This window comes from Enterobacter sp. V89_11, from assembly GCF_029967775.1.
In the GTDB taxonomy this organism is placed as follows: Bacteria; Pseudomonadota; Gammaproteobacteria; order Enterobacterales; family Enterobacteriaceae; genus Enterobacter; species Enterobacter ludwigii.
The window spans coordinates 57,009-171,739 of sequence record NZ_JASCAN010000007.1; the positions used below are offsets into that span (position 1 = coordinate 57,009).

The 114,731-nt window shown below is 55.7% G+C and carries 108 protein-coding genes and 1 pseudogene (2 of these 109 cut by a window edge); 57 read left to right on the forward strand and 52 right to left on the reverse strand.

Annotated features, from left to right (window positions below; all coding sequences use genetic code 11):
* Both QLG09_RS07335 and QLG09_RS07340 read right to left on the reverse strand, forming a co-directional pair.
* Positions 1-92, reverse strand: the 5' end (the start) of a protein-coding gene (locus tag QLG09_RS07335; RefSeq protein WP_032677726.1) for a molecular chaperone. It extends 583 nt beyond the left edge of the window; only the first 92 of its 675 coding nucleotides appear in the window; it begins with the start codon at positions 90-92; the stop codon falls past the left edge of the window.
* 68 nt (positions 93-160) lie between these two features.
* Complete coding sequence (locus tag QLG09_RS07340) at positions 161-697, reverse strand: fimbrial protein (RefSeq protein WP_014169244.1); 537 nt, start codon at positions 695-697, stop codon at positions 161-163.
* A gap of 256 nt (positions 698-953) precedes the next feature.
* On the opposite strand from QLG09_RS07340, the gene ybiB reads away from it, so the two are divergent.
* Complete coding sequence (ybiB, locus tag QLG09_RS07345) at positions 954-1,916, forward strand: DNA-binding protein YbiB (RefSeq protein WP_049022734.1); 963 nt, start codon at positions 954-956, stop codon at positions 1,914-1,916.
* A 115-nt stretch (positions 1,917-2,031) separates the two neighbouring features.
* Here ybiB and ybiJ read toward each other — a convergent pair whose 3' ends face one another.
* The 3 genes from ybiJ to mcbA all read right to left on the reverse strand — a co-directional run bounded on the left by ybiJ (position 2,032) and on the right by mcbA (position 3,228).
* Positions 2,032-2,292: a DUF1471 family protein YbiJ gene (ybiJ, locus tag QLG09_RS07350; protein ID WP_020884917.1), complete on the reverse strand. Its 261-nt coding sequence runs from the start codon at positions 2,290-2,292 to the stop codon at positions 2,032-2,034.
* Positions 2,293-2,577: 285 nt separating this feature from the next.
* Positions 2,578-2,844, reverse strand: a complete 267-nt coding sequence (locus QLG09_RS07355) for a DksA/TraR family C4-type zinc finger protein (RefSeq protein WP_014169247.1) — start codon at positions 2,842-2,844, stop codon at positions 2,578-2,580.
* Between the two features lie 117 nt (positions 2,845-2,961).
* A complete protein-coding gene (gene mcbA / locus QLG09_RS07360; protein WP_032677729.1) occupies positions 2,962-3,228 on the reverse strand; it encodes a DUF1471 family periplasmic protein McbA in 267 nt (88 codons plus the stop codon).
* A 243-nt stretch (positions 3,229-3,471) separates the two neighbouring features.
* Between mcbA and rlmF the strand changes: the two genes are divergently transcribed.
* Positions 3,472-4,383, forward strand: a complete 912-nt coding sequence (rlmF, locus tag QLG09_RS07365) for a 23S rRNA (adenine(1618)-N(6))-methyltransferase RlmF (RefSeq protein WP_020884914.1) — start codon at positions 3,472-3,474, stop codon at positions 4,381-4,383.
* Positions 4,384-4,429: 46 nt separating this feature from the next.
* Here the strand turns inward: rlmF and ybiO are convergent, their stop codons facing one another.
* The 6 genes from ybiO to rhtA all read right to left on the reverse strand — a co-directional run bounded on the left by ybiO (position 4,430) and on the right by rhtA (position 11,031).
* The gene (gene ybiO, locus QLG09_RS07370) at positions 4,430-6,640 is read right to left on the reverse strand and encodes a mechanosensitive channel protein (RefSeq protein WP_282488794.1); all 2,211 of its coding nucleotides are present in this window, start codon (positions 6,638-6,640) and stop codon (positions 4,430-4,432) included.
* A 131-nt stretch (positions 6,641-6,771) separates the two neighbouring features.
* Positions 6,772-7,494, reverse strand: a complete 723-nt coding sequence (gene glnQ, locus QLG09_RS07375) for a glutamine ABC transporter ATP-binding protein GlnQ (protein ID WP_014169252.1) — start codon at positions 7,492-7,494, stop codon at positions 6,772-6,774.
* Complete coding sequence (gene glnP, locus QLG09_RS07380) at positions 7,491-8,150, reverse strand: glutamine ABC transporter permease GlnP (protein ID WP_014169254.1); 660 nt, start codon at positions 8,148-8,150, stop codon at positions 7,491-7,493. The genes glnQ and glnP overlap by 4 nt, the downstream gene beginning before the upstream one ends.
* Before the next feature lie 84 nt (positions 8,151-8,234).
* Positions 8,235-8,978 (reverse strand): glutamine ABC transporter substrate-binding protein GlnH, encoded by a 744-nt coding sequence (gene glnH / locus QLG09_RS07385; protein WP_014883108.1) that lies wholly within the window; start codon positions 8,976-8,978, stop codon positions 8,235-8,237.
* A gap of 362 nt (positions 8,979-9,340) precedes the next feature.
* The gene (gene dps, locus QLG09_RS07390) at positions 9,341-9,844 is read right to left on the reverse strand and encodes a DNA starvation/stationary phase protection protein Dps (protein ID WP_010428924.1); all 504 of its coding nucleotides are present in this window, start codon (positions 9,842-9,844) and stop codon (positions 9,341-9,343) included.
* 299 nt (positions 9,845-10,143) lie between these two features.
* Positions 10,144-11,031: a threonine/homoserine exporter RhtA gene (rhtA, locus tag QLG09_RS07395; RefSeq protein WP_086463042.1), complete on the reverse strand. Its 888-nt coding sequence runs from the start codon at positions 11,029-11,031 to the stop codon at positions 10,144-10,146.
* Between the two features lie 354 nt (positions 11,032-11,385).
* Between rhtA and ompX the strand changes: the two genes are divergently transcribed.
* Positions 11,386-11,904, forward strand: a complete 519-nt coding sequence (gene ompX, locus QLG09_RS07400) for an outer membrane protein OmpX (RefSeq protein ID WP_020884910.1) — start codon at positions 11,386-11,388, stop codon at positions 11,902-11,904.
* A 96-nt stretch (positions 11,905-12,000) separates the two neighbouring features.
* Here the strand turns inward: ompX and QLG09_RS07405 are convergent, their stop codons facing one another.
* Both QLG09_RS07405 and mntS read right to left on the reverse strand, forming a co-directional pair.
* On the reverse strand, positions 12,001-13,584 hold the full coding sequence (locus QLG09_RS07405; RefSeq protein WP_134178956.1) for a phosphoethanolamine transferase: 1,584 nt from the start codon (positions 13,582-13,584) through the stop codon (positions 12,001-12,003).
* Between the two features lie 283 nt (positions 13,585-13,867).
* Entirely contained in the window at positions 13,868-13,999 is a 132-nt protein-coding gene (gene mntS / locus QLG09_RS07410; RefSeq protein ID WP_020884908.1) for a manganase accumulation protein MntS, read from the reverse strand.
* Between the two features lie 183 nt (positions 14,000-14,182).
* Here mntS and mntR point away from each other — a divergent pair, with 183 nt between their 5' ends.
* From mntR to QLG09_RS07455, 9 genes are all read left to right on the forward strand, one after another.
* Positions 14,183-14,656 (forward strand): manganese-binding transcriptional regulator MntR, encoded by a 474-nt coding sequence (gene mntR, locus QLG09_RS07415; protein ID WP_014169260.1) that lies wholly within the window; start codon positions 14,183-14,185, stop codon positions 14,654-14,656.
* Entirely contained in the window at positions 14,653-15,762 is a 1,110-nt protein-coding gene (locus QLG09_RS07420) for an anion transporter (protein WP_040016987.1), read from the forward strand. Before mntR ends, QLG09_RS07420 begins: the two co-directional genes overlap by 4 nt.
* Positions 15,763-15,863: 101 nt before the next feature.
* Entirely contained in the window at positions 15,864-16,958 is a 1,095-nt protein-coding gene (locus QLG09_RS07425; RefSeq protein WP_282488795.1) for an HlyD family secretion protein, read from the forward strand.
* Entirely contained in the window at positions 16,955-18,526 is a 1,572-nt protein-coding gene (locus QLG09_RS07430; protein WP_014169264.1) for a DHA2 family efflux MFS transporter permease subunit, read from the forward strand. The genes QLG09_RS07425 and QLG09_RS07430 overlap by 4 nt, the downstream gene beginning before the upstream one ends.
* The gene (locus tag QLG09_RS07435) at positions 18,526-20,046 is read left to right on the forward strand and encodes an efflux transporter outer membrane subunit (protein WP_221709519.1); all 1,521 of its coding nucleotides are present in this window, start codon (positions 18,526-18,528) and stop codon (positions 20,044-20,046) included. Before QLG09_RS07430 ends, QLG09_RS07435 begins: the two co-directional genes overlap by 1 nt.
* A gap of 106 nt (positions 20,047-20,152) precedes the next feature.
* Positions 20,153-21,193, forward strand: coding sequence for an aldo/keto reductase (locus tag QLG09_RS07440; protein ID WP_014169266.1), 1,041 nt, complete (start codon positions 20,153-20,155; stop codon positions 21,191-21,193).
* A gap of 147 nt (positions 21,194-21,340) precedes the next feature.
* Positions 21,341-22,717, forward strand: coding sequence for a glycoside hydrolase family 1 protein (locus tag QLG09_RS07445; RefSeq protein ID WP_032681380.1), 1,377 nt, complete (start codon positions 21,341-21,343; stop codon positions 22,715-22,717).
* A gap of 51 nt (positions 22,718-22,768) precedes the next feature.
* A complete protein-coding gene (locus QLG09_RS07450; RefSeq protein WP_063934404.1) occupies positions 22,769-24,091 on the forward strand; it encodes a PTS transporter subunit EIIC in 1,323 nt (440 codons plus the stop codon).
* A 15-nt stretch (positions 24,092-24,106) separates the two neighbouring features.
* Positions 24,107-24,823: a GntR family transcriptional regulator gene (locus QLG09_RS07455; RefSeq protein WP_032677739.1), complete on the forward strand. Its 717-nt coding sequence runs from the start codon at positions 24,107-24,109 to the stop codon at positions 24,821-24,823.
* 70 nt (positions 24,824-24,893) lie between these two features.
* Here the strand turns inward: QLG09_RS07455 and ldtB are convergent, their stop codons facing one another.
* Complete coding sequence (gene ldtB / locus QLG09_RS07460; RefSeq protein ID WP_025204618.1) at positions 24,894-25,814, reverse strand: L,D-transpeptidase; 921 nt, start codon at positions 25,812-25,814, stop codon at positions 24,894-24,896.
* 221 nt (positions 25,815-26,035) lie between these two features.
* On the opposite strand from ldtB, the gene QLG09_RS07465 reads away from it, so the two are divergent.
* Complete coding sequence (locus QLG09_RS07465; RefSeq protein ID WP_020884901.1) at positions 26,036-27,631, forward strand: ABC-F family ATPase; 1,596 nt, start codon at positions 26,036-26,038, stop codon at positions 27,629-27,631.
* Positions 27,632-27,709: 78 nt separating this feature from the next.
* Here the strand turns inward: QLG09_RS07465 and QLG09_RS07470 are convergent, their stop codons facing one another.
* Both QLG09_RS07470 and QLG09_RS07475 read right to left on the reverse strand, forming a co-directional pair.
* A complete protein-coding gene (locus QLG09_RS07470) occupies positions 27,710-30,073 on the reverse strand; it encodes a glycoside hydrolase family 31 protein (RefSeq protein ID WP_049022738.1) in 2,364 nt (787 codons plus the stop codon).
* A gap of 17 nt (positions 30,074-30,090) precedes the next feature.
* Entirely contained in the window at positions 30,091-31,392 is a 1,302-nt protein-coding gene (locus QLG09_RS07475) for an MFS transporter (RefSeq protein ID WP_020884899.1), read from the reverse strand.
* 287 nt (positions 31,393-31,679) lie between these two features.
* Here QLG09_RS07475 and QLG09_RS07480 point away from each other — a divergent pair, with 287 nt between their 5' ends.
* On the forward strand, positions 31,680-32,753 hold the full coding sequence (locus QLG09_RS07480; RefSeq protein WP_025204616.1) for a LacI family DNA-binding transcriptional regulator: 1,074 nt from the start codon (positions 31,680-31,682) through the stop codon (positions 32,751-32,753).
* On the opposite strand, the gene QLG09_RS07485 is transcribed toward QLG09_RS07480, so the two are convergent.
* The 4 genes from QLG09_RS07485 to QLG09_RS07500 form a co-directional block, all read right to left on the reverse strand.
* A complete protein-coding gene (locus QLG09_RS07485; protein ID WP_049022739.1) occupies positions 32,750-34,006 on the reverse strand; it encodes a DUF1479 domain-containing protein in 1,257 nt (418 codons plus the stop codon). The genes QLG09_RS07480 and QLG09_RS07485 overlap by 4 nt on opposite strands.
* Before the next feature lie 149 nt (positions 34,007-34,155).
* On the reverse strand, positions 34,156-34,971 hold the full coding sequence (locus QLG09_RS07490) for a Cof-type HAD-IIB family hydrolase (protein WP_025204614.1): 816 nt from the start codon (positions 34,969-34,971) through the stop codon (positions 34,156-34,158).
* A gap of 161 nt (positions 34,972-35,132) precedes the next feature.
* Positions 35,133-37,565 carry a formate C-acetyltransferase/glycerol dehydratase family glycyl radical enzyme gene (locus tag QLG09_RS07495; RefSeq protein ID WP_025204613.1) on the reverse strand — a complete coding sequence of 811 codons (2,433 nt, stop codon included), beginning with the start codon at positions 37,563-37,565 and terminating at the stop codon, positions 35,133-35,135.
* Positions 37,566-37,569: 4 nt separating this feature from the next.
* Positions 37,570-38,469 (reverse strand): glycyl-radical enzyme activating protein, encoded by a 900-nt coding sequence (locus QLG09_RS07500; RefSeq protein WP_047955262.1) that lies wholly within the window; start codon positions 38,467-38,469, stop codon positions 37,570-37,572.
* A 128-nt stretch (positions 38,470-38,597) separates the two neighbouring features.
* Here QLG09_RS07500 and fsa point away from each other — a divergent pair, with 128 nt between their 5' ends.
* The gene (gene fsa / locus QLG09_RS07505; RefSeq protein ID WP_020884894.1) at positions 38,598-39,260 is read left to right on the forward strand and encodes a fructose-6-phosphate aldolase; all 663 of its coding nucleotides are present in this window, start codon (positions 38,598-38,600) and stop codon (positions 39,258-39,260) included.
* Between the two features lie 40 nt (positions 39,261-39,300).
* Here the strand turns inward: fsa and moeB are convergent, their stop codons facing one another.
* Entirely contained in the window at positions 39,301-40,053 is a 753-nt protein-coding gene (moeB, locus tag QLG09_RS07510) for a molybdopterin-synthase adenylyltransferase MoeB (RefSeq protein ID WP_047955264.1), read from the reverse strand.
* Between the two features lies 1 nt (position 40,054).
* Positions 40,055-41,287, reverse strand: a complete 1,233-nt coding sequence (gene moeA / locus QLG09_RS07515) for a molybdopterin molybdotransferase MoeA (protein ID WP_282488796.1) — start codon at positions 41,285-41,287, stop codon at positions 40,055-40,057.
* Positions 41,288-41,475: 188 nt separating this feature from the next.
* Here moeA and iaaA point away from each other — a divergent pair, with 188 nt between their 5' ends.
* The 5 genes from iaaA to gsiD are packed head-to-tail and all read left to right on the forward strand — an operon-like array spanning position 41,476 to position 47,738.
* Entirely contained in the window at positions 41,476-42,414 is a 939-nt protein-coding gene (iaaA, locus tag QLG09_RS07520) for a beta-aspartyl-peptidase (RefSeq protein WP_282488797.1), read from the forward strand.
* An 11-nt stretch (positions 42,415-42,425) separates the two neighbouring features.
* Positions 42,426-44,297: a glutathione ABC transporter ATP-binding protein GsiA gene (gsiA, locus tag QLG09_RS07525; protein ID WP_014169283.1), complete on the forward strand. Its 1,872-nt coding sequence runs from the start codon at positions 42,426-42,428 to the stop codon at positions 44,295-44,297.
* 23 nt (positions 44,298-44,320) lie between these two features.
* Complete coding sequence (gsiB, locus tag QLG09_RS07530; RefSeq protein WP_014169284.1) at positions 44,321-45,859, forward strand: glutathione ABC transporter substrate-binding protein GsiB; 1,539 nt, start codon at positions 44,321-44,323, stop codon at positions 45,857-45,859.
* Between the two features lie 45 nt (positions 45,860-45,904).
* Positions 45,905-46,825 (forward strand): glutathione ABC transporter permease GsiC, encoded by a 921-nt coding sequence (gsiC, locus tag QLG09_RS07535; RefSeq protein ID WP_020884889.1) that lies wholly within the window; start codon positions 45,905-45,907, stop codon positions 46,823-46,825.
* A gap of 1 nt (position 46,826) precedes the next feature.
* Entirely contained in the window at positions 46,827-47,738 is a 912-nt protein-coding gene (gene gsiD, locus QLG09_RS07540) for a glutathione ABC transporter permease GsiD (RefSeq protein WP_020884888.1), read from the forward strand.
* 50 nt (positions 47,739-47,788) lie between these two features.
* Here gsiD and rimO read toward each other — a convergent pair whose 3' ends face one another.
* Positions 47,789-49,114, reverse strand: a complete 1,326-nt coding sequence (rimO, locus tag QLG09_RS07545) for a 30S ribosomal protein S12 methylthiotransferase RimO (protein WP_014169287.1) — start codon at positions 49,112-49,114, stop codon at positions 47,789-47,791.
* Positions 49,115-49,330: 216 nt separating this feature from the next.
* Between rimO and bssR the strand changes: the two genes are divergently transcribed.
* Together bssR and QLG09_RS07555 are read left to right on the forward strand one after the other, a co-directional pair.
* Positions 49,331-49,714 carry a biofilm formation regulator BssR gene (bssR, locus tag QLG09_RS07550; protein WP_020884887.1) on the forward strand — a complete coding sequence of 128 codons (384 nt, stop codon included), beginning with the start codon at positions 49,331-49,333 and terminating at the stop codon, positions 49,712-49,714.
* Between the two features lie 106 nt (positions 49,715-49,820).
* A complete protein-coding gene (locus tag QLG09_RS07555; protein ID WP_182268384.1) occupies positions 49,821-50,939 on the forward strand; it encodes a PQQ-dependent sugar dehydrogenase in 1,119 nt (372 codons plus the stop codon).
* Here QLG09_RS07555 and QLG09_RS07560 read toward each other — a convergent pair whose 3' ends face one another.
* Positions 50,940-51,566 carry a glutathione S-transferase family protein gene (locus QLG09_RS07560; RefSeq protein WP_138613604.1) on the reverse strand — a complete coding sequence of 209 codons (627 nt, stop codon included), beginning with the start codon at positions 51,564-51,566 and terminating at the stop codon, positions 50,940-50,942.
* Between the two features lie 256 nt (positions 51,567-51,822).
* On the opposite strand from QLG09_RS07560, the gene dacC reads away from it, so the two are divergent.
* On the forward strand, positions 51,823-53,028 hold the full coding sequence (dacC, locus tag QLG09_RS07565; protein WP_020884884.1) for a serine-type D-Ala-D-Ala carboxypeptidase: 1,206 nt from the start codon (positions 51,823-51,825) through the stop codon (positions 53,026-53,028).
* Positions 53,029-53,080: 52 nt separating this feature from the next.
* Here the strand turns inward: dacC and deoR are convergent, their stop codons facing one another.
* From deoR to QLG09_RS07580, 3 genes are all read right to left on the reverse strand, one after another.
* Entirely contained in the window at positions 53,081-53,839 is a 759-nt protein-coding gene (gene deoR / locus QLG09_RS07570; RefSeq protein ID WP_014169292.1) for a DNA-binding transcriptional repressor DeoR, read from the reverse strand.
* A gap of 67 nt (positions 53,840-53,906) precedes the next feature.
* Positions 53,907-54,515: an undecaprenyl-diphosphate phosphatase gene (gene ybjG / locus QLG09_RS07575; protein WP_282488799.1), complete on the reverse strand. Its 609-nt coding sequence runs from the start codon at positions 54,513-54,515 to the stop codon at positions 53,907-53,909.
* A 7-nt stretch (positions 54,516-54,522) separates the two neighbouring features.
* Positions 54,523-55,251, reverse strand: a complete 729-nt coding sequence (locus QLG09_RS07580; protein ID WP_068794438.1) for a phosphatase PAP2 family protein — start codon at positions 55,249-55,251, stop codon at positions 54,523-54,525.
* A gap of 168 nt (positions 55,252-55,419) precedes the next feature.
* Here QLG09_RS07580 and QLG09_RS07585 point away from each other — a divergent pair, with 168 nt between their 5' ends.
* A complete protein-coding gene (locus QLG09_RS07585) occupies positions 55,420-56,652 on the forward strand; it encodes an MFS transporter (protein ID WP_014169295.1) in 1,233 nt (410 codons plus the stop codon).
* Positions 56,653-56,692: 40 nt separating this feature from the next.
* On the opposite strand, the gene QLG09_RS07590 is transcribed toward QLG09_RS07585, so the two are convergent.
* Positions 56,693-57,505: a Cof-type HAD-IIB family hydrolase gene (locus QLG09_RS07590; RefSeq protein WP_020884881.1), complete on the reverse strand. Its 813-nt coding sequence runs from the start codon at positions 57,503-57,505 to the stop codon at positions 56,693-56,695.
* Positions 57,495-58,709: an MFS transporter gene (locus QLG09_RS07595; RefSeq protein WP_025204602.1), complete on the reverse strand. Its 1,215-nt coding sequence runs from the start codon at positions 58,707-58,709 to the stop codon at positions 57,495-57,497. The genes QLG09_RS07590 and QLG09_RS07595 overlap by 11 nt, the downstream gene beginning before the upstream one ends.
* Positions 58,710-58,791: 82 nt before the next feature.
* Here QLG09_RS07595 and QLG09_RS07600 point away from each other — a divergent pair, with 82 nt between their 5' ends.
* The gene (locus QLG09_RS07600) at positions 58,792-59,343 is read left to right on the forward strand and encodes a TetR family transcriptional regulator (RefSeq protein ID WP_020884879.1); all 552 of its coding nucleotides are present in this window, start codon (positions 58,792-58,794) and stop codon (positions 59,341-59,343) included.
* Here the strand turns inward: QLG09_RS07600 and QLG09_RS07605 are convergent.
* From QLG09_RS07605 to QLG09_RS07625, 5 genes are all read right to left on the reverse strand, one after another.
* Entirely contained in the window at positions 59,340-60,116 is a 777-nt protein-coding gene (locus tag QLG09_RS07605; RefSeq protein ID WP_176586762.1) for an SDR family oxidoreductase, read from the reverse strand. The genes QLG09_RS07600 and QLG09_RS07605 overlap by 4 nt on opposite strands.
* Positions 60,117-60,233: 117 nt before the next feature.
* Positions 60,234-60,665 carry a glutaredoxin-dependent arsenate reductase gene (gene arsC, locus QLG09_RS07610; RefSeq protein ID WP_176586761.1) on the reverse strand — a complete coding sequence of 144 codons (432 nt, stop codon included), beginning with the start codon at positions 60,663-60,665 and terminating at the stop codon, positions 60,234-60,236.
* 12 nt (positions 60,666-60,677) lie between these two features.
* Positions 60,678-61,967, reverse strand: a complete 1,290-nt coding sequence (locus tag QLG09_RS07615; RefSeq protein ID WP_176586760.1) for an arsenic transporter — start codon at positions 61,965-61,967, stop codon at positions 60,678-60,680.
* Positions 61,968-62,003: 36 nt separating this feature from the next.
* Positions 62,004-62,324, reverse strand: coding sequence for a metalloregulator ArsR/SmtB family transcription factor (locus QLG09_RS07620; protein WP_014169302.1), 321 nt, complete (start codon positions 62,322-62,324; stop codon positions 62,004-62,006).
* 250 nt (positions 62,325-62,574) lie between these two features.
* A complete protein-coding gene (locus tag QLG09_RS07625) occupies positions 62,575-64,260 on the reverse strand; it encodes an aspartate:alanine antiporter (protein WP_014169303.1) in 1,686 nt (561 codons plus the stop codon).
* Between the two features lie 273 nt (positions 64,261-64,533).
* Between QLG09_RS07625 and QLG09_RS07630 the strand changes: the two genes are divergently transcribed.
* Complete coding sequence (locus QLG09_RS07630) at positions 64,534-64,908, forward strand: inner membrane protein YbjM (RefSeq protein ID WP_032677760.1); 375 nt, start codon at positions 64,534-64,536, stop codon at positions 64,906-64,908.
* 30 nt (positions 64,909-64,938) lie between these two features.
* On the opposite strand, the gene QLG09_RS07635 is transcribed toward QLG09_RS07630, so the two are convergent.
* Positions 64,939-65,208, reverse strand: a complete 270-nt coding sequence (locus tag QLG09_RS07635; RefSeq protein ID WP_014169305.1) for a GrxA family glutaredoxin — start codon at positions 65,206-65,208, stop codon at positions 64,939-64,941.
* Between the two features lie 182 nt (positions 65,209-65,390).
* On the opposite strand from QLG09_RS07635, the gene nfsA reads away from it, so the two are divergent.
* From nfsA to QLG09_RS07690, 11 genes are all read left to right on the forward strand, one after another.
* A complete protein-coding gene (nfsA, locus tag QLG09_RS07640; RefSeq protein WP_025204598.1) occupies positions 65,391-66,113 on the forward strand; it encodes a nitroreductase NfsA in 723 nt (240 codons plus the stop codon).
* A gap of 69 nt (positions 66,114-66,182) precedes the next feature.
* On the forward strand, positions 66,183-67,085 hold the full coding sequence (rimK, locus tag QLG09_RS07645) for a 30S ribosomal protein S6--L-glutamate ligase (RefSeq protein WP_020884872.1): 903 nt from the start codon (positions 66,183-66,185) through the stop codon (positions 67,083-67,085).
* Positions 67,086-67,148: 63 nt separating this feature from the next.
* Complete coding sequence (locus QLG09_RS07650; RefSeq protein WP_014169308.1) at positions 67,149-67,625, forward strand: YbjN domain-containing protein; 477 nt, start codon at positions 67,149-67,151, stop codon at positions 67,623-67,625.
* Positions 67,626-67,976: 351 nt separating this feature from the next.
* The gene (gene potF, locus QLG09_RS07655; protein ID WP_014169310.1) at positions 67,977-69,089 is read left to right on the forward strand and encodes a spermidine/putrescine ABC transporter substrate-binding protein PotF; all 1,113 of its coding nucleotides are present in this window, start codon (positions 67,977-67,979) and stop codon (positions 69,087-69,089) included.
* A gap of 143 nt (positions 69,090-69,232) precedes the next feature.
* Positions 69,233-70,366, forward strand: a complete 1,134-nt coding sequence (potG, locus tag QLG09_RS07660; RefSeq protein ID WP_041162516.1) for a putrescine ABC transporter ATP-binding subunit PotG — start codon at positions 69,233-69,235, stop codon at positions 70,364-70,366.
* Positions 70,367-70,376: 10 nt separating this feature from the next.
* Positions 70,377-71,330: a putrescine ABC transporter permease PotH gene (gene potH / locus QLG09_RS07665; protein WP_025204595.1), complete on the forward strand. Its 954-nt coding sequence runs from the start codon at positions 70,377-70,379 to the stop codon at positions 71,328-71,330.
* The gene (gene potI, locus QLG09_RS07670) at positions 71,327-72,172 is read left to right on the forward strand and encodes a putrescine ABC transporter permease PotI (RefSeq protein WP_020884869.1); all 846 of its coding nucleotides are present in this window, start codon (positions 71,327-71,329) and stop codon (positions 72,170-72,172) included. Before potH ends, potI begins: the two co-directional genes overlap by 4 nt.
* A gap of 65 nt (positions 72,173-72,237) precedes the next feature.
* The gene (locus QLG09_RS07675; protein ID WP_014169315.1) at positions 72,238-72,711 is read left to right on the forward strand and encodes a YbjO family protein; all 474 of its coding nucleotides are present in this window, start codon (positions 72,238-72,240) and stop codon (positions 72,709-72,711) included.
* A gap of 40 nt (positions 72,712-72,751) precedes the next feature.
* Positions 72,752-73,879, forward strand: a complete 1,128-nt coding sequence (gene rlmC, locus QLG09_RS07680) for a 23S rRNA (uracil(747)-C(5))-methyltransferase RlmC (RefSeq protein WP_049023301.1) — start codon at positions 72,752-72,754, stop codon at positions 73,877-73,879.
* A 71-nt stretch (positions 73,880-73,950) separates the two neighbouring features.
* Positions 73,951-74,655, forward strand: a complete 705-nt coding sequence (locus QLG09_RS07685; protein ID WP_014169317.1) for a response regulator transcription factor — start codon at positions 73,951-73,953, stop codon at positions 74,653-74,655.
* On the forward strand, positions 74,642-76,108 hold the full coding sequence (locus QLG09_RS07690) for an ATP-binding protein (RefSeq protein WP_063435205.1): 1,467 nt from the start codon (positions 74,642-74,644) through the stop codon (positions 76,106-76,108). Before QLG09_RS07685 ends, QLG09_RS07690 begins: the two co-directional genes overlap by 14 nt.
* Positions 76,109-76,171: 63 nt before the next feature.
* Here QLG09_RS07690 and artJ read toward each other — a convergent pair whose 3' ends face one another.
* The 6 genes from artJ to QLG09_RS07720 form a co-directional block, all read right to left on the reverse strand.
* Complete coding sequence (artJ, locus tag QLG09_RS07695; protein WP_020884865.1) at positions 76,172-76,903, reverse strand: arginine ABC transporter substrate-binding protein ArtJ; 732 nt, start codon at positions 76,901-76,903, stop codon at positions 76,172-76,174.
* Positions 76,904-77,081: 178 nt separating this feature from the next.
* The gene (gene artM, locus QLG09_RS07700) at positions 77,082-77,750 is read right to left on the reverse strand and encodes an arginine ABC transporter permease ArtM (protein ID WP_014169321.1); all 669 of its coding nucleotides are present in this window, start codon (positions 77,748-77,750) and stop codon (positions 77,082-77,084) included.
* A complete protein-coding gene (gene artQ, locus QLG09_RS07705; RefSeq protein WP_014169322.1) occupies positions 77,750-78,466 on the reverse strand; it encodes an arginine ABC transporter permease ArtQ in 717 nt (238 codons plus the stop codon). Before artQ ends, artM begins: the two co-directional genes overlap by 1 nt.
* A gap of 6 nt (positions 78,467-78,472) precedes the next feature.
* Positions 78,473-79,204, reverse strand: coding sequence for an arginine ABC transporter substrate-binding protein ArtI (artI, locus tag QLG09_RS07710; RefSeq protein ID WP_020884864.1), 732 nt, complete (start codon positions 79,202-79,204; stop codon positions 78,473-78,475).
* Positions 79,205-79,224: 20 nt separating this feature from the next.
* Positions 79,225-79,953 (reverse strand): arginine ABC transporter ATP-binding protein ArtP, encoded by a 729-nt coding sequence (gene artP, locus QLG09_RS07715; protein ID WP_014169324.1) that lies wholly within the window; start codon positions 79,951-79,953, stop codon positions 79,225-79,227.
* 226 nt (positions 79,954-80,179) lie between these two features.
* A complete protein-coding gene (locus QLG09_RS07720) occupies positions 80,180-80,698 on the reverse strand; it encodes a lipoprotein (protein WP_014169325.1) in 519 nt (172 codons plus the stop codon).
* A gap of 97 nt (positions 80,699-80,795) precedes the next feature.
* On the opposite strand from QLG09_RS07720, the gene QLG09_RS07725 reads away from it, so the two are divergent.
* From QLG09_RS07725 to QLG09_RS07735, 3 genes are all read left to right on the forward strand, one after another.
* On the forward strand, positions 80,796-81,119 hold the full coding sequence (locus QLG09_RS07725) for a heavy metal-binding domain-containing protein (protein ID WP_006174327.1): 324 nt from the start codon (positions 80,796-80,798) through the stop codon (positions 81,117-81,119).
* A complete protein-coding gene (locus QLG09_RS07730; RefSeq protein WP_049022068.1) occupies positions 81,116-81,946 on the forward strand; it encodes an N-acetylmuramoyl-L-alanine amidase in 831 nt (276 codons plus the stop codon). The genes QLG09_RS07725 and QLG09_RS07730 overlap by 4 nt, the downstream gene beginning before the upstream one ends.
* Positions 81,947-82,214: 268 nt before the next feature.
* Positions 82,215-82,838, forward strand: a complete 624-nt coding sequence (locus QLG09_RS07735) for a helix-turn-helix domain-containing protein (protein WP_044859038.1) — start codon at positions 82,215-82,217, stop codon at positions 82,836-82,838.
* Here the strand turns inward: QLG09_RS07735 and QLG09_RS07740 are convergent, their stop codons facing one another.
* Together QLG09_RS07740 and QLG09_RS07745 are read right to left on the reverse strand one after the other, a co-directional pair.
* Entirely contained in the window at positions 82,839-83,441 is a 603-nt protein-coding gene (locus QLG09_RS07740; protein WP_063435204.1) for a hypothetical protein, read from the reverse strand. It lies immediately after the preceding gene.
* Positions 83,441-85,003: an ExeA family protein gene (locus QLG09_RS07745; RefSeq protein ID WP_049022077.1), complete on the reverse strand. Its 1,563-nt coding sequence runs from the start codon at positions 85,001-85,003 to the stop codon at positions 83,441-83,443. Before QLG09_RS07745 ends, QLG09_RS07740 begins: the two co-directional genes overlap by 1 nt.
* Positions 85,004-85,303: 300 nt before the next feature.
* Between QLG09_RS07745 and gspC the strand changes: the two genes are divergently transcribed.
* The 15 genes and pseudogenes from gspC to QLG09_RS07820 all read left to right on the forward strand — a co-directional run bounded on the left by gspC (position 85,304) and on the right by QLG09_RS07820 (position 101,576).
* Entirely contained in the window at positions 85,304-86,035 is a 732-nt protein-coding gene (gene gspC, locus QLG09_RS07750; RefSeq protein ID WP_049022122.1) for a type II secretion system protein GspC, read from the forward strand.
* A gap of 13 nt (positions 86,036-86,048) precedes the next feature.
* Positions 86,049-87,965 carry a type II secretion system secretin GspD gene (gspD, locus tag QLG09_RS07755; RefSeq protein ID WP_049022080.1) on the forward strand — a complete coding sequence of 639 codons (1,917 nt, stop codon included), beginning with the start codon at positions 86,049-86,051 and terminating at the stop codon, positions 87,963-87,965.
* A gap of 14 nt (positions 87,966-87,979) precedes the next feature.
* A pseudogene (gene gspE / locus QLG09_RS07760) lies at positions 87,980-89,457 on the forward strand (type II secretion system ATPase GspE).
* Complete coding sequence (gene gspF, locus QLG09_RS07765) at positions 89,457-90,665, forward strand: type II secretion system inner membrane protein GspF (protein ID WP_049022084.1); 1,209 nt, start codon at positions 89,457-89,459, stop codon at positions 90,663-90,665. Before gspE ends, gspF begins: the two are co-directional and overlap by 1 nt.
* A 3-nt stretch (positions 90,666-90,668) precedes the next feature.
* Complete coding sequence (gene gspG / locus QLG09_RS07770) at positions 90,669-91,118, forward strand: type II secretion system major pseudopilin GspG (RefSeq protein ID WP_049022087.1); 450 nt, start codon at positions 90,669-90,671, stop codon at positions 91,116-91,118.
* Positions 91,118-91,603 carry a type II secretion system minor pseudopilin GspH gene (gspH, locus tag QLG09_RS07775; RefSeq protein WP_014169335.1) on the forward strand — a complete coding sequence of 162 codons (486 nt, stop codon included), beginning with the start codon at positions 91,118-91,120 and terminating at the stop codon, positions 91,601-91,603. The genes gspG and gspH overlap by 1 nt, the downstream gene beginning before the upstream one ends.
* A complete protein-coding gene (gspI, locus tag QLG09_RS07780; RefSeq protein ID WP_014169336.1) occupies positions 91,596-91,976 on the forward strand; it encodes a type II secretion system minor pseudopilin GspI in 381 nt (126 codons plus the stop codon). The genes gspH and gspI overlap by 8 nt, the downstream gene beginning before the upstream one ends.
* Positions 91,973-92,596, forward strand: coding sequence for a type II secretion system minor pseudopilin GspJ (gene gspJ / locus QLG09_RS07785; protein ID WP_282488801.1), 624 nt, complete (start codon positions 91,973-91,975; stop codon positions 92,594-92,596). Before gspI ends, gspJ begins: the two co-directional genes overlap by 4 nt.
* On the forward strand, positions 92,593-93,603 hold the full coding sequence (gene gspK / locus QLG09_RS07790; protein ID WP_032681350.1) for a type II secretion system minor pseudopilin GspK: 1,011 nt from the start codon (positions 92,593-92,595) through the stop codon (positions 93,601-93,603). The genes gspJ and gspK overlap by 4 nt, the downstream gene beginning before the upstream one ends.
* A 15-nt stretch (positions 93,604-93,618) precedes the next feature.
* Entirely contained in the window at positions 93,619-94,752 is a 1,134-nt protein-coding gene (gspL, locus tag QLG09_RS07795; RefSeq protein WP_252069726.1) for a type II secretion system protein GspL, read from the forward strand.
* Positions 94,749-95,234, forward strand: coding sequence for a type II secretion system protein GspM (gspM, locus tag QLG09_RS07800; RefSeq protein ID WP_020884851.1), 486 nt, complete (start codon positions 94,749-94,751; stop codon positions 95,232-95,234). Before gspL ends, gspM begins: the two co-directional genes overlap by 4 nt.
* Positions 95,231-96,028 (forward strand): A24 family peptidase, encoded by a 798-nt coding sequence (locus QLG09_RS07805; RefSeq protein WP_282488802.1) that lies wholly within the window; start codon positions 95,231-95,233, stop codon positions 96,026-96,028. The genes gspM and QLG09_RS07805 overlap by 4 nt, the downstream gene beginning before the upstream one ends.
* A 260-nt stretch (positions 96,029-96,288) precedes the next feature.
* Positions 96,289-99,024, forward strand: a complete 2,736-nt coding sequence (locus QLG09_RS07810; protein WP_047742444.1) for a glycosyl hydrolase family 18 protein — start codon at positions 96,289-96,291, stop codon at positions 99,022-99,024.
* A 137-nt stretch (positions 99,025-99,161) separates the two neighbouring features.
* The gene (iagB, locus tag QLG09_RS07815; protein WP_047742446.1) at positions 99,162-99,602 is read left to right on the forward strand and encodes a type III secretion system invasion protein IagB; all 441 of its coding nucleotides are present in this window, start codon (positions 99,162-99,164) and stop codon (positions 99,600-99,602) included.
* A 144-nt stretch (positions 99,603-99,746) separates the two neighbouring features.
* Positions 99,747-101,576, forward strand: coding sequence for a glycoside hydrolase family 19 protein (locus tag QLG09_RS07820; RefSeq protein WP_282488803.1), 1,830 nt, complete (start codon positions 99,747-99,749; stop codon positions 101,574-101,576).
* 62 nt (positions 101,577-101,638) lie between these two features.
* On the opposite strand, the gene QLG09_RS07825 is transcribed toward QLG09_RS07820, so the two are convergent.
* The 4 genes from QLG09_RS07825 to poxB all read right to left on the reverse strand — a co-directional run bounded on the left by QLG09_RS07825 (position 101,639) and on the right by poxB (position 106,950).
* Positions 101,639-102,652, reverse strand: a complete 1,014-nt coding sequence (locus QLG09_RS07825) for an NAD(P)-dependent oxidoreductase (RefSeq protein WP_020884845.1) — start codon at positions 102,650-102,652, stop codon at positions 101,639-101,641.
* Positions 102,653-102,741: 89 nt separating this feature from the next.
* Positions 102,742-104,181 carry an SDR family oxidoreductase gene (locus QLG09_RS07830; protein WP_181216396.1) on the reverse strand — a complete coding sequence of 480 codons (1,440 nt, stop codon included), beginning with the start codon at positions 104,179-104,181 and terminating at the stop codon, positions 102,742-102,744.
* A 10-nt stretch (positions 104,182-104,191) separates the two neighbouring features.
* A complete protein-coding gene (gene ltaE, locus QLG09_RS07835) occupies positions 104,192-105,193 on the reverse strand; it encodes a low-specificity L-threonine aldolase (RefSeq protein ID WP_282488804.1) in 1,002 nt (333 codons plus the stop codon).
* Between the two features lie 38 nt (positions 105,194-105,231).
* Positions 105,232-106,950 carry a ubiquinone-dependent pyruvate dehydrogenase gene (gene poxB / locus QLG09_RS07840; protein ID WP_282488805.1) on the reverse strand — a complete coding sequence of 573 codons (1,719 nt, stop codon included), beginning with the start codon at positions 106,948-106,950 and terminating at the stop codon, positions 105,232-105,234.
* 151 nt (positions 106,951-107,101) lie between these two features.
* Here poxB and QLG09_RS07845 point away from each other — a divergent pair, with 151 nt between their 5' ends.
* Positions 107,102-107,536: a DoxX family protein gene (locus QLG09_RS07845; RefSeq protein ID WP_257805886.1), complete on the forward strand. Its 435-nt coding sequence runs from the start codon at positions 107,102-107,104 to the stop codon at positions 107,534-107,536.
* A gap of 45 nt (positions 107,537-107,581) precedes the next feature.
* On the opposite strand, the gene hcr is transcribed toward QLG09_RS07845, so the two are convergent.
* From hcr to aqpZ, 4 genes are all read right to left on the reverse strand, one after another.
* On the reverse strand, positions 107,582-108,550 hold the full coding sequence (gene hcr, locus QLG09_RS07850; RefSeq protein WP_282488806.1) for an NADH oxidoreductase: 969 nt from the start codon (positions 108,548-108,550) through the stop codon (positions 107,582-107,584).
* A 10-nt stretch (positions 108,551-108,560) separates the two neighbouring features.
* Positions 108,561-110,213 (reverse strand): hydroxylamine reductase, encoded by a 1,653-nt coding sequence (gene hcp / locus QLG09_RS07855; RefSeq protein ID WP_047355715.1) that lies wholly within the window; start codon positions 110,211-110,213, stop codon positions 108,561-108,563.
* A gap of 144 nt (positions 110,214-110,357) precedes the next feature.
* Complete coding sequence (locus QLG09_RS07860; protein ID WP_020884841.1) at positions 110,358-111,257, reverse strand: lysine exporter LysO family protein; 900 nt, start codon at positions 111,255-111,257, stop codon at positions 110,358-110,360.
* Positions 111,258-111,423: 166 nt separating this feature from the next.
* On the reverse strand, positions 111,424-112,119 hold the full coding sequence (gene aqpZ, locus QLG09_RS07865; RefSeq protein ID WP_025204573.1) for an aquaporin Z: 696 nt from the start codon (positions 112,117-112,119) through the stop codon (positions 111,424-111,426).
* 289 nt (positions 112,120-112,408) lie between these two features.
* On the opposite strand from aqpZ, the gene QLG09_RS07870 reads away from it, so the two are divergent.
* The gene (locus QLG09_RS07870; protein WP_014169354.1) at positions 112,409-114,067 is read left to right on the forward strand and encodes an ATP-dependent endonuclease; all 1,659 of its coding nucleotides are present in this window, start codon (positions 112,409-112,411) and stop codon (positions 114,065-114,067) included.
* On the opposite strand, the gene QLG09_RS07875 is transcribed toward QLG09_RS07870, so the two are convergent.
* Positions 114,064-114,731: the 3' portion of a VirK/YbjX family protein gene (locus QLG09_RS07875; RefSeq protein WP_138013679.1), read on the reverse strand. The gene runs 289 nt beyond the window's last position; only the last 668 of its 957 coding nucleotides appear in the window; its start codon lies off the right edge, out of view — the gene reads right to left on this strand; the stop codon is at positions 114,064-114,066. The two genes, QLG09_RS07870 and QLG09_RS07875, sit on opposite strands and share 4 nt — an antisense overlap.

Consider the following 114,731-nt stretch of genomic DNA (forward strand, 5'->3'; position numbering starts at 1 on the left):
TGATAGACCAGGCGTGTGCCATTAATAACGACACCGGCATGGGAAGTGGCGGCTACCAGTAAAAGAGCACTCAGTAAATAACCGTGGCGCATAAAGGTATCTCAATAAAAGAAGAGATATTAACTCTCAGAACAGAGCTAATATCTCAGGATGGATAATATCAGTTATAAATAACGGTGAAGGTCGACACGGCGTTTGCCAGGCCTGCGGTGATTGCAGCCTGGGTCTGAATATAACGGGCTCCAAACTCCAGGTTATTGACCGCCGTACCGGAGGCTAACGGATATTGCTGAGAGGGCGTATACAGACTCACCGGTTGCTCAGACGCGTCCACCAGCTGAATAGCGACACCTGTTGCAGCATCTACATCCGGCGTTAATGCCAGCGTAGTGTTGTTATCCGGATCCGGCGTGCCGCCGAAGTTAATGGCGGCGGAAGTCACGGTCTCCGGGCAATTCTTTAATTGAATATCAAACTTGGTTAATGTGCTGGTAGATCCAGCCCCGGTAAATACCGTTTTAGACACTTTGCCTAACTGAACATTTAATGGATTACTTAACCCGTTCACTACCTGACAAGCAGAATCAATAATTTCACCGGTGAAGTTAATCTGACCTTCACCGTTTGTTGCCGCAAATGCGGATGCAGAACATCCTGCCGTTGCGGCGATAAATAAACCTATAGCAACCTTGTTCATAACAAATCCTGGTATGTTTCTGGTGAGAACGTTGCCTGGACGTTTTCACCGTTGACCTTAAATGATTTTCCGTTGGTTATTTAATCAGAAACGGGTGGGGTAAGAATCTTCAACGGCAATCACAAATAATTGAAATAGTGCTTGAGTTTCTTTTTTCGTCATAAAAACAGCAGGATGATCCGGTTCAAAAACACTAACGGCCAGACGTTCTTCAGGGCTATATTGTTAACAAGATGAAGCTGTCAGGAGAGATGTCGTGGATTATCGCAAAATTATCAAAGAGGTAGGACGAGGGAAAAATCATGCCCGCGATCTGGACCATGAAACCGCTCGTGCGCTCTATACGCATATGCTCAACGGTGACGTACCCGACCTTGAAATGGGCGGTATCCTGATAGCGCTGCGTATCAAAGGAGAAGGCGAAGCGGAGATGCGTGGCTTCTACGAAGCAATGCAGGCGCAGACCCTGCGCTTAAACGCGCCAGTGGCAAAACCGATGCCGATTGTGATCCCGAGCTACAACGGGGCACGCAAGCAGGCCAACCTGACGCCGCTGCTCGCTATTTTATTGCACAAGCTGGGCTTCCCGGTGGTGGTGCATGGCGTAAGCGAAGATCCAACCCGCGTGCTGACCGAAACGATTTTCGGCATGCTGGGTATCGAACCCACACGGCATGCCGGCCAGGCACAGGCGAAGCTTGATGGCCATCAGCCGGTTTATATCCCTGTCGGAGCCCTTTGCCCCCCGCTGGAGAAGCAGCTGGATATGCGCTGGCGCATGGGCGTGCGTAACAGCGCGCATACGCTGGCGAAACTGGCTACGCCGTTTGGCGAAGACGCAGCGCTGCGTCTTTCCAGCGTCTCTCACCCGGAGTACGTGACGCGCGTGGGGAAATTCTTTGAAGACATAGGCGGCAGGGCCTTGTTGATGCACGGCACGGAAGGCGAGGTGTATGCTAACCCGCAGCGCTGCCCACAGATGATGCTGATTGATTCCGCTGGCACGCGCGCCATTCTCGAGCGAGGGGAAGAGCGTTCCGACGCGATCCTGCCTGACGCAAAAGATCCGTATACCACCGCCCACTGGATTGAGCAGTGCCTGGCCGGAAAGGTTCCGGTACCGCACGCGATCAAGCTGCAGATGGCCTGTTGCCTGCTGGCGACCGGTGAAGTTGAATCCGTAGAGGCAGGGATGGAACGCGTCGGGGAGACGTTTTAAGCCCAAAAAAAAGCCCGTCCAGTGGCGGACGGGCAAGCAAGGGTAACAACAACAGGGTCAATGAGGGTTGGAGCAGCTCACCAGAGGGTATGGCGAGGGTGGAGCATTCAGTCAATTACTTATAGATAACCGCAGTACCGCTCAGTTTGTTATTGGTGTTCGCGGAGGTGATGGTGTATCCGCTTGCACCGGCAGCAGCAGCTTTCTCAGCCAGTTTCGCTTCCAGACCGTCCAGAGTGGTCGCGCCTTCAGCACTTACCACACCGAGTTTGTTCATGCTCTGCGCCTGAGATGGAGAAACAGGTTCTGCAGCAAAAGCGCCGAAAGACAGAGCGGACAGGGCAACAGCAGCAACAGCATATTTGATGGTTTTCATAATTAATCTCTCGCAGGTGATTCTGTTAAGGGGACGATGTTCCGTCGATGTGATAAGTATCACGTTTTTTTATGCGAGAGAAAATCGAAGAGAATTGACGTGGTTGCTCAAAAAAATTGAATGACAAATAACTTATTGAATATTAATAAATTCAGAGGACGACTTTACACTTCTTGTAGCTGCGCTTTACAGACGCGACGAGAAGGGCACATTTTGCTACGCGGTTCGCAAAAAACCGTGAGCGTAAAGGTAACCGCTTGCGCCGTTAACTTCGGTAAAGGAAAGTCAACGTAGCTGGCTGTCTTTCGATCCCCTGCGATTATATCCTGAGTGAGCGCTATTTTTCGAATCTTTCTCCTGCTGGCAGGCGATACATAACCGTACGCCCGGTATGGCTTTGCGCCGCGCTTCCGGGATCACTTCTCCGCACTCTTCACATTCATAGAGACTTTCACCGCGCGGAATTTCACCGCGAGCGCGTGCAACCGCATCTTCAATTGTACTGTTGATTTGTTCGTTAACGGCGTCATCATTCGCCCAACCGGAAGCCATGGTTTACTCCTGGAATCTGTTAAACCCTGTTTTTACTATGGGGTGAAAAAACGTGCAGTCAAGGCAGAGAGGAACTGCATCTGTCAGGCAGATGCAGTTTGTTTATAGAAAGAGACGTTATTTATAAATGGTCGCCGTGCCATACATATGGTTATCCCCGCCCGCGGCGTTAACCACGAAACCTTTAGCCCCTTCCTGGCGGGCTTTTTCGGCGAGTTTATTCTGGAGATCGTCAAGGTTACTTGCGCGGCTTACCGAGACGGTGCCCGCAGGCTTAAGCTGGCTGGTGTCTGTATTGTCGGTCAATGACTGTACCGCCATGGCAGAGAATGACGCGGTAGCCAGTGCACCCGCGAGAACAACAAGGGTCAGGTATTTTTTCATAATCACATCCTCATGAGGAAACAACAGGTGATTCCCTTTAAGTTTAGAAGCCTGGCGAGTGTGATTTAGCGCAAAAATTTGATGATGATCTGCTTATTTTTTGAACGATAAAAACTGACGTTTTACTGACAGATCATAGACATAAAGGTGTTTGATTTATGACGGGTTTTTGAGCGTCGCAGAGAAATATTTACCGTTGAGCCTGCAAAGGGTATCTTACGCCGCTGTTTAAAGGAGAAAGCCATGACTTCCCAAAAGCCGGGATTGCACCCACGAAATCGCCATCGTAACCGCTATGACATGAATGCGTTGTGTCAGAGCTGTCCTTCGCTGCAGGACTACATTGTGCAGACACCTGCCGGTGAACCTTCGGTCAACTTTGCCGATCCGCAGGCGGTTAAAATGCTCAATAAAGCCCTGCTGGCACACTATTACGGTGTGGCGCACTGGGATATTCCGGAAGGCTTTCTCTGCCCACCCGTGCCGGGGCGGGCCGATTATCTCCACCATCTTGCCGATCTTCTCGCAGACGATCGCAACGGTGTCATCCCTGAGCAAGCATCCGTGCTTGATATCGGTACCGGGGCGAACCTGATTTATCCGTTGATTGGCGTTCATGAATATCACTGGCGCTTTACCGGCAGTGAAATCGGTAATGAGGCGTTTTCCAGCGCACAGGCGATTATCAACGCCAACCCTGGGTTAAGCCGGTCTGTCCGCTTGCGTCGGCAGAAAGATGCCGCATCGATCTTCAACGGGATTATCCACAAGAACGAAAGCTACGATGCCACCCTGTGTAACCCACCGTTCCATGACTCCGCGGCCACCGCCCGTGCGGGCAGTGAGCGCAAACGCCGCAATCTCGGTCAGGCGGAAGATGCCGCGCTGAACTTTGGGGGGCAGCAACAGGAACTGTGGTGCGAGGGGGGAGAAGTGGCATTCATCCTGCGAATGATTGAGGAAAGTAAAGTATTTGGCCGTCAGGTTAAATGGTTCACGACGCTGGTATCCCGTGGGGATAACCTGCCCCCCCTCTACCGTGCACTGACCGACGTGGGCGCCGTTAACGTGGTGAAAAAAGAGATGGCGCAAGGCCAGAAGCAGAGCCGCTTTATCGCCTGGTCATTTATGGACGCTAACAAGCGCAGTAAATAACCCACAGGCAGGCCGGGTAAGGCGACGCCGTTACCCGGTCCCCACGCTATAAGGTGGGCTCCTGTGGCGGTGTGGGGGACGCCGGTGAGGGTAATACCTGATAGGTCTGCACCGGCATCCGCACCGCGGCCAGGTCAAAGTGTTTTTTCACCATACTGTCGAGCGCAAAGCGCACCGTCCACTGCTTCAGTGGCTGCGTGGTGAACGACACGCGCAGGGTAAATGCCGTGTTCGTCAGGCCGACAATACCGGCAAACGACGGCTCTCCAATCACCAGCCCGCGAATATCCTCCATCGCCATCATCTCTTCCACGGCGTCCCGTAGCGCCTGTTTCGCTTTATCTGCATCTTCATGACGGTCAACGTCGTAGTTGGCCACTACCGAGCCAATGCCTCGGACAAAGTTAGCGAAGGTGGTTATCGATGACCATGGAATTATGTGGTACGCCCCGGTGTCCTGGCGCACGCCGACGGAGCGAATGGACATGCGCTCTACCGTGCCGGTTAACGGCCCAATCGTGACCAGATCCCCGGTGTTCATCCCGTTCTCAAACTGGATAAAGACGCCAGTGATTATATCCTTCACCAGGGTTTGCGAACCAAAGGAGATAGCCAACCCCAGCGCGCCGGCACCTGCCAGCAGTGGCGCGATGTTCACGCCGATTTCCGAGAGCACAATCATGATGGTAATGGTGCTGATAATAACCGCCAGCGCATTGCGAAACAGCGTCAGCAGGGTGCGGGCACGGGCGCTGGGCAGGGGGCGGCCGTGAATGTCGGAGACCAGACGGTTCTCGATAAGGCTCGCCAGCAACGTCCAGCCAACCGCAGAGAAGAAGAGGATCAGCGCGATGCGAATTAAAATATCGACGGTCTTTTCACCCGCGCCGTTGTGCAGCCAGTTCCAGAAGTCAAACAATCCCCATGCGTTAAGCAACAGCATAATCGCCACGCAGACGGTGAGAATGCGCGCCACTTTCAGTGATACCGAGATCCAGCCATTGACCCTTTTTTGCAGTTCCGGATAACTGCGCTGCACCTGTGGCGAGAGGGTGAAGGTTTTCGATAGCCAGCGCGACAGCAGGCCAGAGACAAATGCCGCAATGCCAATGATGGCCAGGCTCTTGAACGTCGCCCCCATCATAAATTTCAGGCTGTTGCCCGGGTCGAACAGTGAGAAGAAGCACAACACGATAAAGTAGGCGCTCGCCAGCCAGTGCCACACTAGCGCGAAGGCGCGGATAAAGAGACTGAAAAACGACAGGGAACGATCGGCCAGATGCAGCAAGCTTTGGGTAATGGTCTTTTTGTTATGGAAGATAAGGTACAACGCCCAGACGGTAATGCAGATCATAATCAGCACATTCGCCAGGGCGCCAAACTGCACGTTGACCTGATTGGAGATGATCGGCACGGCAACCAGCAGACCGTAACCAATCAATCCACTGAGCACGCTGAGGCGCAGCGCCCAGTATCTGGCGCTCTCATCCCGAATCGAGAAGGGACGAAGATCCGGTACGTGCGGGCAAAATATCAAACGCAGCAGCGCCTTAAAGAACTCAATCAGCGCAAAGGCGTTAAGGAAGAGCGCCTGCTGGAAAGCGATGGTTTTATTGCCGGCGTTAAGCCTGTCGGCCAGGACCTGGCCCATAAACAGCGTCAGCGCCAGCAGCAGTAAATCGATGATAAACGCCGACGCTATCATCAGCGGCAGGTGTAACCAGCTGCTTTTCTGCTGGTTCTTCTTGCGCCCCCATTGCCCCATCTTACGGTAGAGCGACCATGCGCACAGGCGTACCAGCCAGTAAAACAGAAATACAGCGCCCGCCAGCATCAAAAACTGCGTGGCGGCTGTCGTAAACGTATGGGGATTAAACGGTTTATGGGGCGAACCAATCAGGTTGCGATAGAGCTGGGCAAAGCGCGAGGAGAGCTCGCTTCCATAGTGACGGCTCACGTCGGTAACATTTTCCAGCACCGTTTTTTGTTCTTCCACTTGCGGAGGGGTAATTGTCGGCACCGGTTCCTGCGGCGGCGTGGCGGCGACTTTTCGCAACTGTCCGATTAACTCCTGCCGGGAGGTATCGTTTTCAAGCACATCAGCAAGGGCACTGTAGGCGGCTTTTTTCTGTTCAACATCCGGCTCTGGGGGCGGTGTCGTTTGCTGTGTGGCGGTCGTGCCGGTGGTGACGCCGGGGATGGAAACGGCGAACGATGGCGCACAAAACAGGCTAAGCAACAGCAAGATCCACGGCACGGCATCCTCCGGTGAAAATAATGAACAAAAAGATAAGTATAGAGGGCGAGGCGCGCGGGAGGATTTTTGGGAACAATCTGGCGTAAAAAAGCCGGGCATGCCCGGCTCAGAATGGCGTAACTGAAGCGCTATCAGGAGACGTGCTGCAGGAACTCCTGCAGGCGCTGGCTCGGTGGATTAGCGATCAGCGCTTGTGGGTTACCGTCTTCAGCGATACGGCCCTTATCAATAAAGATCAGGCGGGAAGCCACTTTCTCAGCAAAGCCGATTTCGTGGGTCACGATGACCATTGTCATCCCTTCTTCAGCCAGATCCTGCATGACTTTCAGCACTTCGTGACGCAGTTCCGGGTCAAGCGCCGAGGTTGGCTCATCAAACAGCATCATCTTCGGTTTTACCGCCAGTGCGCGGGCGATAGCCACACGCTGCTGCTGTCCACCGGACAACTCAGAAGGGTAGTGATGAGCACGTTCCGCGAGGCCGACTTTAGCCAGCAGATCTTTTGCCAGCGTTTCCGCCGCCGCTTTGCTGGCGCCACGTACGCGCAGTGGACCAAACATTACGTTTTCCAGCGCCGTCAGGTGCGGGAACAGGTAGAACTGCTGGAACACCATGCCGGCTTCCTGGCGAATCAGACGGTCGTCGACTTTCGGGTCATTCACCTTCAGGCCATCGACAATCAGATCGCCGCTGGTGATCTCTTCCAGCTTGTTGATGCAGCGCAGCAGGGTCGATTTACCGGAACCGGATGGCCCGATAATGACCACCACTTCACCCTGTTTGATGTTCAGATCGATATTGTGCAGCACCTGGGTTGGGCCAAAGTGCTTGGAAACGTTTTTAAATTCAATCACAGGATTTTCATCCTTCTTTCAAGACGACGCAGAACGAAACTCAGAACCAGAGTGATGATCAGGTAGACAACGGCTACCGCACTCCAGATTTCCAGCGCACGGAAGTTGCCCGCAATGATCTCCTGGCCCTGACGGGTCAGCTCAGCAACGCCGATAACGATGAACAGCGACGTATCCTTAATACTGATGATCCACTGGTTCCCCAGCGGTGGCAGCATGCGGCGCAGGGCCAACGGCAGAATGACGTGGCGGATCGTTTCGCGACGAGAAAGGCCTAACGCCAGACCCGCTTCACTGAAACCTTTATGAATCGACAGGACCGCACCACGGGTAATTTCCGCGATATAGGCACCTGAGTTGATCATAATGGTCACGACAGCGGCGCTGAACGGGTCAATGCGCAGGTCGGTGAAAGCCATTGGCAGGGCGAAGTAGATGAACATGACCTGAACGACAATTGGGGTGCCGCGGATCACTTCGATGAAAACCAGTGCGATGTGGTTTGCAATCCAGCCGCCGTAGGTGCGGGCGAAACCGGCGACAAGACCGATAATCAACCCACCAACCAGACCGAGGACCGAAATCCACAGGGTCATTTTAGCGCCTTCAAGCAAGATAGGAATGGCAGGCCAGATGGCGCTCCAGTCAAACTGCATGATAGTTTCCTGTTACTGTTACCGTGTTTCTAAAATAGCAGGGGCGAAAGGTCGCCCCCGAGTGAACGTCATTTTTAAGAATTATTATTTAGGCTCGGTACCGAACCATTTTTTATAGATTTCGTTGTAGGTGCCGTTCTCTTTCAGGGTTTTCAGCGCGCCGTTAACTTTCGTACGCAGGTCGTCGCTGCCTTTCGGGAACGCAATACCGTACTGCTGGGCTTCCAGAGAATCACCGACGGCTTTGAACTTGCCGTTGCCCGCCGTTTTGATGAAGTACAGGATGTTAGGGGTATCGTGCAGCACCGCGTCAGCACGGTTGGTACCCAGCTCCATGTAGGCGTTATCGATGTTCGGGAACTGACGCAGATCTTTGGTTTTGATGTTTGCTTTCGCGTAATCAACAGAACCGGTACCGCCTTTCACCGCGACGACTTTACCGTCGAGGTCTTTCACGCTTTTTACATCGTTATTATCGGCTTTCACCATCACCAGCAGGCCGCTTTTGTAGTAGCCGTCAGAGAAGTCGATCGCTTTTTTACGTTCTTCAGTAATGGTGATACCGGCCAGGGCCAGATCAACGTTTTTCGTTTGCAGTGCCGGGATGATGCCGCTGAAGTCCATTGGCTTCAGGGTGTAATCCAGTTTGAGTTCTTTTGCGATAGCAGCCCACAGATCAACATCAAAGCCAACGTACTTATCACCCTGTTTGAATTCAAACGGAACGAACGCCGTGTCGGTCGCCACAACCAGTTTGTCGGCAGCCTGGGAAGAGACCGCAAAAGCCAGGGTAAGTGCAGCCAGTGAAACTTTTAATACAGACTTCATAGCATTTCCTTTTATATCCACGGGGCGATCCCCTGCGAGAACGAGTGGCACAATGAAAAAATCGTGCCAACTTTACAAGCTGTTGTTTTACAAAGGGGATGATGTCATGCATTGCACAGAAAACGGGGCAATGAACTTTTATTGCACCAAAGTGGAGCACCGTTTTGGTGCGCGTCATTTGGCTCAACAGACGAAGCGTTATTTAGCGTAAATTCTGACGAAAAAACAATCTTCCGTTAACGGTTGTGTGAGGTGATTATTACAATTTTTTCACTTTTGCAGCGTCTCAGGCCAAAAACGTGCACCATAGATGTGCAAAACCCTCACCGGAGGGCGAGGGTTGTATAGGAAATTCTTATGAATTATTCGATGTTGGACTCAATGAACCACAGGAACTGGTCCAGGTCGCGGGAAGCGGCGGTGAAGATATCGGCTGTATCTTCGTCTTTCGCTTCACCGATAGCTTTACGCACATCATTAGCCACTATCGCATAGCGGTCTGCCAGCTCTTTCAGGTGATCCTGAACGGTATGGATATCCAGCGGATAACTTTTCAGTGGCGTCTTGCTGTTAATCACCTGCGTGGTACCCAGTGCCACACCGCCTAACTGTACGGCACGTTCGGCCATGGTATCGAGGTGGGTAACCAGTGCTGTGCGGAAGCCATCCAGCATTTCATGAACGGCAATAAAGTTTGCACCGCGCATATTCCAGTGGGCCTGTTTGGTGATCAGCGAAAGATCGATGAACTGGATCACCTGGCGATTCAGCAACTCAATGGTCGCTTTTTTGTCGCTATCCGATACATCGTTACGGGTATAAAGCAGATTAGACGCTTTCGTTTTCACCAGTTTAGCGGTACTCATAATCTCATATCCTCTTGATGTTTGTGTCCCAGGTAATTGCGGGATTAAGTATAGCACCGGATTTTTTCCCTGCGGGGAGGCTCTGCCTATCAGTTTAATAGTGAGAAGGACGTTGTGTTTACAATGGTATGAAATTAAAGGGATTATTTAAAATTGATGCAGATCAATCCTAATTCAGGAAAACGTTATCAACAGCGGGGGAAATATTTCACGAAGAGTGCAAAGTATGTAAAAAATATTTTAAACGGGAAACTGGCCTTTATTCTGCATGGCTATAAAGCCACGCAGAATATAGGGCGCTAATTGAGGTCAATTTTCTCAACTTTAGGTTCCGGGCGCATCGTTAGCGTTGAGCCCATTGAGGCGGCGATAATCGAACACAGGGCCAGCGTCTGGGTGAAGGTCAGGGTTTCCCCGAGGAAGACCATCCCTGACAGGGCGGCGAGCGCGGGCTCCATGCTCATCAGCGTGCCGAAAATGCGCGTCGGCAGGCGCGTCAGGGCTATCATCTCTAAAGAGTAGGGGAGTGCTGTGGAAAGAATGGCGACCGCCAGCCCGATGGGCATGACTGACCATTGCCAGATGGACTCGGTGGCCTGAGCCATACCCACCGGCACAAAGATGATAGCGGCAATTAATGAACCGATTGCCACCGTCGCCGGGCCATGCTCTTCCCCGGCGCGCTGTCCGGTCAATATATAGATAGCCCAGCAGGCACCCGCCCCCAGAGCCAGCGCCGCGCCTGTGAGATCGATCTCTGAGACGCTCTGACCCAGCGGCAGCAGGAACCACAGGCCAAGAACGGCTAAAATTACCCAGATAAAGTCAACGGGACGACGGGACGAGAAAAGCGCTACCGCCAGCGGGCCAGTAAACTCCAGTGCCACGGCAATCCCCAACGGAATTGTCTGGATGGAGAGATAGAACATGTAGTTCATCGCTCCCAGGGACAGCCCGTAAAAAAGCAGCGGTAAGCGTTGTTCTTTTTTAAAGCGTAAACGCCAGGGTTTGAAAATCACCACCAGGATCGCGGTTCCGAGGGCAATACGCAGGGCCGTGACCCCAGGCGCACCGACCAGCGGAAAGAGAGATTTGGCCAGCGAGGCACCGCTTTGAATGGACAACATGGCGATGAGTATGACGACAACCGGCAACCAGACCGACGACGAGCGGGATAACCCAGGCATCCTTTCTCCTGTCAACTTATGTCAAATGAAGTAAAGGTTGCAGTGTAAAGGAAATAAACTGCAACGGTTGAGAGACCGTTGAAAAAAAAACGTGTAAATTCCGTAAAATGGTTAAGCGCTGGTGGATTTATCGCCTGTCAGATTAGGAATAATCTGGATGAATGTAACTGCGCAGACGCGCAGTATGAGCGTTTTATAGCGAAAATTGTATGTGATTTGAATGAGATAGCTGACGCTGGAAACGTTCTGTTACAGGAAAGGTTCAGTTAGACATCACGAATCACAAAGAGTTTCGCAAATTTTTTTGATATATTTAAAACTTACGGACTTACTTGAAGCACATTTGAGGTGGTTATGAAAAAAATTGCATGTCTTTCAGCACTGGCCGCTGTACTGGCTGTTTCCGCAGGTACCGCTGTAGCTGCTACTTCTACTGTAACCGGTGGTTACGCTCAGAGCGATATGCAGGGCGTGATGAACAAAGCTAACGGTTTCAACCTGAAGTATCGTTACGAGCAGGATAACAACCCACTGGGCGTGATCGGTTCTTTCACCTACACCGAGAAAGATCGTTCTGAAAACGGCGCATACAACAAAGGCCAGTACTACGGCATCACCGCTGGTCCAGCTTACCGTCTGAACGACTGGGCAAGCATCTACGGTGTTGTAGGTGTTGGCTACGGTAAATTCCAGCAGACCGAAAACCAGGGTCTGAATCGCACTGCAAGCAACAGCGACTACGGCTTCTCCTATGGCGCGGGTCTGCAGTTCAACCCAATCCAGGACGTCGCTCTGGACTTCTCTTATGAGCAGAGCCGTATCCGCAACGTTGACGTTGGCACCTGGATCGCGGGCGTAGGTTACCGCTTCTAATCACTTCGGTGAGCCAGTAAAAAATCCGCCCAATGTGGCGGATTTTTTTTTACGTTAATCCCTCGCCTTGCAGGAGAGGGTAGCAGATTGCCCGGATTATTTACTCTTAATATCGAAGATATCGGTTCCCAGATGGTTATAGTCAACTTTCTGTAACTTGAAGTTGGTAACGTAAACTGGGGGAGCCTTCTTGTTAGAGACAAACGGGTATGCATTTTTTATCTGCTGTGCCGAAATCCCCGTCCACTGCGAGAAGAAGGTCAGGAAATCATTGGCCGAACGCCGCGCTTGAATAATGCGATGCGTTTTATCATCACTCGACACAACCATAAACGGTACCTGGAAGTTCTGCTGGAACTTATCGTCGTGCGCCAGATACTGCACCTCTTTACCGCGCTCTTTAAACGCCAGCCCGTGATCCGAGAAGTAGACCATCGAGAAACTGTCACCCGTATTACGTAACTGATCGTACAGCTTGCTGAGCAGGTCGTCGGTTTGCGTCATGGTGTAGAGATAGCATGAGGTCTCCTTGGACTGCACAAACTCTGCGTATTTACCGCCGGTCCGATCGCAGGCCTGCGGGTGAGACCCCATCAGGTGCAGAACAATCAGCTGCGGCTGGGTACGCGGAGAGGCAAAGACCTGCGCCGTCATTTTCAGCAACGCTTCATCTTTCGTGTTCTTGTCCGCTTCAAAATCACCGTTCTTCAGGAACTGCACTTCGTCGGCGCGTCTGGCGATACTGGCAATGGCCGTATCGTATTCGCCAATTTGTCCCTGATTGGAGAACCACCAGGTCTGGAAACCTGCGCGGTTCGCCAGGGTAACAAAGTTATCCTGAAACTGGGGTTTGTCATCGACCACCCGGTTCAGCGTCAGGCCGAGAGATTTCTGCGTTGAGCCGCTGGCCGCAACATAATCGGTAAACAGGGTGCCTTTGACCGAACTGGCGAACGGCGTGTTGTCCCAGTGTCCGCCAAAGGCTCCCATGGCGTCGCGACGTGCACTTTCACCAATCACCACCACATAGGTGTGATATTTGGGCTTCACGGCCAGCACGTTCCAGGTGTCTTTCATATTTGAAAGCTCAGCCATACGTGCCTGTTCGTCGAGCACCTCTTTATTATTAACGACGACGTCTTTCACAAAACGGAACACCGGATAGCCGGTATCCTTCAGCTTGAACACCCCACCCCAGGCCAGGTTTTGTACTGGTGCGACAAAGAATGCCACCACGCTGAACGCCAGGCACAGGTGCTCAATTTTTCCCCACGTTTTTTTCTCTTCCGCTTTACGGCGAACCGCAATCACGCCAAGGGCAAAGATAAAGAGGCCGACCACGTAGCTGTACCAGGGGAAGATCGTCAGGATCTCTGTCGACTCTTCCATATTGGTCGAGTGCAGCGCCAGCAGGGTATTAAAGTTCGGCGAGCCGTAAGCCTGACCAAACGGGAAATAGAGTGCAGCGACCAGAGAACAGATTCCGACTAACGTTTTTTGCGCGCGCGGAGCCGTTCGCCACAGCACATGCAATATGCAGGTAAAGGCCACGGCATAGAGCAGGCTAAAGGGATAGCCAAGCGCAAAGTTAATCAGTAATGACTGCAAAAAGTAAAATCCCGTCCACGGGCTTAAGGCCCGGCTACGGGTAACAACGGTGTCTATCAGGGTTAAATTCATAGGTCACTATCATGGATAAAAACGCCATGTGCTCACCCTGGCGTCAAGGGTCATAACCTGCCTGACAGTGCGTGGAGAGGGAATGAGGGTCCGCTTCAGCGAGCCGCAAATTGTGCAGGGCTGCAAGAAGATAGTGCGAGCGCTAAATAATAGCAACAGTTGCTAAGCAGATGTTTTGCGAAGGGGATTGCAAATCCGTAAAAAAGATCGGGAATAGGGCGGCTGAAAGCCAGTGTACAGAGAGTTTGTGACGGAAAAATGAAGCGGCGTACCGCAACGCCGCTTAGTGGGAAGGTTTGTCGTCCTGATGCGGGGGTTTGTTGTTAAACATATCGCACAGCATGTTCAACAGCATCAGGCGTACTTTAAAGGGAGAGTGGGTAAACACGTTCATACACCTCTTGAATTCGTTCATGAGACCTCCTGATTTTTGATCCCTTCGATCCGTGAAGGGTGACTGCATTACATACAGATATAGCACAGGCTATATTGTATAGCTATGGCTATTTCGTTAATTTTTTGTGCTTGTAGAGGGATGGTTTACAATGTGCGCTCTCGATACCGGGCGCTGGAAGCGTCACCCCACTGAGGAAGTACAATGAACCGTCGCGCAGGTAAGCCAACAATCAGAAAAACGACGCAACTGGTGAATGTTGAAGAACATGTCGAAGGTTTTCGCCAGGTACGTGAAGCGCACCGTCGTGAGTTGATTGATGACTATGTTGAACTGATTTCCGATTTGATTCGCGAGGTCGGGGAGGCGCGCCAGGTGGATATGGCTGCACGGCTGGGCGTTTCCCAACCGACAGTGGCAAAAATGTTAAAACGTCTGGCCTCCGTGGGCTTGATTGAAATGATCCCCTGGCGCGGCGTCTTTCTGACGCCGGAAGGGGAGAAACTCGCCCAGGAGAGTCGCGAGCGCCACCAGCTCGTCGAAAACTTCTTACTGGTGCTGGGCGTAAGCCCGGAAATTGCCCGCCGGGACGCGGAAGGAATGGAACACCACGTCAGCGAAGAGACGCTGGTTAAGTTTCGCGAATTTACCCTTAAATATGGTCCCTCCGCTGAATGAACATCCCCGGACTGCAGGCCCTGGCACGCGATCGTTTCTTCCATCTCTTATTCATCATTGGCGCTGTACTGAGCATCTTTGTGCCGTTTGCGCCACACACCTGGCCTGCGGTGATTGACTGGCGCACCATCATTACCCTCAGTGGCCTGATGATGCTCACCAAAGGGGTAGAGTTGAGCGGCTATTTTGACGTCCTGGGACGTAAAATGGTGCGCCGCTTTGCCACTGAACGCCGCCTGGCGCTGTTTATGGTGTTCTCTGCTGCGGTGCTGTCGACGTTTCTGACCAACGACGTGGCGCTGTTTATCATCGTGCCACTCACGCTCACGTTGCGTAAGCTCTGCGAGATCCCGGTTAGCCGGCTGATCATTTTCGAGGCGCTGGCCGTTAACGCCGGTTCGCTTCTGACCCCTATCGGCAACCCACAAAATATTCTCCTGTGGGGACGTTCCGGGCTGTCGTTTGCCGCTTTTACCTGGCAGATGGCTCCGCTGGCGCTGGTGATGATGGTGTCGCTGCTGGCGGTCTGCTGGTTCGCATTCCCGGTCAAAAAACTGCAGTACCACAGCGGTACCACGGGCCCGCAGTGGCAGCCGCGTCTGGTGTGGAGTTGTCTGGCGCTGTACATCGTTTTCCTGTTCGCGCTGGAACTGAAGTATGAACTGGCGGGCGTACTGCTCGTCGCCGCCGGTTTTTTATTCCTGGCGCGGCGCGTGCTGGTCAGCGTGGACTGGACGTTATTGCTGGTCTTTATGGTGATGTTTATTGATGTGCATCTGCTTATCCAGCTTCCGGTACTGCAACACGTTCTGCACAGCGTCAGTGGCCTGTCGCAGCCGGGATTGTGGCTCACGGCGATTGGTCTGTCACAGTTCATCAGCAACGTGCCTTCCACCATTTTACTCCTCAACTACGTTCCCCCTGACACGCTGCTGGCGTGGGCGGTGAATATCGGCGGGTTTGGGCTGCTGCCCGGTTCGCTTGCTAACCTGATTGCCCTGCGTATGGCTAACGATCGTCGTATCTGGTGGCGTTTCCATGTCTGGTCGATCCCGATGCTGATTTGGGCCGCGGCGATCGGTTTCGGAATTTTCCTTCTCATATAGTGCGCAATTTGTCAGTTTTTCCTGGCAAACGTATAGCAACGTCCTAGCTTTAGTGAACGGCATAGTGTGATGCCGCTCACTGACAGGACTGTTGCTGACCTATGGCTGAAGATCAAAACCTGCCTGCTGACGAGCAGGAAAACAACACTAAACAGCGTAAGCGCCCGGGCAAAAAACCGTTAATCATCCTTGGCATTGTCGTGGTGGTGATGGTTATCGTGGCGCTGGTCTGGTGGTTTTTAACCCGTAACGAAGAGACCACTGACGACGCCTTTACCGACGGTGATGTGGTGACGATTGCCCCGAAAACGGCAGGCTATGTCACCGAGTTGCGCGTGCGCGATAACCAGCGGGTGAAAAAGGGTGACCTGCTGGTGGTTATCGATCCGCGTGATACCACTGCCCAGCGCGATCAGGCGCAGGCCCAGCTTGGGCTGGCGATAGCCCAGCTGCATCAGGCTCAGGCGCAGCTGGCGCTGTCAAAAGTCCAGTATCCCGCTCAGCGTGATGAAGCCAAAGCGCAGGTGATTAAAGCGCAGGCCGATCTGGCCAATGCGCAGGCGGAGTATCGCCGCCAGCGAGGCGTTGACCCGCGAGCGACCACCCAGCAAAGTATTGATACCGCCAATGCCCAGCTGCGCAGTGCCCAGGCGGGCCTGGCAAGTGCGCAGGCGCAGCTTGAAGTGGCGGAGAAGGTACAGCTGCAGATCCGCCAGCAGGAAACCAATGTGGAAGCGCGTCAGCGCCAGGTCGATCAGGCCAAAGCGCAGCTGGAAACCGCGACGCTGAACCTCTCTTACACCGAAGTCCGCGCCCCGTTTGACGGTTTTGTCACTAAACGCAACGTCCAGCCCGGCACCCTGGTGCAGGCGGGTACCGCGCTGTTTTCACTGGTCTCTCCGAATGTGTGGGTGGTAGCGAACTTTAAAGAGTCGCAGCTCGAACGCATGAAGCCGGGAGATAAGGTCGAGGTGTCCGTAGATGCCTGGCCGGATATGGCGCTCGAAGGCCATGTCGACAGTATTCAACAGGGCAGCGGCTCGCGTTTCTCCGCCTTCCCGTCGGAAAACGCTACCGGTAACTTTGTCAAAATCGTTCAGCGCGTGCCGGTGAAGATCGTGATTGATAAAGGGCTGGATCCCAACAAACCGCTGCCGCTTGGGCTGTCGGTTGCACCGAAGGTGACAGTGGAATGACGGATCACAGCCACGACAACTGGCGACCCGCCAGTAATCCGTGGGCGGTGGCGATTGTGGTCACGCTGGCGGTGTTTATGGAGATCCTCGACACCACTATCGTTAACGTGGCGCTCCCGCATGTGGCCGGGTCGCTCTCGTCCAGCTACGACGAATCCACCTGGGTATTGACCAGCTACCTGGTGGCAAACGGCATAGTGCTGCCGATATCGGCTTTCCTGAGCCGGGTTTTTGGCCGCAAGCAGTTCTTCCTGATCTGCATCGTGATGTTCACCGTCTGTTCGTTCCTGTGCGGGATCGCCACCGAGCTGTGGCAGATCATTCTTTTTCGCGTAATGCAGGGCTTTTTCGGCGGCGGGCTGCAGCCCACGCAGCAGTCGGTGCTGCTCGACTACTTTAAACCCGAGGACCGGGGTAAAGCGTTTGGCCTGTCGTCAATCGCCATCATCGTTGCGCCGGTACTTGGCCCGACGCTGGGCGGCTGGATCACCGATAACTACTCCTGGCGTTGGGTTTTCTTCATCAACATTCCGGTGGGGATTGTAACGGTGCTGGCGATCTACCAGCTGCTGGAAGACCCGCCATGGGAAAGCAAATCGAAAGAGAAGCTGTCTATCGACTGGACGGGGATCGGCCTGATCGCGCTGGGGCTGGGCTGCCTGCAGGTGATGCTTGACCGGGGAGAAGATGAGGACTGGTTTTATTCGAACTTTATTCGCACCTTCGCCGTGCTGACGCTCATCGGCATTATTGGAGCGATTTACTGGCTGGTGTATGCCAAAAAACCGGTGGTAGATCTGCACTGCATGAAAGATCGCAACTTCGCCATCTCCAGCCTGCTGATGGCGGGCATGGCGATGATTCTGTACGGCAGTTCGGTGGTGATTCCGCAGCTTGCACAGCAGGATCTGGGCTACACCGCCACCTGGTCCGGGCTGGTCCTTTCGCCGGGCGCCGTGTTAATCGTATTGACTATCCCGCTGGTGCTGAAGCTGATGCCGGTGGTGCAGACGCGCTGGATTATCGCTTTTGGTTTTACCTGCCTGGCGGTGTCGTTCTTCTGGTCACGTACGCTGACCCCAGATATCGATTTCGAAACGCTGGTGCTGTTCCGCAGCGCCCAGTCGATAGGGCTTGGGTTCCTGTTTGTTCCTCTCACCACCATTGCTTTTATTTCGATACCGAGGCGGCTGAACGCCGATGCGGCGGCGCTGTTTACCATGTTCCGCAACGTGGCGGGCTCAATTGGCATCTCGCTTTCTACGGCGGCCATTACCGAACGTTCCCAGGCGCACAGCGCGCATCTGGCCTATCACGCGTCACCGTTTAATGAACAGTTCCAGCTGGCGATACGCGAAAGCGCACAGGCGATCCAGAACTTCACCACTCAGGTCGGGGACCCTACCGGTATCGCCACCGGGCGCATGTACCAGACCATGATCGAGCAGTCGCGCTTCCTGGCGTATATCGACGTGTTCACCATTCTGAGCGTGGTAGCCATGTTACTGATTCCGTTTTGTTTGTTGCTCTCGCCGGTTAAGAGCGAGGGGAGTGCAGGAGCACATTGATGATACACAGACGTTTAACCCCCCTGATGATCATGCTGCTGGCAAGCTGCGCCGTGGGGCCGGATTACCAGCCGCCGGCGTCGCAGACCCCGACACACTGGAACGATCCGGGTGACAGCGGCGTGAAGTCAAAAACGGCCTCGACGGCAACCAACCCACGCTGGTGGAAAACCTTCGGTTCACCGCAGCTGGACAGCCTGATAGAGCGCGCGATCGCGGGAAATTTATCCCTGCAGCAGACGGTGTTGCGTATTGCCGGGGCGCGCGAACAGATTAACCAGGCGGGTGGGGCGTTTTACCCTTCCGTAAACGGTAATCTGCAGGCCACGCGCCAGCAGCTTGGGCTGGAGGGAGAGCTGAAATCCCACGGCGTGTACGACCAGCTTGATAACGTGGATCCTGAACTCAGGGGCGCGCTAGGACCGCTGACGCAGCCGATCAATCTTTACCAGGGGAGCTTCGATGCGCAGTGGGAAATCGACCTGTGGGGCAAGGTGCGCCGACAGGTAGAGGCTGCCGAAGCGCAGCAGAAAGCGGCGATAGAGCAGCGTAACGACGCGCTGGTGTCGCTGGAGGCGGAAGTGGCGCGCGCATGGCTGCAGCTGCGGGGGGCGCAGAGCATCATTGCCACGCTAAACACCCAGATTAAGAGCGCGCAACAAACCCTGGAACTCACCGAAAGCCGCCAGCGGGGCGGGCTGTCACCGCAGATGGACGTTGAAAACGCGCGTGCCCAGTTGGGGAACCTCGAAGCGCAGCTTCCTCAGTATCAGGCCCAGGCACGGCAGGCAATGAATGGCCTCGCGATTTTACTCGGCAAGCCGCCGGGGGCGCTGGATGCGGAGCTGCAGTCGGCGCAGCCGATGCCCGCCCTGCCGGATATCGTACAAACGGGTATCCCCTCCACGCTGGCCCGTCGTCGTCCTGACGTACGCGAGGCGGAAGCCAACCTCCACGCCGCCACGGCGCAAATTGGCGTTTCCGTGGCGCAGCTGTTCCCGAGCTTTACCCTCTCCGGGCAGTTTGGTCTGCGAAACAGCGAAACCAACTGGCTGACGGACTGGAGCAGCCACTTCTACAGCTTCGGCCCGCAGGTCTCGATACCGATTTTCCAGGGCGGAAGACTGGTTTCGAGCGTGAAGGTGGCGCGTGCGCAGCAGGGCGCGGCAGTGCTCGACTACCGCCAGACGGTGCTCACCGCGCTCGGGGACGTAGAGAATGCGTTGGTGAGTTACCGCACCGATCAGCAGCGTGAAGCCGGCCTTGCCAAAACCATCGATGCGTTGCAAAACGCGTTCGATTTGGCAAGCGACAGCTACCGGCAGGGGATCGCCAGCTTTATTGACGTGCTGGATGCCCAGCGGCAGCTGGCGCAGGCGCAGCAGCAACGCGCGCAGGCGCAGGTGCAGAGCGCTCTCGATCTGGTGGCGCTCTACAAAGCGCTGGGCGGCGGCTGGGAGCCGTATCAGCAGGTGCAATTACCGGATTACAAGGTCTTTGGTGAGGCTCCGCGCGGATAAGATTCAGAGGATTGGGCAAGAAACGGACAGGAACACCACATTCGCGATGGCTATGGGGCGGGTATAACTATCGGGTACCCATCGAACGACATGCGAGGATTATCTTATGCGTTATCAAAAACTGGGCAATACCGGTCTGTTTGTGTCTGAACTGTGCCTTGGCACCATGACCTTCGGCGGAGAAGGCGGCATGTGGGGCAAGATTGGTCAGCTGCAGCAAAGTGAAGCCGAGCAGCTGGTGGGCCGTGCACTGGATGCCGGAATTAATTTCATCGATACCGCGGATGTGTATTCGGAAGGGCGCTCGGAGGAGATCACCGGCCAGGCGCTGAAGAACCTGAAAATTCCGCGTGAAAATGTGGTGGTTGCCACCAAAGTGTTTGGCGAAACGGGCACGGCCGGGGTGAACTCCCGCGGCAGTTCGCGCTATCACATCATCAGTAGCGTCAAAGAGAGCCTGCGCCGTCTGCAGCTCGATCATATCGATCTGTATCAGCTCCATGGTTTTGACCCGGCAACCCCTGTCGAAGAGATGCTCTACGCGCTGGATAACCTGGTGCAGCATGGGCACGTGCGTTATATCGGCGTCTCTAACTGGGCGGCGTGGCAGATTGCCAAAGCGCTGGGCATTTCCGAACGCCTTGGACTGGCGCGTTTTGCTTCGCTGCAGGCGTATTACACCATCGCCGGGCGCGATCTGGAGCGTGAACTGATACCGATGATGCAGAGTGAGGGCGTCGGGTTGATGGTCTGGAGCCCACTGGCAGGTGGTCTGCTTAGCGGAAAATATGGCCGTGACGGGCAGAGTGAATCCGGCGGTCGCCGCCTGGAATTTGACTTCCCGCCGGTGAATAAAGAGCGTGCTTTCGATTGCGTGGATGTGATGCGCACCCTGGCCGAGCGCAAAGGTGTCTCTGTGGCGCAAATTGCGCTGGCGTGGTTGCTGCATCAGAAGGCCGTAACCAGCGTCATTATTGGTGCCAAACGTGTCGACCAGCTGGACGACAACATTGCCGCCACCGGGATCCGTTTAAGCGAAGATGAGCTTAAACAGCTTGATGCTGTCAGCGCGCTGCCGCGCGAATACCCGGGCTGGATGCTGGAGCGGCAGGGTGAATATCGCCGTCATCAGCTCGCACAACAATAACCTTCCTTCCCCCCGGTCTCGCTTCGCTGACCGGGTTTTTTTCCCGCCTTGCTCACAAAAAACGATCCTCCTCTTTGATTGATTTTTCGTCTTCGCCTATATGACTAGTCATGAAATTTTAAATGACTAGTCATATAGGGAGCGATCATGAATCAATTTCTGCCAGCCAATTTTTTATGGGGCAATTCCGTATCCAGTATGCAGACGGAAGGGGCCTGGAATGAGGGAGGAAAGGGAATGTCGGTATATGACATTCGCGAAGCCGGGGAGAACGTTTCTGACTGGAAAGTCGCGACCGATTCCTACCACCGCTATCGGGAAGATTTCGACCTGATGCAGGATCTGGGTATGAACTGCTACCGCTTTCAGATCGCCTGGAGCCGCGTATGTCCACAGGGCGACGGTGACTTCAACGACGAAGGTATCGCCTTTTATGATCGCTTTATTAACGATTTAATTGCCCGCGGCATTGAGCCGATGATCTGCCTCTACCACTTCGATATGCCGCTGGCGCTGGCGCAGGAGTACAACGGTTTTAACGATCGCCGTGTGATGGACGCGTTTATCCGCTACGGCAAAAAAATGATCGACTGTTACGGCGACCGGGTGAAGTACTGGCTGACGTTTAACGAGCAGAACATCTTCCACATGCCGGAAGCCTTCCGGATCTCGGGCTATATGAAAGGCGAGAAAACCCTGCGCGAGCTGTATGAACTGCAGCACCACACCATGGTCGCGCATATGACCCTGACCGAATACCTGCACCAGACCCGTCCGGGCCAGCTGATGGGCGGTATGCTGGCGCACCAGTTGGTCTATCCGGCGACCTGTAAACCGCGTGATATCTTCTGCGCCCAGCAGTATGACGAATTCCTCAACCAGAACCTGCTGCGCGTCTTTGCTGGCCAGGGTTATAGCCCGGCGGTGATGGCGGTCGTTGAACAGCAAGGTTTTGCGGATATCTACCGCGCTGAGGATCTTGCGCTGCTGGCGCGTACCAAAAACGACTATATGGCCTTCAGCTACTACGCCAGTAAAACCCTCGACAGCGATGCGATCCCCGAAGGAACGCCGGTCAACGATTACCTTCTGCACGGTGATAAAAATAACCCGTACCTGAAAGCGACCGAATGGAACTGGCAGATTGATCCGCTGGGCTTTCGCACCATCATCACCCGCTATTACAACGACTGGCGTATGCCGGTATTCCCGATTGAAAACGGTATTGGGGTGATCGAGTCCTGGGACGGTGTGAATCCGATTGAAGATACCTACCGTATTGACTACCACCGGGCGCATATCGAGGCGATGAAACAAGCCATGTTTGAGGATGGCGCGGAGGTGATCGGTTACCTCGGCTGGGGCTTAATCGACATTCTGAGTTCACAGGGAGACATGCGTAAGCGTTACGGCGTGGTCTATGTGAACCGTGAAAACCACGACCTGAAAGACTTAAAGCGCGTACCGAAGAAGAGCTACGCATGGTTGAAACAGGTTATCCATACCAACGGACGCGAGATGTAAGCCGTACGCTGCCGGGCCGTTTTTGTGACTGATTGAAGGGAAATATCCGCTATGTCTGAAACAAAAATAACACCGCATATGCAGTCTTTTGTCGACAGATTTGTTGAGTTCTCGGCGCGCCTGGCAAACCAGGTGCACCTGCGTTCCCTGCGCGATGCCTTCGCCACGGTCATGCCCATTTTCATCCTTGCCGGTCTGGCGGTGCTGGTGAATAACGTGGTATTTCCATGGATTTTTGAAGGCGACACGCTGGTGCATTTTAAGGTGTGGGGCGAGGCGATTATTAACGGTACGCTGAATATCGCCGCGCTGTTGCTGGCACCGATGATTGCCTGGTCGCTGGCACGCAACAAAGACTTCGACAACCCGGTCTCGGCAGTGGTTATCGCCATCAGCAGTTTTATCATTATGATGCCGATGCGCTTACAGCTCACGCCCGTCGGCAGCGACGCCACGGTGAACGTCACGCAGGTGCTGACGTTCTCCAATATTGGCTCAACCGGCATTTTTGCCGGGGTGCTGATTGGTCTGCTCTCAACGGAACTGTTTATCGCCATTTCTCGTCTGAAAGCGCTGCACATTTCTTTAGGTGAAAATGTACCGCCGGCGGTCAGTAAATCGTTTACCGCGCTGATCCCGACGATCCTGACGCTTTCCCTGTTTGCTATACTGGCCGCGCTTCTGGCGAACGTGTTGCACACGGATCTCATCCACCTGATCACCACTTTTATTCAGCAGCCGCTGCGCCTGATCAACACCAGCCTGCCGGGCACGATTTTTATCTATAGCTTTGGTAACTTCCTGTTCACGCTTGGGATCCATCAGTCGGTGGTTAACAGCGTGGTGCTGGAGCCGTTTCTGCTGATCAACACCAACGAGAATATGCTGGCCTTTGCCAACGGTCAGCCTGTCCCACATATCATCAATAATATCTTTGTACCGACCTTTGGTATGGTGGGGGGCACCGGCAGCACGATTTCCCTGCTGATTGCCATTTTCATCTTCTCACGGCAAAAATCGGCGAAACAGGTGGCCCGTTTGTCGCTGGCGCCGGGCCTGTTTAACATCAACGAGCCGGTCATTTTTGGCCTGCCGATTGTGTTCAACCTGCCGCTGATGATCCCCTTTGTGCTGCTACCTGCCATAGGTATCTGGTTTGCGTGGTTCTGTACTACCCTGGGGTTAATGTCGCGCTGTGTGGTTATGATCCCGTGGACAACTCCGCCCATTCTGAGCGCCTGGCTGGCAACGGCAGGGGACTGGCGCGCCGTGGTCGTGCAGTTGGCAATCATTGTATTTGGTGTATTCTTCTACCTGCCTTTCCTCAAAATTGCCGAGAGAGTGGCATTAAAAAACAGCGGGACAGAAAACTAACAGAAAGGAAGGACGATGGCGGCGAAGTACATCACCATAGCGCGGGAAATTAAGAAACGCATTATTAGCTCGCAATACGCCGCCAACGAACCGCTCCCGGACCAGTTTGCCCTGGCGGCGGAGTTCAGCACCAGCCGGATGACCATACAGCAGGCCATACGCCAGTTAATTGTGGAAGGGCTGATCTATACCCGTCAGGGGCAGGGGACGTTTATCCGCAAAAATTTCCTGCAACTCTCGCAGTGGGATCTTTCCGGCAGCGACTACTTCGGCGCAACAAAAACCTGGGAGCATCTGGGCACCGTTTCCAGCGTCGTGGTCCATTTCGAGCTGCGCTTTCCGAACGAGAAGGAGCAGGCCTCGCTGATGATTAACGCCGATGCGCCTGTCTATGACTTTGTTCGTTTGCGTCTGCTCAACGGTGAGCCGATGTCGCTGGACTCCACCGTAATGCCGCTTAATCTGGTGCCCGGTCTGAATAAAAGCCATCTTGAAGGCTCCGTGTTCCGCTACGTGCAGGAGACGCTGGGGCTGAAAATCATGGGGTCGTACCGGGTGGTGCGGGCGCTAAAACCGAACGCGCTGGATATGCAACACCTTATCTGCGAGCAGACCGATCCGGTGCTGGAGGTGGAGCAGGTTATCTATCTGGAGGATGGCACACCGCTTGAGTATGCCCACTGTCACTACCGTTACGACCACGGCGGGATAGTTATCGTCAATAACGGATAAAAAAAAGCGGGCATCAGAGCCCGCTTTCTTATTCTCAGACCCGGTCAGCAAAGCGCCACCGGGCAGAGGGTCAGTTCAGACGCACTGGCATACCAGAACGGTTCTGAACGGCCTGGTCAACAATCGCTGTCTCTACATCCGGCTGAGAGGTCACGGACTGCACCGCGCTGTTCAGCGTAACCGGAACGATTTCGTTGTTGTTGATCTGGTCTTCGCTGGTGGACAGCGGGTTATGTACTTCAATGTAACGGCTGCCATCCGGCTCAGACGTCGCTTTAACCGGTTCGTTGATGAACTGGACGCGGGTACCGACCGGCACGTTTTCGAACAGGAATTTGATGTCTTCGTTACGCAGACGTACGCAGCCGTGGCTTACGCGCAGGCCGATACCGAAGTTGGCGTTGGTCCCGTGAATCGCGTACAGACGGCCAATGTACAGCGCGTACAGACCCATTGGGTTATCCGGGCCTGCCGGTACAACGGCTGGCAGGGGTTCACCCGCAGCGATGTACTCTGCGTGCATTTTGGCGGTTGGCGTCCAGGTTGGGCCTGCTTTCTTACGCTCAACTTTGGTCGTCCAGTTCATTGGGGTGTCTTTACCCAGCTGGCCGATACCGATTGGCAGCACGATAACCGTGTTGGTGCCTTTCGGGTAGTAATACAGACGCATTTCCGCGCTGTTGATGACAATACCTTCATGGACGGTATCCGGCAGGATCAGCTGCTGAGGAATGTTCAGCACGGTACCGGCTTTAGGCAGATACGGGTCAACACCCGGATTCGCTTCCAGCATGTTAGACAGGCCCAACTGGTACTGCGCCGCGAAATATTCCAGTGGCTGAGCGTTACCTTCAGGCACCGTGACCACCTGGTTTTGACCAACCAGACGGCTACCGTCTGTCGGCAGCGGATAAGTCACCGCAGAAGCGGTTTTGCAAAAACCTACTACGGCTAACGCCGCCGCAAAAAGCGTTGTTAATTTCATGTTCATGTTGTGCGAGGTATCTAAGCCATTCCGGCGATGAGTTGATAAGTCTGAATCTTGATGGGAGCGCATTATATGTGCATTCCCGCTAACAGGGAATTCAGATGTGTACGAAATCACATTTTTTTCGATTTTGTTAAAGTTTAGCGGATTGCCGCAACGCGGGATCTCAATTCGGAATTGTGGCATAATGCCGTGTTTATCACACTTTTCGCAGGAATCTCCCCGTGTTAGTTACCAGCAACGTCACTATGCAGTTTGGCAGTAAGCCGCTGTTCGAAAACATTTCCGTCAAATTTGGCGGCGGCAACCGTTACGGCCTGATTGGCGCCAACGGTAGCGGTAAATCTACTTTTATGAAAATCCTCGGCGGTGATTTAGAGCCGACGCTGGGCAACGTTTCGCTCGATCCAAACGAGCGCATCGGTAAGCTGCGTCAGGATCAGTTCGCCTTTGAAGAGTTCACCGTCCTTGACACCGTTATCATGGGACACGCGGAGCTGTGGGAAGTGAAGCAGGAGCGCGATCGCATCTACGCGCTGGCGGAGATGAGCGAAGAAGATGGCTACAAAGTGGCCGATCTCGAAGTGCTGTACGGCGAAATGGATGGCTACTCTGCGGAAGCGCGTGCGGGCGAGCTGCTGCTGGGTGTGGGTATTCCGGTAGAACAACATTACGGCCCGATGAGCGAAGTCGCGCCAGGCTGGAAACTGCGTGTTCTGCTGGCGCAGGCGCTGTTCTCCAATCCGGATATCCTGCTGCTCGACGAACCAACGAACAACCTGGACATCGACACCATCCGCTGGCTGGAGCAGACGCTGAACGATCGCGACAGCACCATGATCATCATCTCGCACGACCGTCACTTCCTGAACATGGTGTGTACACACATGGCGGACCTGGACTACGGCGAGCTGCGCGTTTATCCGGGCAACTACGACGAGTACATGACGGCAGCCACGCAGGCGCGTGAACGTCTGCTGGCGGATAACGCCAAGAAGAAAGCCCAGATTGCTGATCTGCAGTCTTTCGTCAGCCGCTTCAGCGCGAACGCCTCTAAATCTCGCCAGGCGACCTCTCGTGCGCGTCAGATTGACAAGATCAAGCTTGATGAAGTGAAAGCGTCCAGCCGTCAGAACCCATTCATCCGCTTCGAGCAGGACAAGAAACTGTTCCGTAATGCGCTGGAAGTGGAAGCCCTGGCTAAAGGTTTTGAAAACGGTCCGCTGTTTAAAAACTTTAACCTGCTGCTGGAAGTGGGCGAGAAGATCGCCATTCTGGGTGCCAACGGCGTGGGTAAATCCACCCTGCTGAAAACCCTGGTCGGCGAACTGCAGCCGGATAACGGTACCGTGAAGTGGTCTGAAAACGCGCAGATTGGTTATTACGCACAGGACCATGAATACGAGTTCGAAAACGACCTGACCGTCTTCGACTGGATGAGCCAGTGGAAGCAGGAAGGCGACGACGAGCAGGCAGTGCGCAGCATTCTGGGTCGTCTGCTGTTCAGCCAGGACGACATCAAGAAGCCTGCTAAAGTGCTGTCCGGTGGTGAAAAAGGGCGCATGCTATTCGGTAAGCTGATGATGGAAAAACCTAATATCCTGGTGATGGATGAACCGACTAACCACCTGGATATGGAATCTATCGAATCGCTGAACATGGCGCTGGAGATGTATCAGGGGACCCTGATCTTCGTCTCTCACGACCGTGAATTCGTCAGCTCGCTGGCGACCCGCGTGATCGAAATTACGCCTGAGCGCGTGGTGGACTTCACCGGTAACTACGAAGATTACCTGCGCAGTAAAGGTATCGAGGGTTAAAAAAAAAGCCCGGTGGCGCTACGCCTACCGGGCCTGTGTTTGATGCCCTCTCCCTGTGGGAGCGGGCATCAGGCCGTACTAGACCACCCATTCATTCCCTTCAATACCATTCACCAGCAGCGTGCGTTTTTCCCCGGCCGGTAACGATATCTTCAGCGCTTTCCACGCCGGACGATAATCTCCCCGCGCACTGACCTTCAGGTTGATGGTGGCACCGTCGCATGCCATGTCCCATTCCACCCACAGCGCATTGCCGTTCTGATAGCCCCAGCTTTCACCATCGTCTTCAAACAGCAGGCCCGCGGTTGAACCGACGCCTTTCACCGGGAACAGTTTCAGCTCACGGGTAGTGTCTTTTTCCGCGCTGACATGCGTAATGCGTTCGCTGAGCGGCAGACCCGCACCGGCACGTACCAGCAGCGGCAATTTCTCCAGCGGCGCATCACGTACGATCCACTGCCCGCCAGCGAACCACTCGTGGGTGTAAAAATCGTACCAGCCCGTTTCGTTATCCGGCAGCCAGACGCGTCGCTCGCGCTGCCCGGCCTCCACCACGCTGGCCACCAGCAGGTCGCGACCCAGCAGGAAATCATCGTTCTCCTCAAACGTCTGCGCATCGTGTTCGTGGTCGAGGAAGGTCGGGCGTAGCATTGGTTCGTCGTCGGCATGCGCCTGCCAGAGCAGGGTATAAAGGTACGGCAGCAGACGATAGCGTAATTCAATGGCACCACGAATAGCCGGCGTCACGCCCGGATACATCCACGGCTCGTTAACGGTGTGGTCATCATTCCATGAGTGAATGGTAAAGCGCGGATGCATCACGCCGTTTTGCACCCAGCGTACGAACAGTTCCGCGTCGGGTTTGTCGCCGGAAAAACCACCGACATCATGGCCCACATTAAACAGCCCGGACAGGCTCATTCCCAGACCCATGCGGGTGTTATAGCGCAGGGTATCCCAGCTGGTACGGTTATCGCCGCTCCAGGTCTGGACGTAACGTTGCATGCCCGCGCAGCCGGAGCGGGAAATGAGATACGGACGTTTTTCCGGGGCAAAACGCTGCTGCGCTTCCAGCGAGGCACGCATCATCAGCAACGGCATCACCGGGCGAATGTGCTTGATCGCGATTTCCTTGCCAAAGCCGTGGCAGCGGGCTTCGCCATCCCACACTTCATATTCGTTGTTGTCGTTCCAGGTGGAGTCGATCCCCATCTCAAGCAGCTGCGTGGTTACCCCTTCCTGCCACCATTTCACCGTCTGTGGGTTGGTAAAATCGAGGTGAGAACCTTCGTCATCCCAGAAGCTAGAGCGTTCTGGCGCGTCGGTTTCTGAATCGCGGATGAACAACCCGTTTTCCGCAACTTCGTTATAGCGCGGGTGATCCTGCAGCAGGCATGGCTTGATGTTGGCCGCCAGCTTTAACCCCGCGTCGTGGAAAGCCTGGGTCATCACCTTCGGCTGCGGCACCTTGTCGTGGTTCCAGTTAAAGACGTAGCGCTTGCCGTTGATCGAGGTATAGCCCGAAGAGAGCTGGAATGAGTCGCAGGGAATAGCATGTTCTTCGCACAGACGAATAAAGTTCATCAGCTGGTTCTGCGCATCCGGCGCGTCGGTGTAATGCATGGTCGAACCGCTGTAGCCCAGGCTCCATTTCGGCCCGAAGAGCGTTTTCCCGGTCAGACGCACGAAAGCTTTGGTCACGTCCAGCGCCCGTTTTCCCGTGAACAGGTAGTAATCGATGTCGCCCGCTTCCGCCTGCCAGCGACGATAGGCAGTGTGATAGTTGTCAATCTCGTTGCCCAGATCCAGCCAGCAGCTGCTCAGGTTGTCGTAGAAGAGCCCGTAGCTCACGTCATCGCGACGGGTGAGGGTGAACGGAATATGTTTGTACAGAGGATCGGTGCTGGCCGCGTTGTAGCCCATTGCATCGAGGTTGCGCATCTCGTAGCGTTTACCGTTACGCTGCAGATCGCCGGCTTTCTCACCCAGACCGTAGAAGCGTTCATCCTTGCGACGGCTCAGGTAGTGCGCCGCACCGTCGCCATGGGCATTCAGCAGATAGGCACTGGTTGGACGGTCGTTGACCAGCGGCTGCCACTCACCCGCCTCATTGCGGTAGTGCCACTCCAGCCACAGCGGCTGATGCACGGTCACACGCAGCTGTTCGGTGGCAACCGTCAGCACGTCGTCCTGCTGCGTCAGCGTCCAGGCGGGGCAGGTGAAACCACTCAGGTCGTCGCGGCGGCGACCTTCCCACGGCACATCTTGCTGCGGGGCGATGCTCCAGGTGCGATCCAGCGTCAGCTCACCTTTGCGTTTAATCAGCACGCGGAACAGATTTTCTTCCAGCACATACAGGCACAGACGATGCTGGTTATCGACCAGCAGTTCCAGATGATTTGCCGACTGCTTATCAACGGTCCAGTTTTTCAGGGTTTTCATATGCAATACATCCACTATCAGGCGCGCTTGGCGCGACGTTCAGCAATAAATGCCACCAGGAAAACAGCGCCAATCAGGTCAAAGAACCCCATGGCAATAAAGAGCGGGTTAAAGCCGATTTTGTCGGCGGTCACCCCAATTAACAGGGAGAACAGGAAGCTGGCGATCCAGGCCGCCGAGCCGCGCATGCCGTTAACGGTCGCCATCTGACCTTTATCAAATGACTCCACGACCAGGGCGCTGAGCATGCAGGAGATGATCTGATGCCCGAAACCGCCGATGGAGATCAGCACGATGGTGATATACGGGTCGCGGGTAATGGCCACGACGGCCAGGGAGATCATCAGGAATGCGCCGGTGACGGAGCTGGCCACCACCGAGTTCACACGGCTGCAGCCGAACAGTCGCGCATACAGACGGGTGAGGTAGCCGCTTGCCACGCTGCCGAGGTCCGCGGCAAGGAACGGCAGCCAGGCAAACATCGCAATCTGCTTCAAATCCATGCCGTGCTCTTTGGCGAGATACAGCGGAACCCAGAAGCTCAGCACGGCCCAGGCCGGTTCGGCCATAAACGCCGGAAGGGCGATACCGTAGAAGCGCTTATTTTTGGAGACATTTTTCAGCGCGGTGAGGAAGGGCAGTTTTACCGCAGGCGGTTCGTTATCCTGCTTGATAAACGCCAGTTCGTCCTTGCTCAGGTTCGGATGCTGTTCCGGGTTGTGGTAAAAAGCCCACCAGAGGATCACCCACAGCAGCGCCAGCACGCCGGTAAACATAAATGCGCCCTGCCAGCCAAACGAGGCGTGCGCGAAATAGATGATGGGCGGTGCCAGCATCGCGCCAATGGAGAACCCTACGCCCGCCCAACCGGCCGCGACAGGACGTTCCGATTTCGGGAACCACTCGCCAATGGTTTTCGCATTCGCCGGCGTGGCGGCCGCTTCAGAAGCACCCATAAAGAAGCGTAAGATAGCCAGGTGCAGCCAGCTGCCCGCCCCGGCGTGGAAAATACACATCAGCGCCCAGATCCCGGCGCAGACCATAAAGCCAATCTTCAGACCAATCACGTCGATCAACCAGCCGCACAGAGGCTGGAAAATGGTGTAGGCAATCTGAAATGCCCCGACGATCCAGGAGTATTGCTCGGTGGTGATCCCAAGGCTCTCTTTCAACTCAGGGGCGAGAATACCCAGCGAGTTTCGGGTGATGTAGTTAACGGTGACGCCCAGTAAGAACAGCACCAGCACATACCAGCGCAGGTTCTTAATGACGCGACGGGTTTTGCTTGTCGCAACGGTGTTATTGATGTCCTGACTCATTTTACTCTCCACAAGACGGACGGTAAGGGGACGGAGGTTCAGGTGTCACACAGATTTTTATGGCTTTGATTTCTATCCGTTTTAATTTCGAAGTTGCTATACAACTAGTATGGAAGTGGTGTGACAAATTCACCTTAAGGGAGAAAATGAGCGGGCAATAGTGGATTTTGTGCAAAATTTCTCATCAATGACATAAATCATCTGGCATGATGCTTTTCATGCCAGTTACTGCCTGATGAGTACGCTATGAAAATTTTTTCATTTCGCAAATGGAGCCAGATCACAAAATGGACAAAAGGCTAAAAATCACCGAAATTGCCGCCCGCACACAGCTCTCCATCAGCACCGTGTCGCGGGTGCTGGCAGGAAAAGCGAACACCAGTGAAAAAGCGCGCGCCAGAGTACTGGCTTGTGCGCGGGAGTTGGGGGTGATGGACGGTCTGGCGGCGGGGCGTCTGCTGCTCAACAGCCTGGTGGTTTTTGCGCCACAGCGCGCCTTTGACGAGCGGTCCGACATCTTTTACTACCGCGTGATTCAGAGCGTGAGTAAAGGCCTTGCTTCCCACGATGTCCGTCTGCGTTATTGCGCGCTGGAAGAAAATGACAGCGACGCACAGCTTTTTCTGGCACGGATGAACGAGCCGGAGACACAGGCCGCTATTCTTCTCGGTATCGACGATCCGCATATCCACGATCTGGCGGTGGATGTGGGTAAACCCTGCATGCTGATTAACTGCCGCGACCGGCATATGCGCCTGCCTGCAGTGGCACCGGACCACCGCTCGATAGGTGAGCGGGCCGCGGACTATCTGTTTGAAATGGGACACCGTGAGGTGATGAATGTCCTCTGCCTGCGGCGTTACACCATGGAACTGCGTCTGGCCGGGATCCGCGATGCGTGGCAATCTCACAACCTGAAATTCAACGATAAACGCGATCTGCTGGTGGCTCCGAGCTTCAGCGCGCGCGAAACGGAAGAGCTGGTCACCTCCTGGCTCCGTCAAATGCAGGGTAAGGATCTGCCCACCGCATTTTTGGTCGGCGGCGATTTTATGGCGGCGGGCACCATCAGTGCGCTGCAAAAACAGGGCTTGCGCGTGCCGCAGGATATCTCGGTGATGAGCATTGACGGGTTTAATCTGGCGGCCATTCAGGATGTTCCGCTCACGGCGGTGCACGTACCGCGCGATGAACTGGGAACCGAAGCGGTGCATATGCTTCAGCAACGGCTGATGCGCCCGGATGCGCCGGTGGGAACGTTATTGCTTAACGGCACGCTGGCCGTGCGGGGATCTGTCCGGCGGATACGTCAGGGGAAACGACGCACCGCCGTGGAGCGGGAAGGGTTATACGACAGTTAAGCCATACCCAATGCACGCTTGCCGTGAATATTCAGATCGTTCACGGTAAAGCGGTCCTGCCAGTTTTTTTCATAATCTTCGCGCGGGAAATCGCCCGGCGATGCACCTGTTTCCAGCGCTGCTTTCACTTTTTTCGCATAGGCGAGGTTTTTCTCGCACATCGGGGCGGCAGGGATATACATCACGTTGCCCCAGCCTTGCTGATTTTCCACCGGTGCAACGGAGTGGATGACGTCACAGTGCCACCACACGGAATCGCCTGCTTCCAGTGCAGGAATGCTGCTCAGCGCTTCGATTAGCAGCGGATGCCATTTCTCGGAGACCGGCAGGACACGTCCCGGCGCGACGCCGCAGAGTTCATCTTCCGGGACATCATCCAGCAGCGGACGCAGCAGAATGTAGGCCATCGCTTCCGGAATAGGCACCACATGCAGCAGCCCCTGACCCGGGATCATGTCTGACAGCGCCGTCCAGCCCTGGAAGGTGCGGAATACAGAACATTTTGTGGTGTTATCCACGGTGTACTCTTCCACTTCGGTACGGTGTGCGGCGTTCCACGGATCGTATTTATCCACGTTGCCGTCAAAAACGCGGGCAAAGACCTGCTGATAGGCCGGCAGCAGCCAGCGCTCCAGCGCGCCGGAATCGGTATGCGCGCCCAGCCCTTTAGAGGTGGTACCCGGTGGGCGACGACGAATACGGTCCGGATAAATGACGCTGACGTCCGGATCGAACCACTGTTTGCCATTACTCTCGAATGTCCATAAACGGTTCAGGAACGACTGTACCTGCGCCATCTCTTCACTCTGGCGAGCCTGCATTTGCGCCTGCGACCAGTAGATAGGGTAAATTTCCGGACGTGAGGCGGTTAAGGTACCAAAGAAGTTATCGCCCGGACCTTTATAGACCTCATCAAACCGGTTGAGATCGAGGTAGTCGAGCATCGATTGATCCCACGCCAGCGCCTGCTCGCGGGGGAAGTGACCTTTAATCACCGCGCAGCCACGGCGTTTGACCGCGTCACGCTGTGCCAGGGTGATCGTCCCGTTTTTCACATCTGCAAACGGGATAACCGGCCAGACGGTTTCACCTTTGTTCTTCAGGGCATTAATTTCCGCCACGCGGGTCGCGATTTTATCGCTGAGCGTGTCGAATACCGCCTGAACGTCTCCGATCTGCGCACGTAATTCACGCTTCAACTGACGAATCGCTGCTTTATGGTCCGCAGGCAAACTTTCACTGGTAAACGTCATAACTGCCTCGCATCTTTCATTCGAAAGTAAAAATATCTACAAGTGATACTTTAAGTTAAAAATTAGTTAATGCAAGTTTAAATGTTTGACGTGTGCCACAGGATGGAAAAAGAGTGAGGTGCCGGAGCAGTGCTCCGGCAAGAGAGAGATTACGCGTCGAACGGGGAGTGGTCGTCAAGCACGGCCTGAATCACATTCAGTGCGCCCTGGTGGTTGTTGTCATCCGTGCTGTAGCGGCAGATCGTTTTAATGCTCTGCGCCGCGTTGCCCATGGCAAAATTGTATTTCACCAGCTTCAGCATTTCCGCATCGTTGCCGCTGTCCCCGATGGCCACGCACGCCTGTGGGGAGATTTTCCAGCGCTTCAGCAGACGGCTAATGCCGTTGGCTTTGTGCAGGCCCGGGATAATTAAATCGACAAACCCAAAACCGCTGGTGACGGGTTTCATAATCCCGTCGAGGGAGACGTGCAGTTTGTCGACAAGATTCGGGATATCGCTGTCCGGCAGATTCAGGGAGAATTTGAACAGCACGTCGTCAATTTCGCGGTAATCACGGATGCGTTTTAAGCGGTGGTAGTGCTTTGACATGAGCGCCACAAACGCGTCCGGCGCCCGTTCGCTGACGTAGGCGCTCTCCAGCCCACAGGCCACAAAGTTGAGCGCGTTGTCTTTCAGCAACTCGCCAATGACAATTTGCGACTCATGGCGGGTCAGTTCACCGTGAAAAATCTGCTCACCGTGATCGAACACCAGCGCGCCATTTTCCGCCACGAAGGAGATCTGATCTTTCAGTTCCGGGAAGAAGGAGATGAGCTGGTAATACTGGTTGCCGCTGGCGACAACAAATTCAATATCACGGGCTTTAAGCTGCTCAAACTGTGCCTGAAAGCGGTCGCGGTCGTACTGCTTGGCATCATCAAGGAAAGTTCCGTCCATATCGGTGACGATAACTTTTACGGTCATACTGTGCTCCTGAGTCACTGCGTTTGAAACATTCTAATAACAAGGTGACGGAGAGCACAAATTTAATTTCATTCGAAAGTCAAAGCAAAGCGGCAACCGAAATTGCCGCTTAAAGACAGGTTCCCTCTCCTTGATGGGAGAGGGCATAAGTTTGAAGAGAGTTAAAGCGTGTGCTCGGTACGCGCAATAATATCGTCCTGCGCATCCGGCGACAGGGCGGTAAAGAACGCGGAGTACCCTGCGACGCGCACCACCAGGTCACGATACTGGTCCGGGTGTTTCTTCGCTTCCAGCAGCGTTTCACGCGAAACGATGTTGTACTGAATATGCCAGCCCTTGTGCACTTCAAAGAAGGTACGCAGAAGCACCATCAGTTTCTGACGGTCACTGTCATTTTCCAGCGTCGATGGGTTGAGCTTCTGGTTTAACAGTACCCCGCCGAGGATCGCTTCGGTTGGCAGTTTGCCGACAGAACCAATTACCGCCGTCGGGCCGAGGTGGTCAGTACCGGAGGCCGGGCTGGCTCCTTCTGCCAGCGGAGTATGCGCCTTACGTCCATCCGGGGTTGCCATCGTTGCCGCGCCAAACGGCACGTTCGCGGAGATAGATGACGTGCCGGCATAGTAGTTACCGCCAATCGGACCACGGCCATAGCGCGGGTTATGGTACTGCTTCAGCTCGGCGATATAGGTTTCGTAGGCACGGGTCAGCAGCATATCCACGCTGTCGTCATCGTTACCGTATTTTGGCGCGCCGTTGATCAGCCGCTGACGCAGCTGCTCGTGGGTCAGCCCGTCGAAATCATCGGCCAGAGCGGCGGCCAGCTGTTGCTGACCTATCGTACCCTGTTCGAAGACCAGTTTTTTCACCGCGGCCAGGCTGTTGCCCAGGTTAGCAATACCCACCTGCAGGCCTGACACCCAGTCATACTTCGCGCCGCCTTGTTTGATGCTTTTCGCGCGTTCTATACAGTCATCCACCAGCGCTGAGCAGAGAATATCGGGGACGTTCTCTTCCAGCATCGTGTCCACCACATACTCAATCTCGATAGATTTGCGGGTGTAGTAGCGGATCTGAGTATCCCACGCTGCCATCACCTCTTCGAAGTTATCGAAGTTACCGGCAGAGAGTGCTTTCTCCTGTGGCAGGAATACCTTACCGCTGGTGGCATCGCGGCCGCCTTCCAGCGCTGCCAGCATCACGCGGGCGAAGTTGATAAAGCTCATGCCGGTGCAGCGATAACCCCATTTGCCACCCACTGCGGTTTCGATGCAGCCAATCGCGGCATAGTCATAGGCATCCTCTTTTTCGACGCCGAGCTTGATAAATTCCGGAATGACAATCTCATCGTTGTTGAACGCGGGCATACCAAAGCCGCAGCGGATCACCTGCACGCAGGCGTCGAGGAAGTCATTGCTCATGCCCGCATGATAACGCACGCTCAGGTTTGGCTGCGTGGAGCGCAGGCGACCGCAGGATTCCAGAATCGCGTAGCTGAGCGGGTTGACCGCGTCCATAGGCTCACCGTTGATCAGCGTCTGTCCACCGATGGTGACGTTCTGATACAGCGGGCTACCCGCTGAAGCTTTGGAGTGCGAACCGGAGCGGATTTTGTTCACTTCCAGCAGCTTCAGCCAGCAGCTGTGCAGCAGCTCGATGGCATGTTCGCGGTCGAGGCTCTGGTTCAGCTCCACGTCGCGGCGGTAGTACGGATAGAGGTACTGGTCCATGCGGGCAAACGAGACGGAGTGGCCGTTGGACTCAATCTGCAGAATCAGCTGAATGAAGTAGCACAGCTGCAGCGCCTGCCAGAAGGTTGTTGGCGGCTGATGGGCGATTACATCACAGTTTTCTGCCATCGCCAGCAGCTCGTCGCGACGGCTTTCACGGGATTCGGTTGCCGCCATTTCACGCGCCAGCGCGGCGAAACGTTCGATGTGCAGGCTGACCGCTTCCAGCACAATATCGATCGCTTTCAGGAACTGTTCCCCGTGAAGGTCGTCGAGCACCGTCAGGTTGATACGCGAACGACGCTCGGCCACTTTGTCGCGCAGACCATCGAGGCCTTTCTCCAGCAGCAGCGGGAAGTTAACCGCCAGGTGTGCGTCGCCGGAGGTCATGTTACCTTCCGCTTTGATAATGCCGGTTTCCAGCAGCCCTTTTTGCTCGTCGGTGAACATGCCGTAGCAGCGATCCTGCACCGTCTGGCCGCGCCACCATGGGCAGATCTCATGCAATACGCGCTTGTTTTCTTCGCTCACCGCAAAGCCTGCGCCCGGACGGTCCGCCAGATCGTCAATCTCTTTTTCAATCCACGAGACGGTGTATTCCGGGAAAATTGGCGCGGCGCGGACTTCACTGGCCTGGTTACCGATGATGAGCTCATCGTGTTTTATCCAGATGGTGCGCTGCGCGAGGTGATGCGCCAGCGCCAGCGCGCGACGCACCGGGATCGGCTTGTCCATATGCTGTTGGTACATCTCGGTGTAATGCAGGGCGCGCTCGGTACAGACCGGCGGCTTCACGATATGCACGAGGGCCGTTTTGTGTGCTTTTATGCGCTCGCTAAGGGTGCTGAGATTCAGGGTCGTCATAAGTTTATCCTCGTAAGGTCGCGGTTAACCCTTTCTGGCAGGCGTACTGCTGTGCGAAGTCCAGAAGCGCAGGATCATCCAGCGGTTTATCAGGGGCAGAGTAGGGTTGGCCGAGCAGGGTATATTTGTTCATGCCCAGCGTGTGGTACGGCAGAAAATGGATCTCGCGGACGTTGAGTTCGTCTGCGGCAAAGTTAGTGATGGCGGTAATCGACGCTTCATCGGCGTTGAAGCCCTGAATCAGCGGTACGCGGATGGTGACCTGTTTACCGGCGGCGGCCAGGCGTTTCAGGTTATCAAGGATCCGTTTGGCTGAACCGTCGGTCCACTGTTTGAACGTCCTGCCATCAACGTGTTTCAGGTCCGCCAGGAACAGATCGACATACGGTAATGAGGGTGCAATATAATGCCATGGCACGTGGAGACAGGTTTCCACGGCGGTATGTATGCCTTGCTCATGGCTGGCTTTAAACAGGGCATGAGCCAGATCGGGATTCATAAACGGTTCACCGCCGGACAGGGTTATCCCGCCGCCGCTGCGGTCATAGAACGGCTTGTCGCGCAGTACGGTGGACATAATCTCTTCGACCTGCTTTTCTTCACCACAGACGGTGAGCGCCTGCGTCGGGCAGCAGTCGGTGAGGGCGTCGAGAGTCTCTTCGTTAAGCTTTTCACGGTGGATAACCAGCCCATTCAGCGCACGATCGATAATGCCCGGCGCCGCTTTCTGGCACAGGTCGCAGCCTTCCAGGCACAGCCGTGCGTCAAAGAGTACATCCCGGTGGCGAGAGCGGCTTTCCGGATTCTGGCACCAGCGACAGCCCAGCGAGCAGCCTTTCAGGAACACCACGGTACGAATACCGGGGCCATCGTGGGTAGAGTAACGCTGAATATTGAAGATCATGTTTTCGCCTCTCATCTTGCATATGAAGATTAAATTACTTTCGAATGAAAGTTATCTTGATGCAGGTCAACTCCTGAGCAGGTTTTGTCGTGATAGGGTAAGTGCAGGCTAAATTTGAGGGTTACATCATGGAACTTTATCTCGATACTTCCGACGTCGCGGCAGTGAAACGGCTGGCGCGTATCTTCCCGCTGGCGGGCGTGACCACGAACCCCAGTATCGTGGCGGCAGGGAAAACGCCGCTCGAGGCGCTGCTACCGGCGCTGCAGGATGCGCTCGGCGGGAAAGGTCGCCTGTTCGCTCAGGTCATGGCGACCACCGCTGAAGGGATGGTGGAAGAGGCGCGTAAACTTCGCACCATTATCAACGATCTGGTGGTTAAAGTGCCGGTAACGGCGGAAGGTCTGGCGGCGATCAAAATGCTGAAAGCGGAAGGGATCCCGACGCTGGGTACGGCGGTGTACGGTGCAGCACAAGGGATGCTGTCCGCGCTGGCGGGCGCTGAGTATGTTGCCCCTTACGTTAACCGCGTGGACGCGCAGGGCGGGGACGGGATCCAGACGGTGGTTGAACTGCAGCAGCTTCTGACGCTGCATGCCCCGCAGTCAAAAGTGCTGGCCGCGAGCTTCAAAACGCCGCGTCAGGCACTGGACTGCCTGCTGGCCGGTTGTGAATCCATCACCCTGCCGCTGGATGTTGCTCAGCAGTTTATTACTTCGCCTGCGGTGGATGCGGCAATAGTGAAGTTTGAGCAGGACTGGCAAGGGGCGTTTGGCAGAACGACGCTCTGATACGGTTGCCGGGTTATGCTAACGCTTGCCCGGCAACCGTTTAGCGTCCGCAGACCTCACAGCCGGGGTTGCGCATCAGTTTCATCTCGCGGAACTGGCAGGTCATCGCGTCATACATCACGATTTTCCCCGCGGCAGGCGTCCCGTAATGCGCCAGCACTTTGATCGCTTCCATAGCCTGCAACGAACCTATGACGCCGACTAACGGAGCCATGACGCCCGCCTCCACGCAGGTGAGGGCGTTCTCGCCAAACAGACGGCTCAGGCAGCGATAGCAGGGTTCGCCCCCGGCGTAGGTAAAGACGCTGATTTGGCCTTCCATGCGAATGGCGGCACCGGAGACCAGCGGCGTTTTGTGGGCAAAACATCCTGCATTCAACTGATCGCGAATGGTGACGTTATCGGTACAGTCCAGCACCAGATCGTGTCGTGCTATCTGTGCCGACAGCGCCTCATCATCCAGCAGGGCGTCAATCAGGGTGAACTTCACGTGAGGATTGATGCGCGCCAGCGCCGCGCGGGCCGATTCCACTTTTGGCTGGCCGAGGGTCGCGTCGCTGTGCAGCGTCTGGCGCTGAAGGTTTGACACCGACACGGTATCAAAATCCAGCAGCGTCATATTGCCCACCCCCGCCGCGGCCAGGTACTGGGCCGCAGCGCAGCCCAGCCCCCCCAGCCCCACGACCAGCACCCGTGCTGCCTTAAGCGCTTCCTGACCGTCGAAATCAAAACCGCGCAGAACAATCTGGCGGTTATAGCGCATCATCTCCTGGTCGCTGAGTTCAGCCGTCATGTTAGCCTCCGAAGAGGTGGTTAAAGCTTTCCACCTCAACCCATTCACCCGGCTCCACGCTGCCGCGTTCACGCTCGAGAACGATAAAGCAGTTGCCCTGGCTGAACGAGCTGAAGATGTGTGAGCCCTGGTGTCCGGTGGTGCTCACTTCCAGCTCGCCTTCAGCGTTGCGCGTCAGAATACCGCGCTGGAAATCAAGACGGCCCGGTGATTTCTTCAGGCGCGTCGCCGCTCGTACGCGCTGGCGAATCGGCAGCGGGTGGGCCTGGTTACCAGACAGTTTTGCCAGCAGCGGAATAACCAACTGGTAGAAGGTCAGGGCAGCGGAAACCGGGTTACCCGGCAGGCCGCAGAACCAGCTGTGTTTCAGCTGACCAAACGCGAACGGTTTGCCCGGCTTGATGGCCAGTTTCCAGAAGCCGATCTCCCCCAGCTCTTCAAGAATGGTTTTGGTGTAATCCGCTTCACCTACGGAAACGCCGCCGGAGCTAATTACCACGTCCGCAGACTGGTCCGCTTCAATAAACGCGGCGCGCAGTTTCTCCGGATCATCCGCAATGATACCAAGGTTAATGACCTCACACCCCAGCTGTTCAAGCATCAGGTGTACCGCGAGGCGGTTAGTGTCGTAAATCTGGCCGTCCTGCAGTGGCTGGCCCGGAAGCTGGAGTTCATCCCCAGTGGAAAAGACCGCCACGCGTACCTTGCGGATAACGTCAATTTCTGCAATGCCGAGCGAGGCCAGCACCGGCAGTTCGCCCACCGTCAGTTTCTGCCCGGCGGCAAATACCGTTGCGCCACGCGTGATGTCTTCACCGGTACGACGGATATTCTGTCCCGCTTTAACACTCGCGGTGAAGCGGATGCCCGCTTCCGTTTGTTCGGTCTCTTCCTGCATCACCACCGCTTCGCAGCCTGGCGGTACGGGGGCACCGGTCATGATGCGTACGCAGGTACCCGCAGGCCACTCACCGTTAAACGGCTGACCGGCAAATGCTTTACCCGCCACGGGCAGCGCCGTATCCGTCCGGATATCCGCCAGGCGTACCGCGTAGCCGTCCATTGCGGAGTTATCGAACCCAGGCACGTTAAGCGGAGAGACGATATCGCGCGCGGCAATACGACCAAAACAGCGCACCAATGGCAGCGTCTCGTGGTCGTGCAGGGGGGAAATTCGGTCAAGCATCTGCGTGAGTGCCGCCTCAAGCGGCATCAGTCCGGCGGTAAAATCCATGGTGGGCTCCTGCGGAGTAACGACGAAAGCGTCCATTATGGCAGAAAAGTGCCACTAACTGTATGACCCGATGGGTGTACGCTTTACATCACAGTTGCGTCTTTCTATATTCAAAAATCATCTGAAGTTTCAGCGACGATAATGATATTTATAGAAAAAGCCGCAAATCAGGCTAACGGGTGATGGGAATGGTTAATGCGGTAATCGCAATTCATGGTGGCGCCGGGGCAATCACCCGTGCCCTGCTCAGTCCCGAGCAGGAAAAACGTTATATTGATGCGCTGTATGCCATTGTGGAAACGGGCCAGCGGATGCTGGAGGCGGGCGAGAGCGCGCTGGATGTGGTTACCGAGGCGGTACGTCTGCTGGAAGAGTGCCCGTTGTTTAACGCGGGCGTTGGTTCAGTCTTTACCCGCGATGAAACGCACGAGCTGGATGCCTGCGTCATGGACGGTGTCACCCTTAAAGCGGGCGCCGTCGCGGGGGTGAGCCATCTGCGTAATCCGGTGCTGGCCGCGCGTCTGGTGATGGAGGCGAGCCCGCATGTTCTTCTGACCGGGGCCGGGGCGGAGACGTTTGCCGCGGAACATGGCATGACGCCAGTTTCTCCCGATCTGTTTTCAACGCCGGAGCGTTATCAACAGCTGCTTGAGGCGCGCTCGGCAAACGTGACGCAGCTTGACCATACCGCGCCGCTCGATGAGCGCAGCAAAATGGGCACGGTAGGGGCGGTGGCTCTTGATAAAGCCGGGAATCTGGCTGCGGCCACGTCGACCGGCGGAATGACCAACAAACTGCCGGGCCGGGTAGGTGACAGTCCATTACCGGGGGCAGGGTGCTATGCCAATAACGCCACGGCGGCAGTGTCGTGCACCGGAACCGGTGAAGTGTTTATTCGCGCCCTCGCGGCGTATGACATCACCGCGCTGATGGATTACGGCGGGTTAAGCCTGGCCGAAGCCTGTGAGCGCGTGGTGATGGAGAAACTGCCCGCGCTGGGGGGGATCGGTGGGTTAATTGCGGTGGATCGTGAGGGCAACGTGGCATTGCCGTTTAACAGCGAAGGTATGTACCGCGCGTGGGGTTATGCCGGTGATGAACCCAGTACGGGGATCTATCGTGAATAAGGGGGCAAAGCGTGCCGCACAGTGAAGAGCTGGACAACCGTGAAGTGCTGGCTGTCCATCAACTGAATATTGCGTTTCAGGAAGAGCGGCAGTTCATCCCCGCAGTACAGAATTTATCGTTCTCGCTCAACCGCGGCGAAACGCTGGCGATTGTGGGCGAGTCCGGTTCAGGGAAATCGGTCACCGCACTGGCGCTGATGCGTCTGCTGGAACAGACCGGCGGACAGGTCAGCTGCGAAAAAATGCTGCTGCGCCGGCGTAACCACCAGGTCATTGATTTAAATGAGCTGAGCGCCTCGCAGATGCAGAGCGTGCGCGGGGCCGATATTGCGATGATCTTCCAGGAGCCGATGACCTCGCTGAACCCGGTCTTTCCGGTCGGGGAACAGATTGCCGAGTCCATCCGCCTGCATCAGGGGTTGAGTGGTGATGAGGCGCTTCGTGAAGCGAAACGCATGCTTGACCTGGTACGCATACCGGAAGCGCAGGCTATTCTGGGGCGCTACCCGCATCAGCTTTCTGGCGGTATGCGTCAGCGCGTCATGATTGCGATGGCGCTCTCCTGCCGTCCTGCGGTGCTGATTGCCGACGAACCCACGACGGCACTGGATGTGACTATTCAGGCGCAAATTCTGCAGCTTATCAAAGTGCTGCAGCAGGAGATGGAGATGGGGGTGATTTTCATCACCCACGATATGGGCGTGGTCGCCGATATTGCCGATCGCGTGCTGGTCATGCACAAGGGCAACGCCGTGGAAACCGGCACGGTTGAGCAGATTTTCCATGCGCCGGTTCATCCTTACACCAAAGCGCTGCTGGCGGCGGTTCCGCGGTTGGGGGCGATGAACGGCAGCGATTTACCGCGCCGGTTCCCGTTAATTTCTCTCGAAGCGGCAGGCCAGCAGGAAGATGAAATCGAGCAGGATACCGTGGTACCCGGCAAGCCGATTCTGGAAGTGCGCGATCTGGTGACCCGTTTTCCCCTGCGCAGCGGAATGTTTAACCGCGTGAAGCGCGAGGTGCATGCAGTTGAAAACGTCAGTTTTGATTTGTGGCCAGGCGAAACGCTGGCGCTGGTGGGAGAGTCGGGCTGCGGGAAATCTACCACCGGGCGGGCGCTGCTCAGGCTGGTGGAGTCCCAGGAGGGCAGCATAACCTTTAACGGGGAACGCATTGATACCCTTCCGGACAGCAAACTGCAGGCGGTAAGACGAGATATCCAGTTTATTTTTCAGGATCCGTATGCCTCCCTCGACCCGCGCCACACGGTGGGGTATTCACTTATGGAGCCGCTGCGGGTGCATAACCTGCTCGACGGTGAAGCCGCGCAGCGTCGGGTGGCCTGGCTGCTTGAGCGCGTGGGGCTGAAGCCAGAACATGCCTGGCGTTATCCGCACGAGTTTTCGGGCGGTCAGCGGCAGCGTATTTGCATTGCCCGCGCGCTGGCACTTAACCCGAAAGTGGTGATTGCAGATGAATCCGTCTCGGCGCTGGATGTCTCTATCCGGGCGCAAATCATTAATTTACTGCTCGACCTGCAGCGGGATATGGGGATTGCCTTCCTCTTTATCTCACACGACATGGCGGTGGTTGAGCGTATCAGCCACCGTGTCGCGGTGATGTTTATGGGACAAATTGTGGAGATAGGACCGCGCAGGGCGGTATTTGAAAATCCACAGCACCCTTACACACGCAAGCTTATCGCCGCAGTGCCGGTTGCCGACCCTGAGCATCGCCACGGCCAGCGTGTGCTGCTGCAGGACGAAATGCCGAGCAATATTCGTAAACGGGGCGAGGCGGTGGAGCGCGTGGCGCTGCGCGAGGTTGGCCCGGGGCATTTTGTGGCCCCCCCGCGTCAGGACAATGCATTCTCGCGGTTATAACTTAAAACAGGCAGGAGAACACAATGGTTAAATTTGTAGCGCGCAGATGGTTACTCGCCGCGAGCGTGACGGCAGCCCTGGCCGCCGCGCCGGCGTTCGCTGCCAAAGATGTGGTGGTCGCCGTCGGTTCCAATTTCACCACGCTGGATCCGTATGATGCCAACGACACGCTCTCCCAGGCGGTGGCGAAATCGTTCTATCAGGGGCTGTTTGGCCTGGATAGCGAGATGAAACTTAAAAATGTGCTGGCGGAAGGGTATACCGTTTCCAGCGACGGGCTGGTGTATACCCTTAAGCTCAGAACCGGCGTGAAGTTCCAGGACGGTACAGATTTCAACGCGGAGGCGGTGAAGATAAACCTCGATCGCGCCAGCAACCCGGAAAATAGCCTCAAGCGCTACAACCTGTATAAAAACATCGCCAGCACCGAGGTGGTCGACCCGACGACGGTGAAGATCACCCTGAAAGAGCCGTTCTCGGCGTTTATCAATATTCTGGCGCATCCTGCCACGGCGATGATTTCGCCTGCCGCGCTGAAAAAATACGGCAAAGAGATCGGGTTCCATCCGGTGGGGACCGGCCCCTACGAGCTGCTCACCTGGAACCAGACCGACTTTGTGAAGGTTAAGAAGTTTGCGGGTTACTGGCAGCCGGGCCTGCCGAAGCTGGACACCATTACCTGGCGTCCGGTGGTGGACAACAACACCCGCGCGGCGATGCTGCAGACCGGTGAGGCGCAGTTCGCGTTCCCGATCCCCTATGAGCAAGCCGCCATTCTGCAGAAAAACAGCAAGCTGGAGCTGGTCGCCAGCCCGTCCATTATGCAGCGCTATATCAGCATGAACGTGACGCAAAAGCCGTTTGATAACCCAAAAGTGCGTGAGGCCATCAACTACGCCATTAACCGCCAGGCGCTGGTAAAAGTCGCCTTTGCTGGCTATGCCACGCCGGCTACCGGCGTGCTGCCTCCGGCGATCGCCTATTCGCAAAACTATCAACCGTGGCCTTACGATCCGGCCAAAGCGCGTGAGCTGTTAAAAGAGGCGGGCTTCCCGAACGGCTTTAGCACCACGCTCTGGTCGTCGCATAATCACAGTACCGCTCAGAAGGTGCTGCAATTTACCCAGCAGCAGCTGGCGCAGGTAGGTATCAAGGCACAGGTCACCGCGATGGATGCCGGTCAGCGTGCGGCTGAGGTGGAAGGGAAAGGGCAGAAAGAGAGCGGCGTACGGATGTTCTACACCGGCTGGTCGGCCTCTACCGGTGAAGCGGACTGGGCGCTGTCGCCGCTGTTCGCCTCACAGAACTGGCCGCCGACCCTGTTCAACACGGCCTTCTACAGCAACCCGAAGGTGGATAAAGACCTGGCGGATGCCCTGAAAACGACCAAACCGGAAGAGAAAGCACGCCTGTATAAAGAGGCGCAGGATATCATCTGGAAAGAGTCACCGTGGGTACCGCTGGTGGTGGAAAAACTGGTTTCCGCGCATAACAAAGCGCTGACCGGGTTCTACATCATGCCGGATACGGGCTTTAGCTTTGATGAAGCAGATTTAAAATAATACTCATGCCCGCAGGCCACCGCCTGTGGGATGAGAGGGAAAGGCATGCTGAATTATGTTTGTAAACGCCTGTTGGGGCTTATCCCGACGCTGCTGATTGTGGCGGTGCTGGTGTTTTTGTTTGTTCATATGCTGCCGGGCGATCCGGCACGTCTGGTTGCAGGGTCAGATGCGGATGCAACGGTTATCGCGCTGGTGCGAAAACAACTGGGCCTCGACCAGCCTTTGTATATGCAGTTTCTCCACTATATTGGCAACGTTCTGCAGGGTGACTTTGGCACTTCTATGGTGTCACGTCGTCCGGTTTCGGAAGAGATTGCCAGCCGCTTTATGCCCACGTTCTGGTTAACCATTGCCAGCATGAGCTGGGCGGTGCTGTTTGGTCTTGGCGCAGGAATTGTCGCTGCCGTCTGGCGCAACCGCTGGCCGGATAAGCTCGGTATGGCTCTGGCCGTCACGGGCATTTCCTTCCCGGCATTTGCACTGGGGATGCTGCTGATGCAGATATTCTCCGTGGAGCTGGGCTGGCTGCCGACGGTCGGGGCCGACACCTGGAAACACTACATTCTGCCCTCAATGACGCTGGGCGCGGCTGTTGCTGCCGTGATGGCCCGCTTTACCCGCGCCTCGTTCGTTGACGTGCTGAGCGAAGATTATATTCGCACCGCCCGGGCGAAAGGGGTCAGCGAGAAATGGGTCATCCTCAAACACGGCTTTCGTAACGCGATGATCCCGGTGGTGACGATGATGGGGCTCCAGTTTGGTTTCCTGCTGGGCGGCTCGATTGTGGTGGAGAAGGTCTTTAACTGGCCGGGGCTGGGACGTCTTTTGGTGGATTCAGTCGAAATGCGTGATTACCCGGTTATTCAGGCCGAAGTCCTGCTTTTCTCACTGGAATTTATTCTTATCAACTTAGTGGTGGATGTGCTCTACGCCGCCATTAACCCGGCCATCAGGTATAAGTAAAATGCGATTGTTGAACTGGCGTCGTCAGGCCATGTTAAACGCTATGCCGGGGCTAAAGCCGGACCATATCCGCACGCCGTGGTCTGAATTCTGGCGGCGTTTTCGCCGTCAGCCGGTCGCCATGACGGCGGGGCTGTTTGTCCTGCTGCTGATTGTGGTGGCGGTCATTGCGCCGTGGGTAGCACCGTTTGATGCGGAAAACTATTTTGATTACGACCGTCTCAATGATGGACCGTCGATGCTGCACTGGTTCGGCGTGGACTCGCTTGGGCGCGACATCTTCAGCCGCGTGCTGGTGGGGGCGCAGATCTCTCTCGCCGCCGGGGTTTTTGCGGTACTGATTGGCGCGGCAATCGGCACCGTGCTGGGTCTGGTCGCCGGATATTACGAAGGCTGGTGGGACCGCATCATCATGCGTATCTGCGACGTGTTGTTTGCCTTCCCGGGCATTCTGCTGGCGATTGCGGTGGTGGCGATAATGGGCAGCGGTATGGCTAACGTCATTATTGCGGTTGCGGTCTTCTCAATACCGGCGTTTGCGCGTCTGGTACGAGGCAACACGCTGGTGCTCAAACAGCAAACCTTTATTGAGTCTGCGCGCAGCATGGGGGCCAGCGATGCCACTATCCTGTTCAGCCATATTCTGCCGGGAACGGTATCGTCTATCGTGGTCTATTTTACCATGCGTATCGGCGTGTCGATTATCTCGGCGGCCAGCCTGTCGTTTCTGGGGCTGGGTGCGCAACCGCCTACACCGGAGTGGGGCGCGATGCTGAATGAAGCAAGAGCGGACATGGTCATTGCTCCGCACGTGGCCATCTTCCCGAGCCTGGCCATTTTCCTGACCGTGCTGGCGTTTAACCTGCTGGGTGACGGATTACGCGACGCGCTGGATCCGAGGATTAAGGGGTAGGATGGAAACCCTCTCCCGGCGGGAGAGGGTGAAGGGAAGGGTAAACGCCGTTAAACCCGGCTTCCCCACAAATCATACTCGTCGGCGTTCTCAACTTTCACGCGGACAATATCGCCCGGCTTAACGCTGGTTTCGCCGTTCAGGTAGACCGCGCCGTCGATTTCAGGGGCATCCGCCATGCTGCGGCCAATTGCGCCTTCTTCGTCCACTTCATCGATGATGACCAGAATTTCGCGGCCCACTTTTTCCTGCAGACGTTCAGCAGAGATCTGCTGTTGCAGCTGCATGAAGCGGTTCCAGCGCTCTTCTTTCACCTCTTCCGGAACCTGATCCGCCAGTTCGTTGGCGGTCGCGCCTTCGACCGGGCTGTATTTGAAGCAGCCTACGCGGTCCAGACGTGCTTCTTTCAGGAAGTCGAGCAGCATCTGGAAATCTTCTTCGGTTTCGCCCGGGAAGCCCACGATGAAGGTGGAACGCAGGGTCAGGTCCGGGCAGATTTCACGCCACTGTTTGATGCGTGCCAGCTGGCGATCGACGGAGCCAGGACGCTTCATCAGCTTCAGAATACGCGGGCTGGCGTGCTGCAGCGGGATATCCAGATACGGAAGAATTTTCCCTTCTGCCATCAGCGGGATGACATCGTCAACGTGCGGATACGGGTAGACGTAATGCAGACGTGTCCAGATACCCAGTTTGGCAAGCTGTTCGCACAGGCCAACCATGCTGGTTTTCACCGGCTCACCGTTGTGGAAACCAGAGCGATGCTTCACGTCGACGCCATAGGCCGAGGTATCCTGAGAAATGACCAGCAGCTCTTTAACGCCTGCGTCTGCCAGACGTTTGGCTTCTGCCAGCACTTCACCAATCGGACGGCTGACCAAATCGCCACGCATGGACGGGATAATGCAGAAGGTGCAGCGATGGTTGCAGCCTTCGGAAATTTTCAGGTACGCATAGTGACGCGGGGTCAGCTTCACGCCCTGTTCTGGCACCAGGCTCAGGAACGGATTGTGCTTAGGTTTAGGGACATAGTGATGAACATGCTCCAGTACCTGCTCGTAGCTGTGCGGGCCGGTGATCTCCAGCACTTTCGGGTGCACTTCGCGGATCTGGTCCACTTTCGCGCCCAGACAGCCGGTCACAATCACTTTGCCGTTTTCCGTCAGGGCTTCACCGATGGCTTCCAGTGACTCCTGAACCGCGCTGTCGATAAACCCGCAGGTGTTAACGATCACCATGTCGGCGTTGTCGTAGCTTGGCACCACGTCATAGCCCTCGGTGCGCAGTTCGGTCAGGATGCGTTCAGAATCCACCAGGTTTTTTGGGCAGCCCAGGGAGACGAAGCCGATTTTAGGCTGGTGCGTAACATTGCTCATAGGTTAAAAATTCATCAATTATGGAGTTATCAGGGCGGGATTTTACAGCGTTCCGCGGTGGATTTATACACTCTTTGCGAGGCGGATGACCGGCAAGAAGGTTGTAACATTGTAAATAATGTTAATCAGTTAAGAATTATTGATCTCAGGCATTAAACTGTACAAAAAATAACCTTATTCTGAATGTGCACAATGGCTGACAGAGGAGGAAAGAGCATGTCCGTTGACAGACTGAAACGCGATCTGCTTAACAAGCTGATCAATGCCCGAATCGACCTTGCCGCGTACCTGCAGTTGAGGAAGGCAAAAGGGTATATGTCAGTCAGCGAAAGCGAACATCTGCGTGATAATCTCTTTGAACTTTGCAACTTCATGCGTGAAAAAGCACCCGTCCTGAAAGCGGAATACGCCGAAAGCGAACTCGTTGCGCTGCGCCGCGCCGCCGAGGTGCTCTCCATTGCAGGGGTATGTTTGATGAACGGACGCCACGACTGCCCGAATTTTATCGCTGTTAACGCGGAGAAGCTTGAAAACTGCCTGACCACGCTCTCTCTATGCATCATGTGTCTGAACAAGCACGAGACGCTTGAACAACACTGACACCGGGGGAGGCAACTCCCCCTTCTGATTAAGCTTTTGTAAAAGTGATAACGTGCCCGGACCCAGTGGCTAACCTTTATGCCATAAACCGATAAAGGAGCGCGTTATGCATCGATCTTCGCTGATTTTCCTGCCTGCGTTTTTTTTCCCGATTTCTCTCCTCGCCGCCCCTGACGCGGTAAAAGTCGACGTTGTGCAAAACCGGCTCGATCATCCCTGGTCGATGGCGTTCCTGCCGGACAATAAAGGGCTGCTGGTGACCCTTAAGGGAGGCCAGTTAAAGCACTGGCAGGCCGGAAAAGGGCTTTCCGATCCGATCGTCGGCGTACCCAAGGTCTGGGCAAACGGCCAGGGCGGGTTGCTGGATGTGGCACTCGCCCCGGATTTTGAAAAATCGCGCCGCGTCTGGCTGAGCTATGCCGAGGCGGGGAATGACGGCAAAGCGGGAACGGCGGTTGGCTATGGCCGCTTAAGCGATGATCTCTCCCGAATTGAAGGTTTCCAGGTGGTCTTCCGTCAGATGCCGAAACTGTCCACCGGTAACCATTTCGGTGGTCGACTGGTCTTCGACGGTAAAGGCCATCTGTTTATTGGTCTGGGCGAGAACAACCAGCGTCCGACGGCGCAGGATCTGGATAAACTGCAGGGCAAAGTTGTGCGCCTGACGGAGGACGGCAAAGTGCCTGCCGATAATCCGTTTGTGAACACTCCCGGCGCACGGCCCGAAATCTGGTCTTACGGCATTCGTAATCCGCAGGGGATGGCGATGAACCCCTGGAGCGACACGCTATGGCTTAACGAGCACGGCCCGCGCGGCGGGGATGAAATCAATATCCCGGAGAAAGGCAAAAACTACGGCTGGCCGCTGGCGACGCACGGTATCAACTACAGCGGCCTGAAGATCCCGGAAGCCCAGGGCGAGCACGTCGAGGGAACGGAAAAGCCGCTGTTTGTCTGGAAAGTGTCCCCCGCCGTGAGCGGGATGGCGTTTTACAACAGTGACGTATTCCCGCAGTGGAAAAACACGCTGTTCGTCGGGGCGCTGAAGGAGAAAGACGTTATCGTGCTGAGCGTGGAGGGCAACACGGTCACCGAGAAGGGGCGAATTTTAGGTGACAGAGACCAGCGCATTCGCGATGTGCGGGTGGGGCCGGATGGGTATCTGTATGTCCTGACCGATGAGACGGACGGGCAACTGTTGAAAGTCAGCCCGTCCGGATCGTAATCAGGTCACCGGGATCATCACCACGTGACGGTATGCCGGGCGCTCGCTCAGTTGCTTCAGCCAGCGCTCAAGGTGCGGGCGCGGCGTCCAGGTAACGTCAATGTTGGTCAGGTTCCAGATGAAGGGCGCAACGGCAATATCGCCTACGCCGAAGCGTTCGCCTGAGAACCACGGATGCTTCGCCAGTTCGTCGTCCATCATCGCAAACAGGTTTTCACAGGTGTCCTGGGCTACATGAATGGCAGGATAGTCGCGGTCAGCTTCGGGAGTTCTGACAAGCCCCATCAGGATCACGCGGTGTGCGGGGGAGAGCGTCTGGTTTGCCCAGTCCATCCACTTTTCACCCTGAGCGCGTTGGGCAGGACTGTCCACCCACAGACGGCTCTGACCATACTGTGCCGCGAGGTAACGCACGATGGTGTTGGACTCCCACAGCGTCACGTCGGTTTCTTCGTCGCGCAGCAAGGGCACCAGACCGTTTGGGTTCATGGCCAGATAGTCGGCATCTTTATTTACCCCAAACTGTAACCCTGCCATCACCTGCTTAAACGGTAAATCCAGCTCCTCCAGCGTCCAGAGGACTTTCTTAACGTTGGTTGAATTGTTCCTGCCCCACAGCGTAATCATAGAAACTCCCGAAATAGTCAAACAACCTGAAATGTGAATCAACGCCAGCGATTTGCCATGGTGAGATAAACCTAACAATTACGCAACAGAAGACAAAAAAATCGCCTGAATCAAAGCGTATCTGAATGTTATTGCATAAACTTTAATAACTTTACCTTGGTTAGGTTTCTTTAACCGTTTTAGTGCGCTATTACTCATCGCTTCTTGCGACACGGTGATGTGACGTAATTTTTGAATGGACACTCGGGTGGCATTTATGACGCGAAAAATGACTTCTCTGCGCAGCCTGGCGGCAGGCTCTGCGCTCCTTTTCCTGTTTGTACCAACTCTCTACGCAGCGGAACAGGCTGCGCCCGAAGCGCCGCCTGTGGATGCGCGCGCCTGGATCCTGATGGATTATTCCAGTGGTAAAGTGCTGGCGGAAGGCAATGCGGATGAGAAACTTGACCCGGCAAGCCTGACGAAAATCATGACCAGCTATGTGGTGGGTCAGGCGCTGAAAGCGGGCAAAATCAAGCTTGACGATATGGTCACTATCGGGAAGGACGCCTGGGCGACCGGCAACCCGGCGCTGCGTGGGTCATCGGTGATGTTCCTCAAACCCGGCGATCAGGTGTCAGTGTCTGATTTGAATAAAGGGGTCATTATCCAGTCCGGTAACGATGCCTGTATTGCGCTGGCCGATTACGTTGCGGGCAGCCAGGACTCCTTTATTGGCCTGATGAACGGCTACGCGCAAAAACTGGGCCTGACCAATACCACCTTTAAAACCGTGCACGGCCTTGATGCGCCGGGTCAGTTCAGTACCGCGCGCGACATGGCGCTGTTAGGCAAAGCGTTGATCCACGACGTGCCGGATGAATATGCCATCCACAAAGAAAAAGAGTTTACCTTCAACAAAATCCGCCAGCCGAACCGTAACCGTCTGCTGTGGAGCAGCAACGTCAACGTCGACGGTATGAAGACCGGCACCACGGCCGGCGCGGGTTATAACCTGGTCGCTTCCGCAACTCAGGGCGATATGCGCCTGATCTCGGTCGTGCTGGGCACCAAAACCGACCGCATTCGTTTTAATGAATCAGAAAAATTGCTGACCTGGGGTTTCCGCTTCTATGAAACCGTCACGCCAATTAAACCGGATGCCACGTTCATCAGCCAGCGCGTCTGGTTTGGTGACAAGAGTGAAGTGAACCTGGGGGCGGGTGAAGGCGGGTCGGTGACCATTCCCCGTGGTCAGCTGAAAAACCTGAAAGCCAGCTACACCCTGACCGACAGCCAGCTCACCGCGCCGCTGAAAAAAGGCCAGGTGGTAGGGACGATTGATTTCCAGCTTAATGGCAAATCGATTGAACAGCGTCCGCTGATTGTGATGGAAGCGGTAGAAGAGGGCGGTTTCTTTAGCCGGATGTGGGACTTCGTCATGATGAAATTCCACGGATGGTTTGGCAGCTGGTTCAGTTAAGCCTCCATTGTCGGGTGGCATCGCGCCACCCGGTATGACCTCTGCACCTGACTCAGTACATCAACTTCACCTGCTGCGCTTTCGCGTAGGCCACGGTCTCTTCATCCGGACGGCAATCGCTGACGATGGCGTCAAAACGCGATAACTCACCCATTCTTGCCGGACGAACCTTGCCAAACTTGCTGTGATCGACCACCAGCACATGGTACTGCGCGGCGCTTAATGCCCAGTGCTTGACCGGCAACTCTTCAAGGTTAAAGCAGGTTGCTCCCTGACGGACAGTGACCCCCGCTGCGGAATAAAACGCGATATCCGGACATACGTTGCTGAGCGTATCCTGCAGATTCAGCGGCTTAAAGATGGCATTGCTGGCGTGAAACTCACCGCCACAGAGGATCACCCGGCATTCGGGTTTCTCCTGCAGTGCCAGAAAGGTATTCAGCGAGTAACACACCGCCGTAAACGGGATGCTGCTGTCGATCGCTTCGATTATCCACGGCGTGGTGGTGCCGCAGTCAAAAAACAGCGTCTGATGCGGCTGCACCAGCGAGGCCGCAAGCCGGGCGGCTTTGCGTTTCTCTTCCACCAGGCGCGTCTTTTGGTCGCTGATCAGATAATGGCTGGCGCTACGCGGCTCAAGCACAATGTACCCGCCCAGCAGCACGACAGGCGCGCTCTCGCTGTTCAGATCCCGGCGAATGGTCATCTCAGAGACCCCGAGGAGACTGGCGGCTTCCTTAAGATGAAGCTTATCACTGCGCTTCAGCGCCTGTATCAGTTGAGCAATGCGGTCATCGCGACGTGTTTCCATAGTTCCTCGGGATAAAAAAGTGAACCCCCGCAGGGCGGGGGTTCAAGTGTAACCTGTCAGACTGGGGTTAGTCACGTATCCAGCCTTTGCGGATCGGGATAGCAAAAAGGGTGCGATACAGATAAGACAGGCCGCGGTAGAGCGCTTCACCGAAGAGATTCCACAGGATCGCTGCGCTGACGCAGCCGATGAGACCGACCAGCAACCCCCCCACCATATCCATCGGCCAGTGGACGCCGAGATAAACGCGAGACCAGGCGATAGCCCCTGCCACCACCATCAGCACCACACCCGACCACAGACGATGCCAGAACAGGAAGGCCAGCGCGAAGGTAAAGATAACCGTCCCGTGATCGCTTGGGAACGAGTCATCCGGGGCATGGTGCAGGAAGGTATACCCCGCGTGGTCGACGAAGGGGCGGTCGTGCGGGAACGCCAGGCCCAGAATGTAGCTGACCAGCACGCTGATCCCGAGGGCCATCGCCATCTTAATTACCAGCTGACGCTGCGCCTTCACCTGGCTTCTCGGCCCCCACAGCCAGAGGATCGCCGCCAGCACCGGCACGATACTGATCAGATCTTTTGCCAGGAAGGTGGCGAAATCAATCATCCACTCTGGCGAGGCCGGAGTGGCGTTGATGAGATAAAACAGCTGGTAATTCAAATTCTCTAACATAGCGTTGTCACTCTTTAGCAAACCAGGTGGAGACCAGACCGTAGACCACCAACTGGGAAAACCAGACCCACCACCCAGCCCACAGGTTGTGAGAGAAAAAATGCGCCCCGCGCATGACCTGGCCGTAACCCATCGCCAGACCTAAAGCGACGCCCAGCACAACGAAGCACCAGGCAAGACGCGGACGCTCGCGCCAGAAGGCAAAGAACAGTCCCATCACCATAAAGCCGCTGGAGGCATGACCGCCGGGGAAACAGCGCCCCGGACCGCTGTCAGCGGGAGCGGCACTGAACAGCGGATAAGAAACGGCCTTACCGCCATACTCCACCAGATCCCACGGGCAGCTGTGATGGCTTATGCTTTTCAGTACGCCAACCACCAGCGCGCCAAGCCCCATCAGCAGCGCGGCCGTGACCAGTCTCGCATTGCGCCTGAACGCGCCATAAATGAGCGCAACAGCACCTGCGGCGATGGCGATGTACTTCGCCAGTCGATGGTTCAGCAGGTCCAGCAGGTGGTCTTGCTGCAGTGGAAAACGGTGAGCAGCCGCGTCATACCATAAACCGGTGATCCATCTGTCGAGCGTTTCATCGCGGGATAGCCAGGTAAACAGCACGGCAAGGGCTATCAGTATTAAAAGCTGATAACCATAAAAGCGGGGTGGTAGACGGTAAAGTCGTTTTGTCTTATTTGTCTGTAAGTTAGACAATTCTGAACGGCTGGAAGTGGGTGCCATAATCCGGAGTCGTTGACGAGAAATGGGGCTATCATAAATCTGTCAACTTAAGGAAACCTTAAACAAAGACGATATGTGCTTTATTTCTGTTTCTTCTGGATAAATCACTATCTCGGGCCAGGGCATTTCATTACACTCGTCGCGATTTTGTCACGATAAAGAGATTGCATGTTAAACCGTTCTTCTTCTGGTTCACGTCTGGGTCGTCAGGCGTTGCTTTTCCCCTTATGTCTGGTGCTCTACGAATTCTCTACTTACATCGGCAACGATATGATCCAGCCCGGCATGCTGGCCGTTGTCGAACAGTACAACGCAGGGATCGAATGGGTACCGACTTCCATGACCGCCTATCTGGCTGGCGGCATGTTTTTGCAGTGGCTGTTAGGGCCGCTGTCGGATCGTATTGGCCGTCGTCCGGTGATGCTGACGGGCGTGGTGTGGTTTATCGTGACCTGCCTCGCCACGCTGCTGGCGCAAAATATTGAGCAATTTACCCTGCTGCGCTTCCTGCAGGGGGTGAGCCTCTGCTTTATCGGTGCCGTCGGGTATGCCGCCATCCAGGAGTCGTTTGAGGAAGCGGTGTGTATCAAGATTACCGCGCTGATGGCGAACGTGGCGCTGATCGCGCCCCTGCTGGGGCCGCTGGTGGGTGCTGCCTGGGTACACGTTGCACCGTGGGAAGGGATGTTCGTGCTGTTTGCCGTGCTGGCCGCCGTCGCTTTCTTTGGCCTGCACCGCGCGATGCCGGAAACCGCTACCCGTCTGGGTGAGAAACTGTCGCTAAAAGAGCTGGGCCGGGATTACAAAGAAGTGCTGAAGAACGGCCGCTTTGTGGCGGGCGCGCTGGCGACGGGGTTTGTTAGCCTGCCTCTGCTGGCGTGGATTGCCCAGTCGCCGGTCATTATCATCAGCGGCGAGCAGCTCAGCAGCTATGAGTATGGCCTGCTGCAGGTGCCAATTTTTGGCGCGCTGATTATCGGTAACCTGGTGCTGGCGCGTCTCACATCCCGCCGTACGGTGCGTGCCTTGATCATTATGGGCGGCTGGCCCATTGCTGCCGGGCTGGTTCTGGCGGCGGTCGCGACAGTGGTGTCGTCCCATGCGTATCTGTGGATGACCGCAGGATTAAGCGTTTACGCGTTCGGTATCGGTGTGGCGAATGCCGGGCTGGTGCGCCTGACCCTGTTCGCCAGCGAGATGAGCAAAGGCACGGTGTCAGCGGCGATGGGCATGTTGCAAATGCTGATTTTCACCGTTGGAATCGAGGTGAGCAAACACGCCTACGCATTTGGCGGCAACGGTCTGTTCAGCCTGTTTAATCTGGCTAACGGCGTGCTGTGGGTTGGGCTTATCGTGGTGTTCCTGAAGGATAAACGCGTCGGGAATGCTTTACAGCCGTAAGCTGTTTTCCCTCTCCCGGCGGGAGAGGGCCATGGTGGCGTCAATGAAACGGCGCTTCGCCGTTCAACACCTTATCAATTACATCCAGCACGCCTTCGTCGTTATTGTGCGGGGCTTCAAAGCGCGCCACCGCCTTAATATGCGGCCTGGCGTTTGCCATCGCAAAGCTGAACCCTGACTGGCGCAACATTTCTACGTCGTTCCCGCTATCGCCAAAAGCCACCACTTCGCTGTCATCAATGCCCCAGCGCTTTTGCAGTATTCGCAGACCGTTGGCTTTATGCACCCCGGGGATGATGAGGTCGATACTGCCGTGGCCGGTCGTGACGGGCACCATAATGTCGTTCAGCTTTTCGTGCAGCATCGCCTGAATACGCGGGATGTCGTCGTCAGAGACGTTAAGCCCGAATTTGAAGAAAATATCGTTCAGGTTGCCGAAATCACTCACCATTTCGAGACGGTGGTAGTACTTTGCCGCGATATCCTTAAAGCCGTCGTCATAGTGCTTCAGCGTATAGGCGCTGCTTTTTCCGCAGGCGATAATCTCAATGCCCGGCACATCGTTTAACACGGCGGCAACGGTGTCGAAGTGCGTCTTCGATAGTTCACCGTTAAAGACATCTTCCCCGGCGCTGACCACCCAGCCGCCATTTTCCGCGACAAACGCAATTTCATGGGCAATCTCCGGGAAAAAGGAAATCAGCTGGTAGTACTGGTTGCCGCTGGCAACCGCAAAGCGAATGCCTTGCGCTTTCATTCGTGCATATTGCGCCAGAAAACGCGGGCGGTTATAGGTCTTGGCATCGCTCAGAAACGTGCCATCCATGTCGACGGCGATCAGTTTAACGCTCATATCCCTTCTCCAGTGTCGTTTGTTCCGTTTCCGGCTTCGCGACCGCGCGCGCTACCAGCGCTGCGATGATCACTAACCCTAACACCACCAGCATGGCGCTGCGCAGCCCGTAGTGCTCACCGAGGAAGCCGAGCAGCGGTGGCCCCACCAGGAAGGCGAGGTAGCCCGTGGTGGCCACCACGCTGACGCGGGTCGGTGCATCCGGACCAGTGTCGCTGGCGGCTGAAATGGTGAGCGGGAAGCCAAGCGATGCCCCCAGACCCCAGAGGATCACCGACACGCCGGCAATCCAGTCCACGTCCACAAAGATGATCATCGCAATCCCCAGCCCGCCCAGCAGGGCGCTGGCACGCACCACCGCCACGCGGCTGTAGCGGTCAATAAACCAGCCGCCGGTAAAGCGCCCGACGGTCATCCCGAGGGTGAAACCGGCGTAGATCAGGGAGCCGGAGGTTGGACTAAAACCGTGGCCGTCAACCATCAGCAGCGGCAGCCAGTCGTTAGCGGACCCTTCCGCAAAGGCCATCGCCAGCACCACCACGCCGATCAGCATCAGCTGAATGTCGCGGTAAAACGGCAGCCCTTTTTCCGCGGTGGCGTGTTCGTCAGAGGTGTTCTTGCCGGTGCCGTCAGGGATCGCCCGGATACCAGTCAGAATGGGGATAATACATACCAGTGCGGCCAGCAGAATATGCAGGTTCGCGGCGACGCCCGAGGCCGTCAGCGCCATCCCCACACCCGCACCGGCCAGCGTGCCAAGGCTGTAAAAGCCATGCATCATCGGCAGTACGGTTTTATTCATCTCCCGTTCAACCGTTGCCCCTTCAACGTTAATGGCCACTTCAGCGGCACCGAAGCTGCCGCCAAACACCGTCAGCCCAAGGGCAAACAGCACCGGCGAGGCAAACCACAGCGCCACGCTCAGCACCAGCATCCCGAACACGGCACAGCACATGGTGGTGCGGATGACCGCCCGTGTACCGAAGCGTTTGACAAGCCACGCGGAGCACAGAATACCGCTCATGGAGCCTATCGAAAGGCCAAACAGCACGATGCCCATCTCGGCCGTTGAGACGGATAAAATATCGCGAATGGCCGGGGTACGCGTGGCCCATGAGGCCATCAGCAGACCGGGAATAAAGAAGAACATAAACAGCGCCCACATGCGCAGCTGCAGAGTTCTACGGGGGGAGGTCAGAGTCATTGAAGTCAGCACCGGAAGTACAACAATAGCGACAACACTAGCAAGTTTGTGTACATTTGTACACAAACCACGTGGGGAATTTATGAGCAGAGCACCGAACGATCCTCAACGCCGGGAGAAGATCCTGCAGGCGACCCTGGACACCATTGCAGAGCACGGTATTCATGCCGTGACGCACCGGAAAATTGCCACCTGCGCGGGCGTGCCGCTGGGGTCGATGACCTACTATTTTGACGGTATGGAGTCGCTGCTGGAAGAGGCCTTTACGTGGTTTACCCGGCAGATGTCGCAGCAGTATCGGGATTTCTTCGCCGGCGTGACCGGGCCAGAAATGGCGTGCGAATCCATCACCACGCTGATCCACAGTTCGCAGGTCACGACGCCGCAGAATATGGCGCTGATGTACCAGCTCTATGCCTTTATGCACCGCAGTGCGGCGCTCAAAACGGTAATGCAGGACTGGATGAAGATGAGCCAGACCACGCTTGAGCAGTGGTTCGACCCGGTGACCACCCGCGCGCTGGATGCCTTTATCGAAGGGATGACGCTGCACTTTGTGACCGACAGAGCCCCGCTCACCCGGGAGGAGATCCGGGCGATGGTCGGCAGGATAGCGGGCGAGAGCGGACGTTAGATTGTGGTCGCGCCGGCCGTCATGTTTACCGTTGTTCCCGTGATGGCACCGGCTGCATCTGACGCCAGAAACGCGATGGTGTCTGCCACCTGCTCCAGCGTCGGCAGGCGATTCAGCATCGTGCTCTGTGCCGCGCCCTCCAGAAACTGCTCCACGCTGATACCCATCGCCTGCGCCTTGATGGCGAACAGGTCACCCACACAGGAACCGGCCTGAACCGCGTCGGCTATCGCATGCGAACGCACGCACAGGACGCGAATATTCTTTGCCCCCAGCTCCGCCGCGAGCGCACGGGTTAACGCTTCCGTTCCCGCGCAGCCAACGATATGCCCGAGATGTCCCGGCATCGCCATATTTGCAGCCGGCGCAACGACGGTGATAAGCGTTCCGGCACGCTCACCGCCCATACGGGGTGCGACAGCTTTGGCGATGTTGAAATAGGCGGCCAGAAAAGGGTCGAACCCCTGTCTGAATTCACTGAGCGTTAATGCGTCGAGGCGTTTACCCTGGTCGTGCATAAAGCCCGTGGCATTCACGACGATATCAATGCCGGTAATGTCCGGGAGCGTCGCGTCGGCATCGAGAGCATCGAAAACAAACAGCCGGGCTGACCCGCCAGCGGCGTGAATGCGGTTAGCGACGTGCTCCAGCCTGGCCTGATCGCGTGCCGCGAGGTAGACCGTAGCCCCTTCACGGGCGAGCGCATACGCGGCGGCGCTGCCAATAGCGCCGCTGCCACCAAAGATAACGGCGGTTTTATTTTTGAGACTCATACCTGCATCCCCCCACCAGACCGGTCCATCAAATTATGGGTCGGGTGACGGCGGATGCAACTCCGCCACGGGGCAGGGTATGTGGCTGACAAGACTTACGGCATCACTATCAGCAGATTAGCTGCCGGAGATTTTTTTTCCGCTGGCGTCCACCACCGCTTCGCCATCTTCTTTCGTAAACGCCCCTTTCTGTGCATCAGGCAGGATATCGAGTACGACTTCGGAAGGGCGGCACAGGCGAGTGCCCAGCGGCGTCACTACGATCGGACGGTTAATCAGGATCGGATGCTGCAGCATAGCATCGATAAGCTGGTCGTCGGTAAACCGGTCCCCGGCGAGGCCCAGCTGTTCATAAGGTTCGACATTTTTGCGCAGCAAATCCCGCACGGAAATCCCCATCTCAGCAATCAGTCTGGTCAGTTCATCACGTGACGGTGGGTTCTCAAGGTACAGAATAATTTCGGGTTCAGTGCCGCTGTTGCGGATCATCTCCAGCGTGTTGCGTGAGGTGCCGCAGGCTGGATTGTGGTAAATGGTGATATGGCTCATATCCGTTACTCATTACAGTGTGAAGGAGAGACGTAACGCCAGCGCGGCGAGCGTCACAAACAGAACTGGCAACGTCATGATGATGCCTGTCCGGAAATAATAGCCCCAGGTGATCGTCATGTTTTTCTGCGCCAGGACATGGAGCCAGAGCAGGGTGGCCAGGCTGCCGATAGGCGTGATCTTCGGACCCAGGTCGCAGCCAATCACGTTGGCATAAATCATCGCGTCCTTAATCACACCCGATGCCGTGCTGCCATCGACAGACAGTGCCCCAATCAGGACGGTCGGCATATTGTTCATTATGGATGACAGGAACGCCGTGATGAACCCGGTACCGAGCGTGGTGGCCCACAGGCCATGTCCGGCGAGGAGATTGAGTACCCCTGACAGATACTCCGTCAGCCCGGCATTGCGCAGGCCATACACCACCAGGTACATCCCCAGCGAGAAGATAACGATCTGCCACGGTGCGCCACGAAGCACTTTTCCCGTATTAATGGCATGCCCGCGCTTTGCAACGGCAAACAAAATCAACGCGCCTGCTGTCGCGATAGCACTGACCGGAATGCCGAGCGGTTCAAGTACAAAGAACCCGACAAGGAGCAGTAACAGAACAATCCAGCCCGTTCTGAAGGTTGGAAGATCGTTAATCGCGCGGGAAGGCTCGCGGAGTTTTGACAGGTCGTATCCCGGCGGAATGTCCTTTCGAAAGAACAGGTGCAGCATCACCAGCGTGGCCGCAATCGCGGCCAGATCCACGGGGATCATCACCGAGGCGTATTCGCTGAACCCCAGCGAGAAGAAGTCTGCCGATACGATATTGACCAGGTTCGAAACGATCAGCGGCAGGCTGGCAGTGTCGGCGATAAATCCAGCCGCCATGACAAACGCCAGCGTGGCCTGCTTGCTGAACCCGAGGGCGAGCAGCATGGCGATAACGATGGGCGTGAGGATAAGCGCCGCGCCGTCGTTGGCAAAAAGCGCCGCAACGGCCGCGCCCAGCAGAACGATATACGTAAACAGCAACCGGCCCTTGCCATTACCCCAGCGGGCCACGTGCAGCGCCGCCCACTCGAAAAATCCGGACTCATCAAGCAGCAGGCTGATGATGATGACGGCGATAAACGTGGCCGTCGCGTTCCAGACAATATTCCACACCACCGGTATATCGTTAATGTGGATCACGCCGCTGACCAGCGCCAGTACAGCGCCCATCGTGGCGCTCCAGCCGATACTTAACCCTCTGGGCTGCCAGATGACCAGCACCAGTGTAAACAGAAAAATTGCCCCAGCCAGAAACATCGTGAACTCCGTTATATCTGTTTTTATGAATGTGTTTTAACACGCGCCCGGAAGACGGTTTTTCAGCTTTGCGCGGGTCTCTTCCCGCAAGCAATTCCAGCTGTTGTCAATCACGGTGGCAGCCCATGCCGGCATAGTGGGGGACAAACGGTAATAAACCCATTTCCCTTCCCGGCGATCGCTCACCAGCCCGGATTCACGCAGCAGTGCCATATGGCGCGATACCTTGGGCTGTGATTCAGCCGTGGCGGAACAGAGATCGCAGACGCACAGTTCCCCGGCTTCGCGCAGAAGCATGACGATGGACAGGCGGGTCTCGTCGGAGAGGGCTTTGAAAAGTTGGACCGGATGTAGCATCGGCTTTCCTGCGGTTGGTTATATATATGGTTAAGCATATATGTTTGGGTGGAAAGAGGGAAGGCGGAATGTTGAAGAGGGGAATTTCAGGCAACAAAAAACCCATCAACCTTGAACCAAAACGGCGGGGTTGATGGGCTCCACAAATTGGGGACATCAAAGAAAAGCAGTGGCAATAGTTATGACTGCCCCCTGATAAAAAAGTTCTGCGCGTAACGAAAATTTTTTCGTCGTGCGCAGAACTTAAGAGTTATCCGAGTCCAGGCCAGATGATGATGATCAGCGTACCCGCCAGCGTAAGCAGTACGTTAGCGATAGCGTAGGTGCCCGCATAGCCCAGCGCAGGAATATTGCTGCGTGCGGTATCACTGATAATTTCCATTGCCGGGGCGCAGGTACGGGCCCCCATCATTGCCCCGAAGAGCAGGGCGCGGTTCATGCGCAGCACGTAGGCACCGAACAGGAAGCAAATCACTACCGGTACCAGGCTGACGATAAGTCCGGAAACCAACATCTGCCAGCCAACAGCACCCAGGCTGTGGCCAATGCCGCTACCGGCGCTTAAGCCGACACCCGCCATAAAGACCATCAGACCAAACTCTTTCACCATATTGAGCGCCCCCTGCGGAATGTAGCCGAAGGTCGGGTGGTTCGCTCGCAGGAAGCCCAGCATGATGCCGGCGAACAGCAGCCCGGCAGCGTTACCGATGCCAAAGCTAAAGTTACTGAACTGGAAGGTGATCATCCCGATCATCAGGCCAACGATAAAGAAGGCGCAGAAGGCCAGCAGGTCGGTGACCTGGCTGTGAATAGAGATAAAGCCGATGCGGTCCGCAACGGTTTTCACGCGTCGCGCATCGCCGCTGACCTGCAGAACGTCGCCTTTATTCAGCACGACGTTGTCGTCAATTGGCATCTCAATCTGGCTGCGGATCACGCGGTTGAGGAAGCAACCATGATCGGTCAGCTTCAGCTGCGCCAGACGACGGCCGACGGCGTTATGGTTTTTCACCACAATCTCTTCGGTGACGATACGCATATCGAGCAGATCGCGGTCAAACACCTCTTTACCGTTGCGGAAGCTCGGGTCGAGGCGGGCGTGGGCATCCGGGTAACCGACCAGGGCAATGTCATCGCCCATCTGCAGCACGGCGTCGCCGTCCGGGTTTGCCAGAATGCCGTTACGGCGAATACGTTCGATATAGCAGCCTGTCTGGCGGTAAATCCCCAGCTCGCGGAGGTTTTTCCCGTCCGCCCATGCAACCAGCTCGGGCCCAACGCGGTAGGCGCGAATCACGGGCAGATAGACTTTACGCTTGCTGTCGGTGTCCAGACCGCGTTCGCGGGCAATTTGCTGAGCGCTGGTCTGCAAATCCTGGTGCTGCAGTTTTGGCAGGTAGCGGGCGCCCACAATCAGGCTCACCAGACCAATCAGATAGGTCAGGGCATAGCCCAGGCTCAGGTGGTCGAGCGCGGTAGAGAGTTGCGCACCGGCCATGCCGGAATGGCGCAGGGTATCGCCTGCACCCACCAGCACTGGCGTGGAGGTCATCGAGCCGGCGAGCATACCGGCCGTTAGCCCGATATCCCAGCCAAACAGTTTACCCAGCCCTAAGGCGATCAGCAGCGCGCTGCCGACCATGACCAGCGCCAGCATCAGATAATTTTTGCCGTCGCGGAAGAAAATAGAAAAAAAGTTGGGCCCGGCTTCCACACCAACACAAAAAATAAACAGCATAAAACCTAAGTTGAGCGCGTCCGTGTTAATGCTGAAATGCTGCTGGCCTAATAATAGTGAGACGACTAAAACGCCAATGGAATTACCAAGTTGAACCGAACCAAGGCGCAATTTACCCAGGCAAAGGCCCAGCGCCAGTACCACAAATAATAACAGGATGTAATTCCCATTTAACAAGTCTGCGACGTTTATATTCACGGAGGCTAACTTCTTGTTTACCAGTAAGTTGTTGAATGAAAGGACTTTTTGGGCTACTGTTTTCTGGGTCAGGGAAAGGCTTTAACGCTCCCTGTTTCCAGCTTTATTCCCTAAAACATTAGCTGGCGGTTAGTTTAATCGTATTAGCTACTGACAGCCACCTATTATCGCTTCACCCTGTGTGTACTTTGGCAAGGATTGCCGCATTGCTTTATCTGACTGGGCGTCTACCCGACGAAAGTGTATTTGATAGAGATAAGTCAGGAGGATAGTTTGAACATTAAACGAAACTGGGCGGGGGTGATCAGCTGCTTTTTGCTGTTCATTGTCGTTTGCATGTCCCTCGCTTTTAATGTGAAGGGGGCGTTCAGGGCGTCGGGTCATCCGGAGCTGGGGTTGCTCTTTTTCACCCTGCCAGGGGCTGCTGCCAGTTTTCTCTCCCGCCGGGGGGAAGTGGTGAAACCGTTACTGGGCGCAATACTTGCAGCGCCGCTGTGTCTGCTGCTGATGCGGTCACTGTATATTTCAACGCGAAGTTTCTGGCAGGAGCTGGCGTGGTTGCTGAGTGGCGTCTTCTGGTGCGCACTGGGAGCGCTATGCTTTTTGTTTGTCCACAGCATGTTGGCCCGGCGCAGACACCACAAATAAAAACGCCCTCAGGGTGAGGGCGTCTTAGCATTACTGAGCGGCAAACAGGCCCAGATGCTCTTTAGCGTATGCTTCAAAGTCTGTGCAACCGCCGATGTGTTTCTGATCGAGGAAAATCTGCGGTACGGTTTCAACCGGTTTACCCACGGTTTTTTCCAGATCGGCTTTGCTGATCCCTTCCGCGTGGATATCGACATAACGGAAGTTAAAATCATCACGCTCTTCGGTCAGTTTCTCAGCCAGCTCTTTCGCGCGCACACAGTAAGGGCACCCTGGACGACCAAAAATTACTGCAAACATTTCTCTCTCCTCGAAAACAAGCCTGACGGCGAATGGGTCTATAGTGCCCGATAACCTGCCGTCATTAAAGAAGGTTTCGCCTGTCGTTATAATACCTCTCAGCTATGTTTCGCCAATTACATCGCGCGCATCATTGCCTATACTGGCTGCGATATGATTCACGCAAGACAAAGAGAGACAAGATGACGCCAACCATAGACCTGCTACGTTCCCATCGTTCAATTCGCCACTTCACCGACGAGCCGATAACGCCGGCGCAGCGTGAAGCCATTATTGACAGTGCAAGGGCGACATCCAGCTCCAGCTTCCTGCAGTGCAGCTCCATTATTCGTATTACCGACCCGGCAATGCGTGAACAACTGGTGACCCTCACCGGTGGACAAAAGCATGTGGCACAGGCAGCCGAGTTCTGGGTGTTCTGCGCCGATTTTAACCGTCACCTGCAGATCTGCCCGCAAGCCGAGCTTGGCCTTGCCGAACAGCTGCTGCTGGGCGTCGTGGACACGGCGCTGATGGCGCAAAACGCCTTCACGGCGGCGGAATCGCTGGGGCTGGGCGGCGTGTACATTGGCGGGCTGCGTAACAATATCGAAAGCGTTACCGAACTGCTGAAGCTGCCAAAACATGTTCTGCCCCTGTTTGGCCTGTGCCTTGGCTGGCCTGCGGATAACCCGGACCTCAAGCCGCGCCTGCCTGCGGCGATGCTGGTGCATGAAAACCACTACCAGCCTGTCGATCAGGATGTGCTGGCGCAATACGATGAAGAGCTGGCGCACTACTACATGACGCGCGACAGCAATAACCGTCGCGATACCTGGAGTGACCACATTCGTCGCACCATCATTAAAGAGAATCGCCCGTTTATTCTCGACTATCTGCACAAACAGGGCTGGGCGACACGATAGCCCATTCATCCTGCGCCTGCCTGCGTGTATGATACGCAGGCTTTTTCCATGTCTTTAGAGAGGTGCAGGGTGAAAATTGCCATTTTGTCCCGGGATGGAACGCTCTATTCATGTAAACGCCTGCGAGAAGCGGCGGCAAAACGGGGGCATCAGGTTGAGATCCTCGATCCGATGTCCTGCTATATGAACATTGATCCTGCTGCCTCATCGATTCATTACAAAGGCCGTAAGCTCCCGCATTTTGATGCGGTTATCCCCCGCATCGGCTCCCAGATAACCTATTACGGCACGGCCGCGTTGCGCCAGTTTGAGATGCTGGGCAGTTATCCGCTCAATGAATCCGTTGCGATATCTCGGGCCCGCGATAAGCTCCGTTCGCTGCAATTGCTTGCCCGGCAGGGAATCGATCTTCCGGTTACCGGCATTGCGCATTCACCGGACGACACCAGCGATTTAATCGATATGGTGGGTGGCGCGCCGTTAGTGATCAAGCTGGTGGAAGGCACTCAGGGCATTGGTGTGGTGCTGGCCGAAACGCGGCAGGCGGCGGAAAGCGTGATTGACGCCTTTCGAGGGCTGAATGCCCATATTCTGGTGCAGGAGTACATTGAAGAAGCCAAAGGGCGCGACATTCGCTGTTTTGTTGTCGGTAACGAGGTGGTTGCGGCCATCGAACGCCAGGCAAAAGAGGGCGACTTCCGCTCTAATCTGCACCGTGGCGGCGTGGCGAGAGTCGCGGATATCAGCGATCGCGAGCGTGAGATTGCCGTGAAGGCGGCGCAAACGCTGGGGCTGGATGTGGCGGGTGTTGATTTACTGCGGGCGACGCGCGGGCCGTTGGTGATGGAGGTGAATGCCTCACCGGGACTGGAAGGGGTGGAAAAAACCACCGGGGTCGATATTGCGGGTAAAATGATCTCATGGGTCGAGCGCCACGCAACGCCGGGCTACTGTCTGAAAACGGGCGGTTAAATGGATTACAGCGCACTTTTTGCGTACTCTATGCGAAGTTTTTATTAAAGAGGCTGCACAGCGATGGATTTACAGGTCGTTCCAACACTGGATACGTTACGTCAATGGCTCGATGATGCCGGTATCACTTTCTTTGAATGTGATTCCTGCCAGGCGCTGCATTTGCCTCATATGCAAAATTTCGATGGTATTTTCGATGCCAAAATCGATCTCATTAACGACGTGATCCTCTTCTCTGCGCTGGCCGAAGTGAAACCGTCTGCGCTGCTGGCCCTGGCCTCTGACCTGTCGGCCATCAACGCCAGTTCTTTGACGGTGAAAGCATTTCTCGATATACAGGATGATAATCTGCCCAAACTGGTCGTTTGCCAGTCTTTATTCTCCGGTGCCGGCCTCTCTTTCAAGCAGTTCTCCTGGTTTATGCGCTTGAGTGAAGAGCAAATTTCGATGGTAATGATGGAAGCCAATGCGCACCATTTGCTGTATAGCGCGGAAGATGATGCAGAGAATAATGATGCATCTCCCAATTTTCTTCACTAAGCCTGTCTGACTTTTGCGCAGTCGCTGCCATAGCGGCTGCATAACGCCATTTTTTCTGCTGCTTTTAACCTTTCTTTAAAGAATTTTTCACCTCCCCAAGCGCCATTTCGGCTTATCACGTAGACATAACCTGCATAAAAAATTGATAAAAGGCGTTTTTTCGTCTGGGCTATAGCCGGAGACACGGGCTACAGTTATTCTTGCGATGCTTAAAAAAGCGAGCGGATCCTGCCGGGTAAAGAGGTTTCTTTTTATTTCGTGCAGAGCGACAAACTATGCATGATTATTGCATATCTTCAGATTGCACAGTTTTAGTTCGTTTGTTAACGAGCTTTCAGAAGGAATAACGATATGATCGCCTTGAATAAAAAATGGTTATCGGGTCTGGTTGCGGGTGCTCTGATGGCCGTCTCTGCCGGCACGCTCGCTGCGGAACAAAAAACGCTGCACGTTTATAACTGGTCTGACTATATCGCGCCGGATACCGTCGCTAATTTCGAAAAAGAGACCGGCATTAAAGTGGTCTATGACGTTTTCGATTCCAACGAAGTGCTGGAAGGGAAACTGATGGCGGGCAGTACCGGTTTTGACCTGGTGGTACCCTCCGCAAGCTTCCTTGAGCGTCAGCTGACGGCAGGTGTCTTCCAGCCGCTCGATAAGAGCAAATTACCGAACTGGAAAAACCTCGATCCGGAAGTGCTTAAGCTGGTCGCCAAGCATGACCCGGACAACAAATACGCGATGCCGTATCTGTGGGCGACCACCGGTATTGGCTATAACGTCGATAAAGTCAAAGCGGTGCTGGGTAAAGATGTCAAACTCGACAGCTGGGACGTGGTGCTGAAGCCGGAAAACCTTGAGAAGCTGAAAAGCTGCGGCGTCTCTTTCCTGGATGCGCCAGAAGAGATTTTCGCCACCGTGCTGAACTACCTGGGCAAAGATCCTAACAGCAGCAAGGCCGATGATTACACCGGCCCGGCAACCGATCTGCTGCTGAAGCTGCGTCCGAACATTCGTTACTTCCACTCCTCGCAGTACATCAACGACCTGGCAAACGGCGACATCTGCGTGGCGATTGGCTGGGCAGGGGACGTATGGCAGGCGGCTAACCGCGCCAAAGAAGCCAAAAACGGCGTGAATGTTTCCTACTTCATTCCGAAAGAGGGCGCGCTGGCGTTCTTCGACGTCTTCGCCATGCCGGCTGACGCGAAAAACAAAGACGAAGCTTACCAGTTCCTTAACTACCTGATGCGTCCGGAAGTCATCGCGCATATCAGCGATCACGTCTATTACGCTAACGGCAATAAGGCCTCTGTGCCGCTGGTCAGCGAAGAGATCCGCAATAACCCGGCTATCTATCCGCCGGCGGATGTGTTTGCCAAGCTGTTCACCCTGAAAGTTCAGGATCCAAAAATTGACCGCGTGCGTACCCGTGCGTGGACCAAAGTGAAAAGCGGTAAATAACGGCGTCCGGTACGGTTGCCCGGTGGCGAAAACGCTCACCGGGCCTGCTAAACCCGTCGGTCGGGCTGGCGTGAGCGCCGCCCGACGATGCGCACCCTGATGGTGCGTTTGCACCAGTTTTGATTTCTGCCGGAGAGCACCCCGTGAATGACGCGATCCCCCGCCCGCAGGCGAAAGTCCGTAAAGCGCTGACCCCGCTTCTTGAAATTCGTAACCTCACCAAATCTTTCGATGGTCAGCATGCCGTGGACGACGTCAGCCTGACTATCTACAAAGGTGAAATTTTTGCCCTTCTGGGCGCATCTGGCTGCGGTAAATCGACCCTGCTGCGTATGCTGGCCGGTTTTGAACAGCCTACCGCCGGGCAAATCATGCTGGATGGTGTCGATCTCTCCCGCGTGCCGCCGTATCAGCGCCCGATAAACATGATGTTCCAGTCTTACGCGCTCTTCCCACATATGACGGTGGAGCAGAATATCGCCTTTGGTCTTAAGCAGGACAAACTGCCGAAAGCCGAAATCACCGCCCGCGTGGCGGAGATGCTCAGCCTGGTGCACATGCAGGAGTTCGCGAAGCGTAAACCGCATCAGCTCTCTGGTGGCCAGCGTCAGCGCGTGGCGCTGGCCAGAAGCCTGGCGAAACGGCCTAAGCTGCTGCTCCTCGATGAACCGATGGGCGCCCTGGATAAAAAACTGCGTGACCGTATGCAGCTGGAAGTGGTGGATATCCTTGAGCGCGTGGGGGTGACCTGCGTGATGGTTACCCACGACCAGGAAGAGGCGATGACCATGGCCGGGCGTATTGCGATCATGAACCGCGGTAAGTTCGTACAGATTGGCGAGCCGGAAGAGATTTATGAGCATCCGACCACCCGCTACAGCGCGGAGTTCATCGGGTCGGTCAACGTCTTCGAAGGGCTGCTGAAATCGCGCGAGGAAGACGGTCTGGTGATTGAGTCGCCGGGGCTGCAGCATCCGCTTAAGGTCGATCCGGATAGCTCGGTGGTGGATAACGTGCCGGTGTATGTCGCGCTCCGCCCGGAGAAGATCATGCTGTGCGAAGATCCGCCGGCCGATGGCTTTAACTTCGCCGTCGGGGAAGTGGTGCACATTGCTTATCTGGGCGACCTCTCCATCTACCATGTGCGTCTGAAAAGCGGGCAGATGCTCAGCGCCCAGCTGCAGAACGAACATCGTTATCGCAAGGGACAGCCGACCTGGGGCGATGAAGTGCGCCTGTGCTGGGATGCGGACAGTTGTGTAGTGCTGACGGTATAAGGAGCGGACAATGAGTACCTTAGAACCTCCAGCCCGCGTTGAAAAACCGGGTGGCTTTGCGCACTGGCTGGCGCGAATGCAGATGAACCACGGACGCAAGCTGGTGATTGCCATGCCTTACGTGTGGCTGATCCTGCTGTTCCTGCTGCCGTTCCTGATCGTTTTTAAGATAAGCCTGGCGGAAATGGCGCGGGCGATCCCGCCCTATACCAACCTGCTGGACTGGGCTGACGGACAGCTGACGCTGACCCTTAACCTCGGCAATTTCCTGCAGTTGACGGAAGATCCGCTCTATTTCGAAGCTTATCTGCAGTCGTTGCAGGTGGCGGCGATCTCGACGATCTGCTGTCTGCTTCTGGGTTACCCGCTGGCATGGGCCGTGGCGCACAGTAAATCCTCGACGCGCAACATTCTGCTGTTGCTGGTGATCCTGCCGTCATGGACCTCGTTCCTGATCCGCGTCTACGCGTGGATGGGGATCCTGAAAAACAACGGCGTGCTGAATAACGTCCTGATGTGGCTTGGGGTTATCGATCAGCCCCTGACAATCCTGCATACCAATCTCGCGGTCTATATCGGGATTGTTTACGCCTATCTGCCGTTTATGGTGCTGCCAATTTATACGGCGCTGACGCGTATCGATTATTCGCTGGTGGAAGCATCGCTTGACCTTGGTGCCCGCCCGCTTAAAACCTTCTTCAGCGTTATCGTTCCGTTGACCCGGGGCGGCATTATTGCCGGGTCGATGCTGGTCTTTATCCCGGCGGTAGGGGAGTTTGTTATCCCGGAACTGCTCGGTGGCCCGGACAGCATCATGATTGGGCGTGTGCTGTGGCAGGAGTTCTTTAATAACCGCGACTGGCCTGTGGCGTCTGCGGTGGCGATCGTGATGTTGCTCCTGCTGATCGTACCGATCATGTGGTTCCACAAACATCAGCAGAAACAGATGGGAGACCACGGATGAACAACTTACCGGTAGTGCGCTCCCCGTGGCGAATTGCCATCCTGGTGATTGGCTTTACTTTCCTGTATGCACCCATGTTGATGCTGGTGATCTACTCGTTCAACAGCTCCAAACTGGTAACGGTATGGGCCGGCTGGTCGACGCGCTGGTACGGCGAATTGTTCCATGATGACGCGATGATGAGCGCGGTGGGGCTGAGCCTGACCATCGCCGCGCTGGCGGCCACGATGGCCTCCGTGCTGGGGACCATTGCCGCGCTGGTGATGGTGCGCTTCGGGCGTTTTCGGGGGTCGAACGGCTTTGCCTTTATGATTACCGCGCCACTGGTTATGCCAGACGTTATCACCGGTCTGGCGCTGTTGCTGCTGTTCGTGGCCCTGGCGCATGCCATTGGCTGGCCGGCAGATCGCGGGATGCTCACCATCTGGCTGGCGCACGTCACCTTCTGTACCGCGTACGTGGCGGTGGTTATCTCTTCGCGTTTGCGCGAGCTGGACCGCTCCATTGAAGAGGCGGCGATGGATCTCGGTGCGACGCCGCTGAAGGTCTTCTTCATCATCACGCTGCCGATGATTATGCCGGCGGTGATCTCCGGCTGGCTGCTGGCGTTTACGCTGTCGCTCGACGATCTGGTTATCGCCAGCTTTGTCTCAGGACCGGGCGCGACGACGCTGCCTATGCTGGTCTTCTCCAGCGTACGCATGGGGGTCAATCCGGAGATTAACGCCCTGGCCTCGATTATCCTCGGGGTGGTCGGAATTGTCGGATTTATCGCCTGGTATTTGATGGCGCGCGCGGAAAAACAACGTGTGCGTGATATCCAGCGTGCAAGACGCGGCTGAAGGATTTAAAATTTCCAGTGATGTGCCGCGCATGACGCGGCACTGTTTTTCAGGGAAGTAAAACATTGGGATTATTAAAAAAATCACGTCTTACGCACGCTCGTCCAAACGTTCCTGCACTGGTGCAGGTGGCGGCGCTCGCTATTATTATGATCCGCTGTCTTGATGTGCTGATGATCCTTAACACCCTGGGTGTGCGCGGTATGGCTGAATTCATTCACCGCAGCGTACAGACGTGGAACCTGACGCTGGTCTTTTTGAGCAGCCTGGTACTGGTGTTTATCGAGATTTACTGCGCATTTTCGCTGGTCAGAGGACGCAACTGGGCACGCTGGGTCTATTTGCTGACGCAAATTACGGCGGCGAGCTATCTGTGGGCCGCCTCGCTGGGGTATGGCTATCCGGAACTGTTCAGCATTGCGGGTGGATCAAAACGCGAGATTTTGCACGCGCTATTTTTGCAAAAACTCCCGGATATGCTGGTGCTGTTCTTCCTGTTCGTGCCTGCTTCCAGTCGGCGGTTCTTCCAGCTGCAATAATGTGTATAATCGCAGCCCTCGTGATTCTTAAGGTTTTGATATGCAGTGCGCACTTTATGACGCCGGTCGCTGCCGCTCCTGTCAGTGGATAGAACAGCCGGTTTCTCAGCAACTCACCGCCAAAATGGCCGACCTGCAACACCTGCTGGCAGACCATGCCGTGGGGGAATGGTGCGCACCCGTCAGCGGGCCGGAGCAGGGCTTTCGTAATAAAGCCAAAATGGTGGTGAGCGGCAGTGTTGAAAAACCGCTGCTGGGCATGTTGCATCGCGAGGGTACGCCTGAAGATTTAACCGACTGTCCGCTTTATCCCGCCTCGTTTGCGCCGGTCTTTGCTGCGCTCAAACCGTTTATTGCCCGTGCCGGGTTAACGCCCTATAACGTTGCCCGCAAGCGCGGCGAGCTCAAATACCTTCTTCTTACCGAAAGCCAGCTAGACGGCAGCATGATGCTGCGCTTTGTTCTGCGCTCAGAAGCCAAGGTGGAGCAGCTTCGCGCGGCGTTGCCATGGCTTCAGCAACAGCTTCCGCAGTTAACCGTTATCACTGCGAATATTCAGCCGGTGCATATGGCTATCATGGAAGGGGAGCGGGAGATCTTCTTCACCGAACAGCATGCGCTGGCAGAAACGTTCAACGATGTACCGCTGTGGATCCGTCCGCAAAGCTTCTTCCAGACCAACCCGACCGTCGCGAGTGCGCTTTATGCCACCGCCCGTGACTGGGTGCGGGCGTTAAATATCCATCATATGTGGGATCTGTTCTGCGGGGTGGGCGGCTTCGGTCTGCACTGCGCCACGCCAGACATGCAGCTTACCGGGATTGAGATCTCCGCCGAAGCGATTGCCTGTGCCAGACAGTCTGCCGCAGAGCTTGGGTTGACCCGGCTGCACTTCCAGGCGCTGGACTCCACGCAGTTCGCGACGGGGCAGGACAATGTGCCTGAACTGGTGCTGGTGAACCCGCCGCGCCGGGGCATCGGGAAAGCGCTGTGCGACTATCTGAGCCAGATGGCACCGGACTACATCGTCTACTCCAGCTGCAACGCGCAGACGATGGCAAAAGATATCGCGACGCTGCCGGGCTACCGCATTGAACGCGTCCAGCTGTTCGATATGTTCCCGCATACCGCGCATTATGAAGTCCTGACGCTACTCGTTAAATCTTAAACAAAATGTGAACTCTGTCCGCCTGCGAAATCAGGTAAGCTTATCTCATCAGAATTGAAGAAGGCTTACCCATGAAGCAGATCCTGCTGGTGGAAGATGACCACGATATCGCGGCGCTTCTGCGCCTCAACTTAGAAGATGAAGGCTACGCCATCACCCACGAGCCCGACGGGGGCAATGCCTTACAGCGCCTCGAAAAGCAGCCTTGGGACGCGGTGATCCTCGATTTAATGCTCCCCAATGTCGACGGTCTGGAGATTTGCCGTCGCATTCGCCAGATGACCCGCTATCTGCCGGTGATCATCATCAGCGCCCGCAGCAGCGAAACCGACCGCATTACCGGGCTGGAAACCGGGGCGGACGATTATCTGGCCAAGCCGTTTTCGGTACAGGAGCTGATCGCGCGTATCAAGGCGCTGTTCCGGCGCCAGCAGGCGATGGGGCAGGCGCAAAGTGCCGGGAATATTCAGGCTCACGGCCTGACGCTCGACCCGCTGGCGCGCAGCGTGCTTTTGCACGGCCAGGTGGTGGATCTCACCCCGCGCGAGTTTGAACTGCTGTACTTTTTTGCCCGTCATCCCGGTGAAGTTTTCTCGCGTCTGGCGCTGCTGGAACAGGTCTGGGGCTATCAGCACGAAGGTTACGAACACACCGTCAACACCCACATTAACCGCCTGCGCATCAAGATTGAGAAGGACGCCGCCGAGCCGGAGATCATTCGCACCGTCTGGGGCAAAGGCTACAAATTTGCGGAGCCAAACGATGCGCCGCTTTAGCCTGAGCCAGCGCCTGACGCTGCTGTTTATTCTGCTGCTGACGCTCTGTGCGACCATCGCCTGCGCGGTGCAACTTTACAGCACCACGCAGTACGGTAATGCGATGGTGCAGCGGCTGTCCGGTGGCCTGGCGCAGCAGATTGTCCAGCGGGAACCGATTCTGGATGCACAGGGCAGGGTTGACCGCCACGCGCTGAAACCGCTCTTTGACCGGCTGATGACCTTCAATCCAAGCGTCGAACTGTACGTTGTCTCGCCTGATGGCGAATTGCTGGCTGACGCCGCGCCGCCGGGGCATATCCAGCGGCAAAAAATCGACCTCGGGCCGGTGCAGACTTTCCTCAGTGATGCCGCGCGGCCGGTACTGGGCGATGACCCGCGAAGCCAGAACAAAAAGGTTTTCAGCGCAACGCCGTTGCGTCAGGACGGAGAACTGAAAGGCTATCTGTACATTATTCTGCAGGGCGAAGAGTCAAACGCGCTGGCGGAGATGGCCTGGCATCAGGCGCTCTGGAGCACCGTCCTGTGGTCATTGATGTGGGTCGCGCTGTTTGGTGTGCTGGCGGGGTTACTGGTCTGGTACTGGGTAACGCGTCCGGTCAAACGTCTCACGCAGGAAGTGGCCGGGCTGGAGCAGGACAGCATTAGCGCCATTAAGCAGCTGGCGGCGCAGCCTACAGAAACCACGGTAAAGGATGAAGTGGCCACGCTGCGCAATACGTTTATCGAGCTGGCCCGTAAAATCACCCTGCAGTGGGATCAGCTGGCCGACAGCGATCGCCAGCGCCGGGAGTTTATCGCCAATATCTCGCACGATTTACGCACGCCGCTCACCTCCTTGCTGGGCTATCTCGAAACGCTGTCGCTGAAATCCGCGACGCTGACGCCGCAGGAGCACCAGCAGTATCTCGCCACGGCGCTGCGCCAGGGTCAGAAAGTGCGTCATCTTTCGCAGCAGCTGTTTGAACTGGCGCGCCTTGAGCACGGCGGCATCAAACCGCAGCGTGAGCGTTTTGCCATGGGTGAGCTGATATCAGACGTGGCGCAGAAATTTGAACTCACGGCCCGCACGCGGGAGGTGAACCTGCGCATTGATGTACCGGGCCCGTTGCCGCTGGTGAATGCCGATGTCTCGATGATTGAGCGGGTGGTGACTAACCTGCTGGATAACGCGATGCGGCATACGCCGACCGGTGGAGAGGTTCGTCTGGCGGTCTGGCAGGAGAACGCGCAGCTACAGGTTGAGGTGGCTGATAATGGAACCGGCGTTGATGCTTCTCTTCGCAACGATCTGTTTGAGCGTCCTTCGGCGTTACATCCGCAGGCATCACGGGAAAACCGTGGCGGGTTGGGGCTGTTGATTGTGAAACGCATGCTGGAACTGCACGGCGGGGGGATCAGGCTGATGGAGTCCACGAACGGGGCTCGTTTTCGCTTCTTTGTTCCACTGTGAAATTGCCGGGTTTGCCCGGCCTACAGACCACCCCCGTAGGCCAGGCTACCCGACAAAAAGCTGTTACTGCGGGAACCACTGATCGCTGATTTTCTTGTACGTGCCGTCAGCTTTAATTGCTTTCAGCGCGCCATTCAGTTTTTCCAGCAGGGCTTTGTTATCCGGACGCACCGCAATGCCCAGGCCCGTACCGAAGTACTGTGGATCGGTCACTTTTTCGGTCGCGGTGCCCAGCTGTGGGTTGGTTTTCAGCCACTCGTTCACCACCGCAGTGTCACCGAAGACCCCATCAATACGGCCATTTTTCAGGTCGATAATGGCATTCTGGTAGCTGTCATAGGCCACGGTTTTCACTTCAGGATGTTTGTCCTGCAGGTATTTCTGGTGCGTGGTGCCGTTTTCCATCCCAATGCGTTTGCCTTTCAGCTGGTCAAAGGATGTGTAAGCCCCTTTCTTCGCAATGACCACCGCCGAGTTGGCGTAGTACGGGTCGGTGAAGGTGACCTGCTTGCTACGCTCTGGGGTGATGTCCATCCCGGAGATCACCGCGTCGTATTTTTTGAATTTCAGCGACGGGATCAGGCTGTCAAACGCATGGTTCGTGAACGTGCAGTCGGCCTGCATCTGTTTGCACAGGGCTTTGGCGAGGTCGATATCAAAACCGACAATCTGGTTGCTGGCATCCAGCGACTCAAACGGCGGATAGGTGGCCGAAACGCCGAAGTTGATTTTATCTGCAGCTGATGCGCCAGCGGCGAAAGTGGCCAGTAAAGCGGCCAGAACTAACTTTTTCATTGTAATGCTCCCGTCTGTCAGTCTGTCTTATGCGCCGTGTCTGCGGCATGGAAATACAATGCCATTTAATGAATTTATATTCAATAAAAATGATTAAATATTATTTAACCCATAAAAAAAAGACGGGCTGTTGTTAGACTTGCCCGTCTTCGTCAATAAAATTTATGCAAATCGGTGATTAATTACGGCGCTCAAACGCCAGCGCTTTACGCTCGATAAGGCGCATCATCAGCGTCAGCAAACCGTTCACCACCAGATAGACCACGCCCGCGGCACCAAACACCATGACGTCATAGGTGCGTCCGTAGAGCAGCTGCCCGTGGCCCATAACTTCCATCAGCGTGATGGTGTAGGCCAGAGACGTACTCTTGAAAACCAGCACCACTTCGTTGGAGTAGGAGGAGAGCGCACGTTTAAACGCGTACGGCAGCAAAATAGCCAGCGTGTCTTTCTTGCTCATGCCCAGCGCACCACAGGACTGCCATTGCCCTTCCGGGATGGCACGGATAGCCCCGTAGAACAGCTGCGTGGTATAGGCCGCACTGTTCAGCGAAAGGGCAATCAGGGCGCACAGCCATGGCTCAGAAAGCAGATGCCAGATAACCGGATACTCCTGCAGCGACGGGAACTGACCCGGGCCGTAGTAAATCAGGAAGATCTGCACCAGCAGCGGTGTACCGGTGAACAAGGTAATGTAGGCTCGCACAATCCATACCAGCACCGGCGTTTTTAGCGTCAGGACGATGGTAAAGATCAACGCCAGGATCAGCGCCACGATGATCGATGCGACGGTCAGCGTCAGGCTGGTGTGCAGCCCTTTCATCAGCTCCGGAAAATATTCAAGCATCAGCCTGGTCTCCGTTCAAAGCGCGTCGCACGCAGGTCAATGCGCTTGAGGATGTACTGACTCACCAGCGTGATCACCAGGTAGATAGCCGCCGCCACGATGTACCAGGTAAACGGCTCCTGGGTACGGGTCGCGATACTTTTGGTTTGCAGCATTAAATCGTTCACGCTGATCAGGCTTACCAGCGCGGTATCTTTCAGCAGCACCAGCCACTGGTTACCCAGCCCGGGCAGCGCATGACGCCACATCTGCGGCATCACCAGACGAAAGAAGATCGCCGATTTCGACAAGCCTAACGCCTGGCCAGACTCCCACTGTCCCTGCGGAACCGCTTTCAGCGCACCGCGCAGGGTTTGCGAAGCATACGCGGAATAGAGCAGAGAGAGGGCAATCACGCCGCACAGGAACGGGCTGACGTCAAAGTTCTCAATCTGCATCTGCACCGGGATCTGCACCACACCCAGATTGAGGGTGAAGCCGTCCGACAGCGTTAACAGCAGCTGCGAGGAGCCAAAATAGATAAACAGGACCACCAGAATTTCAGGCAGCCCACGCAGCACGGTGACCAGCGCTGAGCCGGCCCATGCGACAGGGAACCATTTTGCTGATTCCCATACCGCAAAGATCATCGCCAGCACAAGGCCGATAATCAGTGCGCAAACGGCAAGGCCGACGGTCATCCCGGCGGCGCTTGCTAAAGGAAAAATTTCATTCATCAGGAATTACTTCTGGAACCATTTTTTGTAGATGGTTTCGTAGGTGCCGTCTTTCTTCACTTTTTCCAGCGCAGCGTTGAATTTCTGCTGCAGCTCAGTGTTGCCCTGACGAACGGCAATACCCAGACCCGTGCCGAAGTAATCCTTGTCGGTCACTTTATCGCCCACTGGCGCCAGTTTATCGTTGGCTTTCAGCCACTCGGTCACCACGGCGGTGTCGCCGAACACGCCATCAATACGGCCGTTCTGCAGATCCAGCTTCGCATTCTGGTAGCTGTCATACGGAACGGTGGTGATTTCCGGGTGTTTATCCATGATGAATTTCTGGTGCGTGGTGCCGTTCTGCACGCCCACTTTCTTGCCTTTCAGCTGATCAACCGACGTGAATTTGCCTTTCTGACCAATAAACAGGGCAGAGTTGTCGTAGTAAGGGGTGGTGAAGAGAACCTGTTTTTCGCGCTCAGGGGTGATATCCATTCCGGCCATAACGGCGTCGATACGGCGGAACTTCAGGCTTGGGATCAGGCTGTCGAACGCCTGGTTGCTGAAGGTACAGGTTGCGTCGATCTCTTTACACAGGGCGTTTGCCAGATCCACGTCAAAGCCGACAATTTTATTGTTCGCATCAATGGATTCAAACGGAGGATAAGACGCTTCAGTCGCGAAACGAATCGTCTGGGCTGCGGTAGCGGAAAGGGTGACGCTGGCGAGCAGCGCGGCAAGTAATACTTTTTTCATTATCATTTCCCCTGACACAATCAATGAGATAAATAGTTTTTGAACGCATCGGTTTGCGGGTTTGAGAAGCAGCTCGCATCACCTTGCTCAACGATATACCCGTTTTCCATGTAGACCACGCGGCTGGCCGTTTTGCGCGCCACTTCCACTTCATGGGTTACGATGACCTGAGTAATATGGGTTTCCGCCAGCTCGCGAATGATGCTCACGATCTGGGCGGTAATTTCGGGATCCAGCGCCGCGGTCGGTTCATCAAACAGCAGTACCGCAGGCTCCATCATCAGCGCACGGGCAATCGCCACACGTTGCTGCTGACCACCGGACAGGTGCAGCGGATAGCGGTCGCTGTAAGGCTTAAGGCGCAGACGCTCCAGCAGCTTATCCGCACGCGCGATCGCCTGATCTTTACTTAAGCCCAGCACGCGGCACGGGGCTTCGATCAGGTTTTGCAGTACGGTCAGATGCGGCCAGAGATTGTATTGCTGGAAGACCATGCCAACGTTTTGACGCAGTTCACGAATCGCTTTATCAGACGGTGTTTTCGCGAAATCAAAATGGTTACCGGCGATAGCCAGCGTACCCGAACGGGGCATTTCAAGCAGATTAAGGACACGCAGAAGGGAGCTTTTACCTGCACCGCTTGGGCCAAGCAAAACCAGTGTTTCGCCTTCCGGGCAGTCCAGCGTGATGTCAAACAGCGCCTGGTGTGCGCCGTAGAAGCAGTTAATGCCGTTTAGTTTAATACTCATCGGGGCAGTCTTTACTCATCCAGGCAATCTATAGCAATTGAGGCCGCAGATAGTACCGTTGACAGAATAGTTATGCAATATTTCTGCGTTAAAAGTTAAATATAACCCGCAATACCCTCTAAACATAGCACAAAATAGCGAACGGCAATGTCGGCGAGTATAAATGTCGGCATTCCGCATGAAATGCCGCACATTTTACGGGGTTAACGCTTTTTAAACGGGGGGCTTAGCGGTTTTCAATCGACTGGCGGAGCGTGCCTGCCGGGGCGTGAACGCTGCCACCGACGTACCTTACGTCGTCCACCGCCCAGCACTGACCTTCACGGATCATCAGCACTTCATCCTGCCAGGTCTGGGTTCCCTGGGTCAGTTTGACGCGCAGGGGAATGTTTCGCGCATCGGTGTTTGGGATCGTTGAAGCACTGGTGACCTCGGCGCTGTCAGGCAGCGTGGCGCGGCTGGAGAACGGATCGGATTTAAGCAGCGCGTTATGCTGCGGATCGCGGGTGGCGTCGCTCAGCAGTTTCGCCAGGCCGTCACTCAGATACGGTCGCAGGGCGGTAATATCATTGCTGCGGTGCTGTATGCGGTAATCATAGAACTGTTGTGCCACGGTATCCGGGCCGCCCTCAATGCATGGGCCGCTGCGGGTACCAATATCCTTAAAGGCTGGCGTGACCGTGGTGGTGCAGGCGCTGAGCACCAGCGCGCAGGGCACGAAAAGTGTTAAAGCTGAATAGCGCATGTTGATTTCCTTATTTATTAACTATCCTTTCAATCATAGCGTAACGAACCGATAATGCTGTACCTAAGGCATTGAACGCTAAAGAAGGAGAGAAAGTATGCAGTTTTCAACAACGCCTACCCTGGAAGGGCAACCTATTACCGAGTACTGCGGCGTGGTCACCGGCGAAGCCATACTGGGCGCGAACATTTTCCGGGACTTCTTTGCCGGCATTCGCGATATCGTGGGGGGACGTTCTGGCGCGTATGAGAAAGAGCTGCGCAAAGCCCGCGAAATTGCGTTTAAAGAGCTTGGCGAGCAGGCCAAGGCGCTGGGTGCAGATGCCGTGGTAGGTATCGATATTGACTACGAAACGGTCGGTAAAGATGCCAGCATGCTGATGGTGAGCGTAAGCGGTACGGCGGTGAAAACCCGTCGATGAAGCGCTCGCTTGCCACACTCCTGCTGGCGCTGTTGCTGGCAGGGTGCGCCACGGAAAAAGGCATTATTGATAAAGGTGCCTATGAGCTGGATACCCGCCATCAGGCCCAGGCGGCTTACCCGCGTATAAAGGTGCTGGTGATCCACTACACCGCCGATGACTTTGACAGCTCGCTGGCGACGTTAACCGACAAGAATGTCAGCTCTCACTACCTGATCCCCGCCAAACCGCCTGCCCCTGAGGGCAAACCGCGTATCTGGCAGCTGGTACCGGAGAGCGAACTGGCATGGCATGCCGGCATCAGCTTCTGGCGCGGCACCAACCGTATTAATGACACCTCCGTGGGGATTGAGCTGGAAAACCGGGGCTGGCAAAAAACGGTGGGAGTAAAACATTTCACCCCGTTCGAGCCGGCGCAAATTGCTGCTCTGATCCCGCTCGCCAAAGACATTATCGCCCGCTACGACATTAAGCCGCAGAACGTCGTCGCGCACTCTGATATTGCCCCCCAGCGTAAAGACGATCCCGGCCCGCTGTTCCCCTGGCGCGAACTGGCGCAGCAGGGAATTGGTGCCTGGCCCGATCCGGACCGCGTCAACTTTTATCTCAATGGGCAGCCACGCTATCAGGAAGTGGACAGCGCACTGCTGCTCGATCTGTTAGCGCGGTATGGCTATGAAGTGCCGGAGGCTGCCACAGCCCAGCAGCAGAAAAGAGTGATTACCGCATTTCAAATGCACTTCCGTCCACAGCTGTGGAATGGTGTGGCTGACCGTGAAACGCTGGCCATCGCTGAAGCGCTTCTGGAAAAGTACGGACAGGGGTGATCCTGCGGGATACCCCCTCGTAAGTATTTTTCGCGTAATTTAAGTAAGATTAATCTTAAGTACAAACTCAATTCATTTTTAGTTAATTGACTTAAAATTATCCGGATTTAAGATGGACACATAGCTTGCTAAGTAAAGCAGCAAATTAACGTAAACAATTTCTACTTTTATTTTCTCCTTGAGTGTTTCATCAGGAAAATATTCCTGGGTTGAGGCCTTACGTCTTAATCCTGAGTTTTATATTTCACATCTTAAATTGGGTATAATAATGTTAAGCATCTACGGTAAAAAATTACGTCCGCAAAACGAAGTCAACGCAATTATTTCTGCAACGTCAGGATTTGAAGAGAAGACGTTAAAAAAGTGGCAGAAAATATCTACCAGTGATTCACAGTATATTCATATTATCGTCAGTGGCGACGTTGAGTTCCGCCGCGAATCTGATGAATTGTGCATGTTCACCGCTCAGGGGCCGTGTATATTTGGGCTTTGTTCTATGTTTTACAGCGCCACGCACATGTATGGCCTCATTCGGTCAAATACCGTCGTGCGCTCGATAAAAAAAGAGGCCTTCGCCCAGCTAATGACTGAAAACAATCTGTGGCCGGAACTGACGAAAGTGCTCTCCTGGTATATTTGTATGCTGAGCAAGCGTGACGATGTGCTGGTTGCCCGCAGCGCCTATTCGGTAGTGCGCGAATTTTTATACGAGATTAATGAACTGATTGTTCAGCATCAGCGTGATATCAATATATATGACTATATTCAGGAATACACCAACCTGGCACGCAGTACCATTATTAAAATTCTCTCCGACCTGAAAAAAGGTCAGTATATTGTGGTGGAAAAGGGGCGACTCCTTAACCTGACATCCTTGCCTGAAAAATATTAATTACTCCAGCCGGTCTCCTTTATGACGTAAAGGGGACCGGGAAATATCCTGCGTTTCGTCAACCGGCGGCGCGGGAATTTTGCCTTGCGAATAATCCTGCTCTTGTTCTTTTAACGCCTGTTTAAACAATTCTGTTAATGAGGAACTGTCGCTGCCAGCCCGTGCAGAAGCGTCGGTGTGCGCCCCGGTTCCGGGTAACGTATCCCGCGCGGTATCGTGCTGAGCCGCTCCTTCAGGCGCCTGCTGCCAGTCGGTATCATCGCCGTTAATCGGCAGATCCTGCAGGGCAGGCATATCCTCATGCACCGGCGCAGGTTTAGGGTGCGGATGCGGATGCGGGAAGGGTTTGCTTACATACACATAATGCATATCTGAAAGCTGTGTTTCCGGTCTGGCGCTGCTCGCGTTGATGGGGGCGGGTGCAGGGTGGCGCAGATCCCAATATACATGCGCGTACAACCCGGCCATCAGCATGGCGCACAGACCCAGGAGTCCTAAAACGGTGTGGGCAAAAACGTTTCTCAGTCCGGGAAGGCGATATGAAAACCAGACCGCTTCCCCGGTGGTGTAACTGCGCTGAGCCGCAAGGCTGATAGTAGACATCAGGAATGCTTCTCCTGCATTTTCGCATCCGGTATCGCATGCGAAGCCTGGATCAATACGCTCGGCGTGGTGTTGGTTTCCCGCATTAACTGCATCAATGTCTCTTCGCCGGGAATACCGTCCACATGCAGATGCATTTTTTGCTGGAACGCGCGGGTGCGTTTCATCATCTCCGCAGTCCAGCGCTGAGCGTGGGTTTCAGGTTGAGAAAGGGCCTGGCTCAGCTGCTGATCAAGCCAGGTCATCTCTTTGCCGTCACTGGTTGCGCTGATGGCGTCTTTACCTTCCGGCGTCAGGCGGTGCAGTTGTGTATAGTTTCCGGTTGCATGCCGGTTAAACCAGCTGCGACTGACCTGCCAGGTCCGGTTATTCATCAGTAAGTCCATCGAGGTTTCTCCGACGCGGGCGACCACCGCATAGTTAAGATGATTGCCGGTTTTGAGCTCGCTCACCCACGGATAACCTTCGCCTGCCAGCGCATCCGGAGAGGCATTTCCCTGCTTACACATCAGGTTTACCTTCACCGCGTTTTGACACAGCGCATCGTCCGCCGAGGCGTCATACCCCCACATCAGATAAAGCTGATGCATCGCGTCCGGCTGATTGACTATTTCCTTGTCGATAACCGGCACGACAGGGGCCTGAACGGGGGTGGCCGGGTGTTTCCAGCTTATCGGGACCGGCAGAGAAACCGGGAGGCGAGCAGTCATTGAGGCGGTGAAATACCAGCCGCAAGCCGCGAACAGCACAGAGGCAAACAGTGAAACCGTTGCCAGACGCTTACCCTGTTTTTTCGCGGGCAGCACCTCTGCGGCCGCCAGGCGTAAATGTCGCGGACTGACCTGGCTTGCGCGTTCGGTCCAGGCCGCGAGCATCGACAGGTGCGCCAGCGCATTCAGTTCACTGATTTTCCCTTTTGTCATTGCGTGCATCTTACGCACGCGCGCCGGGGATAACGGCGAGCTTTCGCCTCCGTGCTCTTCGCACTGCGCCTGCACGTAGCTGAGATATTCACGGCAGGTCAGGGGGCGCAAGGTGTGGTGGGTATGCACATATTCACGCAGATCAGATTGCTGTAGCCGCGCCGCCTGATTTTCCGCGCCCGTCAGCACCACCGATAAATGAAACCCCAGCTCCTGCGCACGGGTGAGCAACATCCCCAGCACCGTCCGGCAGGTCTCTTTCATGGCTTCAGTATGGGAAATGACCAGCACGGTGGCCTGCGTTTTCCCGGCCTGCCACTGCTGCAGCACGGTATCGACCGCCTGAATACGGCTGGTGATTGCTTTCGTGTCCGGGCTGAGCTTGTACAGCAGGCTACTGGCGCTCAGTTTTGGAAACGCGTTGATGGCAAGAACACGGTTGTCGCTGTTTTTCAGCGCATCGCTGAACTGGCCCAACAGCGAGGTATCATCGCTAAAGAGCCCGCATATTCCCGCCTGTTGGGTTTTCTCTTTCAGCAGGTTAAAGACGTCCTGATGATAAGGCACCAGAAAATCCCCGGATAAGCGGGTGACCTTCCTGAAGGGCGGGGTTTTAAAAGTAAAGTGGCTCTGATACATAACGACTTACCGTCTCTGATTAGGAATAGCAACAGGTCGTGAAATTACGGTAAGGATACGGGGCGATCAATTTTTCAACTGGGTAAAAATATCCGGCAGAAATGTCCTAACACCTCGATTTTAGACGGTCAATAATTTTCTTTATTAAAGTTGGTGGCGAAGTCGATGGTCGTATTCACCGCGTCTCATTACTCTCTTCACACGTTTTGTCGCAGCGTGATGCTGCTTATTTTCGCTTTGTTAAAGGCCAGATGAAAAATGAGGTTCTCATTTCTGTCACGGTGGATAACCCCTTGCATGATGTTGGTGCTGTTAATTTTTAGCGGCCAGCAAGGGTATTTCACGTTTAAAGATTATAAAAAGGTTACGAATAGGTTGGCTAACTCTGATGCGCAGCCGCTGAAAAACCGCCGCGAAGAGAAAACATTCACCCTTTTCACGGCGGCAGCGCGTCAGGACACTGGGCCGGCTGCGCTAAAAGCCCCGCTGGCGGCGGAAATAGAAGGCATTGTGCGCAGTGATGACCCCTGGCTTTCCTTCGCCGTTATTAAAACGCCCGCGGGCCAGAAGAGCTACCGCGAAGGGGAGCCGCTGACCGGTTTTAACGATGCCTTTATTCAGGAAATTAACAAAGACAGTGTCGTCGTGAATTATGAAGGCATCACGCAGACGCTGGCCTTAAAGAAACCGGATTATTTCAAGGGCGGCGTTGATAGCGGCCCGGTAACCAAATCGACAAAAGATGCAGGCGCAGACACGCTGCATCTGAATGATTATCTGGTATTAAAACCGGTTGTCGAAAAAGGCCAACTGGAAGGCTATGCCATTAATCCCCGGAATGCCTCTTCCTTTTATAGCCATTCAGGACTGAAAAAAGGGGACGTGGCAGTCGAAGTGAATGCTGTCGATATGACCGATGAAGTAAAGGCAAAAAATATTATTGCTGAATGGTCAAAAATGAAAGAAGCGGAGGTTGTCGTCAGACGTCACGCTCACCTTGAAAATATTCGGGTCAATGTTCTTAACAATTAATAAGTGTACAGACATGAAGAAATTTCCATGGGCGTGCGTGGCGCTGACCGCATTGTCGTTATATTCGGGTTCGCTGCTCGCAGCCAACTTTAGCGCGAGTTTTAAAAATACCGATATCCGCGAGTTTATCGATACGGTAGGCCGCAACCTTAACAAAACCATTCTCGTCGACCCGTCGGTTCAGGGCTCCGTATCCGTCAGAACCTACAACGTGCTGACGGAGGATGAGTATTACCAGTTCTTCCTGAGCGTGCTGGATCTCTACGGTCTCTCGGTGATCCCGATGGATAACGGCATGGTTAAAGTGGTGCGCTCAAGCGTGGCCCGCACCGCTGGTGCGCCGCTGGCAGACAGCACAAACCCGGGCAAAGGCGATGAGATTATTACCCGTGTCGTGCGCATGGAAAACGTGCCGGTGCGTGAACTCGCGCCGCTGTTGCGTCAACTGAACGATGCCACCGGCATCGGCAACGTGGTGCACTTCGAGCCTTCCAACGTGCTGCTGTTAACCGGTAAAGCGTCCGTGGTGAACCGGCTGGTGGATCTGGTCCAGCGCGTGGATAAAGACGGTATTCAGCGTCGCGAAATCGTCCCCCTGCGCTTTGCTTCCGCCAAAGCGCTCTCCGACATGTTGAATAATCTCAACAATGAAGAGCAGAAAGGGCAGAACGCGCCGCAGTTGGCCACCAAAGTGGTGGCGGATGACGAAACCAACAGCCTGGTGATCAGCGGTTCGGAAGATGCGCGCACGCGTACCCGCACCCTGATCCATGAGTTAGATCGCGAGCAGAACAACGAGGGGAATACCCGCGTCTTCTATCTCAAGTACGCCAGCGCCACCAAAGTGGTTCCGGTGCTCACCGGTATTGGCGAACAGCTGAAAGACAAAGCCGGCACCGCGAAGGCGAAAACTGCCACCGCGGCAACCGATCTGAATATTACCGCCGACGAGTCAACCAACTCGCTGGTGATCACCGCGCAGCCTAACGTGATGAACTCCCTGGAGAAGGTGATCGATAAGCTCGACATCCGCCGTCCGCAGGTGCTGGTGGAAGCCATCATTGCTGAAGTGCAGGACGGCAACGGTCTGGATCTCGGCGTGCAGTGGACCGGCAAGCACGGTGGCGTCCAGTTCGGCTCCACCGGCCTGCCCATTAGTCAGATAAAAAATGGCACCATCAAGGGCGCCAGCTTTACTGGTCTGGCGACCGGCTTCTTTAACGGTGATTTCGGTGCGCTGATGACCGCGCTCTCAACCGACGGCAAAAACGACATCCTTTCCACGCCAAGCGTGGTCACGCTGGATAACAAAGAGGCGTCATTCAATGTCGGTCAGGACGTGCCGGTGCTTTCCGGTTCGCAGACCACCAGTGGCGATAATGTCTTTAACTCCGTAGAGCGCAAGACGGTGGGGACCAAACTGAAAATTGTGCCGCAAATCAACGACGGCGACATGATCCACCTGAAGATTGAGCAGGAAGTCTCAAGCGTCGACAACAGCGCAACGGAAGACGCCAGCCTTGGCCCAACCTTTAATACCCGAACCATCAATAACGAAGTGATGGTGCACAGTGGGCAAACGGTGGTACTCGGTGGCCTGATGGAGAATGTCACTAAGCAGTCGGTCTCCAAAGTGCCGCTGCTGGGGGATATTCCGCTGGTCGGGCAGCTTTTCCGCTACACCTCGCAGGACGCGTCCAAACGCAACCTGATGGTCTTTATTCATACCACCGTGCTGCGTGACGACGACAACTACAGCGCGGCGTCGAAAGAGAAATATGACCAGATCCGCGCCCGTCAGCAGCAGCGCGTTGAGGAGAAAAAGCTCGGGATCATTGAACCGGCGGATAACGCCGTGTTACCCGCGTTCCCTGATGCGAGTGCTGCATCGGTGAAAACCAGCGCGTCCCGCAATCCGTTTAAAGAATAAGGCGGAGGTATCACGTGGACGAACTGAGCAAAACCCTGTGTAGCAGCGGCTACGCAAAAGATAACGGCGTTTTATTTTTTCACGATGCGGTCTATATCCGTGATGACACTCCGGCACTCGCGCTGCTGGAAGTGCGTCGGGTGCTGGGACGCGCGTTTGTCCCGGTCACCCTGACGGCGGAAGCCTTCGATGAAATGCTGGCCAGGATCTGGCAGCAGAGCAGCGGGGTGTCCCAGCAACTGGTGGACGATATGGACGCCGATATCGATCTGATGGCGTTAACCGAGGAGATCCCGGATAACGAAGATCTGCTCGATAACGATGAAAACTCGCCGGTGATCCGCCTGATCAACGCCATTCTCGGCGAGGCGGTAAAAGAGGGCGCGTCGGATATTCATATTGAAACCTTCGAGCGTACGCTGAGCATTCGCTTTCGCGTCGACGGCGTGCTGCGTCCGGTGTTGCAGCCCGCGCGTAAGCTCGCGCCGCTGCTGGTTTCGCGTATCAAGGTGATGTCCCGGCTGGATATCGCGGAGAACGTCTGCCGCAGGATGGCCGTATTTCCCTGCGCATTGGCCGTAAGGCGGTCGACGTGCGCGTATCGACCATTCCGTCCCAGTATGGTGAACGCGTGGTCATGCGTCTGCTCGATAAAAGCAATCTCAAGCCTGATATCAACAAGCTTGGGCTGATTGATGAAGAACGGGAGAAGTTACAAGGGCTGATTGACCGCCCGCACGGCATTATCCTGGTCACCGGGCCAACGGGTTCCGGTAAAAGTACCACCCTGTACGCGATTCTTTCGGCGCTGAACGGCCATGAGCGCAACATCCTGACCGTAGAAGATCCCATTGAATACGAGCTGGAAGGGGTGGGGCAGACGCAGGTTAACCCGCGCGTGGACATGACCTTTGCCCGCGGGCTGCGCGCGATTCTGCGCCAGGACCCGGACGTGGTGATGATCGGCGAAATCCGTGACGCCGAGACGGCACAAATTGCGGTGCAGGCGTCGCTTACCGGTCACCTGGTCATGTCTACGCTGCACACCAACAGCGCCGCCGGGGCGATAACCCGCCTGCGGGATATGGGGCTGGAGTCGTTTTTAATCGGTTCATCGTTACTGGGGGTCATTGCCCAGCGTCTGGTGCGTCGGCTGTGTCCGCACTGCCGTACCACCAGTCCGCTGGATGACAATGAAAAGGCGCTGTTCAGCTTTATGGACCAGCCGCCACACGCGATCTATCGCGCGGTGGGGTGCGAACACTGCCGCCAGAGCGGCTATCAGGGGCGCGCCGGTATTCATGAGTTTCTGGTGGTCGACAGCACCCTGCGCCGCGCCATTCATGAAGATAAAGACGAAATGGCCATCGAAACCGAACTTTTTAAGCAGGCCTACAGCCTGCGTGAGAACGGGCTGCTGAAGGTGATCGGCGGCGTCACTTCGCTGGAAGAGGTGATGCGCGTCACCGCCGAGCGCGGAGGAGATGCGTAATGGCCTTCTACGCCTGGACGGCGATGGATACCGCGGGCAAAACCCGGCGTGGCACGTTGCAGGCTGAGGGGCAAAAGCAGGTTCGCCAGATGTTGCGCGAGCAAAAGCTGATGCCCGTCAGCATCAACGAAACCCGTGAGGTTGCGGCTGCCGGTAATGCGAACGCTGGGGCAAAACTCTCCACGCCGGTGCTGTCGATGTTTACCCGTCAGCTGTCGACGCTCGTCAACGCTGCGCTGCCGCTGGAGAGCGCGCTGAAGGCAATCGCGAAACAGACGGAGGACAAAAAGCTCGCGGCGATGGTGGTGGACATCCGCGAGAAGGTAGTGGAAGGGCATACGCTGTTTGACGCTTTCAGCCAGTTTCCGCGCAGCTTCGACAAGCTCTACTGCACGCTGGTAATGGCCGGTGAAAAGACCGGCCATCTGGGCGACGTGCTGGAAAAGCTGGCCGAGTACAACGAGCAGCGTCAGAAGATGAAAAGCAAACTGACGCAGGCGATGGTCTACCCGATCACCCTGACCGTGGTGGCCATCGCGGTGATCGGCATTCTGCTGGTGGCGGTTGTGCCCCAGGTGATTGAGCAGTTCACCCATATGAAACAGCAGCTGCCGATCACCACCCGCACGCTGATCGCGGTGAGTGATTTCCTGCAGATTTACGGCCTCTATATCGTCGGCAGCCTGGCAGGCGGGATGATGGGTTTTAAGGCCTGGCTTCGAAACGCTAAAAATCGTTTTCGCTGGCACGGCTGGCTGGTGAACGGTTCGCCCGTCAAAAAGCTGGTCTGCGCCATCAACAGCGCCCGCTATATCCGTACCCTGAGCATTCTGCAGGCCAGTAGCGTGCCGTTGCTGGAGGGGATGTATATCGCGATGGACGGGATCGAAAACCGGTATGCCCGGCAGGTGCTGGAGCAGGCGGCGGATACCGTGCGCCAGGGTGCATCGCTTTATGCGGCTCTGGAGCAGGCGAAATTATTCCCGCCGACCATGCTGTATATGATTGCCTCCGGGGAAGAGAGTGGGGAATTAGGCCATTTAATGGACCGCGCGGCGGAAAACCAGGAATCGGCATTACAGCATCGTATTACGTTAACGTTGTCGGTATTTGAACCGGCACTGGTGGTATCTATGGCGACGATTGTTTTATTCATCGTCCTGTCAATATTACAACCGCTTCTGCAACTTAATAATATGGTAGGTTAAATCATGGTTATAAAACGTAAACACCTGGCTCGCCAGACGGGCTTCACCTTGCTCGAATTAATGGTGGTTATTGTTATTCTCGGCGTACTCGCGAGTATGGTGGTACCCAATTTAATGGGCAATAAAGAAAAAGCGGATACCCAAAAAGCGACCAGCGATATCGTCGCGCTCGAAGGCTCGCTGGATATGTATAAGCTGGATAATCACCGCTATCCCACCACCGAACAGGGCTTGCAGGCGCTGGTCACGAAGCCAGAGATTGCGCCCATTCCCAACGGCTACCGTGCGGACGGTTATATCCGCCGCCTGCCGCAGGACCCGTGGGGCGGGGATTATATTCTGGTCAGCCCGGGTGAACACGGTGCCGTAGACGTTTTCTCCGCAGGTCCGGATGGCGAAGCCAATACCGCCGATGATATTACAAACTGGTCTCTGGATAAGAAAGAGAAATAATGAAACGTCAACGCGGCTTTACGTTGCTGGAAATTATTCTGGCGCTGGTGATATTTGCCAGCTGCGCCATGATGGTGGTTTCAACAATACCCTCACGCAGCGGTGCGGATATATTTGGTCAGCAATTAAAAGCCCTCGTTGATTATGGTTCAGACCGGGCAGTGATGGACGGAAATATCGTGGGGTTGGTTATGACCGCGGATAAATACCGGCTGGTGACGCTCGAGGATAAAAACGGTGAGCGTCACTGGGTGTCGTTATCCGCGGGGCGGATAACGACCCGGGGTGATTTCCCGCCGGAGATGCACGTCTCGCTCACGCCGCAGCGTCTCGCCGCCACGGTGACATCCGAACCGCAGGTGTTATTTCTGCCAGACGGTGAAATCAGCCGCTTTACGCTGGCGCTGCAAAGCCGCGACAACGCGCACCATTTCCGCGTGGTGTCGCAAGGCGCGGCCCCTGTAACGGTAGAAAACGATGGCTAACGGCAAGAGAAAGCAAAAGGGGATGACGCTGCTGGAGGTGATGGTCGCGCTGGTCATCTTCTCCACCGCCGCACTGGCGCTGATGAACTCGGTCTCCCTGAACGTGCGTTTCACCCACGGGCTGGCCGATACATTGCAGGCCAGCTGGGTCGCCGAAAATCAACTGGCGGAGGCGCAGCTCAACAGACGTGATTTTCCTGACGCTGAAGCGCAGGGGGCAGAGGTCATGGGCGGGCGCAGCTGGGCCTGGCGAAAGCAGCGCGTAAAAACCGCGGCTAACGGCTGGGCGAATGCCATCCGCGTCTATGCAGAAGGCGATGAAAGCCAGCCGGTTATTTCACTGCAGGTCATCGCGCCGGGAGAGGAACCGTGAAGAAAATCCGACGCCAGCGGGGATTTACCCTGCTGGAGATCATGATTGCGCTGACCATTTTTGCGGTGATCAGCACCCTGGCCTGGCAAATCCTCGACGGGGCGATGCGCACCAGTTCGGCGACGGAGGCCAGCGCGGCAAAGCTCAATCAGCTTCAGCGTGCCTGGAGCCTGATGGAACGCGATTTCTATCAGCTTCAGGCGCGTGCGCCGCGCAACGAGCCGGATACATTTCGTCAGGGGGATGACGGCCTTGAGATGACCACGCTGAACGGCGTGAGCGGAACCGTACAGCTGGAGCGCGTGCGCTGGCGGCTGGAAGAGGGGCGACTGTACCGGGATGTCTGGCCGGTGATTGACAGCCCGGCGGATGCCAGACCCGATGCGGTGCCGATTGTCGGCGAGGTGAAATCCCTGCAGTGGCGTTTTAACCGTCAGGGCTGGCAAAAAAGCTGGAACGACCCGGCACATCTGCCGGATGGCGTCGAGCTGACGCTGACGATGGAAAACGGGGAAACCTGGCGCTGGGTGTTTACGACGCCGGGCGATATCCCCGAGGCCGCCGCGCCAGCGCCCGCAGACGCACCTGCCGCGCCACCTGCAGCGGAAGCGACATCATGAAGGCTTTACGTAAACAGAAAGGCGTCGCGCTGCTGGTGGTACTGATCCTGCTGGTCATGATGTCGGCGCTGGCTGCCAGAATCAGCCAGCAGTTCTGCCGCAATCTGCAGAAAACCCATTACCAGGTGAGTCAGCAGCAGCTGCGCTGGGCCATGCAGGCTCAGGAGAAGGTGGTCAAAGATCGTCTGCAGAGCGACGCCAGCGGTGAGAGTAAAGCCCTTACCCTGCAGGGTGACTGGCATCAGCCGCTGGAGACCCGGGGTGACGATTACACGGTGGTCAGCCAGGTGGAAGACGCCCAGGACTGCTTCAACGTGAATAACCTGCTGGCGGCCGATGACATCGCGCAGGGGCAAAATGCGCCCGCGGTGCCGGAAAAACCGCGGAAAGAGCAGATTGTTGAGCAACTCCTGACCGGGAGTGGCCTCAGCCAGTCCACGGCGCACGAGGTTTACTCGCAGCTGGTGGACTATCTGGATGGCGATACCACCACGGCCAGCAAGGGGGCGGAGGGCGATGCCTGGGCGGGCGTGGTGCCCCCCCGGCAGCCCGCAAACCAGATGATGCGCACGATCGCTGAGATCACGCTGCTGCCGGCATTTCCGGCAACGGCATACCGGAAGGTGAGCACGCTGCTGTGTGCCTTACCGGATACCGCCAGCAAGGTGGATGTGAACACCCTGAAACCGGAACAGGCCGCCTTACTGGCCGCCATGTTCCCCGGAAAAATAACGCAAGACGATGCCGTTCGCCTGATTGAATCGCGACCTGAAACCGGCTGGGAAAATATGGAAACCTTCAGCAACGCGCTGGAGCAGGCCTTCCCGCAGGTGAAAGACGACCTTCCGCAGGTGGCTGGACAACTCTCCACCCAAAGCCGGTACTTCCGCGTTAACTATACCGGCAACACCGATGCGCTAACGCTTCGCGTGGTAAGCCAGCTTCAGGTCAATAACGAAGCCGGTGAGATCGTGACGTGGCAACGTCGTTACCGAATGATTGAATAAGAAAAGCAGATGGCTATGAAACAGGTACTTTTTGTTCGTCCCGACAGCCGTGAGGGCGGGAAAATAATGTGGTGTGCTTCCGGCAGCCAGCAGGTTGACGTTGTGGAGCGCCTTGACGCGCTGGCAGACCATCCTCTCGCGGCCCGGGTCTGTTTACTGTTGCCCGCGGGCAACATGATCTTCCGCCATTTTACGTTGCCGAAAAAAGTTGCCTCTCAGACGGCGGCGTTCTCGTGGCTGGCGGAAGAGACGCTCATTGGCGAGGTGGACAACCTTCACTGGACGGTGCTTCACAAAAAGGGGGCCAACGTTGACGCGGTGGCGATTGATACCGATGTTCTGCGCGGGTGGTTAGCCCGTTGCCAGGAGGCCGGTTTGAAGGTGGTTCAGGTGCTGCCGGATGCCTGGCTGCTGCCGGTGACGGCAGGAGGAAGCACGCTGGTTGCCCTGGATGACCGCTACTGGCTGCGCCTGTCGCCCCATGTCGCCAGCGAAATGGAGGCCAGCCTGCTGCCGCTGCTGATGCAAAAAACCCCAGACGGTGACGTGTGCTGTTACGGCGAACCGCCAGCCGGTGTCGGGGTGGATCTTCTGCACCCGTGGCAGCATCCGCTGGTGCTGATCCAGCCCCAGTGGCAATCCTGTCGGGTCACCCTCCTGCACGGTGAATTCAGCCCGAAGGCAGGGAAAGGCAGCGCGTCTAAAGGAATAAAAATCGCGATGGCGGTGGCGGGCCTGCTGTCTCTCGGGCTGTTGCTGGGCCCGCGGATCGCGATGGCCTGGATGCTGGTACAGCAGGAAAATCGGGTTCAGCAGGAGATCGTTCAGGTTTATCAGCACCATTTTCCCAGTATGCGCCAGCAGACCAATATCAAATACCACTTCGGTCAAAACATGAAAAAGCAGCACAAAGGGATATTCCTGCAGCTGGATGATCTTGAGCAAGCCAGGCAGGCCGTACCCGCACTTGAGATCTCCCTGCTTGAGTACGATGCGCAACAAAATGCGCTAACCCTGAGCGTCAGTGCGCAAAGCCAGGCCGCGCTGCAGTCGTTTGTGGAGAAAACAGGGGAGCATTTTGATTTCACTCTACAGCCTGTTTCTACCACTGCACCTTATACCGCCATGATCGCAGGGAAATATAAATGAAAGAGCGAATCACGAAGCTTACGTCGCGTTATCAACAATACAGCATCCGGGAGAAATATATTTTAAAAACCGGTGCCGTTGCCCTCCTGGCCGCGGCTGTTTATTACGCGGGCATGATGCCACTGGATAATATGATTCAAAATAGCAAATCAACGCTGACCCGACAAAAAGAGACGCTGAACTGGATGCGCAGAGAAATAGATAAACACCACCTTCCGGTGATGATCATTAAAACGGATAACCCGCGCACGGTGGTGGAGAACAGCGCTCATGAAATTAACCTTTCCCTGACGGAGGTGCGTCAGGACGGGCAAACCTTATCGTTCGTGGTGAACCGCGTAAACGTGTATGAATTAAAAAACTGGCTGCGGGAAATCAACCAGACCTCCGGCGTCAGGCTGCAAAAAATGAACCTTACGCCGGTCGATCACCTCAGTGACGTGAAAGCCGAAGTGCAGCTCACCTGGCGCAAAACCGCATGAACACCGTTGCGCTGATGCGGGAAGTCTACCCGGTGGGGTTCCCGGTGATGAGTGCGATCCTGGGCAGCATGGTGGGCAGTTTTCTGGGGGTTGTCGCTGAGCGCGTGCCGGGCATGGTGATGGAGGAGGAAGGAGCGGGCAACTTGCTGTTTCCGGCCTCTCACTGCCCGGTGTGCCAGCATGATCTTGCTGCCTGGGAGAATATCCCGCTGGTCAGCTGGCTAGTATTGCGCGGGCGCTGCAGGCAGTGCGGCACGGCCATCCCGCTGCGCTTATTGATGCTCGAACTCGTCACCGCGCTCTTTTTTGGCCTCACCGCCTTGTGCATTCCGGGCGAACCGGCGTTGTTCTCACTGTGGTTGCTGGCCGCGTTTCTGCTGCCGCTGGCGATGATTGACTGGCAGCATCAGTTGCTCCCTGACTGTCTGACCCAGCCGTTGCTGTGGGCAGGACTGTTGTTACACCTCGTTGACCACACGCTGCCGCTTAAGGATGCGCTGCTGGGGGCGGTGGCTGGCTACCTTTCGCTCTGGTCTCTCTACTGGGCATTTCGTCTGCTTACCGGACGAGAAGGATTAGGCTATGGCGATTTTAAACTTCTGGCGGCGTTAGGCGCCTGGTGTGGCTGGCAGGCACTGCCCACCCTGGAATTGATTGCCGCGTTAAGCGGTATTGTCGGATATTTCGCGACAACACATGCGAATAAAAATAACCGCATTATTTCTTTCGGGCCTTATTTAGCTTTTGCCGGCATGACGGTTTTTGTTTATCAGGTTGCCTGTTCCACATTCTGAATACACCGGTCAAGTTTTTTTAGTGATTTTTTCGATTGGGGAATGAAAGGAATACAATATTTATTCAGCGTATCGTTAAAGGCATAAGCTTCACAGAATTCGAGCTTGTATCTTTTAATGGAGGAATACAGCGCGCCACAGAAATAGCGGTTAACGATTTTTGCTTAAGTTGAAATTCAAAGTCTGTAAAAAACTATTCCATGTTTTAAAGGAAGACATGGGTCATTAACGTTTACAAATAAATTTATCAGGAAATAAAAATGAAATTTATGAAGCCTAAATATCTGGCGCTTTTCGTTGCAGCGGCATCCAGCTCTGCCTTCGCGGCAGCGCCAGGTACGCCAACCCTCAGCAGTGGCAATGATAAGTTTGCGATTGTTGAAGTTGACCAGGCAGCGCAAGACTATAACAGCCTTGTGAAAGTCCATGATGGCGCGGATGTGAAAGTTGAGTGGAACGTCTGGAGCGGTGATGCGCCAACCTCGGCGAAAGTGCTTCTGGATGGTCAGGCCGTGTGGAGTGGCGCCGCAAGCGCCTCCGGGTCAGCCACCTTCAAAGTGAAAAAGGGCGGACGCTATCAGGAGCAGGTTGAACTCTGTAACGCCAGCGGGTGTTCTAAAAGTGCCAGCAAACTGATCATCGTGGCGGACACGGACGGGAGCCATCTGCTGCCGCTGAACACCACCCTGAAGGAAAATAACAAAACCTTCTCTCAACATACGGACAAAGTGGTGGGTGCCTATTTCCCTGAGTGGGGCGTCTATGGGCGTGAGTTCCCGGTGGATAAAATCCCTGCGGCGAACCTGAACCACATTTTGTACGGTTTCATTCCGATCTGTGGCGGTGATGGCATCAACGACGGGTTAAAAACAGTTGAGAACGGCAACAGCTTCGCCGCGCTGCAGCGCGCCTGTGCGGGCCGTCAGGATTACACCGTGGCCATTCACGATCCGTGGGCGGCATTGCAAAAACCGCAGGCTGGCGTGACCAACTGGGACGACCCCTACAAAGGTAACTTTGGTCAGTTGATGGCGCTGAAAAAAGCCCATCCGGATCTGAAAGTGCTGCCTTCCATTGGCGGCTGGACGATGTCCGATCCGTTCTTCCAGATGCATGATTCAGCGATCCGCGCGCGCTTCGTCTCTTCCGTGAAAGAGTTCCTGAAAACCTGGAAATTCTTCGACGGGGTCGATATTGACTGGGAATTCCCGGGGGGTGGTGGCGTGTCGGAAAATCTTGGCAACCCTGCTCAGGACAAAGCCACCTATACCGCGGTGATGCACGATCTGCGCGCGATGCTGAACGAGCTGTCAGCAGAAACGGGCCGTACGTACGAACTGACCACCGCCATTGGTTCCGGTAAAGACAAAATTGAAGACGTGGATTACACCACGGCGCAGCAGTATCTCGACCACATCTTCCTGATGAGCTACGACTTCTACGGCGGCTGGAGCAACACTGATCTCGGCCACCAGGCGGCGTTGCACGGCGCGGAGTGGAAACCGGACACCAACTACACCACTGAAAACGGCGTGAACGCGCTGCTGGAACAGGGCGTGCAGCCGGGCAAGATTGTTGTGGGGGCGGGCATGTACGGTCGCGGCTGGACTGGCGTTCATGGCTACACCGGCGACAATCCATTCACCGGTACGGCAACGGGCGCGGTCAAAGGCACCTGGGAACCGGGCGTGGTTGACTACCGTCAGATTGCGAACGAGTACAAAGGCAAGCCAGGCTGGGAATACAAATACGATGCCGCGGCAGAAGCGCCGTATCTGTTCAATAAAGCCACCGGCGATCTGATTACCTATGAAGACGCGCGTTCTACCACGGCAAAAGGTAAGTATGTGCTGGCGAAAAACCTAGGCGGTCTGTTCTCCTGGTCCATCGACTCGGACAATGGCGACATCCTTAATGCGATGAACGAAAGCCTGTTGGGCGGCGGTTCAACGCCGGTTGATCCCGTTGTCACCAACCATGCGCCGATCGCTGCGGCTGCCGATCAGACCGTGACCGGGCCTGTTACCGTCACCCTCGATGGCTCTGCGTCTGGCGATCCGGACGGCGACGCCATTACCTATAAGTGGACCCAGATTTCCGGTCCAGCCGTGACCCTTACCAACAGCACGAAAGCCAAAGCCTCCTTCGGCGCGGCGGCAGTGACTCAGAACCAGACGCTCTCCTTCCGCCTGACGGTGAAAGATGCGAAAGGCCTGACGAACGCCATTGATGTTCAGGTCGTGAACAAAGCACCTAAAGCGAACCAGGCACCGGTGGTCAACCCGATGGAAAGCATCACGCTGCAGGCGGGTGAAACCTATGCCCTGCATGCGCAGGCAGCCGATCCGGATGGTGACGCGCTGACCTATGCCTGGAGCGTGCCGGCGGACATGAACGCAACCGGTACTGACACCGCGAACGTGAATATCACCGCACCGGCTGTTGCTTCCGATTCCACCTACACCCTGAGCGTGGTGGTCAGCGACGGTAAAACCAGCGTTCAATCGAACGTGCAGATTATTGTCACGCCAAAAGCAGCCGATGAGGTCACGCCGCCATCTGACGAGGTAACACCACCAGCCGATGAGGTCACGCCGCCATCTGACGAGGTGACACCACCTGCCGATGAGGTCACGCCACCTTCTGATGAAGGCTCTGCCACCGGCAGCTGTGATGCACCTGTTGATGCCAATGCCAGCCAGTACCCGGCCTGGAGTGCGAGCAAAATCTACAACAGTGGTGACACCGTGAGCGCCGACAACCTGGTGTGGAAAGCGAAGTACTGGACACAGGGCAATAAACCTGGCTTTGACGCGGATGCGTGGGAGCTGGTCAGCCAGGTGAAAATGAACTGGCGTTCAGATGTGGTTTACAACGGTGGCGATACGACCACCTACCAGGGGTATGTCTACCGTGCGAAATGGTGGACCCGTGGTGATAAACCAGGTAACAGCGATGTATGGGTGAAAGAAGGCGCGTCAGCAGACTGCAAATAACCTTTTTAGCCTGAGGTTGCGGGTTTGATATCGCCTGCAATCGTTGACCACACCCCGTTTCGGGTGTGGTCAACCCCTTCCGGAATAAGACAGCGTGCGCAAGGAGAAGGATCGTCAGTAAATAAACAGGTAATGAGATGAAACGCTTTTTATTGTTATTGCTTATTTTAAGTCAGAGTGCGGCAGCAAATTGCTGGGATAAAGCGGCGCATTATTATCATGTCGATCCGTATTTATTATATGCCATTGCGCAGGTGGAATCCGGTATGAATCCGAATGCCGTGGGGTGGAATCAGGATGGCTCGCGGGATGTGGGATTAATGCAGATTAACAGCACGCATTTCAGCGAACTGCAGCGCCAGGGCATTGACGAGAACCGGCTTGTGACCGAGCCCTGCACCTCCATTATGGTGGGCGCATCAATACTGTCGACGATGATCAACGTATATGGCTATAACTGGGAAGCCGTCGGTGCTTATAACGCGGGAGTGAAAAAAGAGAATTATTCAAAGCGTATGAATTATGCCCGCAAGGTCTGGGTGAAATATCAGGAAATAAAACCTCGTTCCTCTTATTAATTCTGCTTTTTGTTTTTTGAAGCGTACCCGGCGGTGCGCTTCAGAAAATGAAAAATTACCGCACTCTTTGGTTTATTTATTAAGGGAATAATACATAAACCGTGATTGCATTAACCCTTGTTGCTATATATAGGATGAGTTGAAATGACCAAAAGGACCTTACTGAACGTGCTCGTTGCGGGTGCATGCATTGCGCCTTTCATGGCACAGGCTGCGACGCTGCAGGCAACCACCAGCGAGCCGTTCACCCTGAAAGCCAGCGATCTGGCGAAGAAAGAACAGGAACTGACTAACTTTCCACTGATGGCGTCGGTTAAAGACACCATTCGTACGCTGGATAATGCCCAGGTTGAGCTGATTGAGCCAGGCCGTGCAGCGAACCCGGATAACGTTAAACGCGTTGAAGGCATTGTGAAGGCCAGCGACTGGGAATACCTTTTCCCGATGCGAGCGCAGTCCTACACCTACAGTAACTTCCTGAAAGCGGTGGGCAAATTCCCGGCGCTGTGTAAGACCTACAACGACGGCCGTGACAGCGACGCCATCTGCCGTAAAGAGCTGGCCACCATGTTTGCCCACTTCGCACAGGAAACCGGCGGCCACGAAAGCTGGCGTCCGGAAGCCGAATGGCGTCAGGCGCTGGTTCACGTTCGCGAAATGGGCTGGACCGAAGGGCAGAAAGGCGGTTACAACGGCGAATGTAATCCTGATATCTGGCAGGGACAAACCTGGCCGTGCGGCAAAGACAAAGACGGCGATTTCGTGAGTTACTTTGGCCGTGGGGCAAAACAGCTGTCTTATAACTACAACTACGGTCCGTTCTCTGAAGCGATGTTCGGCACTGTCCGCACGCTGCTCGACAAGCCGGAGCTGGTGGCTGACACCTGGCTGAACCTGGCAAGCGCCATCTTCTTCTTCGCCTATCCGCAGCCGCCGAAGCCGAGCATGCTGCAGGTTATCGACGGCACCTGGCAGCCAAACGATCATGACAAAGCCAACGGCCTGGTTCCGGGCTTCGGCGTGACCACCCAGATCATTAACGGTGGCGTAGAGTGTGGCGGCCCGACTGAGATTGCCCAGTCTGAAAACCGTATCAAGTACTACAAAGAGTTTGCGAAGTACCTGAAAGTGCCTGTCCCGGCAAATGAAGTGCTCGGCTGTGCCAACATGAAGCAGTTCGATGAAGGCGGCTCCGGTGCGCTGAAGATTTACTGGGAGCAGGACTGGGGATGGAGTGCCGATACGCCAGACGGTAAAACGTATTCCTGCCAGCTGGTCGGTTATCAGACGCCGTTCAGCGCCTTTAAAGAGGGTGACTACACGAACTGCGTGAAGAAATTCTATAACGTCAACATCATCAACGATGACGGTTCCGCCGTGACGCCGGACGAGCATCCGGTCACTCCGGCACCGACGCCATCGGAAGATGAAACCCCGGCACCGGCACCGGTTCCGGATGAAACGCCGGCAGAACCGACCGTGGTGAACCACGCACCGGTCGCGCAGATTGCGGGCCCAATCGGTGCGGTGGAAGCGGGCGCGCAGGTATCCCTGAGCGCAGAAGGATCCACTGACCAGGACGGCAACACGCTGACCTACACCTGGCGTTCACAGGATGGCCAGACGGTCACCGGTGAAGACAAGGCGGTGGTGACCTTTACCGCGCCAGAGTCTGCGACGGCTCAACAGTACGAAGTCAGCCTGACCGTGAGCGATGGCGAGCTGAGCAGCACCACTTCCTATCTGCTGAACGTTAAAGCGAAAGCCACGACGCCGTCTGAAAACGACGGTACCTCTGGTGCTTATGCCGCGTGGAGCGCGAACAGCAAGTACAAGGCAGGCGATATCGTGAATAACCACGGTAAACTGTTCCAGTGCAAACCGTTCCCGTACAGCGGCTGGTGTAACAATGCCCCGGCGTACTACGAGCCAGGCGCGGGTCTGGCGTGGTCAGACGCCTGGACGGCGCTGTAAAACAAAACGGCAACCTTCGGGTTGCCGTTTTCGTCTCTGTTCTCTGAGATGAACGCGCTCAACTAGCGATGCAATTTGCCGTGGTCACGCAGCCAGGCGGCAGTACGCACAATCCCTTCATCCAGGGAGACAATCGGCTTATACCCCAGTTCGTTCTCTGCACGGGTGATATCCAGCGTAAAATCAAAGTTGAGCTTTGAGACACCGTAGTGCGTCAACGCAGGCTCTTTCGCCGATTTACTCCCAAGACGCTCCATACTGCGGGCAATCATATCCAGCATCGGGTAGGGCACGGAACGAATACGGCAGTCGATTTGCAACTCGTCAATCAACCTTTGCACGATGCTGCGCAGCGTGCAGGGCTCACCGTTGGTGATATTGTACGCGCGACCGGAAATCAGGGTATCGCAGTCCGGCTGGCTTGCCAGCCACATGGCGTGGACCGCATTTTCGTAGTACGTCATATCCACCATCGCATCGCCACCGCGGGGCAGCAGCACGCTGCCGTAGTGGTGCATCATCTGCGCCAGACGCGGGATAAACACTTTGTCATGCGGGCCGAACAGGCTCTGAGGACGCAATACGGTAAAACGGGTGTGCGGGTTCGACTGCGCCAGCAGATCGATCACCTCTTCGCTGGCCGCTTTACTGCGGGCAAACTCACAGGCAAAGCGCGCCGGGCGAAAATCTTCCTGCACGTCGCGGTGATGGTGATAGTCGAAATAGAGAGACGGGGAGGAGATATGAATAAAGTTACGCACGCCCCAGGCCACGGCCCATTCACCCAGACGACGGGTGGCACGCACATTGGCGAGGTCAAAAGCTTCCTGGGTACCCCACGGGGAGGTAAAACTGGAGCAGTGCCACAGCGTATCGATACCGGCCAGCATCACCTTGGCCTGAGAGGAGACCAGCTCCGTCAGGTCGGCATGGACAAACTCTGCGCCCATTTTTTGCAGCAGTTTACCCATCGCTTCGTTGCGACCGGTGGCCCTGACGCTGATGCCTTTGTTGCGCAGAAACTCGACCGCATTTCGGCCTAAGCCGCTGGTCGCCCCGGTAACCAGTACCTTCATATCAATCCACTGTGTTGAAAAAGAATTTCGTGCGCATTCTTTCGTGAATTACGGCGGGTTGCAATGGGAAAGGTGAAAGAATAAGAGTTTTATTGAGTTATTTTCGTCTTTTGTTCTGCCAGCTGCGCGATACGTTTCGCCATTCCGCGAAAGATAAACAGGTGAGCGGGGATCATTAACAACCAGTAGAAAAGCCCCGGCATCCCGTGCGGGTGCCACCAGGCACGAACGTCCAGTTCACGATGGTCGCCTTTGTCTTTTAGCGTAAAGCACAACCGTCCCAGACCGGGCGCTTTCATGCCAAACAGCAGCGCCAGCTGTTTTTCGGGCTCGACGATGATCACCTTCCAGCTGTCAACCGTATCGCCTACCGCAAGATACGGGTGCGCAGGACGGCCTTTCGCCAGCCTGTGTCCTACCAGCAGATCCAGTGCGCCACGGGTTTGCCAGAGGATATTGCCGAAGAAATAGCGTTCTTTGCCGCCAATCTGATTCACCACCTCCCACAGGTCCGCCAGAGTTGCCGGGGTGTTCACCGTGCAGCCAGCCTGTTTAGGAAAGTAACCGTATTCAGGCCGCCAGCGGGCAAACGCCTGGGCGTCGTAGCCCCAGTCGCTGGAGTTCATCAGCTGTTCCTCTACCTTGAGCGTATTGCGTACCGCATCATCGAAACGGATCAGCGTCTGGGGGATCAGCGCACGCAACGCACGATCGTCGGCCAGCAGATCGTGTTTGAGCCCCTGGATCAGCGCTTTTGCGGTCGTCGGTGGCACGGACGTAATGACGTTTAAAAACCACACCGAGATCCAGCGGGTAGGGAAGGGAATGGGGATCAGCCAGCGTCGGCGGCCGCTGACGCGCATAAAATGTTCGAACTGTTGCTGGTAGCTCAGCACTTCCGGGCCAGCAGCCTCAAGCACGCGGTGTTGCTCAGCCGGATGGTCCAGCAGGGCCACCAGATAATGGCGTAAATTTTCCAGCGCAATCGGCGTGGTGCGCGATCGCACCCAGCGCGGCGGGGTAAGCACCGGCAGGTTGTACACCATGTCGCGCATCACTTCGAACGCGGCGGAGCCGGCCCCGACGATGATCCCCGCCCGCAGTTCGGTGACGGGAATATTGGCGCCGCGCAGGGTTTCAGCCGTGAGCTGACGGGCGCGAAGATGATCGGACTGCTCGTTAGCAGGCGCCTGCAGCGAGCTTAAAAAAATCACCTGCTTCACCGGTGTGCGCAACAGCGCGTCGCGAACGTTCATCGCCACCTGACGCTCGTGGGCGATAAAATCGCCCCCTTCGCCCATGCTGTGAACAAGGTAGTAAAGCGTGTCGACCCCTTCCAGTAACGCCGGCAGCGTCGTGGGCCAGTTGAGATCGACGTTGTGACAGGTCACCCCGGGCAGGTGCAGTTTTTGCAGACGCTCCGTGTTGCGTGCCACGGCCAGCACCTGGTGCCCCTGCTGACTTAACGCAGTGGTGAGATGCTGACCGATATACCCACTGGCACCGAGTACCAGAATACGTTGCGGCACGCTCTGCTCCTTAGCGCTGTAAAAACGCCTGCCAGTGTTTCACCACGTCTGCCAGCTGCTGACGATTAACGTCTAAGTGCATAACCAGGCGTACCACCGGCGAGGCGTTGATCAACACGCCACGGGCTTTCATAAACTCACCCAGCGCGGCAGCGTGCTCTTCGCCCACGCGAATGAACAGCATGTTGGTATCGTGGCGCATAACGTCTGCACCAATCTCGCGTAGCTGTGCGGCCATCCACGCGGCGTTTTCATGGTCGTCTTTCAGGCGAGCCACGTTGTTTTTCAGGGCGTACAGTCCGGCTGCTGCCAGAATACCGGCCTGGCGCATCCCGCCGCCGGTCATCTTACGCCAGCGGACCGCGCGTTTGATGAAGTCCGCATTGCCCACCAGCAGCGAGCCAACGGGCGTCCCCAGCCCTTTAGACAGGCAAATAGTGAACGAATCGCAATACTGCGTGATGTCTTTCAGCTCGCAGCCATACTCCACCACGGCGTTAAAGATGCGCGCGCCGTCCACGTGCAGCCCGAGTTTGCGCTCGCGGGTGAATTCCCACGCTGCTTTCAGGTACTCGCGCGGCAGCACTTTGCCGTTGTGGGTGTTTTCCAGACTGAGCAGCCTGGTGCGGGCGAAATGCACATCATCGACTTTGATTTTCGCCGCGACCTTGTCGAGGGGCAGGGTGCCGTCCGGGGCGGCATCAATCGGCTGAGGCTGAATGCTGCCCAGTACCGCCGCACCGCCTGCTTCGTACAGGTAATTGTGCGCGCCCTGACCGGCAATATACTCTTCACCGCGTTCGCAGTGGCTGAGCAACGCCACCAGGTTGGCCTGGGTGCCGGATGGCAGAAACAGGGCAGCCTCTTTACCGCTTAGCTCGGCGGCATAACGCTGCAGCGCATTCACCGTCGGATCGTCACCGTAGACGTCGTCCCCGACCGGGGCGGCCATCATCTCTTCGAGCATGGCGCGACCCGGACGGGTAACGGTATCACTGCGTAAATCAATCATTTCACATCCCTTTAATTTAAGAGGTTATGTGAAATGTTTTACCTGAGCCAGTTGGTTTTTGCCAGTTCGATTACCTCATCACCGCGTCCGCTGATGATGGCGCGCAGCATATAGAGGCTGAATCCTTTGGCCTGCTCGAGTTTAATCTGCGGTGGGATCGCCAGCTCTTCTTTCGCCACCACCACGTCCACCAGTACCGGACCGTCGATGGAGAAGGCGCGCTGCAGGGCTTCATCGACTTCTGAGGCTTTCTCTACGCGAATACCCGTGATGCCGCAGGCTTCAGCGATGCGCGCGAAGTTGGTGTCGTGCAGCTCGGTGCCGTCCGTCAGATAGCCACCTGCCTTCATCTCCATCGCCACAAAGCCCAGCACGCTGTTGTTAAAGACCACGATTTTCAGCGGGAGCTTCATCTGCACAACCGACAGGAAATCGCCCATCAGCATGCTGAACCCGCCGTCGCCGCACATCGCCACCACCTGACGCTCAGGTGCGGTGGCCTTGGCCCCCAGCGCCTGCGGCATGGCGTTGGCCATCGAACCGTGGTTGAACGACCCCAGCAGACGGCGTTTGCCGTTCATCTTCAGATAGCGTGCCGCCCAGACGGTCGGGGTGCCCACGTCGCAGGTAAAGATGGCGTCGTCGTCCGCGAAATGGCTAATTTGCTGCGCCAGATACTGGGGATGAATGGCTTTGTCGCTCGGTTTGGCAAGATCGTCCAGTCCTTTGCGTGCATCGCGGTAATCACTGAGGGCTTTGTCGAGGAACTTCCGGTCGGTTTTTTCTTCCACCAGCGGCAGCAGGGCGGCGAGGGTGGATTTGATGTCCCCTACCAGCGCCATATCGACTTTACTGTGGGCACCAATACTGCCCGGGTTAATATCAATCTGAATGATTTTGGCATCCGTCGGGTAAAACGCGCGGTACGGGAACTGGGTGCCGAGCAGGATCAGCGTGTCGGCATTCATCATGGTGTGGAAACCGCTGGAAAAACCGATCAGTCCGGTCATGCCCACGTCATACGGATTGTCATATTCGACGTGCTCTTTGCCGCGCAGGGCGTGAACAATCGGGGATTTTAACTTGCCGGCAAATTCCACCAGCTCTTTGTGCGCGCCCGCACAGCCACTGCCGCACATCAGGGCGATATTGCTGGAGTAACGCAGCAGCTGCGCGAGCTTTTTGAGCTCTTCTTCAGCCGGCGTGATGACAGGCTGTGGGGCGTGATACCAGTGCGAACTGGCACCCTCAGGCGCGGCCTTCAGCGCCACGTCACCGGGAATAACGACCACCGAAACACCGCGGTTAAGCACGGCTTTGCGCATTGCAATGGCCAGAACCTGAGGGATCTGTTCTGGTGAGGAAACTAATTCGCAATAGTGGCTGCATTCACGGAACAGCTCCTGAGGATGCGTCTCCTGAAAATAGCCGCTGCCGATTTCGGAAGAAGGGATGTGGGCGGCAATTGACAGGACCGGTACGTGATTACGGTGGCAGTCAAACAGGCCGTTGATCAAGTGAAGGTTGCCCGGTCCGCACGATCCGGCGCAGACGGCCAGTTCACCCGTCACCTGCGCTTCCGCTCCAGCCGCGAAGGCGGCAACCTCTTCATGACGGGTTGGCATCCATTCAATGGTCTTCATCTTATTGAGGCTATCGCTCAGCCCGTTCAGGGAGTCGCCGGTTACACCCCAGATGCGCTTTACGCCTGCCTGCTCGAGGGTTTTTGCTATGTATGCAGCCACGGTTTGTTTCATGGGTGTCCATCTCCTTTAAGTGATATCGCTTACAAGCTTAGAAGAAAGTCACTGTATTGCCGCGCTTTCCCCCTTATTAAAAGGTGCTTTTCACCCGCAATGATTCGGCATAATCTGGTCATTACACAGATGAAAACAGGAATCATTTCAAATGGTTAAATCATTGTTAATTGCTGTTAATGAAAAGCTATCGTGCGACGATGCTGGCAAACTCTTGTTACGACTTGCCGTCGGTGTGCTGATGCTTTTTCACGGTTTACACAAATTATTGGGTGGCGTGGGGTTCATCAGCGGCATGCTGGTGGAAAAAGGATTACCGGGGTTTATCGCCTACGGCGTGCTCATTGGCGAAGTGGTGGCGCCTGTCCTGATTATCGTGGGGCTTTTTACGCGCCCGGCGGCGCTGGTGCTGGCGTTTACCATGATTGTGGCGTGGCTGATGGTCGGGACGGGGGAAACCTTTGCGCTGGACGCGGTAGGTGCCTGGGCGATTGAGAGCCTGGTGTACTTCTTTATCGGTGCGCTGGCGGTAGCATGCTTAGGCGCTGGGCGTTTTGCGTTGGGGAAAGCGCCGGTCTGGCGGTAGGCGTACTAACCGGGGGTAAACGCGAGCGCTTACCCCCGTCATTCGCTACGCCAGCACAAGATCGCCCTGTGGATGACACGAGCACGCCAGTACGTATCCGTCGGCGATTTCTGCCTCGGTCAGCGTCATGGTGCTCGTCACGGTGTACTCACCGGAGACCACTTTGGTCTTGCAGCAGCCACATACACCAGCACGGCATGCTGCCACCACCGGCACGTTGTTGCTTTCCAGCGCGTCCAGTAGCGTGGTGCCGACCCGGCCAAAGAAGGTCTGAGCAGGCTGCAGTCTGGTGAACGTAATTCCGCTGGTTGCCGCTTCCGCGACCGGGGTGAAGAACTGCTCTTTGAAGAAGCGGGTCACGCCCAGCGCTTTCACGTCCTGCTCAACGATATCCATATACGGCGCCGGCCCACAGGTCATCACGGTACGTTCCGCGAGATCCGGGACGCTTTGCAGCAGTTCACGGCTCAGACGCCCGGCGACAAAACCGTGGGTTGCGTTATGTTCCGCTACCATCGTCACCGGATAGTTACGCCACTCTTCGGCAAAGATCACATCTTCCGGCGAGCGCACGCTGAAGATCACCTGAACATCTGCCTGCGGACGGTTTTTCGCCAGCCAGCGACGCATTGACATGATCGGCGTGACGCCGCACCCGGCGGCCAGCAGCAGGAATTTATCTTCCGCTTTATCGTCACAGGTGAAATCCCCGTGTGCGTCCGACAGCCAGAGGTAATCCCCGCGCTTCACGTCCCGGGTCAGCCACTGCGAGCCTGCGCCATCATCGATACGGCGGATAGTGAGCGTGATGTACTCGCTCACGCCCGGCGTTGAGGAGATCGTGTAGGCGCGCAGCGTGTCCGCTGAGTTGCGGACACTGACCAGCGCATACTGACCTGCACGATACGGATAGTAGTCATGGCACAGCAGGGACAGCGTCCACACATCCGGCGTCTCCTGATGGATGTGATGAACCTGCATCCGCCACGGACATTGTGAGGTTGGCATGGTCATGAATAACTCCTTACGCGCTCAGCAGCTGCTGCATATCTTCTTCTACGGTGGTCACGGAACGCAGACCAAACTTCTCGTTCAGCACGGCCAGCAGATCCGGTGTCAGGAAGCCGGGTGCGGTTGGGCCGGTCACAATGTTGGTCACGCCGAGAGAGAGCAGGGTCAGCAGGATGACAATCGCTTTCTGTTCAAACCAGGAGAGCACCAGCGACAGCGGCAGATCGTTGACGCCGCAGCCCAGTTTTTCCGCCAGCGTGACGGCCAGAATGATGGCAGAGTAGGCGTCGTTACACTGACCCGCATCGACCAGACGTGGCAAACCTTCAATGTTGCCGAAGTCCAGCTTGTTGAAACGGTATTTACCACACGCCAGCGTCAGGATCAGGCAATCTTCCGGTACGCTGGTGGCGAAATCGGTGAAGTAGTTACGCTCACCGCGCGCGCCGTCACAGCCGCCAATCAGGAAGATATGGCGCAGTTTTTCACGGCTCACGAGGTCAATCAGTGAATCCGCGGCACCGAGCAGGGTTTCGCGACCAAAGCCGACGGTGATCAGATGTTCGATTTCGCTGTACGGGAAGCCACCCATCTGCTGCGCCTGGGCAATGACCGGGCCGAAATCATCCCCTTCCAGGTGGCTCACACCCGGCCAGCCAACGATGCTGCGGGTCCAGATGCGGTCGTCATACGCGCCAACGGTGGGGTCGATGATGCAGTTAGAGGTCATGACGATGGGGCCCGGGAAACGGGCGAACTCAACCTGCTGGTTCTGCCAGCCGCTGCCGTAGTTCCCGACCAGGTGTTTAAATTTACGCAGTTCCGGGTAGCCGTGTGCGGGCAGCATTTCGCCGTGGGTATAGACGTTAATGCCCGTGCCTTCGGTCTGCTTCAGCAGGTTATAGAGGTCTTTCAGGTCATGGCCGGAGATCAGGATGCACTTGCCTTCGGTCGCTTTAACGTTAACCTGCGTCGGCGTCGGGTGGCCGTAGGTGCGGGTTTCACCGGCATCCAGAATACGCATCACGTTGAAGTTCATCTGGCCGATTTCCATTGAACATTCGAGCAGCGGATTCATCTCGGCAGGCCAGGTACCCAGCCACGCCATGATTTTGTGGTACTGAGCATAGATAGCGTTATCGTACTGGCCCAGAACGTGTGCGTGTTCCATATAGGCCGCGGCCCCTTTCAGGCCGTACAGGCAGAGCAGACGCAGGCCGAGAATGTTCTCGCCAATCGCCGCTTTATCTTTGTTGGGGGTGAATTCTGCTGCCTGACGCTGCAGCTCGCCCAGGTCATCGCTCACCAGCTGCAGGTCTGCCATTGGGTTTTCTACCCGTGCGTTGGCATCGGCGCTCAGGCACTGCGCTTTCAGCGCTTCACGCAACGCAATCGCTTCGCGGGCATAGCCGACGATGCGCGGGGAATCAAAGTTAACGTTAGTCAGCGTGGAGAAAAAGGCGCGGGGGGCGAAACTGTCTACATAGTGGTCAATAATGCCATATTCGCGGGCCTTGAATGCCCATGCGGAAAGGCCTTGCAGGGCGGCAATCAGCAGATCCTGCAGGTCTGATGTTTCTGCGGTTTTGCCGCACATACCTTGCGCATAAGAGCAGCCATTGCCTGCCGGGGTACGGATGGTTTGTTCACATTGCACACAAAACATAATCACACCTGTTAAAGTTATATTTGATATACATGTTTGAGATTATGCTTGTGACTGAACGGTGAAAAGGGCTTTCTTCTACAAAATAGAGGGAGATTGATTTAGCGCAATTTTGGCGGCAGAAAGCCTACCGCCAGAGGAGTATCAGGCGGAGAAAAACGCCATCAGAACGGGAACCAGCAGGCTCAAAATAAAGCCGTGTACGATGGCGGCAGGCACCATCTCCAGCCCACCTGAACGCTGCAGAACCGGCAGGGTAAAGTCCATCGACGTGGCGCCACACAGACCCAGTGCGGTCGAGCGACTGCGGCGCACCAGGCCCGGGATCAGCATAATGGCAATTAATTCCCGCGCCAGGTCGTTAAAGAAGGCGGCGCTCCCGATGACTGGACCGAACGATTCGGTCAGCAGAATACCGGAAAGGGAATACCAGCCAAATCCGGAGGCCATTGCCAGACCGGTTTTTAACGGCAGGCCGAGAATAAAAGCGTTAATCACGCCCGCCACCAGTGAGCTAATGACAACGATAACCGCGACGATCATTCCACGGCGATTAAGGACAATCTGTTTCAACGTCATGCCATTATTTCGTAGCTGAATACCGATAAGGAACAGCAGGAAAATGAGGGTATATTCACTGGCTTCCGTCGCGTGCTGTAAAAAATTCCATCCGCTCAGCCCAAGAACAAAACCCAGCACCACGACGCCGCATAATTTTAAAGATTCCAGCGCCATTGCAATTCGTGACGGCAGTTTTTCCTGATGGTGGTGATTTTTCCACGGAATAGTGCGCTCAAGCCAGAAAAGTGCGGCAATATTGCACAGCAAAATAACGGCGCAGGTGACGACAGAATAATGCAGGATCGCCAGCAGATTGGTGGCCAGATTATCCAGAAACGCCAGGCTTATCCCCATAAAGAAAAGAATGACGTAGACAATCCAGCTCAGAAAACGGTTGATAAGCCGTAACGCGGATTCGCGATGCAGCGGGATAAGGTAGCCCACAATCAGAGGCAGCAGAATGATGAGGAGTCCTGAAAACATGAACAACGGGTCCTTGTGAATATCTGTTAAGCGCCAGAGACACTACCCAATAAACGTTGTCAGGTAAAGGAGCAACAAAAAAGCCGGGTGGCAGCAACGCCTGACCCGGCCTGAGTGTTGTCATGCAGGTCGGGTAAGCGTAAGTGCTACCCGACTGCACACGTAGTTAATCGCGTTTTTCCAGCAGGGTGCGATACAGCACGCCGCCCAGAATACCGCCGATGATTGGCATTACCCAGAACAGCCACAGCTGCTCAAGCGCCCAGCCGCCCTGGAAAATAGCGACGGCAGTACTGCGCGCCGGGTTTACGGAGGTGTTAGTGACCGGAATAGAGATCAGGTGGATAAGCGTCAGCGCCAGACCAATGGCGATAGGCGCGAAGCCCGCCGGGGCGTGTTTGTCGGTTGCGCCGTGGATCACCAGCAGGAAGCCTGCGGTCAGCACAATTTCAATCACGATGGCAGAGAGCATGGAGTAACCGCCAGGGGAGTGTTCGCCGAAACCGTTTGAGGCGAAGCCGCTTGCGGCGGCGTCAAAGCCGGCTTTACCGCTGGCAATAACGTACAGAACCGCTGCAGCAATAATCCCGCCAACAACCTGGGCCACAATATAACCAATGACTTCTTTAGCAGGGAAACGACCGCCCGCCCATAAACCTAATGTCACCGCCGGGTTAAAATGACCACCGGAAATATGACCCACGGCAAACGCCATGGTTAATACGGTTAAACCGAATGCCAGCGCTACGCCGACAAAACCAATACCTAATTCCGGAAATGCTGCTGCCAGAACGGCGCTACCGCAGCCACCAAACACCAGCCAGAATGTACCAAAGCATTCTGCTGCTAATTTTCTAAACATAACCACCTCAATAATAAACTTCACACGCGTTCCTGCGTGCGGGATATCGTCAAAAAAGGGATGACGACTCAAAGAGCCATTATTTTAAAAACAAAAACATCCCTTCGCCACTAAAATTAATTCGGTTAATTTGATTTATGGCAACGTGATGTCATTCCTTGTTCAAATCGATGGTAAGTAGAGCATAGACCAATTCTCTACAGCACGAAGGTTGTGCTGTCGTGTCAAAGTTCCTGCCGCTATACTGCTGATAACTTAAAGGAAAAAGTGATCATCTCGCGGGGGATTTATGCTTCTCGAACGTGTGGAAATTGTTGGGTTCCGCGGTATTAACCGCCTGTCGCTGCAGCTTGAGCAGAACAACGTCCTGATCGGTGAGAACGCGTGGGGTAAGTCCAGCCTTCTGGATGCGCTGACGCTGCTGCTTTCGCCCGAAGACGATCTGTATCACTTTGCCCATGATGATTTCTGGTTTCCTCCCGGCGATGTGAATGGCCGCGAAAAACACCTGCACATTATTCTGACGTTCCGCGAATCCGAGCCGGGGCGTCACCGCGTGCGTCGCTTCCGGCCGTTATCACCCTGCTGGGTCCCGTGCGACGACGGTTTCCACCGGATTTTCTACCGGTTGGAAGGTGAGATGGCAGAAAACGAGGGTGTATTAACCCTGCGTGATTTCCTCGATGAGAAAGCCAACCCTATTCCGCTGGATGACATCGACGACCTGGCTCGCCACCTGATTCGCCTGATGCCGGTGTTGCGCCTGCGTGATGCGCGTTTTATGCGGCGGATCCGCAACGGCACCGTACCGAATATGCCGGAAGTGGAAGTGACCGCCCGCGAGCTGGATTTCCTGGCGCGAGAGCTGGTGGCGCGTCCGCAAAATCTGACCGATGGTCAAATCCGCCAGGGGTTGTCGGCAATGGTACAACTGCTGGAACACTATTTTTCCGAGCAGGGGACGTCGGAGTCGCGCCATCGTCTGATGCGCCGCCGCTCTCACGATGAACAACGCAGCTGGCGTTACCTCGATATCATTAACCGGATGATTGACAGGCCCGGTGGCCGTACCCATCGGGTAATTTTGCTGGGGCTGTTTTCGACGCTCTTGCAGGCCAAGGGTACCGTTCGTCTCGACCGTGACGCCCGCCCGCTGCTGCTGGTGGAAGACCCGGAAACGCGCCTGCACCCGATCATGCTCTCGGTGGCGTGGCACCTGTTGAATCTGCTGCCGCTGCAGCGCGTGACCACCACCAATTCCGGCGAGTTATTGTCGCTGACCCCGGTTGAGCACGTCTGCCGTCTGGTACGTGAGTCTTCCCGCGTCACCGCCTATCGCCTCGGGCCGGGCGGGATGAACGCGGAAGAGGGACGTCGTATCTCGTTCCACATCCGCTTTAATCGTGCGTCGTCGCTGTTCGCCCGTTGCTGGCTGCTGGTTGAGGGAGAAACGGAAACCTGGGTTATCAACGAACTGGCGCGTCAGTGCGGACACCATTTTGATGCCGAAGGTATCAAGGTCATCGAATTTGCCCAGTCGGGGATCAAGCCGCTGATCAAATTCGCCCGGCGGATGGGCATTGAATGGCATGTGCTGGTGGATGGTGACGAAGCGGGAAAAAAATATGCCGCGACCGTGCGTGGCCTGCTAAATAATGAGCGCGAAGAAGAGCGCGACCACTTAACCATGCTGCCGGCCATGGACATGGAGCACTTTATGTACCGTCAGGGGTTCGACGACGTGTTCCACCGGATTGCGATGGTGCCGGTGGATGTGCCAATGAACATGCGGCGCGTGATTGCCAAAGCTATCCACCGCTCTTCAAAACCTGATTTAGCGATTGAGGTGGCGACGGAAGCGGGGAGACGTGGCGTGGAGTCCGTGCCGACGCTGCTGCGCAAGATGTTCTCCCGCGTGCTGTGGCTGGCACGCGGGAAAGCGGATTAAGCGCGGGTCGCCTGCGTGACGTGTTGCGTCAGGCTGTCCAGTAGCGCATAGCGGCGGCGGTACTCAGCGCGCTTTTTGCTCGCAATCTCTTCCATCGGCTTACGGGGCATGGCGAGCGGCAGCATGAAGTGGCCGTTATCCTGTTTCTGCCCACCGAGGGAGAGCCAGAAGCTGTCATAATCGGCCAGCAGTTTCCCCTCTTTTTTCTTGCGGTAACGCCAGCTGCGGTAGATATGCGTGGCGTTACTCACCGCGACAATATGCTCAACCGGGAAAGCTGCGCCAAGCGTCATTGCCGTTTCAACCAGCAGGCGTTTCGGGAACAGGCCGTGACACGCTTTGGTCGCCCCCTGGATCAGTTCATGTGGAACGTGTGCTTTTGCCCCCTGCAGGCCGCCGATGAACAGCGTTGTTTTTCCTTCAAACGGGCACAGCGTGAAGGTCATTTCCGCCAGCACGGTATTCTGATGGTTACAAAAGACGAGGGTGGCTTCACCCTCTTTATCCATGAAGGCGTCGGCGCACAGGCGCACAGTAAACTGCTGTTCGTCTTTTCCGGTCAGGGTCAGCAGGGTTGCCCCCTGCGGTGAAAGGTAACCCTTGACCAGCGTTGCCGGAAGCTGGCGCGTCATGGTCTGGTAGTGCCAGGTCAGCGATTCCAGCG

What these genes read in the sequence shown, in the direction of transcription:
- QLG09_RS07620 (WP_014169302.1), bottom strand. Translation starts at nt 62,324, where the DNA reads ATGCTACATCCGGTCCAACTTTTCAAAGCCCTCTCCGACGAGACCCGC.
- QLG09_RS07405 (WP_134178956.1), bottom strand. Translation starts at nt 13,584, where the DNA reads ATGAATTTAACCCTGATAGACACCGTTGTTACCCGTAGCCGGGCCTTA.
- QLG09_RS07870 (WP_014169354.1), top strand. Translation starts at nt 112,409, where the DNA reads ATGCTTCTCGAACGTGTGGAAATTGTTGGGTTCCGCGGTATTAACCGC.
- iaaA (WP_282488797.1), top strand. Translation starts at nt 41,476, where the DNA reads ATGGTTAATGCGGTAATCGCAATTCATGGTGGCGCCGGGGCAATCACC.
- artI (WP_020884864.1), bottom strand. Translation starts at nt 79,204, where the DNA reads ATGAAAAAAGTATTACTTGCCGCGCTGCTCGCCAGCGTCACCCTTTCC.
- QLG09_RS07690 (WP_063435205.1), top strand. Translation starts at nt 74,642, where the DNA reads ATGCGCCGCTTTAGCCTGAGCCAGCGCCTGACGCTGCTGTTTATTCTG.
- QLG09_RS07485 (WP_049022739.1), bottom strand. Translation starts at nt 34,006, where the DNA reads ATGACGTTTACCAGTGAAAGTTTGCCTGCGGACCATAAAGCAGCGATT.
- QLG09_RS07820 (WP_282488803.1), top strand. Translation starts at nt 99,747, where the DNA reads ATGACCAAAAGGACCTTACTGAACGTGCTCGTTGCGGGTGCATGCATT.
- artQ (WP_014169322.1), bottom strand. Translation starts at nt 78,466, where the DNA reads ATGAATGAAATTTTTCCTTTAGCAAGCGCCGCCGGGATGACCGTCGGC.
- QLG09_RS07355 (WP_014169247.1), bottom strand. Translation starts at nt 2,844, where the DNA reads ATGGCTTCCGGTTGGGCGAATGATGACGCCGTTAACGAACAAATCAAC.
- QLG09_RS07635 (WP_014169305.1), bottom strand. Translation starts at nt 65,208, where the DNA reads ATGTTTGCAGTAATTTTTGGTCGTCCAGGGTGCCCTTACTGTGTGCGC.
- QLG09_RS07425 (WP_282488795.1), top strand. Translation starts at nt 15,864, where the DNA reads ATGGCTGAAGATCAAAACCTGCCTGCTGACGAGCAGGAAAACAACACT.
- QLG09_RS07860 (WP_020884841.1), bottom strand. Translation starts at nt 111,257, where the DNA reads ATGTTTTCAGGACTCCTCATCATTCTGCTGCCTCTGATTGTGGGCTAC.
- nfsA (WP_025204598.1), top strand. Translation starts at nt 65,391, where the DNA reads ATGACGCCAACCATAGACCTGCTACGTTCCCATCGTTCAATTCGCCAC.
- glnH (WP_014883108.1), bottom strand. Translation starts at nt 8,978, where the DNA reads ATGAAGTCTGTATTAAAAGTTTCACTGGCTGCACTTACCCTGGCTTTT.
- QLG09_RS07500 (WP_047955262.1), bottom strand. Translation starts at nt 38,469, where the DNA reads ATGATCTTCAATATTCAGCGTTACTCTACCCACGATGGCCCCGGTATT.
- QLG09_RS07445 (WP_032681380.1), top strand. Translation starts at nt 21,341, where the DNA reads ATGAATCAATTTCTGCCAGCCAATTTTTTATGGGGCAATTCCGTATCC.
- ompX (WP_020884910.1), top strand. Translation starts at nt 11,386, where the DNA reads ATGAAAAAAATTGCATGTCTTTCAGCACTGGCCGCTGTACTGGCTGTT.
- QLG09_RS07495 (WP_025204613.1), bottom strand. Translation starts at nt 37,565, where the DNA reads ATGACGACCCTGAATCTCAGCACCCTTAGCGAGCGCATAAAAGCACAC.
- QLG09_RS07615 (WP_176586760.1), bottom strand. Translation starts at nt 61,967, where the DNA reads ATGTTTCTGGCTGGGGCAATTTTTCTGTTTACACTGGTGCTGGTCATC.
- QLG09_RS07480 (WP_025204616.1), top strand. Translation starts at nt 31,680, where the DNA reads ATGGACAAAAGGCTAAAAATCACCGAAATTGCCGCCCGCACACAGCTC.
- QLG09_RS07805 (WP_282488802.1), top strand. Translation starts at nt 95,231, where the DNA reads ATGAACACCGTTGCGCTGATGCGGGAAGTCTACCCGGTGGGGTTCCCG.
- ltaE (WP_282488804.1), bottom strand. Translation starts at nt 105,193, where the DNA reads ATGATTGATTTACGCAGTGATACCGTTACCCGTCCGGGTCGCGCCATG.
- gspD (WP_049022080.1), top strand. Translation starts at nt 86,049, where the DNA reads ATGAAGAAATTTCCATGGGCGTGCGTGGCGCTGACCGCATTGTCGTTA.
- gspH (WP_014169335.1), top strand. Translation starts at nt 91,118, where the DNA reads ATGAAACGTCAACGCGGCTTTACGTTGCTGGAAATTATTCTGGCGCTG.
- rimO (WP_014169287.1), bottom strand. Translation starts at nt 49,114, where the DNA reads ATGAGCAATGTTACGCACCAGCCTAAAATCGGCTTCGTCTCCCTGGGC.
- QLG09_RS07580 (WP_068794438.1), bottom strand. Translation starts at nt 55,251, where the DNA reads ATGGCACCCACTTCCAGCCGTTCAGAATTGTCTAACTTACAGACAAAT.
- poxB (WP_282488805.1), bottom strand. Translation starts at nt 106,950, where the DNA reads ATGAAACAAACCGTGGCTGCATACATAGCAAAAACCCTCGAGCAGGCA.
- potF (WP_014169310.1), top strand. Translation starts at nt 67,977, where the DNA reads ATGATCGCCTTGAATAAAAAATGGTTATCGGGTCTGGTTGCGGGTGCT.
- QLG09_RS07455 (WP_032677739.1), top strand. Translation starts at nt 24,107, where the DNA reads ATGGCGGCGAAGTACATCACCATAGCGCGGGAAATTAAGAAACGCATT.
- QLG09_RS07745 (WP_049022077.1), bottom strand. Translation starts at nt 85,003, where the DNA reads ATGTATCAGAGCCACTTTACTTTTAAAACCCCGCCCTTCAGGAAGGTC.
- deoR (WP_014169292.1), bottom strand. Translation starts at nt 53,839, where the DNA reads ATGGAAACACGTCGCGATGACCGCATTGCTCAACTGATACAGGCGCTG.
- QLG09_RS07340 (WP_014169244.1), bottom strand. Translation starts at nt 697, where the DNA reads ATGAACAAGGTTGCTATAGGTTTATTTATCGCCGCAACGGCAGGATGT.
- QLG09_RS07470 (WP_049022738.1), bottom strand. Translation starts at nt 30,073, where the DNA reads ATGAAAACCCTGAAAAACTGGACCGTTGATAAGCAGTCGGCAAATCAT.
- moeA (WP_282488796.1), bottom strand. Translation starts at nt 41,287, where the DNA reads ATGGATTTTACCGCCGGACTGATGCCGCTTGAGGCGGCACTCACGCAG.
- QLG09_RS07555 (WP_182268384.1), top strand. Translation starts at nt 49,821, where the DNA reads ATGCATCGATCTTCGCTGATTTTCCTGCCTGCGTTTTTTTTCCCGATT.
- QLG09_RS07605 (WP_176586762.1), bottom strand. Translation starts at nt 60,116, where the DNA reads ATGAGTCTCAAAAATAAAACCGCCGTTATCTTTGGTGGCAGCGGCGCT.
- QLG09_RS07730 (WP_049022068.1), top strand. Translation starts at nt 81,116, where the DNA reads ATGAAGCGCTCGCTTGCCACACTCCTGCTGGCGCTGTTGCTGGCAGGG.
- hcr (WP_282488806.1), bottom strand. Translation starts at nt 108,550, where the DNA reads ATGACCATGCCAACCTCACAATGTCCGTGGCGGATGCAGGTTCATCAC.
- dacC (WP_020884884.1), top strand. Translation starts at nt 51,823, where the DNA reads ATGACGCGAAAAATGACTTCTCTGCGCAGCCTGGCGGCAGGCTCTGCG.
- gspL (WP_252069726.1), top strand. Translation starts at nt 93,619, where the DNA reads ATGAAACAGGTACTTTTTGTTCGTCCCGACAGCCGTGAGGGCGGGAAA.
- ybiJ (WP_020884917.1), bottom strand. Translation starts at nt 2,292, where the DNA reads ATGAAAACCATCAAATATGCTGTTGCTGCTGTTGCCCTGTCCGCTCTG.
- artJ (WP_020884865.1), bottom strand. Translation starts at nt 76,903, where the DNA reads ATGAAAAAGTTAGTTCTGGCCGCTTTACTGGCCACTTTCGCCGCTGGC.
- QLG09_RS07435 (WP_221709519.1), top strand. Translation starts at nt 18,526, where the DNA reads ATGATACACAGACGTTTAACCCCCCTGATGATCATGCTGCTGGCAAGC.
- mntR (WP_014169260.1), top strand. Translation starts at nt 14,183, where the DNA reads ATGAACCGTCGCGCAGGTAAGCCAACAATCAGAAAAACGACGCAACTG.
- QLG09_RS07845 (WP_257805886.1), top strand. Translation starts at nt 107,102, where the DNA reads ATGGTTAAATCATTGTTAATTGCTGTTAATGAAAAGCTATCGTGCGAC.
- rlmF (WP_020884914.1), top strand. Translation starts at nt 3,472, where the DNA reads ATGACTTCCCAAAAGCCGGGATTGCACCCACGAAATCGCCATCGTAAC.
- gspG (WP_049022087.1), top strand. Translation starts at nt 90,669, where the DNA reads ATGGTTATAAAACGTAAACACCTGGCTCGCCAGACGGGCTTCACCTTG.
- artP (WP_014169324.1), bottom strand. Translation starts at nt 79,953, where the DNA reads ATGAGTATTAAACTAAACGGCATTAACTGCTTCTACGGCGCACACCAG.
- QLG09_RS07650 (WP_014169308.1), top strand. Translation starts at nt 67,149, where the DNA reads ATGGATTTACAGGTCGTTCCAACACTGGATACGTTACGTCAATGGCTC.
- gsiC (WP_020884889.1), top strand. Translation starts at nt 45,905, where the DNA reads ATGCTGAATTATGTTTGTAAACGCCTGTTGGGGCTTATCCCGACGCTG.
- QLG09_RS07420 (WP_040016987.1), top strand. Translation starts at nt 14,653, where the DNA reads ATGAACATCCCCGGACTGCAGGCCCTGGCACGCGATCGTTTCTTCCAT.
- glnP (WP_014169254.1), bottom strand. Translation starts at nt 8,150, where the DNA reads ATGCAGTTTGACTGGAGCGCCATCTGGCCTGCCATTCCTATCTTGCTT.
- gspI (WP_014169336.1), top strand. Translation starts at nt 91,596, where the DNA reads ATGGCTAACGGCAAGAGAAAGCAAAAGGGGATGACGCTGCTGGAGGTG.
- QLG09_RS07735 (WP_044859038.1), top strand. Translation starts at nt 82,215, where the DNA reads ATGTTAAGCATCTACGGTAAAAAATTACGTCCGCAAAACGAAGTCAAC.
- rhtA (WP_086463042.1), bottom strand. Translation starts at nt 11,031, where the DNA reads ATGCCTGGGTTATCCCGCTCGTCGTCGGTCTGGTTGCCGGTTGTCGTC.
- QLG09_RS07720 (WP_014169325.1), bottom strand. Translation starts at nt 80,698, where the DNA reads ATGCGCTATTCAGCTTTAACACTTTTCGTGCCCTGCGCGCTGGTGCTC.
- potH (WP_025204595.1), top strand. Translation starts at nt 70,377, where the DNA reads ATGAGTACCTTAGAACCTCCAGCCCGCGTTGAAAAACCGGGTGGCTTT.
- gspF (WP_049022084.1), top strand. Translation starts at nt 89,457, where the DNA reads ATGGCCTTCTACGCCTGGACGGCGATGGATACCGCGGGCAAAACCCGG.
- moeB (WP_047955264.1), bottom strand. Translation starts at nt 40,053, where the DNA reads ATGACGGCTGAACTCAGCGACCAGGAGATGATGCGCTATAACCGCCAG.
- QLG09_RS07430 (WP_014169264.1), top strand. Translation starts at nt 16,955, where the DNA reads ATGACGGATCACAGCCACGACAACTGGCGACCCGCCAGTAATCCGTGG.
- QLG09_RS07475 (WP_020884899.1), bottom strand. Translation starts at nt 31,392, where the DNA reads ATGAGTCAGGACATCAATAACACCGTTGCGACAAGCAAAACCCGTCGC.
- QLG09_RS07560 (WP_138613604.1), bottom strand. Translation starts at nt 51,566, where the DNA reads ATGATTACGCTGTGGGGCAGGAACAATTCAACCAACGTTAAGAAAGTC.
- QLG09_RS07450 (WP_063934404.1), top strand. Translation starts at nt 22,769, where the DNA reads ATGTCTGAAACAAAAATAACACCGCATATGCAGTCTTTTGTCGACAGA.
- QLG09_RS07440 (WP_014169266.1), top strand. Translation starts at nt 20,153, where the DNA reads ATGCGTTATCAAAAACTGGGCAATACCGGTCTGTTTGTGTCTGAACTG.
- mntS (WP_020884908.1), bottom strand. Translation starts at nt 13,999, where the DNA reads ATGAACGAATTCAAGAGGTGTATGAACGTGTTTACCCACTCTCCCTTT.
- rlmC (WP_049023301.1), top strand. Translation starts at nt 72,752, where the DNA reads ATGCAGTGCGCACTTTATGACGCCGGTCGCTGCCGCTCCTGTCAGTGG.
- QLG09_RS07490 (WP_025204614.1), bottom strand. Translation starts at nt 34,971, where the DNA reads ATGACCGTAAAAGTTATCGTCACCGATATGGACGGAACTTTCCTTGAT.
- fsa (WP_020884894.1), top strand. Translation starts at nt 38,598, where the DNA reads ATGGAACTTTATCTCGATACTTCCGACGTCGCGGCAGTGAAACGGCTG.
- gspM (WP_020884851.1), top strand. Translation starts at nt 94,749, where the DNA reads ATGAAAGAGCGAATCACGAAGCTTACGTCGCGTTATCAACAATACAGC.
- dps (WP_010428924.1), bottom strand. Translation starts at nt 9,844, where the DNA reads ATGAGTACCGCTAAACTGGTGAAAACGAAAGCGTCTAATCTGCTTTAT.
- hcp (WP_047355715.1), bottom strand. Translation starts at nt 110,213, where the DNA reads ATGTTTTGTGTGCAATGTGAACAAACCATCCGTACCCCGGCAGGCAAT.
- ldtB (WP_025204618.1), bottom strand. Translation starts at nt 25,814, where the DNA reads ATGAACATGAAATTAACAACGCTTTTTGCGGCGGCGTTAGCCGTAGTA.
- aqpZ (WP_025204573.1), bottom strand. Translation starts at nt 112,119, where the DNA reads ATGTTTAGAAAATTAGCAGCAGAATGCTTTGGTACATTCTGGCTGGTG.
- QLG09_RS07600 (WP_020884879.1), top strand. Translation starts at nt 58,792, where the DNA reads ATGAGCAGAGCACCGAACGATCCTCAACGCCGGGAGAAGATCCTGCAG.
- gspC (WP_049022122.1), top strand. Translation starts at nt 85,304, where the DNA reads ATGTTGGTGCTGTTAATTTTTAGCGGCCAGCAAGGGTATTTCACGTTT.
- arsC (WP_176586761.1), bottom strand. Translation starts at nt 60,665, where the DNA reads ATGAGCCATATCACCATTTACCACAATCCAGCCTGCGGCACCTCACGC.
- ybjG (WP_282488799.1), bottom strand. Translation starts at nt 54,515, where the DNA reads ATGTTAGAGAATTTGAATTACCAGCTGTTTTATCTCATCAACGCCACT.
- QLG09_RS07595 (WP_025204602.1), bottom strand. Translation starts at nt 58,709, where the DNA reads ATGACTCTGACCTCCCCCCGTAGAACTCTGCAGCTGCGCATGTGGGCG.
- mcbA (WP_032677729.1), bottom strand. Translation starts at nt 3,228, where the DNA reads ATGAAAAAATACCTGACCCTTGTTGTTCTCGCGGGTGCACTGGCTACC.
- QLG09_RS07725 (WP_006174327.1), top strand. Translation starts at nt 80,796, where the DNA reads ATGCAGTTTTCAACAACGCCTACCCTGGAAGGGCAACCTATTACCGAG.
- QLG09_RS07825 (WP_020884845.1), bottom strand. Translation starts at nt 102,652, where the DNA reads ATGAAGGTACTGGTTACCGGGGCGACCAGCGGCTTAGGCCGAAATGCG.
- bssR (WP_020884887.1), top strand. Translation starts at nt 49,331, where the DNA reads ATGTCCGTTGACAGACTGAAACGCGATCTGCTTAACAAGCTGATCAAT.
- iagB (WP_047742446.1), top strand. Translation starts at nt 99,162, where the DNA reads ATGAAACGCTTTTTATTGTTATTGCTTATTTTAAGTCAGAGTGCGGCA.
- gsiB (WP_014169284.1), top strand. Translation starts at nt 44,321, where the DNA reads ATGGTTAAATTTGTAGCGCGCAGATGGTTACTCGCCGCGAGCGTGACG.
- QLG09_RS07590 (WP_020884881.1), bottom strand. Translation starts at nt 57,505, where the DNA reads ATGAGCGTTAAACTGATCGCCGTCGACATGGATGGCACGTTTCTGAGC.
- potI (WP_020884869.1), top strand. Translation starts at nt 71,327, where the DNA reads ATGAACAACTTACCGGTAGTGCGCTCCCCGTGGCGAATTGCCATCCTG.
- QLG09_RS07585 (WP_014169295.1), top strand. Translation starts at nt 55,420, where the DNA reads ATGTTAAACCGTTCTTCTTCTGGTTCACGTCTGGGTCGTCAGGCGTTG.
- QLG09_RS07685 (WP_014169317.1), top strand. Translation starts at nt 73,951, where the DNA reads ATGAAGCAGATCCTGCTGGTGGAAGATGACCACGATATCGCGGCGCTT.
- QLG09_RS07740 (WP_063435204.1), bottom strand. Translation starts at nt 83,441, where the DNA reads ATGTCTACTATCAGCCTTGCGGCTCAGCGCAGTTACACCACCGGGGAA.
- gsiD (WP_020884888.1), top strand. Translation starts at nt 46,827, where the DNA reads ATGCGATTGTTGAACTGGCGTCGTCAGGCCATGTTAAACGCTATGCCG.
- QLG09_RS07810 (WP_047742444.1), top strand. Translation starts at nt 96,289, where the DNA reads ATGAAATTTATGAAGCCTAAATATCTGGCGCTTTTCGTTGCAGCGGCA.
- artM (WP_014169321.1), bottom strand. Translation starts at nt 77,750, where the DNA reads ATGCTTGAATATTTTCCGGAGCTGATGAAAGGGCTGCACACCAGCCTG.
- gspK (WP_032681350.1), top strand. Translation starts at nt 92,593, where the DNA reads ATGAAGGCTTTACGTAAACAGAAAGGCGTCGCGCTGCTGGTGGTACTG.